The organism is Pseudoneobacillus rhizolycopersici, from assembly GCF_054786815.1.
The window spans coordinates 1-115343 of the sequence record NZ_JBTOOE010000009.1 but is presented as its reverse complement, the minus strand read 5'-3'; the positions used below and the strand labels follow the sequence as shown (position 1 = coordinate 115343).

The 115343-nt window shown below is 40.1% G+C and carries 91 protein-coding genes and 1 riboswitch (1 of these 92 running past the window's edge); of the genes, 70 read left to right on the top strand and 21 right to left on the bottom strand.

The window, feature by feature from the left end:
* Positions 1–159: the start of a GNAT family N-acetyltransferase gene (locus ACX9YW_RS11685; protein ID WP_460346501.1), read on the bottom strand. The gene continues 348 nt to the left of window position 1, outside the view; 159 of the gene's 507 nt are visible here — the first part of the coding sequence; its start codon is at positions 157–159; the stop codon falls past the left edge of the window.
* 215 nt (positions 160–374) lie between these two features.
* Between ACX9YW_RS11685 and ACX9YW_RS11680 the strand changes: the two genes are divergently transcribed.
* Entirely contained in the window at positions 375–1271 is an 897-nt protein-coding gene (locus ACX9YW_RS11680; RefSeq protein ID WP_460346499.1) for an HNH endonuclease, read from the top strand.
* A 77-nt stretch (positions 1272–1348) separates the two neighbouring features.
* On the opposite strand, the gene ACX9YW_RS11675 is transcribed toward ACX9YW_RS11680, so the two are convergent.
* Entirely contained in the window at positions 1349–2074 is a 726-nt protein-coding gene (locus ACX9YW_RS11675; protein ID WP_460346497.1) for an MBL fold metallo-hydrolase, read from the bottom strand.
* Between the two features lie 333 nt (positions 2075–2407).
* Between ACX9YW_RS11675 and ACX9YW_RS11670 the strand changes: the two genes are divergently transcribed.
* The 6 genes from ACX9YW_RS11670 (at position 2408) to ACX9YW_RS11645 (ending at position 7913) form a co-directional block, all read left to right on the top strand.
* Positions 2408–3022, top strand: coding sequence for a hypothetical protein (locus tag ACX9YW_RS11670; protein WP_460346495.1), 615 nt, complete (start codon positions 2408–2410; stop codon positions 3020–3022).
* A 125-nt stretch (positions 3023–3147) separates the two neighbouring features.
* Positions 3148–3891 carry a response regulator transcription factor gene (locus ACX9YW_RS11665; protein ID WP_460346493.1) on the top strand — a complete coding sequence of 248 codons (744 nt, stop codon included), beginning with the start codon at positions 3148–3150 and terminating at the stop codon, positions 3889–3891.
* Between the two features lie 128 nt (positions 3892–4019).
* Positions 4020–5276, top strand: coding sequence for a sensor histidine kinase (locus ACX9YW_RS11660; RefSeq protein WP_460346491.1), 1257 nt, complete (start codon positions 4020–4022; stop codon positions 5274–5276).
* 3 nt (positions 5277–5279) lie between these two features.
* Entirely contained in the window at positions 5280–5804 is a 525-nt protein-coding gene (locus ACX9YW_RS11655) for a hypothetical protein (protein WP_460346489.1), read from the top strand.
* A gap of 186 nt (positions 5805–5990) precedes the next feature.
* Positions 5991–6929, top strand: a complete 939-nt coding sequence (locus ACX9YW_RS11650; protein WP_460346487.1) for an ArsR/SmtB family transcription factor — start codon at positions 5991–5993, stop codon at positions 6927–6929.
* Between the two features lie 9 nt (positions 6930–6938).
* On the top strand, positions 6939–7913 hold the full coding sequence (locus tag ACX9YW_RS11645; protein WP_460346485.1) for an ABC transporter permease: 975 nt from the start codon (positions 6939–6941) through the stop codon (positions 7911–7913).
* 338 nt (positions 7914–8251) lie between these two features.
* Here ACX9YW_RS11645 and ACX9YW_RS11640 read toward each other — a convergent pair whose 3' ends face one another.
* Positions 8252–9301, bottom strand: a complete 1050-nt coding sequence (locus ACX9YW_RS11640; RefSeq protein WP_460346483.1) for a multicopper oxidase domain-containing protein — start codon at positions 9299–9301, stop codon at positions 8252–8254.
* A 325-nt stretch (positions 9302–9626) separates the two neighbouring features.
* Between ACX9YW_RS11640 and ACX9YW_RS11635 the strand changes: the two genes are divergently transcribed.
* The 4 genes from ACX9YW_RS11635 to ACX9YW_RS11620 all read left to right on the top strand — a co-directional run bounded on the left by ACX9YW_RS11635 (position 9627) and on the right by ACX9YW_RS11620 (position 13697).
* Positions 9627–11111: a spore germination protein gene (locus ACX9YW_RS11635; protein WP_460346481.1), complete on the top strand. Its 1485-nt coding sequence runs from the start codon at positions 9627–9629 to the stop codon at positions 11109–11111.
* On the top strand, positions 11104–12201 hold the full coding sequence (locus ACX9YW_RS11630) for a GerAB/ArcD/ProY family transporter (protein WP_460346479.1): 1098 nt from the start codon (positions 11104–11106) through the stop codon (positions 12199–12201). The genes ACX9YW_RS11635 and ACX9YW_RS11630 overlap by 8 nt, the downstream gene beginning before the upstream one ends.
* On the top strand, positions 12198–13316 hold the full coding sequence (locus ACX9YW_RS11625; protein ID WP_460346477.1) for a Ger(x)C family spore germination protein: 1119 nt from the start codon (positions 12198–12200) through the stop codon (positions 13314–13316). The genes ACX9YW_RS11630 and ACX9YW_RS11625 overlap by 4 nt, the downstream gene beginning before the upstream one ends.
* 210 nt (positions 13317–13526) lie before the next feature.
* Complete coding sequence (locus tag ACX9YW_RS11620; protein WP_460346475.1) at positions 13527–13697, top strand: acyltransferase; 171 nt, start codon at positions 13527–13529, stop codon at positions 13695–13697.
* Between the two features lie 203 nt (positions 13698–13900).
* On the opposite strand, the gene ACX9YW_RS11615 is transcribed toward ACX9YW_RS11620, so the two are convergent.
* On the bottom strand, positions 13901–14248 hold the full coding sequence (locus tag ACX9YW_RS11615) for a helix-turn-helix domain-containing protein (protein ID WP_460346473.1): 348 nt from the start codon (positions 14246–14248) through the stop codon (positions 13901–13903).
* A 449-nt stretch (positions 14249–14697) separates the two neighbouring features.
* On the opposite strand from ACX9YW_RS11615, the gene ACX9YW_RS11610 reads away from it, so the two are divergent.
* From ACX9YW_RS11610 to ACX9YW_RS11595, 4 genes are all read left to right on the top strand, one after another.
* Positions 14698–15804, top strand: a complete 1107-nt coding sequence (locus ACX9YW_RS11610) for a hypothetical protein (RefSeq protein WP_460346471.1) — start codon at positions 14698–14700, stop codon at positions 15802–15804.
* Positions 15805–15929: 125 nt separating this feature from the next.
* Positions 15930–16511: a hypothetical protein gene (locus tag ACX9YW_RS11605; RefSeq protein WP_460346469.1), complete on the top strand. Its 582-nt coding sequence runs from the start codon at positions 15930–15932 to the stop codon at positions 16509–16511.
* A 22-nt stretch (positions 16512–16533) separates the two neighbouring features.
* Positions 16534–17106 carry a signal peptidase I gene (lepB, locus tag ACX9YW_RS11600; protein WP_460346467.1) on the top strand — a complete coding sequence of 191 codons (573 nt, stop codon included), beginning with the start codon at positions 16534–16536 and terminating at the stop codon, positions 17104–17106.
* Positions 17107–17128: 22 nt separating this feature from the next.
* Positions 17129–17785: a hypothetical protein gene (locus tag ACX9YW_RS11595; RefSeq protein ID WP_460346465.1), complete on the top strand. Its 657-nt coding sequence runs from the start codon at positions 17129–17131 to the stop codon at positions 17783–17785.
* 89 nt (positions 17786–17874) lie between these two features.
* Here ACX9YW_RS11595 and srtD read toward each other — a convergent pair whose 3' ends face one another.
* On the bottom strand, positions 17875–18450 hold the full coding sequence (gene srtD, locus ACX9YW_RS11590) for a class D sortase, LPxTATN-specific (protein ID WP_460346463.1): 576 nt from the start codon (positions 18448–18450) through the stop codon (positions 17875–17877).
* A 340-nt stretch (positions 18451–18790) separates the two neighbouring features.
* Between srtD and tapA the strand changes: the two genes are divergently transcribed.
* The 8 genes from tapA to sinI all read left to right on the top strand — a co-directional run bounded on the left by tapA (position 18791) and on the right by sinI (position 24533).
* Positions 18791–19579 (top strand): amyloid fiber anchoring/assembly protein TapA, encoded by a 789-nt coding sequence (gene tapA / locus ACX9YW_RS11585; protein ID WP_460346461.1) that lies wholly within the window; start codon positions 18791–18793, stop codon positions 19577–19579.
* Positions 19580–19637: 58 nt separating this feature from the next.
* On the top strand, positions 19638–20219 hold the full coding sequence (gene sipW / locus ACX9YW_RS11580) for a signal peptidase I SipW (RefSeq protein ID WP_460346459.1): 582 nt from the start codon (positions 19638–19640) through the stop codon (positions 20217–20219).
* Positions 20220–20288: 69 nt separating this feature from the next.
* Entirely contained in the window at positions 20289–20975 is a 687-nt protein-coding gene (locus tag ACX9YW_RS11575; protein WP_460346457.1) for a TasA family protein, read from the top strand.
* A 47-nt stretch (positions 20976–21022) separates the two neighbouring features.
* The gene (locus ACX9YW_RS11570; RefSeq protein ID WP_460346455.1) at positions 21023–21898 is read left to right on the top strand and encodes a TasA family protein; all 876 of its coding nucleotides are present in this window, start codon (positions 21023–21025) and stop codon (positions 21896–21898) included.
* Positions 21899–21967: 69 nt separating this feature from the next.
* A complete protein-coding gene (locus tag ACX9YW_RS11565) occupies positions 21968–22951 on the top strand; it encodes an LPxTATN C-terminal sorting signal domain (protein WP_460346453.1) in 984 nt (327 codons plus the stop codon).
* Positions 22952–23018: 67 nt separating this feature from the next.
* Positions 23019–23654 carry a TVP38/TMEM64 family protein gene (locus tag ACX9YW_RS11560; RefSeq protein WP_460346451.1) on the top strand — a complete coding sequence of 212 codons (636 nt, stop codon included), beginning with the start codon at positions 23019–23021 and terminating at the stop codon, positions 23652–23654.
* A gap of 31 nt (positions 23655–23685) precedes the next feature.
* Positions 23686–23988, top strand: coding sequence for a DUF5658 family protein (locus tag ACX9YW_RS11555; protein WP_460346449.1), 303 nt, complete (start codon positions 23686–23688; stop codon positions 23986–23988).
* A gap of 271 nt (positions 23989–24259) precedes the next feature.
* A riboswitch (cyclic di-GMP riboswitch) is annotated at positions 24260–24355 on the top strand.
* A gap of 31 nt (positions 24356–24386) precedes the next feature.
* Positions 24387–24533 (top strand): DNA-binding anti-repressor SinI, encoded by a 147-nt coding sequence (gene sinI, locus ACX9YW_RS11550; RefSeq protein ID WP_460346447.1) that lies wholly within the window; start codon positions 24387–24389, stop codon positions 24531–24533.
* A gap of 52 nt (positions 24534–24585) precedes the next feature.
* Here sinI and ACX9YW_RS11545 read toward each other — a convergent pair whose 3' ends face one another.
* Complete coding sequence (locus ACX9YW_RS11545) at positions 24586–24915, bottom strand: helix-turn-helix domain-containing protein (RefSeq protein ID WP_460346445.1); 330 nt, start codon at positions 24913–24915, stop codon at positions 24586–24588.
* Positions 24916–25131: 216 nt separating this feature from the next.
* On the opposite strand from ACX9YW_RS11545, the gene galE reads away from it, so the two are divergent.
* The 4 genes from galE (at position 25132) to ACX9YW_RS11525 (ending at position 33545) form a co-directional block, all read left to right on the top strand.
* Complete coding sequence (galE, locus tag ACX9YW_RS11540) at positions 25132–26139, top strand: UDP-glucose 4-epimerase GalE (RefSeq protein WP_460346580.1); 1008 nt, start codon at positions 25132–25134, stop codon at positions 26137–26139.
* 277 nt (positions 26140–26416) lie between these two features.
* Positions 26417–30931 carry a S8 family serine peptidase gene (locus ACX9YW_RS11535; protein WP_460346443.1) on the top strand — a complete coding sequence of 1505 codons (4515 nt, stop codon included), beginning with the start codon at positions 26417–26419 and terminating at the stop codon, positions 30929–30931.
* Between the two features lie 188 nt (positions 30932–31119).
* Positions 31120–32145 carry an SGNH/GDSL hydrolase family protein gene (locus ACX9YW_RS11530; protein WP_460346441.1) on the top strand — a complete coding sequence of 342 codons (1026 nt, stop codon included), beginning with the start codon at positions 31120–31122 and terminating at the stop codon, positions 32143–32145.
* A complete protein-coding gene (locus ACX9YW_RS11525) occupies positions 32142–33545 on the top strand; it encodes an MBOAT family O-acyltransferase (RefSeq protein ID WP_460346439.1) in 1404 nt (467 codons plus the stop codon). Before ACX9YW_RS11530 ends, ACX9YW_RS11525 begins: the two co-directional genes overlap by 4 nt.
* 38 nt (positions 33546–33583) lie before the next feature.
* Here the strand turns inward: ACX9YW_RS11525 and ACX9YW_RS11520 are convergent, their stop codons facing one another.
* From ACX9YW_RS11520 to ACX9YW_RS11510, 3 genes are read right to left on the bottom strand one after another with little or no spacing between them, the layout of a single operon-like run.
* Positions 33584–34762: an O-antigen ligase family protein gene (locus ACX9YW_RS11520; protein WP_460346437.1), complete on the bottom strand. Its 1179-nt coding sequence runs from the start codon at positions 34760–34762 to the stop codon at positions 33584–33586.
* A 4-nt stretch (positions 34763–34766) separates the two neighbouring features.
* The gene (locus ACX9YW_RS11515) at positions 34767–35855 is read right to left on the bottom strand and encodes a glycosyltransferase family 1 protein (RefSeq protein ID WP_460346435.1); all 1089 of its coding nucleotides are present in this window, start codon (positions 35853–35855) and stop codon (positions 34767–34769) included.
* Positions 35856–35881: 26 nt separating this feature from the next.
* The gene (locus tag ACX9YW_RS11510) at positions 35882–37144 is read right to left on the bottom strand and encodes a lipopolysaccharide biosynthesis protein (RefSeq protein WP_460346433.1); all 1263 of its coding nucleotides are present in this window, start codon (positions 37142–37144) and stop codon (positions 35882–35884) included.
* Between the two features lie 253 nt (positions 37145–37397).
* Between ACX9YW_RS11510 and ACX9YW_RS11505 the strand changes: the two genes are divergently transcribed.
* From ACX9YW_RS11505 to ACX9YW_RS11475, 7 genes are all read left to right on the top strand, one after another.
* Positions 37398–38018 (top strand): sugar transferase, encoded by a 621-nt coding sequence (locus ACX9YW_RS11505; protein ID WP_460346431.1) that lies wholly within the window; start codon positions 37398–37400, stop codon positions 38016–38018.
* Between the two features lie 4 nt (positions 38019–38022).
* Entirely contained in the window at positions 38023–39156 is a 1134-nt protein-coding gene (locus ACX9YW_RS11500; RefSeq protein ID WP_460346429.1) for a glycosyltransferase family 4 protein, read from the top strand.
* Positions 39153–40268, top strand: coding sequence for a glycosyltransferase family 4 protein (locus ACX9YW_RS11495; protein WP_460346427.1), 1116 nt, complete (start codon positions 39153–39155; stop codon positions 40266–40268). The genes ACX9YW_RS11500 and ACX9YW_RS11495 overlap by 4 nt, the downstream gene beginning before the upstream one ends.
* Before the next feature lie 24 nt (positions 40269–40292).
* A complete protein-coding gene (locus ACX9YW_RS11490) occupies positions 40293–40649 on the top strand; it encodes a hypothetical protein (RefSeq protein WP_460346425.1) in 357 nt (118 codons plus the stop codon).
* A gap of 244 nt (positions 40650–40893) precedes the next feature.
* Positions 40894–45066: a S8 family serine peptidase gene (locus ACX9YW_RS11485; RefSeq protein ID WP_460346423.1), complete on the top strand. Its 4173-nt coding sequence runs from the start codon at positions 40894–40896 to the stop codon at positions 45064–45066.
* Between the two features lie 200 nt (positions 45067–45266).
* Positions 45267–49466, top strand: a complete 4200-nt coding sequence (locus ACX9YW_RS11480) for a S8 family serine peptidase (RefSeq protein WP_460346421.1) — start codon at positions 45267–45269, stop codon at positions 49464–49466.
* Positions 49467–49578: 112 nt separating this feature from the next.
* Complete coding sequence (locus ACX9YW_RS11475) at positions 49579–50952, top strand: trypsin-like peptidase domain-containing protein (protein ID WP_460346420.1); 1374 nt, start codon at positions 49579–49581, stop codon at positions 50950–50952.
* 68 nt (positions 50953–51020) lie between these two features.
* Here ACX9YW_RS11475 and ACX9YW_RS11470 read toward each other — a convergent pair whose 3' ends face one another.
* Positions 51021–52037 carry an acyltransferase family protein gene (locus ACX9YW_RS11470; protein ID WP_460346418.1) on the bottom strand — a complete coding sequence of 339 codons (1017 nt, stop codon included), beginning with the start codon at positions 52035–52037 and terminating at the stop codon, positions 51021–51023.
* Positions 52038–52271: 234 nt separating this feature from the next.
* On the opposite strand from ACX9YW_RS11470, the gene ACX9YW_RS11465 reads away from it, so the two are divergent.
* The 13 genes from ACX9YW_RS11465 to ACX9YW_RS11405 all read left to right on the top strand — a co-directional run bounded on the left by ACX9YW_RS11465 (position 52272) and on the right by ACX9YW_RS11405 (position 66418).
* A complete protein-coding gene (locus ACX9YW_RS11465; RefSeq protein WP_460346416.1) occupies positions 52272–53288 on the top strand; it encodes an Ig-like domain-containing protein in 1017 nt (338 codons plus the stop codon).
* Between the two features lie 132 nt (positions 53289–53420).
* Positions 53421–54398 carry a nuclease-related domain-containing protein gene (locus tag ACX9YW_RS11460; RefSeq protein ID WP_460346414.1) on the top strand — a complete coding sequence of 326 codons (978 nt, stop codon included), beginning with the start codon at positions 53421–53423 and terminating at the stop codon, positions 54396–54398.
* A 547-nt stretch (positions 54399–54945) separates the two neighbouring features.
* Complete coding sequence (locus tag ACX9YW_RS11455) at positions 54946–56031, top strand: diguanylate cyclase (protein ID WP_460346412.1); 1086 nt, start codon at positions 54946–54948, stop codon at positions 56029–56031.
* A gap of 115 nt (positions 56032–56146) precedes the next feature.
* Positions 56147–57283, top strand: coding sequence for a polysaccharide deacetylase family protein (locus ACX9YW_RS11450; protein WP_460346410.1), 1137 nt, complete (start codon positions 56147–56149; stop codon positions 57281–57283).
* A 221-nt stretch (positions 57284–57504) separates the two neighbouring features.
* Positions 57505–58173, top strand: coding sequence for a TerC family protein (locus tag ACX9YW_RS11445; protein ID WP_460346408.1), 669 nt, complete (start codon positions 57505–57507; stop codon positions 58171–58173).
* A gap of 154 nt (positions 58174–58327) precedes the next feature.
* The gene (locus ACX9YW_RS11440) at positions 58328–59491 is read left to right on the top strand and encodes a hypothetical protein (RefSeq protein ID WP_460346406.1); all 1164 of its coding nucleotides are present in this window, start codon (positions 58328–58330) and stop codon (positions 59489–59491) included.
* Between the two features lie 58 nt (positions 59492–59549).
* Entirely contained in the window at positions 59550–59933 is a 384-nt protein-coding gene (locus ACX9YW_RS11435; protein ID WP_460346404.1) for an LptM family lipoprotein, read from the top strand.
* 217 nt (positions 59934–60150) lie between these two features.
* Complete coding sequence (locus ACX9YW_RS11430) at positions 60151–61554, top strand: stalk domain-containing protein (protein WP_460346402.1); 1404 nt, start codon at positions 60151–60153, stop codon at positions 61552–61554.
* Positions 61555–61569: 15 nt separating this feature from the next.
* Positions 61570–62424 carry a phosphate ABC transporter substrate-binding protein gene (locus ACX9YW_RS11425; RefSeq protein ID WP_460346400.1) on the top strand — a complete coding sequence of 285 codons (855 nt, stop codon included), beginning with the start codon at positions 61570–61572 and terminating at the stop codon, positions 62422–62424.
* 83 nt (positions 62425–62507) lie between these two features.
* Positions 62508–63437, top strand: a complete 930-nt coding sequence (gene pstC, locus ACX9YW_RS11420) for a phosphate ABC transporter permease subunit PstC (protein ID WP_460346398.1) — start codon at positions 62508–62510, stop codon at positions 63435–63437.
* A gap of 3 nt (positions 63438–63440) precedes the next feature.
* Positions 63441–64325: a phosphate ABC transporter permease PstA gene (gene pstA, locus ACX9YW_RS11415; RefSeq protein WP_460346396.1), complete on the top strand. Its 885-nt coding sequence runs from the start codon at positions 63441–63443 to the stop codon at positions 64323–64325.
* Positions 64326–64557: 232 nt separating this feature from the next.
* Positions 64558–65184 (top strand): DedA family protein, encoded by a 627-nt coding sequence (locus tag ACX9YW_RS11410; protein WP_460346394.1) that lies wholly within the window; start codon positions 64558–64560, stop codon positions 65182–65184.
* A 115-nt stretch (positions 65185–65299) separates the two neighbouring features.
* Positions 65300–66418: a D-TA family PLP-dependent enzyme gene (locus ACX9YW_RS11405; protein ID WP_460346392.1), complete on the top strand. Its 1119-nt coding sequence runs from the start codon at positions 65300–65302 to the stop codon at positions 66416–66418.
* A gap of 276 nt (positions 66419–66694) precedes the next feature.
* Here ACX9YW_RS11405 and ACX9YW_RS11400 read toward each other — a convergent pair whose 3' ends face one another.
* Positions 66695–67366 (bottom strand): spore coat protein, encoded by a 672-nt coding sequence (locus ACX9YW_RS11400; RefSeq protein WP_460346578.1) that lies wholly within the window; start codon positions 67364–67366, stop codon positions 66695–66697.
* A 159-nt stretch (positions 67367–67525) separates the two neighbouring features.
* Between ACX9YW_RS11400 and ACX9YW_RS11395 the strand changes: the two genes are divergently transcribed.
* The 4 genes from ACX9YW_RS11395 (at position 67526) to ACX9YW_RS11380 (ending at position 71294) form a co-directional block, all read left to right on the top strand.
* On the top strand, positions 67526–68203 hold the full coding sequence (locus tag ACX9YW_RS11395) for an AlkZ-related protein (RefSeq protein WP_460346390.1): 678 nt from the start codon (positions 67526–67528) through the stop codon (positions 68201–68203).
* Positions 68204–68240: 37 nt separating this feature from the next.
* Complete coding sequence (locus tag ACX9YW_RS11390; RefSeq protein ID WP_460346388.1) at positions 68241–69449, top strand: helix-turn-helix transcriptional regulator; 1209 nt, start codon at positions 68241–68243, stop codon at positions 69447–69449.
* A gap of 126 nt (positions 69450–69575) precedes the next feature.
* Positions 69576–70865, top strand: coding sequence for an ADP-ribosylglycohydrolase family protein (locus tag ACX9YW_RS11385; protein WP_460346386.1), 1290 nt, complete (start codon positions 69576–69578; stop codon positions 70863–70865).
* 159 nt (positions 70866–71024) lie between these two features.
* Positions 71025–71294 carry a hypothetical protein gene (locus ACX9YW_RS11380; protein ID WP_460346384.1) on the top strand — a complete coding sequence of 90 codons (270 nt, stop codon included), beginning with the start codon at positions 71025–71027 and terminating at the stop codon, positions 71292–71294.
* 53 nt (positions 71295–71347) lie between these two features.
* On the opposite strand, the gene ACX9YW_RS11375 is transcribed toward ACX9YW_RS11380, so the two are convergent.
* On the bottom strand, positions 71348–72205 hold the full coding sequence (locus tag ACX9YW_RS11375; protein ID WP_460346382.1) for a ferritin family protein: 858 nt from the start codon (positions 72203–72205) through the stop codon (positions 71348–71350).
* A 231-nt stretch (positions 72206–72436) separates the two neighbouring features.
* On the opposite strand from ACX9YW_RS11375, the gene pgoN reads away from it, so the two are divergent.
* From pgoN to ACX9YW_RS11355, 4 genes are all read left to right on the top strand, one after another.
* Positions 72437–73279, top strand: coding sequence for a glyoxal/methylglyoxal reductase (gene pgoN, locus ACX9YW_RS11370; RefSeq protein WP_460346379.1), 843 nt, complete (start codon positions 72437–72439; stop codon positions 73277–73279).
* 268 nt (positions 73280–73547) lie between these two features.
* A complete protein-coding gene (locus tag ACX9YW_RS11365) occupies positions 73548–73739 on the top strand; it encodes an aspartyl-phosphate phosphatase Spo0E family protein (RefSeq protein WP_460346377.1) in 192 nt (63 codons plus the stop codon).
* A 145-nt stretch (positions 73740–73884) separates the two neighbouring features.
* Positions 73885–74319 carry an NUDIX hydrolase gene (locus tag ACX9YW_RS11360; RefSeq protein ID WP_460346375.1) on the top strand — a complete coding sequence of 145 codons (435 nt, stop codon included), beginning with the start codon at positions 73885–73887 and terminating at the stop codon, positions 74317–74319.
* A gap of 8 nt (positions 74320–74327) precedes the next feature.
* The gene (locus ACX9YW_RS11355) at positions 74328–75056 is read left to right on the top strand and encodes a DUF2161 domain-containing phosphodiesterase (RefSeq protein ID WP_460346373.1); all 729 of its coding nucleotides are present in this window, start codon (positions 74328–74330) and stop codon (positions 75054–75056) included.
* A gap of 94 nt (positions 75057–75150) precedes the next feature.
* On the opposite strand, the gene ACX9YW_RS11350 is transcribed toward ACX9YW_RS11355, so the two are convergent.
* The gene (locus ACX9YW_RS11350; RefSeq protein WP_460346576.1) at positions 75151–75936 is read right to left on the bottom strand and encodes an HAD family hydrolase; all 786 of its coding nucleotides are present in this window, start codon (positions 75934–75936) and stop codon (positions 75151–75153) included.
* 73 nt (positions 75937–76009) lie between these two features.
* The gene (locus ACX9YW_RS11345) at positions 76010–76702 is read right to left on the bottom strand and encodes a DUF421 domain-containing protein (RefSeq protein WP_460346371.1); all 693 of its coding nucleotides are present in this window, start codon (positions 76700–76702) and stop codon (positions 76010–76012) included.
* A 217-nt stretch (positions 76703–76919) separates the two neighbouring features.
* On the opposite strand from ACX9YW_RS11345, the gene ACX9YW_RS11340 reads away from it, so the two are divergent.
* The 6 genes from ACX9YW_RS11340 to ACX9YW_RS11315 all read left to right on the top strand — a co-directional run bounded on the left by ACX9YW_RS11340 (position 76920) and on the right by ACX9YW_RS11315 (position 83017).
* On the top strand, positions 76920–77654 hold the full coding sequence (locus ACX9YW_RS11340) for a DUF4230 domain-containing protein (protein WP_460346369.1): 735 nt from the start codon (positions 76920–76922) through the stop codon (positions 77652–77654).
* 256 nt (positions 77655–77910) lie between these two features.
* Positions 77911–78477 (top strand): RNA polymerase sigma factor, encoded by a 567-nt coding sequence (locus tag ACX9YW_RS11335; protein WP_460346367.1) that lies wholly within the window; start codon positions 77911–77913, stop codon positions 78475–78477.
* Entirely contained in the window at positions 78455–80089 is a 1635-nt protein-coding gene (locus ACX9YW_RS11330) for a DUF4179 domain-containing protein (RefSeq protein WP_460346365.1), read from the top strand. The genes ACX9YW_RS11335 and ACX9YW_RS11330 overlap by 23 nt, the downstream gene beginning before the upstream one ends.
* A gap of 123 nt (positions 80090–80212) precedes the next feature.
* Positions 80213–81199 (top strand): 3'-5' exoribonuclease YhaM family protein, encoded by a 987-nt coding sequence (locus ACX9YW_RS11325; protein ID WP_460346363.1) that lies wholly within the window; start codon positions 80213–80215, stop codon positions 81197–81199.
* Positions 81200–81364: 165 nt separating this feature from the next.
* A complete protein-coding gene (locus ACX9YW_RS11320; RefSeq protein ID WP_460346362.1) occupies positions 81365–82009 on the top strand; it encodes a hypothetical protein in 645 nt (214 codons plus the stop codon).
* Between the two features lie 102 nt (positions 82010–82111).
* Positions 82112–83017, top strand: a complete 906-nt coding sequence (locus ACX9YW_RS11315) for an HD-GYP domain-containing protein (RefSeq protein ID WP_460346360.1) — start codon at positions 82112–82114, stop codon at positions 83015–83017.
* An 82-nt stretch (positions 83018–83099) separates the two neighbouring features.
* Here the strand turns inward: ACX9YW_RS11315 and ACX9YW_RS11310 are convergent, their stop codons facing one another.
* A complete protein-coding gene (locus tag ACX9YW_RS11310; protein ID WP_460346358.1) occupies positions 83100–84596 on the bottom strand; it encodes a S1C family serine protease in 1497 nt (498 codons plus the stop codon).
* Between the two features lie 166 nt (positions 84597–84762).
* Between ACX9YW_RS11310 and ACX9YW_RS11305 the strand changes: the two genes are divergently transcribed.
* Positions 84763–85230, top strand: coding sequence for a hypothetical protein (locus ACX9YW_RS11305; protein WP_460346356.1), 468 nt, complete (start codon positions 84763–84765; stop codon positions 85228–85230).
* A gap of 62 nt (positions 85231–85292) precedes the next feature.
* Here ACX9YW_RS11305 and ACX9YW_RS11300 read toward each other — a convergent pair whose 3' ends face one another.
* A complete protein-coding gene (locus ACX9YW_RS11300) occupies positions 85293–86318 on the bottom strand; it encodes an Ig-like domain-containing protein (protein ID WP_460346354.1) in 1026 nt (341 codons plus the stop codon).
* 386 nt (positions 86319–86704) lie between these two features.
* On the opposite strand from ACX9YW_RS11300, the gene ACX9YW_RS11295 reads away from it, so the two are divergent.
* Both ACX9YW_RS11295 and ACX9YW_RS11290 read left to right on the top strand, forming a co-directional pair.
* Positions 86705–90892 carry a S8 family serine peptidase gene (locus ACX9YW_RS11295; RefSeq protein ID WP_460346352.1) on the top strand — a complete coding sequence of 1396 codons (4188 nt, stop codon included), beginning with the start codon at positions 86705–86707 and terminating at the stop codon, positions 90890–90892.
* A 119-nt stretch (positions 90893–91011) separates the two neighbouring features.
* Positions 91012–92778 carry an S-layer homology domain-containing protein gene (locus ACX9YW_RS11290; RefSeq protein ID WP_460346350.1) on the top strand — a complete coding sequence of 589 codons (1767 nt, stop codon included), beginning with the start codon at positions 91012–91014 and terminating at the stop codon, positions 92776–92778.
* Positions 92779–92869: 91 nt separating this feature from the next.
* Here the strand turns inward: ACX9YW_RS11290 and ACX9YW_RS11285 are convergent, their stop codons facing one another.
* The 4 genes from ACX9YW_RS11285 to ACX9YW_RS11270 all read right to left on the bottom strand — a co-directional run bounded on the left by ACX9YW_RS11285 (position 92870) and on the right by ACX9YW_RS11270 (position 94258).
* The gene (locus ACX9YW_RS11285) at positions 92870–93013 is read right to left on the bottom strand and encodes a YvrJ family protein (protein WP_460346348.1); all 144 of its coding nucleotides are present in this window, start codon (positions 93011–93013) and stop codon (positions 92870–92872) included.
* 72 nt (positions 93014–93085) lie between these two features.
* Positions 93086–93304: a DUF2922 domain-containing protein gene (locus ACX9YW_RS11280; RefSeq protein ID WP_460346346.1), complete on the bottom strand. Its 219-nt coding sequence runs from the start codon at positions 93302–93304 to the stop codon at positions 93086–93088.
* Between the two features lie 45 nt (positions 93305–93349).
* Positions 93350–93568: a DUF1659 domain-containing protein gene (locus tag ACX9YW_RS11275; RefSeq protein WP_460346344.1), complete on the bottom strand. Its 219-nt coding sequence runs from the start codon at positions 93566–93568 to the stop codon at positions 93350–93352.
* A gap of 390 nt (positions 93569–93958) precedes the next feature.
* Positions 93959–94258, bottom strand: a complete 300-nt coding sequence (locus ACX9YW_RS11270) for a DUF4359 domain-containing protein (RefSeq protein WP_460346342.1) — start codon at positions 94256–94258, stop codon at positions 93959–93961.
* A gap of 226 nt (positions 94259–94484) precedes the next feature.
* Between ACX9YW_RS11270 and ACX9YW_RS11265 the strand changes: the two genes are divergently transcribed.
* From ACX9YW_RS11265 to ACX9YW_RS11245, 5 genes are all read left to right on the top strand, one after another.
* Positions 94485–94958, top strand: a complete 474-nt coding sequence (locus tag ACX9YW_RS11265; RefSeq protein ID WP_460346340.1) for a VanZ family protein — start codon at positions 94485–94487, stop codon at positions 94956–94958.
* A 345-nt stretch (positions 94959–95303) separates the two neighbouring features.
* Positions 95304–102935, top strand: a complete 7632-nt coding sequence (gene pulA, locus ACX9YW_RS11260; RefSeq protein WP_460346338.1) for a type I pullulanase — start codon at positions 95304–95306, stop codon at positions 102933–102935.
* A gap of 535 nt (positions 102936–103470) precedes the next feature.
* On the top strand, positions 103471–104082 hold the full coding sequence (locus tag ACX9YW_RS11255; RefSeq protein WP_460346336.1) for a 5-bromo-4-chloroindolyl phosphate hydrolysis family protein: 612 nt from the start codon (positions 103471–103473) through the stop codon (positions 104080–104082).
* A 25-nt stretch (positions 104083–104107) separates the two neighbouring features.
* Positions 104108–105274 carry a toxic anion resistance protein gene (locus ACX9YW_RS11250; protein WP_460346334.1) on the top strand — a complete coding sequence of 389 codons (1167 nt, stop codon included), beginning with the start codon at positions 104108–104110 and terminating at the stop codon, positions 105272–105274.
* Positions 105275–105534: 260 nt separating this feature from the next.
* Positions 105535–107613 carry a bifunctional 2',3'-cyclic-nucleotide 2'-phosphodiesterase/3'-nucleotidase gene (locus ACX9YW_RS11245; RefSeq protein ID WP_460346332.1) on the top strand — a complete coding sequence of 693 codons (2079 nt, stop codon included), beginning with the start codon at positions 105535–105537 and terminating at the stop codon, positions 107611–107613.
* Positions 107614–107656: 43 nt separating this feature from the next.
* Here the strand turns inward: ACX9YW_RS11245 and ACX9YW_RS11240 are convergent, their stop codons facing one another.
* Positions 107657–108847 (bottom strand): HupE/UreJ family protein, encoded by a 1191-nt coding sequence (locus ACX9YW_RS11240; RefSeq protein ID WP_460346330.1) that lies wholly within the window; start codon positions 108845–108847, stop codon positions 107657–107659.
* 189 nt (positions 108848–109036) lie between these two features.
* On the opposite strand from ACX9YW_RS11240, the gene ACX9YW_RS11235 reads away from it, so the two are divergent.
* Entirely contained in the window at positions 109037–115033 is a 5997-nt protein-coding gene (locus ACX9YW_RS11235; RefSeq protein ID WP_460346328.1) for a DUF4350 domain-containing protein, read from the top strand.
* The last annotated feature ends 310 nt before the right edge of the window (positions 115034–115343 follow it).

Sequence of the window (115343 nt, the reverse complement as noted above, 5' to 3'; positions counted from 1 at the left end):
GTTATAGGATTCTAACACTTTTGGCAGGAAATCCTCGGCCATCGCACCGTTGCAATGGGCCATAACCTCTTCGTTGCCCCAAAAACTCATGGCATCAGCCACATCATTAGCCTCAAATAACCTTAACACTAAGCGACTTGTTTCAGTAATACTCTTCATTTCATACACCCCAAATACTAATATGATAATAGAGTAATTCGCCTATTTACCAAAAAAATCCTCCAAACCCCATTTGAAAATGCATTAGTACTTTAACGCTTTAAAATAATGGGGGACTGTCCCCACATGCTTTAAAGTGTTAAAGTGTTTTACCATTATTTGTGTGTCGTGTTAGTATAGTGGTATTGATGATTTGAGAGGAAAGGGACGGTGGTATGGTGATTTTTCGCAAGGTTAGTAAGTTTGTGAATGAGACGGTTGGGGAGGCGGCAAAGGCTGGGGTTCATGCTGCTAGTAAGCTAGTGGCCACGAAAAATGAGAAACTAGGAGAGTATCTCGATGACGTGGGTACGACGGTTGTTGAAGCGTCAAAAGCCACGCTCGATACAGTAGGGCAGTTTACCGATGGAGCCGTTCGTGGTGGTATAGGGTTAATTAAGAAGGACCACTACCATTTGCAACGTGGTTGGCATGACATGAAAGACAGCACTGGCCGGACGGTAAAGGGAATGGGTTCAGGTATCCTTTATACCGCTAAGAGTGCGGGCATAACGGTTCGAGCACTACGGGACAATGACCGCGAGCAACTCATCCATGGGTTGAAGAATCTTGGTAAGGTCGCTGCTGTGACCACCTTTGCAATCGGAATTGTCGATATTATAGATGGCGCGGATATTGCAGAAGCGGAAGGGATTAAGACTCGGAATGATCATTTAGCCGGGTTTGAACATGCGGAAACGGGAGTTCCATTTGAGTCGAAACTTATCGAGCTACCGAATGGAGAAGTGGTTGAAGGCGCCTTCCCGGTGTTCCAATCAGAATTCAGCGTCGTACTTGCAGAGGAAGTCTATTTAGAGTCTGATAACACTCATTTTAAAATGGCCAACGAAACGCTCTATCAATCTATTGAACAGGATTCTAATCTCGCTAGGGAACTAGGGTTATCCCCGACTGACGTCGAGGCGCTTGCTCATAATCAAACTCCTGACGGCTACGTTTGGCATCACAGTGAGCAGCCGGGGGTTCTTCAGCTTGTAGAAGAGGAAGTTCATGAGAAAACTGGTCATACTGGCGGACGGGAGCTTTGGGGTGGTGGTGGTGAGAATCGCTAGGTACTTTTTTGGGGAACGGTCACGAATAAGATTTATTCGTGACCGAGTATAAGGTCCAACAACCCAAAAACATTCTTCTACTTCACCTTTTCTACCAATCCAGCTAATTGTTCCTTCACGTTCTGATTGCAAAGTCCCCCATGATAACAAATCACGTTATCGATATCGAGGTCCGTCAATTTTTCAAGAGACCTGGTTGCTAACTCCAAATCCAAGGTCGTTTGCGGAATTGGCCCCATTAAGGTCCCTTCCTTGGCAACCATTGCATCTCCAGCAATTAACGTTTTGCTTTCCCGTAAATAAAGACTGATATGCCCAGGAGTATGCCCAGGTGTAAAAATAACCTGTATCCCACCGCAAAATGGCAGCACTTCACCATCCTCCAGCGTGTAGTCCACCTTCGATTTCGGTGGATTTGAATATAAATATTGCATTTGTGGCGGTAGAGCATCCCAATGTTCCTTACTCATTTTTGCGGGATCTGTTTTAAGGAGATGGAACTCGCCTTCAATATACGGTTTATCCAACTTATGACCGTACAGGGTAATTCCGTTTTGAGAAAGATGAAGAATTTCAGGAAGTGAACCTATGTGGTCTATATCTTGATGTGTAAGAATCACTGCTTTTAATCGGTTAAAAGGGACACCGGCATCTTCCGTCGCCAAGTGAATTTTTTCCCCTTGGCCAGGCATCCCCGTATCGACCAAGATGGCCATTTCCTCATCCCAAATCAAAGTTGGATTCAAAACAAACCCTTGAATATTTAACTCTAGAATCGCCACACCATTACTGATAACCTTCATAAAATCCCCTCCTGTTATTAAATGGAAAACTAACAAAAAAAAGAGTAACACACGTTGGTTTTTGTGTAAACACCAAAATATTTTATTATAACACAAATAAAAATATTTGTCAATAACAATTCTGGAGGAATCTAAAAAAACGTGTACCCCCAAACACTTTAGCGCTTTAAAGGATGTGGGGACTGTCCCCACATCCTTTAAAGTGCTAAAGTGTTTGAGTGTTGTAAAAAATATTTATTCATTAATGGGGTAAGGTGACATATTTTTGACATATGTTTTTGGTAGTTTTAGGTTGTTGATGTTGGTAATTTTCAGTAGTGAGGGGGTGAATGAATGAGGAAGTTTTTTACGGTTTCCGTTTTGGTGGGGAGTTTGTTGTTTGGTGGTGTTTCGGCAGCTGGTGCACAGGAGCTCGGTAATGCTCAAACGAAACAGGTTCAACAAACTCATCAGAAATTAATGGGCATTAAGGCGGAAATCGCCAAAATCAAAGAGCGAGTTCAAGCGGTTGTGGCAGAGGTGAAGCCATTACAAGCGGCGAACAAAGATCTTCTTGCGCAATTAAAGGTGGCAAAAGAAAAGAAGGACAAAGCAGCTGCAACGGCTATAAAAGAAAAAATGGCCACGAACCAAACGGCCATTAAGACGAAAGTGGCGTCCATTCAACCTGACACCGAACGTCTTAAACAGTTGAAAGCAGAACTAAAAAGTCTGCATTCACAAATCAAGCCGATTCAAGAACAAATAAAGGCTTTGCAAACAAAGGCGAAGCAGCTCCAGCAGGAATTGCAAGCCAAAAAGCAGCAGGCAAAAACAAGCAAGCAACAAGGTGACCTAGCTGCCGCAAAGAAATACATGGAAGAAGCTAAAACAATCGCAGAGGAAATAACCAAGCTTAAGGCTGAAATTTCAGCACACAAGAATTTGATCAACCAACTACTATCTTAATGATATATTAGGCTACCAACCTAAAAAGCCGTAGACCATTCCCCAAATGGCTATGGTTTTTGTTTTTTGTGGGCGGAAATCCAAGTATAATAGAACCAAGATTAGCCTTTTCGAGGTGTACATAGATGACCAAAACCATTATGTTTGTTGACGATGATTATAATATTAGTAAAGTAACCGGTATCTATTTGAAGAAGGCCGGCTATCAGGTTCAGTTTGCCTATGATGGGGAGGAAGCGCTAGACGTATTCCAAACCCGACCGCCTGATGCCATCATCTTAGACCTAATGTTGCCGAAGCTCGATGGCATGGCAGTATGTGAAAAAATAAGAAGGACGTCACAAGTGCCGATTATTATGCTAACAGCTAAGGGACAAACAGCGGATAAAATTGAAGGGCTCAAAATCGGGGCGGATGACTATGTCGTCAAACCGTTCGATCCCAATGAACTGTTAGCCCGCTTGGAAGCAGTTTTACGACGGGTGATGCCAGCCCAGCATGCAACACAAGCCACGGCCATGTCCAAGGCAAATACCCATCACCAAACCAACCAACTCCTAACCGTAAATGAAATCATTTTAGGAAATCTAGCAATCAATGAAGATACCTATACCGTCGCCATCAATGGCCAACCGATTAAGTTTCCGAAAAAGGAGTTCGAGCTGTTGCTGTTTCTCGCCAAGCATCCAAACCGCGTGTTTGGCCGTGATGACCTAATCGAGCGGATTTGGGGCTGGGATTTTGAGGGTGAGGACCGTGTCATTGATTTATATATTAAAAGGATTCGCGCCAAGCTAAAAGATGCATCTGTGGTCATCAAAACGGTATGGGGTGTCGGGTACCAGCTGCTAGAGGAACACTCCTCATGATGAATTCGATTTTTAAAAAAATGCTCGCGCTGGCTATCACGATTAGTTTAGGCAGCCTCTTGTGCAGCTCGCTCATCATCGGCTTTCTTCTTGAAAAACAAATCTACCACCGCACCCAGGAGACACTAATGACAAAGGCAAGTGAACTGCATCAAGAGGTCGAGCGCTTTCTGGATGGTGAACTTGCTAAGGATGAGCTGAAGAGAATGATCATTTCTCTGCAGGAGCGGGACCATATACAGATTAGTATCGTGACTAAAGGTCGTGAGCCGCTATTTTTAACCGGAAATACCAAGATTCAGAAGTGGACAGAAAGGGTTCTCAACGAGAAAACGAAATTCAAGGGAATGACGTTCCACAAAAACGAGGAGCTACAAATGTTCATTGTTGCGGTGCCACTTTTACTAAAGAGTGAAAATAGAGGGGCGATATTCCTCTATACTTCAGTAAAGGAAGCAGAAGGATTGGTGGGCGATATTAATCGTAATATCGCGCTTTCCGTCGTGCTTCTGCTCGTACCAATCGTGATAATATCGTTTTATCTGTCTAAAAAATTTACCCGGCCGATTCTTTCGATGAACGAGACGGTTGCCAGTATTTCGCGTGGAAATTTCGAGGAGAAGGTCGTGCATAGCGGAAAGGATGAGCTCGGGGCGCTGGGGGCTGCTATCAATTCAATGGCCGATCGCCTGGCCGTGGTGGAGCAAAGTCGCCGTCGATTTATTGGCGAAATCTCTCATGAATTGCGGACGCCAATGACCACGATTCGCTCGACATTGCAAGGGGTCTCCGACCGGATTTTTGATGAGGAGCAGCAGGACGAGCTTATCGAAATATCCATTAAAGAGATTGGTAGAATCAGCCAATTGATTGATGATTTAACAGACCTTTCCGCACTTGAGGAAAAGGTGGTTATTTTACATAAACAGGAAACTTCAATTGATGATTTGTTGGAGGACTGCCTGCTTCAGCTTAGTCTACAGGCGAAAGCAAAAGGAATATTTTTTGTAAAAAATTTCTTGATGGCCACTTGGGCGGAGGTGGATCGCGACCGGATGAAACAGGTGCTGATTAATTTGCTGGATAATGCGATTAAATATGCTCCTGCTGATTCGGTGGTGAAGGTTGATATGGAGCAATTGCAAGGGTTTGCTGTGGTAAAGGTGGAAAACGAGGCGCCAAACTTTCCTTCTGAAAGTCTGAGCTATTTGTTTGACCGCTTCTATAAAACAGACGTAAGCCGTAGTCAAAAAGGGAATGGGCTGGGTCTGTCGATTGCAAAGGAAATCGTTGAGCTCCATGAGGGGGAGCTTAACGCTCAGCTTGATGAGGATGAAGGGAAAATTCGTTTTACCGTAAAACTTCCTGAGAAGGTGAGGTTCTAGAGAATGGCGAAGCTGTTTTGGAGTTTTACGCTGGCGATGGTACTGCTTGTCGGGTGTTTAGGGGAAAAAGAGGCGGTCAGGGTTGTTGGGGATCTGGTGCCAGAGGATAATACAATCTTCCATCCGGAAGGGGTGCCAGACATGAACGAGATGCCCGTCTTGCCAAATCTTTCTTTGGAAAGTGTAGATCCGCCTCCAGGAAAGAAGGAGGAAAAACATGAGGTGGTGACGGAGAGTTCGATGCCAACCGAAAGCAAAGCGCACCGTGAGGAAGAATTAAAAAAGACCGAAGAAGAAGTCAACAAACTGGAAAAGGAGATTGAAGTGGGAGGGAAGATGGAAGAGGACATCATCAGCCTCGAAGAACTAGAGGAAAGCGTCAGCGATACAGTTGACGAAATCGACCAAATCGAACAAAACCTCTTAGAACTCGACATCCTCATCGAAGAACTAAATGAACTAACCAAACTCGACCAGCAACTCCAACAGCTAGAAAACCTCCTAAACCAATCGAACACAACAAAATAAAACCAACCTACTTTAGCGCTTTAAAGGGTGTGGGGACTGTCCCCACACCCTTTAAAGTGCTAAAGTGTTTTTTTTGTCTCAACCACTACTCTTCAGAAATTATGTTAAACAACTGTTTAACATATTGACTTGTTAAATTATCGTGTGATAAATTTAGATTAATAAAATTGAGATGGTAAAGGTTGGATGAAAGTGACGTATTCTGTTGAGTTTGATGATTCCCCGGTGTATGAGCTTACGTTTAGTTTTTTGATGTTTAAGCGGCCGTTTGGGCTGAAGTTTTTGAAGGCGTTGGATATTGGGGTCAAATGGAATGAGGAAATGGATTCGTTAATGGGAGAAACGTTTTCCCAAAAGGTAAAAGCGGCGGGAGATCTCCCTTTCCTCAATCTGCTGGAACTCATGATTTATGAAAGTCCGCAAAAGAAGGATGTCACAGCATTTCTAAATTGGCTAGACCAGCTCTCAGTTGGGACAATTTACGAAATTTTGGCACCGTATCTAACGAATTCGACTAATCTGCCGATGCAATTGGATGAGGAAAGAAAGCAGTGTGTTGAATTCCTTCGTGAGTGGAATGAAAAATATTACTCGACTCTCCCTTTTCAGAGACAAATCAAGGAAGTCGCAACAACGCAAAACGATCAACTACTCCAAAACACCCTATACGACAGCGAGGCGATTTTGCGGAAACTGACAGAAGGCATCGTAATTGAACCGCAAGAAGGTCTGGAAAAAGTTGTATTAACACCAACAATCCACTATAGACCGCTGTCAGTCGTCTATGTCAATCGGAAGATTCATGTTGTTCGATATCCATTTTTCGATGGGCTAAACCAAGAACAGCTGGAGATTACGCGTATTACCAATATCGGCAGAGCACTATCAGATCAAAACCGCCTGGAAATGTTACGACTATTTTCCACGCAAAAGCTGAATTTGACAGAAATTGCGCAGCGGTTACAAACAACAAAAGCCAATGTTCATCATCATCTAGTATTTCTTCGAATGGCCGGACTGCTGAAAATTCATGTGGTGGGTGAGGGAAAGTCCCTCTACTACAGTTTAAACACCGATTTTTCCGAAGCATTAAAGAAAAAACTGGACACATTTATAAGGGGATGAACAAATCTAATGTCAATCACGCACTATGCATTTAGACGTATTCTGCATGCCATTCCGCTGTTATTCATTATTTTAACGTTAACCTTTGTGCTAATGAGCTTTGCACCAGGCGACCCGATTTGGGGAATCATCGACCCGTTTTCAAAAGCAGCGGGGGATACGGAAACGATTGATCGTCTCAAAAGCCGCCTCGGTACCGACCAGCCGATTTATGTGCAGTATGTCAAATTCATTAGTAATGTTCTTCAAGGAAATTTAGGAGATTCGTTTGTGTTTCAACGGCCAGTAATGGAAAAAATTCTCGAACGCTTCCCGAATACGTTGCTACTTGTTGGCGTGTCTCTAATTTTATCAACATTTTTAGCAATCGCTGTCGGTGTGATTTCGGCACTTCGGAAGAATACTTGGGTTGACACGTTGTTTACGTTCATTTCCTTCATTAGCATTTCTGTACCCGGATTTTTTATGGCCATTATTGTGGTGTTATTTTTCTCATTAAAATTGGGCTGGTTCCCGGTAGGCGGGATGCGGGCTGATTTAGAGCATTTCAATCTGGTTGACCGACTGCGCCATATGGTACTACCCGTCGGCGTCCTTGTGTTTCTCATGTTTTCCTCGAAATCACGTTTTATGCGTACCAGTATGCTTGAGCAGATGAAAAGTGATTATATTAAAACGGCTCGTTCGAAAGGGGTATCAGAGCGCAAGGTCATTTGGAAACATGCCCTCCGCAACGCTTTACTTCCGGTGGTGATCATTCTTACAATGCAGCTGCCAGGTCTTGTTGGAGGTGCAGCGTTTATCGAAATGGTTTTCGGTTGGCCAGGACTGGGGGGCTTAGGTTTAAAAGCGATTTTTGATCGGGATTATCCAATGATTATGGGGATTACGCTCGTTTTCGCGATCGCGATCATATTGAGTAATTTGTTGGCAGATATTATGCATGGAATACTCGATCCGCGAGTCCGAAGTGAAATTAAATAAATATTAAAATGATTGTCATCCTGGCAATCATTTTTTTTGATTTCTCTTAATCTTTAAGTATAACAAATGGTTCATTTGCACATACTTGTAAAAAAAGGTAGAGGAATGATACAGATGCAAGTTCTATTTTTATTACCGGTCATTGCCATTGTTGTCACCATTGAGGCTATTAAACAGCTAACTAATAAAGATTCTAGTCTATAAAAATATGACCAACTCCCCAAAAAGCATCCAAAACTAAACAAATGCTTTAACGCTTTAAAGGATGTGGGGACTGTCCCCACATCCTTTAAAGCGTTAAAGAGGCCAGGTCCGTTGCTGACCTGACCTCTTTTTTGTTAGTGGCTCATCACTGTGCTGCCATCATCAAGTCCATCTTTTGTCACTTTTAGAATACCAACGGCGCCTTTTGTTGCGTGGTTGAATTGATGGGTGACGATTGGGTAGCTGCCTTCTTTTGTGACAGTGAACTCAACTACTGCACCACCGCTCGCTGGTAGCATCACTGTTTGCATGCCTTTCATGTGGTTGTAAGGATTTCCGTCCATATAGACATCATCGAATAATGTTCCTACAACGTGGAAGCTACTAACTTCATTCGGTCCAACGTTCAACACATACAATCTTACCTTGTCGCCAACCTTAGCAAGTAGCGGGTGGTCAACTAGAGCGCCTACAATACCGTTTGTGTTATGGTCGCCTTCTTTAAGCGCCTTTGTTGAAAAAACAACTTGGTTTGGAGTGCCATCTGTGAAATCTTGCATATTATTGTAATCGTACCATTCGTTTTGAATCACGACATATTCACGGTCGATTTTGCCATCATTTGGGTAACCATCCTTCGGTTTCACGATAATCATCCCGTGCATCCCGTTTGCGATATGGGCTAGAACCGGTTTCGTACCGCAGTGATACATGAACACCCCTGGATTATTGGCCGGATATTTAAATGTTCCGGTTTCATCTGGCATGACGTCGATGAAATCCTTAGAAGGTGAAGCGTGTACCGCATGGAAGTCCATACTATGCGGAATCGCCGGGTCCATATTCTTTAAGGTAAAATTGATCATGTCGCCTTCATTTACTACAATCACCGGTCCAGGTGCCTCACCGTTAAAGGTCCAAGCTTTATAGGGGTTGCCTTTAGTAATTTCTATATCAGTAATCTGTGCTGTCATCTCAACGTTTACTTCATGTTCATTAATTCGTTCCATTTTGAGTGGAATGGGTGCTTGGTTCACGTTTTCATGAGGCCCGAATACTTGGGGTGCTGGTGCTACTTTGTTGGCTGAAGCTACTTTCACCTCAGATACATTAGCATTCCCACAAGCACTTAACACCATCGCAGAAGTCACCATTAGCACCGCTATCTTCGAAAACTTTCTCATTGAAAACCCCTCCAATTAATCTCATTTTGGAATTTTTTTGTATTAATCGATTACACCTTCATTTTACCTGTTTCCTAATTAGTTCTTGTGATTCAAGTCACTGAAATCGAACAGCCCAGTGAACAAATTGTGAAAACCTGAACAATAGGCACTTTAACACTTTAAAGCATGTGGGGACTGTCCCCACACCCTTTAAAGCGCTAAAGTGTAGCCTTAATAAGGTATGTCTGTGAATTGGTCTAAAGTTTTTTTCGGATGTTGTATAGGATTGGGTTTTTGTCAAAGGATAATTATGTAGGAATTTCTTAAAAAGGGTTGTGCTGGAATGTTTAAGAAGTCGAAGAAGGGTAGCAATGAAGAAGCCAAGCCAAATTTTGAGGTGAAGCAGAAATTACTTTCGCTTAACCTACAGGAAAATCTACAATCCATAAAGGATAGTTTTGTTCATACAGATGACCTAGGACAAAGGGAGATTGCAAAAGTTGGCATGTTAGTCTATCTCGATTCCTTAGTCGATAGAAAAAAAGTGGAAAAATATGTTGGTGATGTGATTGCCGAAACCGACCATTTTCTGTTTCAATCACAAAAGGTTGAAAATTTGGATGATGTGATTGTCAAAATGCTAAATGGATTTTCTGTTTTACTAAGAGATCGCTGTCAAGTAGCCTATTATTTTCCTACATCCGGATTTTCCAATCGGACGATTCAAGAGCCATCCAGTGAGCATGTCATTCGTGGATCGCATGAAGGGTTTATTGAAGATTTATCAACAAACATTCAATTAGTTCGAAGGCTTGATAAAAATGAAAAATTAGTCGTTAAATATATGGAATTTGGTGAGCGATCAAATACATCCGTTGCGATCTTGTACATAGATGATCTCATTGATAAGAAAGTTCTTGAGGAATTAGAATACCGTTTGTCCTACTCTAAGATAGGGTATGTTCAGTCGCCCGGCTACTTGCTTGAGTTTATTGAGGACGAGTCTTTTTCACCATTTCCACAAATGCTAAGTACGGAAAGGCCAGATCGAGTTGTCGCGAATTTGATGGAAGGAAGATTTGCTCTTATCGGTGACCGTAGCCCGATTGCCTTAGTGGCACCGATTAATTTCTTTGCTTTTTTTCAATCACCTGATGACTATAACATTCGATTTTATATCGGTTCCTTTCTATCCATGATCCGTCTTCTCAGCCTAAGTATAACGATGCTTTTGCCTGGCATCTATATTGCTGTGGTTACCTATCATTATGAAGTTGTCCCGTTTGAATTTATGCTGACGTTAAAAGGAACGCTCGAGTATGTGCCGTTTCCGCCCATCATTGAAGCGATATCAATGTCGGTCATATTGGAGTTATTATCCGAGGCAGCTACCCGACTCCCAAGTCCGATTGCTCAAACGATAGGGGTGGTTGGAGGACTAGTCATCGGTTCGGCGATTGTGGATGCTAGTCTCGTTTCGAACTCGATGATCATTGTCATAGCCCTAACCGCAATCGCTTCCTACACCATCCCAGTAAATGAAATGAGCACCACGGTTCGATTATTAGGTTTTCCGGTAAGTATCGCTGCCTCCCTATTTGGTTTTATTGGCATCGCATTTGTGGTGATGTTTCTCTTGATTCATTTATGCAAATTAGAGTCCTTTGGCCAACCGTATTTTTCGCCAATGGCCCCTTTGAAAAAGCAAGAAAACAAAGATACGTTTTTCCGTTTTCCAATTTGGTCAATGAAATTCCGCCCGACTACAACCCAGGTCAAAGATGTTCGAAAAATGGGTAACCCGCGAGGATGGAAGAAACATGAATGAAAAAACCATCACCTTATCTCAATTATTTTTTCTGATCATTCAGGCGCAAATTGGCATTGCCTTTTTGGCGCTTCCTTTTCAAGCAGAAAAATACGCTAAAGGGAATTCTTGGATATCTGTGATTGTGGCAAGCATCATGATTCAATTATTTATGATTATTATTTGGGGGTTAATGAAGCGCCACAAAGGAAAGACAATTTTGGACATTACTTCAGAATTATGTGGAAAAATTGTGGGCAACTTCATTAATTTTTTATATCTACTTTTTGGAATCGCGGTTATGTCGGATGTTACCATTCTTTTTTCCGATCTGATTCAACGTTGGATTTTAGAAATGACCCCGAAGTCAGTGACATCGCTGTTGATTCTTTCGGCTAGTCTTTATCTTGGGAAACAAAATTTAAGGGTGATCGCTCGTTTTTTTACCCTTGTTAACGTGATCATTTTATTATTATTCATTCTGTCCTTTTTCGCCTTTACCAATAAATTAAGCTTTACAAATCTTCTTCCGTTAAATCAATCTGGTCCCCGTGACATTTTTGTAGGAGCCTATCACTTAACGTTTGCCATGCTTGGTTTTGAAATATTACTATTTATTTTTCCTTTTGTTATAGGGAATGACAAGCAAGTGTTGAAAAAAATTATTTGGTCCAATCTGACGATTTTAGTCATTTATCTTTATTTTTCGATATTAGCATTAGCTACCTTTAGCCCGAAGGAAATTGAAATTGTTCCTGAACCGGTTTTGTACATGCTAAAAGGGTTAAGTTTTCGGATTGTGGAACGCATCGATATGATTTTTTTAACGTTTTGGATTTTTCCGATGATGACTACGCTAGTCACTTATTTTTATATTGCCAGTCTAACCGCGGCAAAGCTATTTCATAAAGGAAAAAGGAAGCATCCGGTTTGGTATTTGAGCGTCATCGCCTTTGGAATTTCTTTTTTTATTATTGATGAGAAGCAGATTCAAACATATAGCAAGTACGTTTCAATAATTGGCTATGTCTTTGTATTTGTCATTCCGCTCATCCTACTGATTCTGTCGATGATTGTTAAAAAGATAAAAAATAGGAGCCTGCCATCATGAAGAAGATCACGATTTTACCCATTCTGTGTATATTTTTAACAGGATGCTGGGATCAGATGATGCTAAAGGAAACTCGATTAGCAGTCGGAATCGGCTATGATCAGCATGGAGATGACGAATTATTGCAAACGGTAGATATTGAAGTTCCAAGAAGTGATTCAAGTGGAACCGGGCGTCCTGCATTTACTTCGATTATCTTGAAATCAACGGGGGCGACTCCGCGTCAGACAAGGACGGAGGTTGAACAGGAAGTAGCAGGGAATTATGCTCCCAATAAGGTGTTAGTCTTTTTGCTTGGAGAGGATCTTGCGAAAAAAGATATCTATCCACTATTTGATAAACTTTATCGGTACCCGCGAAGTTCCTTAGGGGCAAAAGTCGCACTTGTAAAAGGTCGTGCGGAGGATATTTTTGCGCTAAAGAAGGTTGAAGAGAAGTTGATTAGCCCAGCGTTGCTCCAGACAATTGAGAGTGCAGAGGTGGATACCTACATTCCGCAAACATCTATTCAATCCATTTGTCCAATCCTTTTAGATGATGGTCATGATTTTGGTTTGCCGATTATAAAGAAGTCTGATAATCATCAGTTAATGGCTGCAGGAATGGCTTTATTTCATGGGCAAAAATATACTGGTGTCGATTTGAATGAGGAAGAAACCAGTACGTTACTATTATTAAACAGAGATGAGAAGCAACTAACAAGGTTGAATTTTAAAGTGAATCCAGAAGAAAAACGTAAAATTTATCAGTATATCAGTGTTAATGTATTTTTGAAAAAGCATGATTTAAAAATAAAGATAAATAAGGCCAATCAAGTGACCGCTGATCTCAAATTGAATCTGCATTTGCATGTGATTGAATACCCGCTCGATAATTTGAATAGTAAGGAAGTCCAAAAAATGGAGAAAAAAATCAAGCAGGAATTTGCGGAAAAGGCTAAGCATGTCATCAGTGAACTTCAACGAGCGAACTGTGATTATTTCGGAATCGGCAAATGGATCAAAGCCTACTACCCAAAAGCGTGGGCCGCGATGGACTGGACCCAAGTCTATCCAACCATCGAAATCAACCCCCAAATCCAAATCGAAATCGTCGAAACCGGCATCATCAGATAAAGAGAACCAAAATATTTTACAAAACACTTTAATACATTAACGCTTTAAAACACCCGGGGACAGTCCCCGGGTGTTTTAAAGCGTTAATGCGTTGAAGTAGGAAAATTGTGTCGAAAAAATTAAGCGTTTTCATGACAAGCTTCGCCTATCTTTTCAGTTTTTGACTTATATAGTTAAAGAAATATAATGTCTGACTTTGAGGTGAGGTTGGTGTATTTTAACGCTTTATTGGATGCGGTGTTTGGACCATGTACGATCTTTCACGTTATTGAATGCTCTATTTGCGGATTTGATGAGATTTATTACCAAGATACAGAAACGAACAAAGTCATTGGTAAGGCATGCGCCGGCTGTAACTTTGTTCAGAAATTTGATTTTTAATAATAAACTACACCATTATTATTTCTTTGAACCATTTTATTCGAAGATCTATCCTAAAATAAAAAGAAGTAATTACCTTAGCTCGTACGCTATAGCTAGGTAATTACTTCTTTTTTTGCCTTTTCAGTTGTAAAAAATAACATTTTTCGAGAACAACCTATTAATGGCGGATTGAATAATCTGTTCATCTGTACCTCGTTTCGTTAGGTATTCTTGTTGTTTTGCTGTAAATTTTTAAACCGAATAAAATCACTTAACTCTTTAAATTCCTTCTTACTCAGACCTTCATTAATGGCCTCTTTCACTAAATGAGTCCAATCAGAATCTAGCTGTTCGTTATCAGAAACGTATTGGTGATCTATTCCTAATAAATTATCTACTGTTGTATCAAGTGAACTAGCTAGCTTGGCAAGTAGCTGTAAGGAAGGATTAGTCTGAAGATTTCTTTCAATCTGGCTTAGGTATGATTTAGAAATACCTGATCGTTTCGCCAGTTCTGAAAGGGAATAATTCTTCTGTTCTCTTAAGTTTCTAATCCGTAACCCAATCATAGAATTCTCCTTTTATCAGATTTGATAAGTTCATTATAAGGAACAATTCGTTCTAAATAAAATACGAAATATTGAGAAAATAAGAGGATTAACGAGATAACGAACGAATTATGTTCATTTTATAGAAAAAATGGTTAAATTTGGAGTTTTTCAAATATTCAAATGTATCATATACTCAATTTGTAAGTTCGCTACAGAGAACAAGAGCTACTAAAAAACAAACGGAAAGGGGGCAAGAGTTACTGGAGCTGATAACACCAAGTGTTGACAGTACATACAGAATGCAGCTTACAGCCTTGTTTTCAGTGAGAATCAAAACGGTCAAATCCTGTTTAAGAGATTGATCGGATGAAGTGAATAGGTAATAAATGTATATTATACTGTTCGACATATAGAACAATGTCTAATATACAACAACAAAATTATAAAATTCGAGGAGAGATTATCTAATGAAGAAAATGTCATTAAAAGGTAAAATCGCAACTGGTGTAATCGCAGCAAGCGTTATCGGAACTTCTACTTTTGCTTTCGCACAAACAAACGCTGGAACCCAATTTACTGCCTGGGGTCAAGCACAAATCAATGCAGCAAAATCAGCAGTTCAAAGTGACTTAGCTGGTAAACTAGCAACTAAACAAGGTGAAATCAGTTTAAAAGCAACTGGTGATAAGGCAGCTGCAGAAGGTAGAATTAACCAAGCGGGAACTGATGAAAAGGATGATACAAAATCTAAGATTCAAGCTCAATTAACTGCTCATGTAACTTCACTTGGCACTGCACTACAAGCATTCTTAGATGCTATTGGCGGTGATTTTGACACTCTAGTATCAACATCTAATTCTAATACTACAAGCTCATTAAATCATCAATATAATCAATTATCTGCTGATATTACAACAGTATTAAATGCGGCACAAACTCGAAACGTTGAAGATGTTACAGAACAATCTTTACTAATAAAAGGTAAAGCTACATCTGATTTAATTCAAGAAATTAACCGTGTGAAAAGTGAATTAGCTGCTAAAGTAGCAAGCGAACAAGCTACAGCAACTCAAGAAGTAACTGACTACTTAAACCGTGAAGTAGCTCGTATCAACGGTCAATTAGATACTTTAATTTCTGGTCTAGAAACAGCTGCTAAAAACGCTATCGCTGATGCTGGTAAAGAAGTAGAAGACAGCGCTATTGAAAACTTTGAACGTGTAATTAGCCTTATTGATAGGGGCACAACAAATGATCCAAATCTTATTAAAGTTGACCCACAAAAACTGACTTGGAAAGCTGAAAATGCTAGAGATGGAAAAATTAAGTTTGAAGTAACCAATAACAATGCCTTTGACGTAGTGTTTGAATATCAATTTACAACGAATGGAAAGCCTGCTAACACAGGTGTATCTGAAACACCATATGCTAGTGTCTCACCAGGAAAAAATACGATGTACTTTGATGTAAACAAGTTACTTGGCATTGATCGTGGTGGTACTATGATCATTAGATACCTAGATGAAAACGGTAGCTTCAAATACGCTACAGAAATCAAATTAGCTGATTTATAAGATTTAGCAACAGAGGCAGAGGAACAGCTTTCCCTCTGCCTCTTCGAAATGGAGTTTCTTTTTAAGAACATAATTGTTCTTTCTGGATAATAGAATGAAAAGTAGTATGGAAAAGGAGGTAAACTATGAGGCTTTCAAGGGTAAAAAAGTATAAAACCAATAAAAGACGTAAAAATCTTCTTTTAGCCATCCAACAGGATCCGCAAAAGGTCCTAACAAAGGTGATTATTGCGTCGACGATTACTGGGACAGCCCTTTTTTCCACCACGATTGCATTTGCGGATAGTGGCTTTACCGGTTACCTGAAACGCTGGTATTCAGAACGGTTGGCTGAGGTGGAAGAGCATCTTACTACGTCCATTGAGGTGGAAACAACGAATCAAAAAGCGATTTTACTTAAAAAGGCTAGAGTGCAAACAGAACAATCGATTGCCGAAATTCAAGATTATGCTGCCTCTATCCAGACTTCCGTTAAAAAAAACATTGAAACAAGAGCAGAGGAAACGATAGAGGCGATACAGTCAAATCTTCAGTCTGACATGGAATCAACAAAAAAGTTGATTGACGAAAGTATCCCTAGTGCGACAGAAGATCAAAATGGTCCCGACGATGAAAAGGACCAAGAAATCCGAGAAAAGTCTGATACAGTCAAACCAGAGGACCAATCCAAACCAATTGAAGTCCGTCCAGTAGAAGATAAAAAGTAATTAACCAAACGAGGGTGGGAATATGGAAGAAACTATCTTAAAAAAAGAAGAACCCGAAATTAAACAAAAGGATAAAAAAAGCTCAATCATGGAATGGGTTCGATTTGCTGCTGGATTATTAGTCATTGTCATCCTTATTAGAAATAGTATTGGGATTACAACCATCAGTGGATTCTCTATGCTGCCAACTTTCCACGATGGAAATGTTGTTGTGGAGGAAAAAATAAGTAAATATTTTTTTGCACCAGAGCTTGGCGATGTCGTCATTGTGAACAAGCTTGAGCAACACTATAAAATTATCAAACGTGTCATCGGTATTGAGGGAGACACGGTCGAAATCAAGAATGGTATTATTTTTGTCAACAACGAACCTGTTCCTGAGATTATGACAGAAGGTGTATCAGAGGATATGGCTGCCGTAAAGGTGCCCGCTGATCATATTTTCGTGATGGGAGATAATCGAACTCCAGGTGAAAGCATCGATAGTAGAGATCCAAACGTGGGGCCAATACCTCTTTCAAGTGTGGATGGTTATGTGTTATTTTCATTGTTTCCCTTTGGAACGATTCCAAAGCCAATTAACTTGAAAAAGTAACAAGAAACTGAGGGATAGAAGGATGCCAAAAAATCTAATCAAAATAGTGTTAGTTGCGTTAGGACTTCTTTTTTGTGTTAGCTCAGCTTATGCTGCTTCTAATACATTTCAAAACCTTTCTGTTTGGGCAAATCAACAAAAAAGTCAAGCAGAAAACCATATTAAAGATCAACTGAATAACAATGTTGAAGTCCAAATGGCTCTATTGAATGCAAAAGCAAACCAATTATTATCGAACTCTAATAACGAAATTATAGCAATGGGTAATCAGACGAAGGAAAAAACAAGTACTACGATAAACAGTGCTCTACAAACCTATAAAGACAATTTACAACAGACAGCTAATGAAATCGAGGCAAATAGCCAAAATGATATGAGTCAAATTACCGAAAAGATTCATCAACAAACGAAAAAATGGAGTCAATCCATCGAAGAAGCGGAACTGGATAACTTAGCATTTCAAAGTTTAGACACGAAAGCTGTGAACGAACAAAAGGAACAATCCCAACAACAGTTGCAAGAAGAAATCGATTTAACAATCGCAACCATCGAGCAATTGGACCAACTGAAGGAATCGGAGTCCAATGCCCATGTAAAGGAATACATCCAAAGGAAAATAGACTTCTTGAATGATCTCATTGTTTTATTAAATGAATCTCATTCAAAAGATAACGAATAGATTTACTCCCCCTAGATGTCTCTACTATATCTAGGCTTTTGTCTATCATAATGGAGAAGAAAGCCAATCACAATACGTGATTGGCTACTTTAATTAGAGGGGGGATCTACTGGCTTTGCTGTAATGATATATCGTTGTGGTGCGTTTCCGATATATGAGAATGGATAACAAGTTGTTAAAATTAGGACCTCGAATTGCTTCTGTAGTGTAATAACGCTTAGGTCGTTTGCCTCAACAATTTTTGTGTCTTCAATTTGATAGGAAAAGGTTCCATTTGGAAGAGTAATGGTTAAAATGTCTCCTAAATTTAACTCACCTAATCGACGAAAAACTGTATCACGATGTCCTGATAGGACAATTTGCCCTTTTTCATTCGGAAAAGAGGATCCTTTATAATGACCAACTCCTTTTTCTAAATCGTCTTCATCCGTTCCTTCAATAATGGCAAGTTCCTCGTTAATACTTGGAAATTTTAAAATTCCAACCACATCACCATTTTGTATCTGTTTACCAAATGTTAACTTGCTTTTATTAGCTCGATTGATAACCTCATGAGCCTCATCCATGCTCTTTTTTTGTGCAACAAACGTTTGAGAAAACTCCGTGCCACCCAATGTAACCAAAACTAAACCTGCCAAAACAAGTAGAAACGAAATATATTTCATTGTTTACCTGCTTTCTTTAAAGATTCATCATGCTAATACGAAATATATGTACCTTTTACCAGTAAAGTATTCCATGCATTAGTTTTTTATAACGAATGACTCGAGTGAAAATTTAACTCTTATTATCGTATGTGTTCATTATAATGGACGAGTTATTCTGATTAAAATACAAAAAGGCAAGAGAATTGGAGATATATTGAGGAAATTGACAAAAAATGTTCTTTATATAGAATATTTGAACGAATATGGAGTTTTCCTAATTTTCCGATTTATTTTATACTAAGTGCGGATAGTTCTTTAAAAAGAACAAAATTCAGAAAGAATATTGCAAAGTTAGGATGTGATTAGAATCAGGTACACAAGGATAAGGAGATACAAGAAGCAGTATAAAAGGTTATTATTTCTTATTCATATCCTTACTATCTGGAGCCTTTTCTTATTAACTATATTGCAACTAAATTCATTTACGAATGCCTCTTTTAATGATGTTGAAGAATTATCAGCATCATTACATGTAAAATGGCCTTTTGATGAAGATAACCAAAATCCTTGGGATAAAAGTTCATTAGCCTTTTCTACATCTGGTCTAAAACGAGGAGCGACATGTAGCCCTCCCTATATATATGCTGAAATTTATAATAGTGGCGCAGATATGACATTCTCTATTTGGAGTTGGGAGTTATTTAAGGTAGGTAAAGGAAAAGCCTCCAAAACACCTCAGGGTCCCGCTTTAGATAGTGGGATTGTAGAAAAAATTAAATCTGACAATAAGGGAAGAATAGACTCTTCATCCACACAACTTACAGACGGAAATTATCGTTTTAAAGTGACTAAACCAGATAGACCAGGTCAGGATCATATTTGGAGTGAAGTGATTGAAATAAAAAATTGTTCAGGGAACCAGGTGAATAAAGACATGGAACAAACCGTTGAGAAGAAGGAATTAATGGAACCTGATAAACAAAATCAACAACCCAAGAAGAATCATGATGAAAGTATGGAAGAAGAATCAGAAGTGATAAATAGTGAAATAAATCAGGAGGAAGAGATAGAAAGTGAAATTATCCAAGAACAGCAAGAAGAGATAAGAAATGAAATTTTTAACGAACAACAAATAAAGGCAGATTAAGGAATTAAAGAAACTCAGATTTATAGAAACACAATTTCAAAAAAAGGAGATTGTAAAAATGAAAAAGGCTAAGAAATTTTTTAGTAATCTAGTTTATGGAATCGTTTTTATTGCACTTCTCGTCATGATTGTAATGGTTATTTCTTCTAGAGCGTCTGGTGGGGAACCTGAATTATTTGGTTACCAGTTTAAAACAGTATTATCAGGTTCAATGGAGCCTACCTTCAAAACAGGTTCACTCATTTTAGTAGAAAGAGTTGAAAATGTAAAAGAGTTAAAGGAAGGCGATGTCATTACTTTTAAACAAGATGAAAACAATGTAGTGACTCACAGAATTGTCGAAGTAATGGATCAAGGCGGGAGCGTTTTATATCGAACAAAAGGTGATAACAACGAAGAAGCAGACATGAATCCTGTGCTGGATCAAAATGTCGTAGCTAAATATTCTGGAATTACCTTCCCATTCATTGGTTACTTTTTGAAATATGCTAGTTCTCCGATTGGAACAGCATTGCTACTTATTTTACCCGGCTTATTACTACTAGGTTATGCTGCATTAACAATTCGTGCGGCCATTAAGGAAATTGAAGCGAAAACCACAGCTCCTCAAGTCATTGAGCCAAGTGAAAAAATTGTTTAATAGGTTGTAACTCTAAAAGAGTTCACATACACCCTAATGGGTGAGAAATAATCTAAGGAGGAATTTGAAATGAGTATCAAAAAGAAAATGAGTATTGGTATCCTTTCCGGAGCTTTAGGTTTATCGCTTATTGGTGGTGGAACATGGGCAGCGTTTAATGATGTGGAGACGACTAGCAATAGTTTTACTGCCGGTACATTGGATTTAGTTGTTGATGGAACTTCTACAATGAATTTTGATATAAAAAATCTTAAACCAGGCGATTACTTTACAAAAAAACTAGTTTTAAAGAACGGTGGATCTTTAGATATAAATCAAATTAAGGTACATGCAAAATCAAAAAATACATGGGTGGACAAAGATGTACTAGGGTTAGGGACTGGGGCAACTCCTAAAATTGCAGTTGACGCAGGTAAAAATACTGAAGCGGATTTCTTGAGCCAGTTTGAAGTAGTCTTCACCAAGACATCACCTGGAACACCGCCATTTACTTATACTACAAACCTAGGCTTATTAGCAGATCCTACTAATCCAGTTATTGGAGAGCTAACAGGAACAGATGAGGACACAGTAGGTTTAGCAGCTGGTGCTACTTCCTCCATAGAATATGATGTTAAGGTTACTTTTATTAGAAATGATACAACTTTCCCGAATAGTAGACTTCAAGTCCAAAATAAATACCAAGAAGAGAGTGCAAGTTTAGATTTTGTATTTGAAGCTACACAAATGAAAGGTGAAGTTAGAAATAATAACTAGGCTTTCCAATTAATAATACAAGATTGAATGTATAGGAGGAGAAAAGGATGAGTATTAAAAAGAAATTAACGATTGGAGCAATGTCTGCTGCGTTAGGCCTATCCTTAGTTGCCGGTGGAACGTGGGCAGCATTTAACGATATAGAACAAACATCTGCAAGCTTTGCTGCAGGTACACTAAACTTAACATTAGCTGAAGTTGCAAATGGTGGCCCTAAAGAGTTTAAAATTAGCAATCTGAAACCAGGCGATAAAATGACAAGATCAATTAGACTTGTAAATGATGGTACATTAGCGATTAAGGATGTACTATTATCCATCGATGGTATTAACTTTACGGACTATATACCAGTAGCTGGTCAACCAGGATTCGGTGATACAGATACTTGGGGATCAAACACTGGATTAGAATATTTAGACCAATTCAATGTTAAAGTAGTGAGCGTAGGTGACCAAGGTGGCGGTGGCTATCCAATCGATATCATTGTCCAAGATATTACACTAAAGGATTTATATTTAGCAACATCCTCTGAAACAACTCTAGTTCCTGCGGATGTGACTGCTGCAAGAGCAAAGTTAAACGATACGGCCTATGTGAAAGCTGGCTACTTTGATGATAACCGTTTAAAACTTACACCGAGAGCACAAGATTACACAACTCCAGGCCTAGGAGATCAATACGCTGGAATTCCTGTTGGGATTGCTCATAATGTGAAAATTGAAATTGAGTTTAACAATGATCTAACATTAACACCAGGAACTTTATCATATATTCAAAATAAGTTCCAAGGAGATAAGGTTGACTTTAACTTTACTCTAGAAGCACGTCAGTGGGATGGAATTGAAGTTCTTGACTCCGATGTTCAAAACGGCGTTGTAGAGAGCAACAAAAAGCATAATAACGGTAGGCCAATTCAACCATAATACTTAATTATAATAAAACAAAAGGTGGGTTAATCCACCTTTTGTTTAAGACCGAATGGGGACTAACGAATGAACACTTTTCGTTATGTTATTATTGCGAAATTATTAGTGGTATTATTAATCCTTTTACCTTCTAATCAAGCGCTTGCAGCAAACAATGAGATTGATATTAATCTAGATTTAAGTAAATTCTTCATTCAAGTAAGCAATTTAAAACCTGGGGATACGGTTTCACATAAAATAATTGTACAAAACAGGGGAAAAAGGGATTTTACGTATAATACGATATCCACGTTTAAAGGTGGTTCACAGAAATTATATAATCAGTTCCAATTAAAGGTTTGGGATGCCAATGGTAAACTGTTCGATGGACTATTAAAAGACTTTAATCGTTTACAGCCTAGATTTTTACAGTCCCTAAAACAAGAGGATTTAAAATTTCAAGTGTCGTTTCCCTATGAATTAGGAAATGAATATCAGGGACTAGGTTTTGAAGTGGAGTTTAAATTCATGGCTGAGGACCTAGATGTAGTGCCAAACCCAGACCCAGATCCAGATCCCAACCCAGACCCAGATCCCAACCCAGACCCAGATCCCAACCCAGATCCAGATCCCAACCCAGACCCAGATCCAGATCCAGACCCAGATCCAGATCCAGACCCAGACCCAGACCCAGACCCAAATCCAAATCCAGACCCAGACCCAGACCCAGACCCAGACCCGAACATAGATCCAAATCCCAACCCCAACACAGATCCACTTCCAGACCAAGAAGAACAAGACGAAGATCATTCAGTAAATCCGACAGATCCAGACATAACAGAAGCTAGTCCAGTACCATCGGATGGACACGACAATGAACTTAAACCACAACGACCAATTAGTAAAGATGAGCTAGCAACGAAACCTGGTGAAGGTAATATTTTACCTAAAACAGCCACGAATATATATAACTATTTTTTAGGCGGTATAGGTCTAATACTATTTGGTCTAATCCTAGGTTATTTTCATAAACGAAAAACTTTAAAGATTAATAAGGAAATTAAGACCTAGGTAGAGTCTTATTCTAGGTCTTAGATTACATAGTTAATACAAATTTAGAAGATAAAGAGGCTTGTCTATGAAAAAAACAATCCCAATTTTACTTACTGCCTTCATTTTATACCTTGGAATCACCTTTAAAGCCGAATTACTAAGTGCTGTCAGATCCGAAGCTTATATAGCCATACCGATTAGTATGCTATTTGTGGCTATACTCGTCTTCTTCCCTGTTATCCCCTATGTCGTCTTAGCAGGAATGATCGGTTCGGTTTTTGGAATCTGGTTGGGGACCGGTATTTCGTTCATAGGTATCGGGGTGGGAATAATGGTGATGTTCCTATTAGCTCGGTTCGGTTTTCAAGAATGGATGCAAGGTTATCTTCAAAAATATCCAAAACTGCAAGACTATGAAGGAATGTTTGAGAACAATGCTTTCCTTGGCATTCTCATTGCACGTGCTATTCCTGTTATTCCATCCCCAATTGTCAATATTGTTTCGGGAGTCAGTAAAGTAAAATGGCAGGTTTTTTTAGGGGCTTCCTTATTAGGAAAACTGCCTGCAATCTTCATCTTTACGATAGCAGGCAGCCTTATTGGGAATCAAAAATGGATATCTATCGTGATTTATGCGACTTACTTTTTGAGCATTGCTATTCTGATTGGCCGTAGGATGAAACAAAATCAACTAGCAGATCAACAAATTGTTCAGCCTTGAAAACGCTAATAGAAGGAAAGGATGCGAATTTGTGTTTTACTTATTTATGTATCTAGCATTTATTAATGTATTTGATGGATTCGTGACTTATGTAGGTCTTATCACTGGAAATATCGAAGAGTTGAACCCAATAATGAATTATTTATACGAAGTGGATCCATTATTATTTATCGGTGTAAAGTTATCATTGTCGTTTTTGTTGCTAATCATTTACTTCCTTATAAAAGAGCCAAAGTCTGTTGTCCTTAAAAGTTTACTACTAGTTTCTTCTATTATATATACGTTAGTTTGCCTTAAACATTCGTATTGGATTGCCCTAGTCATTAATATGTAAAACGGTGTTAAAACCCCATTTTAGAATCGAATAGTGGACATGCCCATTTTTTACCAAGAAATATCGACAAAATGATAGCGCTTTCGCTAAAATCACGACAGTTAAATTTTCCGAATTTTAATAAAATTGATTACTAGGTGGAAAATAGATAAATATATGGAAGAAAATGTCGGAAATATGATAAAACAAACTTTAGACCTATTACAATAAACGACATGCTAATCAAGAAGAACTAGATATAATTACCTTATCGCTAATACTTATGGCTTAAGTCAGAAAAGGGCAAACCTATTGAAAAGTAGGGACGCAAAGTCACAGATCTAAGGTACTGTCGAAACGACACTACGATGATGGCTGGATTACCTGAGGTACTTTTAACGTATTTTGGGGGAGATAAAGTGAAAAGTAGAACAAGTTGGGCACAAGAATTAGATAAGGAATGGTTAGAACTAATTATGGAAGCCAAAAGACTCGGGATCGAATTAGCTACTATTCGAGACTTTTTTCACCAAAATGAAGTAAAGGAGCTATTGTTAGAAAAATGAATAACAAATAATAAAGAGTATTTCTGAAGTGATGGAAATACTCTTTTTTAATTTATTCATTTTTGGACTGGGTTATTCTCCATTTATTAAATTCCAAGAATTCGCGGAACTGGTTCTTGGATATCCCCGATTCCATTGCCTCTTGGACAAGCTTTAGCCAATCAGAATCTAAATCTTCTCTCTCTATCGAATCGTTTATGAGGTAATCCACAGAAACCTCAAGAACGCTGGATACCTTCTCTAAAAACTGAATAGACGGATTAGATTGTAAGTTTCGTTCAATCGCACTTAAATACGATTTAGCGACCCCTGCTTTCTCGGCTAGCTCGGAAAGGGACATCTTCTTTTCGACTCGAAGTTGCTTAATACGTTCACCAATCATAGAGCTTCACTCACTTTAACATTTACTTTTTCCTATTATATCAGAAAACGAAATAATTTCATATTATCCATTTTCAAAACATTCACAAACTTTAGCGCTTTAAAGGATGTGGGGACAGTCCCCACATCCTTTAAAGCGCTAAAGTATTCTTCCATTGATTATCCATTTTGGGTATAATGATAGTTGGTAGGAGTTTAGGGTAGGAGTTGTTGGATGATGTCAATTTTGGTTACGGGTGGTGCCGGTTATATTGGTAGCCATACTTGTGTGGAATTGCTTAATGCGGGTTTTGATTTAGTTGTTTTGGATAACTTTTCAAATAGTAAGATAGAGTCATTAATAAGAGTGAAGGAAATTACCGGAAAGGATTTTGCGTTTTACCAAGCCGATCTGCTGAATCGCGAAGAGGTGGAGAAGGTTTTTCAAAATCACTCAATCGAAGCGGTTATTCACTTTGCTGGATTGAAGGCTGTGGGAGAGTCAGTATCCATTCCACTTCATTATTATCATAATAATATTACAGGAACGTTAGTTCTTTGCGATGTGATGAAGCAATATAATGTGAAGAACCTAGTGTTCAGTTCATCCGCGACAGTGTACGGAATGCCTGACACAGTGCCGATTTCTGAAGATTTCCCTCTAGGTGCAACGAATCCTTATGGGCGAACAAAGTTGATGATTGAAGAAATTTTACGAGATTTATATGTTGCGGATAGTAGTTGGAGCATAGCTCTATTACGCTATTTCAATCCAATTGGTGCACATGAATGTGGGCGAATTGGTGAAGACCCGAATGGTATTCCCAATAACCTTATGCCGTTTATTACTCAAGTAGCGGTGGGTAAGCTTCCTGAGTTGCGTGTGTTTGGTAACGATTATCCTACAGTAGACGGTTCAGGAGTACGGGATTACATCCATGTAGTGGATTTGGCGGATGGCCATTTAAAGGCACTTCAAAAAATCCTTGGGACAACAGGGGTCGAAGCCTATAACCTTGGAACCGGAACAGGCTATAGCGTTCTAGAAATTGTCGCCGCTTTTGAAAAAGCTTCTGGCGTGAAGATTCCTTATCAAATTGTTGATCGAAGACCTGGGGATATTGCCATTTGCTATGCAAATCCGAGTAAAGCCCGTGATCAGCTTGAATGGGCGGCCACAAGAGGAATTGAAGAAATGTGTCGCGACTCGTGGAAATGGCAGAAAGCAAATCCAGAAGGTTATTAACAAAAATAAGTACCCTTGAAAAATATAAATCTAACAGAGGAACCACGGCAGAAGCCGTGGTTTCTTTTTGCAGATTCTTAAACAAATAGAATAGAAAAAAATTTCAAAAAAATATATCAGACTATAGTATGACATCTTTACCATTTTGGCAATTTATAGTATAATCCTAACTATCAGAATATTAGGAATAGCACCTAGAGAATGAATTTTTGGAATATTATTAAAGGAGGAGAGTTTGCTAGTTTCTACATATTATTTTGATTCGGGGGGAAATGATTTGTTAAAGAAGAGCACATCAATATTATTTGCATCTCTACTAGCACTTTCAAATGGTGCAGCCTATGCTGCAGGTCCAGTTCCTGTTGCACCTACTAAAGAACAATCTGTTGATATCTCAGCTCCTAAGTTAGTCGATACCGAAAAAACTTATGCAGAAAATGAAAAGGTTCGCGTCGTAGTTGAATTATCAGCAAAACCTGCAATTGATTACGCTCAAAAACAAGGCGTAAAGTATAGTGATTTGAACAAAACTACTAAACTAAATCTTGAAGCGGATGCTTTAGCGGCACAAAAGAAAGTAATTTCTGCTTTAAATTCTTTAAAAATTAAAGCCAAAGTATTAAACCAATTTACCACTGTTGTAAATGGATTTAGTGCAGAAGTAGAATATGGAAAAATTCCAGCCATTGAAGCACAACCGGGTGTAGCAAATGTTTATATTGCTAATGAGTACGAGCGCCCTGTAGAGCAGCCTGAAATGCTATACAGTAAAGAACTTGTACAAGCTCAAAAGGCTTGGGACGCATACGGTTACAAAGGTGAAGGAATCGTTGTTGGTGTAATTGATACAGGAATTGATTACACACATAAAGATATGGTTCTATCTTCAAATACAAACGAAGACCTTACAAAGGCTAAAGTAGATCAAATTGTTACTGAGCAAGGGCTTCCTGGTAAGTACTATTCAAAGAAAGTCCCATATGCTTATAACTATATGGATAATAACAACACTGTTTTAGACCTTGGTTCTGCTGCATCCATGCACGGAATGCACGTTTCTGGAACGGTTGGGGCTAATGGTGACGAAAATAATGGCGGTATTAAAGGCGTGGCTCCTGAAGCGCAAATCTTAGGATTAAAAGTATTTGGAAATGATCCTGAAATGCGTTCAACTTGGGGTGATATTTATGTAAAAGCAATCGATGATGCGATTAAGCTTGGTGTTGATGTTATCAACATGAGTTTAGGTTCTACAGCTGGATTTGTATCCCCTGATGATCCTGAACAAAAAGCAGTATCACGTGCAGTTGATAATGGTGTAGTCATGTCCATTTCTGCAGGTAACTCTGCACACTTTGGTGCCGGACATACATCAAACCCATTCCCGGCTAATCCAGATATCGGACTTTCCGGATCACCTGGATTATCTTATGATTCAATCCAAGTTGCATCTTATGAAAATTCTTATTTAGATTTAGATGCGGTTTCCTTTACTGTTGATGGAGCGCTTAGCAAATATCCATTTAAATCAGCAAGCTCAGCCAACCCATTGAATCAACTAGGGAAATCATTTGAAATTGTTGACGGTGGCCTAGGTAAACCTGAACAGCTTACAAATGCAAAAGGAAAATATGCCCTAATCCAACGTGGAGAACTTGACTTCGTTACAAAAACAAAAAATGCTCAAGCCGCTGGTGCAGTTGGCGCAATCATTTATAACAACACTGACGGTTGGGTTAACATGGCAACTGAAGCAGCAATCACGATCCCGCAGTTATTTATGTTAAAATCGGACGGGGATGCCGTTATTGCAGCGTTAAAAGCAGGTAAAAAAGTAAATTTAGCGTTCAATGGCGACATGGCTAAATCGAAAAACCCTGATGCATCAAAAATGAGCTCATTTACATCATGGGGATTAACACCAGACTTAGATTTCAAACCAGAAATCACAGCTCCGGGTGGACAAATTCTTTCAACATTTAATAATAATAAATACGGTATGATGAGCGGTACGTCCATGGCAGCACCACATGTGTCCGGGGGATCTGCCCTTGTTCTTCAACGTGTGGACAAAGAATTTGCTTTAAATGGATTCGACCGAGTCCAAATGGCTAAGAACATTTTAATGAATACGGCTCAACCTGTTATGGATAAGGGAACTATTAATAATATGTTTGAATTTAATATCCCTTACTCACCACGTCGTGAGGGTGCTGGATTAATGCAGCTGCATGCAGCATTATCTACTCCTGTAATTGTAACGGATAGCACATTTGGAGAAGCAAAGGTTGCTTTAAAACAAATCAATGGCAATAAAGCAACATTCACTCTAAAGGCGAAAAACTACTCGGACAAGGCTGTAAGTTACGATGTGAGCGTTGGTGTTCAAACAGACTTAGCTTTATTTAATAAGCTTGGTTATACTGCCAACGAACTAGAAGCTCAGCCACTTGAAGATGTAGTCGTAAAAGTTAATGGAGCAGATACTGCAACTGTTGATTTAGCTGCTAAAGAAGAAAAAACGATTAATGTTGAACTGGATCTAACAAATGCTAAAGTATTAAATAGTAATGCTAGTGCCTATGTAGCAGCTTCAACAATCTTTAAAAATGGTTACTTTGTCGATGGCTTTGTTACATTCAAAGACAAGGCAGACACAAACCCAACATTATCAGTGCCATTCACTGGCTTTAAAGGCAAATGGGATCAAGCTCCAGTTGTCGATGCGCCAAGATATGACACAGCCAATACGTACTATGGATATACATCTTTATTGGATGAAAGCTTAAGCTTCCTAGGGTATGATCTTGCTACTGGAAAAATCAATCCAAATGCGGTAGCGATTTCTCCTAACGGTGATGGTTTACAAGATACAGCTCGTCCAGTTCTTTCTTTCTTAAGAAATGCAAAGAAAGTAGAATACAATATTCTAGATAAAAACGGTAACAAGCTGCGTACGATTCGTTCTGAAAATAATGTTAGAAAGCATTATTATAATAGTGGTTCAGGTGGAGCGCAAAAATACTCTATTAAATCTGCAGCTGCTTGGGATGGAAAAGTAAACTTAAAGACTGTAGCTGAAGGAGATTATCAATTCGAAATCCGTTCAGTGATTGACTTCCCTGGTGCTCAATGGCAATCTATTAAGCTTCCAGTTAAGGTTGATTTAACAGCTCCAACAGGTACTGTTGTTTATAACGCAACAGATAAGACTATCAAACTTTCAAGTGCATCCGATAATGCAAATGGAAGCGGTGTTTCTCATTACGATGTTGTTGTAAATGGTAAGTTAGTGCAGGCTGATATTCCAGCAGCAGCCACTTACAAGTTTACGACAGAAGTTATACCTTCTGCAGAAGTGAAAGTTGTTTTATATGACTTTGCTGGAAATTCAAAAACATTAACTGCAGATTCAGTAGCACCAGATATTCACGTGGTATCACCGGGTGCGTTGACAACTGCTAATTCAAAAACAGTTCCAGTTACTGGTTATGTAACTGACTCATCTGGATTGGCGAGCCTAACGGTTGCTGGTAAAGCAGTTGATGTCGTTTACAATGAAGCATCAAAACGCTATGAATTCACAACGACCGTTACATTTGATTCAGATGGCGTAAAAACTTTTGAGATTAAAGGTGTTGACCTAAGAGGTAACGAAATTAAATTCCAACGTTCTGTTTTCGTTGACTCTACTCCTGCCAAATTGAATGTAATCGGTGCACCGACTACCGTTCAAAGCCATGTGGACAAAGCAGTCGTGTCATTGGAAGTAGAAGATAACTATGATGAAATTCAAGTATTAGTAAATGGATCAGAAGTATATTACAATTCATTTGAGGGCGGCTATGAAATGAGAGCCTTCAAAAAGACAATTAACGATGTCGAACTTCCATTAGCTCCTGGGGTTAACACATTTGTTATTGACGTAATTGATTTTGCTGGTCATAAAACGACTAAGACGATTACGATTACGAGAGAAGCTGAAATCCAGTTAGCTGCTGGCCAAGGTTACTTAACACTTGATCACCAAGCTTTAGGTAACTTACAGTTTAGCTTACGGAATGCGGATGGTTCGCAATGGTACGATATGACGACTGATGCAAATGGTATCTTTACACATAACCTTCCAGATGGTAATTATGTAGTAGAAGGTATTTGGAAAGCACCAACTTGGTATCCGTTAAATATGAAGTTTACATTAACGAATGGTCTTGTAAACGGTTCAGCTCTTAAGATTGAAGCGTTAGACTATCAAGCAGATTTAACTGCAGGTAATGTAACTGGTACTTTAAGTAGTGGTACAAACGCGTTAACAAACCTTGAATTTAGTATCCATTCTGTAGATGGAAACGATTGGTACGCTGCAAGATCGGATTCTAAAGGTCAATTTGTCTTCAACTTACCAGACGGAACGTACCAAGTAGATGGAATTTGGGTAGCTGCTAAGAACAGATGGTATGAGCTAAACCAACAATTTACAGTCGTTGGTGGAAAGCTTCAAGGTTCTGACTCATTAGCAATTGATGTGAAAGCATCTAAACCAAATTACAATGTGACTGGAACTCTGTATAAGGGTTATCAAGAAATCCCAGACTTAGTCTTCAGCTTACGTACTGAATCTGGTGATGCATGGTATAGTGCACAAACAGATGAAGATGGTAAATTTGGATTCAACCTTCCAAATGGAACTTATATCATCGAGGGTATCTGGATCGGTTCAGAAGGTAAATGGTATGCACTAAACAAGAAAGTCATCGTTAATGGTGGCCAACAATTTGACATTCAACTTTAATTGTCAAAAATGATCATTGAAAAGGACAGTGGGGTAATAAACTCCCTGTCCTTTTTTATTGTTAATATTGAAAAAATAACTCCAATTGAATTGAACTAGCTCTAGCATACTAGCAAAAATACGCTAAAATAGAAATAGCAGAATACAATAAAGAGATAGCCTTTGTTAGGATTAAGGAGGATTTCGAGTTGAAATTAGTACTAAAGGTTATTGCATCCGGAATATCAGCTCTAATTGTTTGGCAATTAATCCTTATGAATACTGTAATAAACACAACAGGTTATGAAAATCATCCTATTTTAGGCAGGAGCTATAAGGAAGGCACTTATTTGCAAGGAATGGAAGGCTTCAGCCGCACTCATATCAATCATTTAGGGATGAGAAACGAGGAAATTCAGCAAAAGAAGGATAGAGAGATTCGTATTTTAGCGTTAGGTGATTCGTTCACAGAAGCCTTTCAGGTTAGTGATCGTATCATCTTTACCCAATTACTACAACGGCATCTTAAGCAAGAGACGGCTAACCCTATCAGCGTAATTAATGCTGGTAGAAGTGGGGGGAGCCCCGCCTATTATATCCATTTAGCAGATTTTTATAAAACAAATATTCAACAGGATTATACGATTATTCAATTAAATGATGCTGATTTCACAGAAGATTTGCTAGATTCAACCAGGAATTTTTATGTAAAGGAGCATTCAGGTTCCTATCAAACTGTTTTTAACAAAGATATTCAAAGTATTTTTCCGTTTCTACAAAAGTTTCCACAGGTGAAGGAATTGCTTGAGTATTCGGTATTCCATGTAGGTGCTGACAAAATCCAAAAGATACTAGCTCAGAAAAAATTTACTAGTGTTCAAGCAACAACATCCAATCATAACGGTCAGGATTTTGATTCTCTCATTTCTTGGACAGTTACAGAATTTAAGCAGCAATATCCCAATCTAGTTCTTCTTTATCTGCCGTCACTAGATTTTGAGCAAATTGACGCTCAGCCATCCGAGATCGAACATCTCGTTGAAGTGTATGCTCAGAAGAATAATGTTCCTATTATCAATATGAGGAAACCGTTTGTACAGCAGTATGTTACCAAAAAACAGCCAGTCTATGGTTTTAACAATACCATCCCAGGTGATGGACATTCGAATTCTTTGGGGCATCAATTAATCGCTGATGAATTAATAGACTTCTTTGAAGGTAGGTTAAAAGATTGATTTTCTCAAGCCTTGCATATCTCATCTTTTTTGTCGTCGTTATCTTGTTTATGTTGATTGTCAAATCAGCCAAGGTAAAAAAAATCTTTCTCTTACTTGCTAGCTACTATTTTTATGCTTATTGGGATTATCGTTTTGTTCTATTGATGTTCCTGATGTCCTTAATCAATTATTATATCGGTATTGGAATTGAAAATAGCCATCAGGATAAACAACGAAAAAGATGGCTAACCGGAAGTATTATTTTTAACTTAACGATATTAGGTTTCTTTAAATACTTTAATTTCTTTATTGATTCCGCAAATATTTTACTCGACAATCTCGGAGTAAGATTTCCATTTCTTGAAATAATTCTTCCCGTAGGGATTTCGTTTATAACCTTTGAGGTAATGAGTTACACAATCGATATTTATCGTAAATCGACCCGATCACCCAAAAGCTTTATGGATCTTGCCCTTCTTGTTGCCTTCTTTCCACATTTAATTGCTGGTCCAATATTAAAGCCAAAGCAATTTCTCCCTCAATTACAACGGGAGATTGTCATCAAATGGGCCAATGTAGAACAGGGTTTACAGATATTCCTATTTGGATTAGTCAAAAAAATCTTAATTGCTGACCGCTTAGCACTATTTGTCGATCCTGTATTTGACGCACCTGAAAAGTATAGTTCTGGAACGATTTGGCTGGCAGTTATTGCTTATGCTATTCAAATATATTGTGATTTTTCCGGTTATTCTGATATGGCCATTGGCTCTGCAAAGTGTTTAGGATTTGACATTCCGAAAAACTTCGATATGCCATATGTCTCAAAAAGCATCACGGAGTTTTGGAGAAGATGGCACATTTCGCTTTCTACTTGGCTAAGAGAATACTTGTATATCTCTTTAGGTGGGAATCGAAAAGGTAGGGTTAGACAATATATCAATTTAATGATTGTCATGCTTTTAGGTGGTTTGTGGCATGGGGCCAGCTGGAACTTTGTCGTGTGGGGTGGTCTTCATGGAATAGGGTTAGCGGTGCACAAAATATATATGGATTATTTTCGTATCTCAAATGTGAAGGAAAATAAAATTTATCAACTGGGCAGTTGGTTAGTCACCTTTGTATTTGTTTGCCTTGCATGGGTATTTTTCCGCTCAACCGATTTCGCTATTTCCATGCTAATGATTGAAAAAATGTTCTATCTATCGGATCCAATAGGTGTTCAATGGTATGCGACATCCGTATTCATTATCGTTCCAATCATCATCATCAGTCACCTGGTAGGAATAAAGCAAAACCGTTATCTTTATTTTCCGTTAAATCGTTTTCTAGGTTTGTTTATTTTATTTTTTGTCTTATTTGGCTTGTTATTTTTAACAGCTGTTCATTCCTCACCGTTTATTTATTTTCAATTCTAATATAAAACGGATGCCGCTAATTAATAGGGGCATCCGTTTTATGTTGCATGATTATCTTTAAATAAAAGAATTCCAACGGAGTGGTAAAAGGCAATCGTAATTCCATTTCCGATTAATCCAAACATCGATTCAGTCATACTGAACAGAGTAAAGGTTAATATGATGATAAAAGGTAAAATGGCAAGCTTTTGTTCATGCTGAAAGATATAAAAAAATGATAAGACCAGAAGAGTGAAAAGAAAGACAGCCAATAATACAGCTGAAATGATTCCGTAATAACCTAATATGGAAATGACACTATTATGGGCTCCTTCGAAAAAATGAGTGGAATAACTCTCACCATTGCCAAATAAAGTAGCTTCCCTAACCATCCCCAGCCATACCTCAGTTCGCCCATTTAAAAGATCCCTTTGGGCCGAGAGTTCTGAAAACTTTTGCACGACGCCAGATATAAGAATTCCCTTTAAAGGAGTAAACAAAGAAAGACAAGCAAAAAGACCAACACCAACCATGATCATCATATTTTTCCGTAGTAATAACGAATGTAAAAGGAAAATAACGGTCATCAGTACGACAATTAATAAGGAAGTTCGGCTTGCTGATAAAAAAATACTAAATAGAGCGAGTCCCATTGCTGCTATTGTAAGTAGTTTTAGCAACCATTTCTGCTTCGGTATCGAAATAAGTATTAATAAACCAGAGATAAAGGCAAGAGTTGACATATGTCCAAAACCATTTGGGTTACCTGCAATACCCGAATAGGGGATGAATTCAACTGGTTTAGTAAGATACGAAATCAAAATATAAAGCATATTAGCTGTAAATAATGAAAAATGAATGATTTGGCCACCTATTTTTGTCATAAATGGCATAACCGTAAAGTATATAAACGGGACCACCAGTAGAAAAAACATTCCCTGAATAGGGATTTTATACTGAAAAAGTTCGGATATTAAAATCGATAAACTAAATAAGAGCCATATGATAAAAACATAAACTGATAAATAGGAAGGGAAAGGAATAATTTTTATTCCATTCTTGTAAATATAAATAATGATAAGGATGATAAAGCAAACCGATATACTTACATACCTAGCAATCGTAAACTCTTTCGCGATTGGCCGATAGATCGTGTCCAAAAAGACAAGGGATGCGGAGAAATAAATTAATGTAAATAAAAAAAATGAGATATAGGACCAATTTTTTATTTTTCTCATTTTACTAACTTCCCAAATAAATATTTTCTAAGAATTTTGCGCTTGTCATTACATCATACCCATTCTGCTGTAAATTAAGGTATCGCTCACTCCAGCTTGGCCGTACTGCGGATTCCATCAAGGTTTCCAAGGAATTTGCCCATGATTCCGGACCATCTTGTAAATCTTTAAAGGTGACTAGCATTAAAGACAAATCAACGGCTTTTGGAACATTAGTAGATACTAAGCAGGGAACACCGGCAGCCTGTGCCTCAATGACAACATTTCCGAGACCTTCATAGAAAGAAGGAAATAGGAAAAAGTCAAAGGTACTTAATATCCTTGGAATGTCAGATTGAATACCTAGAAATTGAACCGCATCTGTCAACTCATATTCCGAAACTAACTGTTCGATCTGGTCTTTTTCCGGTCCTTCACCAACAAGGATTGCCGTTGCATTTGGATGTTTTTTTCGAAAATAATAAAAGGTTTTGACGAAAAAAGCATGATTTTTTACACGGTCAAAACGTCCGATATGACCGATAACAAGGTTTGAACTTTTGGTTTTGTGAGTTGAAATTTGGCCATACGCTTGAAGGTCAAAAGCATTTGGAAAGACATCTGCATTTAATTCTTTGCCAAACAATGATTCGTTAGCATCTTTCGAACAACCTAATCGATGTGTTGTATGTCGGGTTAATAAATATTTCATCATAGATAAGTAAATCGTTCTGGCGACTGTTTGTGTTTTTCCATCAGAAGTTGTGTGACTATGAGCAATTCTGACAGGTATGCCAACTGCATGGGCAGCTTCTAAAGTTAGGCCACTGAAGGAATGGACATGACTATGTACAGCGACGTATTGATTGTCTTTTAATAGCTGAATTAACTGAGACCTAAAAACGACTATTGTGGTTAATTTTGGATAAGGAATACGAAAGATTTTGCCACCAAGTGCAGTAATTTCGTTTTCAAAGTATCCAGGTTCCTCTAAATGGACCAAAAAATCAAATTGAATTTTATTTCTATCTATTGCACGATATATATTCATGACCATTGTTTCAGCACCGCCGACATTCATGGCCATAAATACATGAAGAACCCGTTTACTCATTCAACCAACCACCTCATACTTAGGAGCTAATCACATTGCAGTAAGGTTTGTTTTTTTGTCCTGTAGAGAAGCCAATAAACCGTTGCTGCTTGCGTAATAAATTGAATTGCAGTCACCAAAATGGCAACGTATGCAGCCCCCAATAATCCATATTTCGGAATCAAAAGATAGCTTAGAAATACCGTTGCTCCAACCCAGATGCTGGCAAGATATGGCTGTATAGCGAACTTTCTCATCGCAGTTAACGCATATCCCAAAAAAGAACCTGAATACATAATCATTCCGGAAACCATCAATAAAATAAAGATCTGATGATATTGGGTATATTCCTGTGTGTAAATGATTTCTAATACTTGTTTTCCGATAAGAATGGTTAATATGGTGGCAACCATTCCATAAAGACCACCTAAAAGGATAAACGTATTCAATAGTTTGGAAAACTTGGTATATTCATTATTCGTAAAATAAATGGCTAGCCGTGGGCTAATGGATTGTCCAACCGCATTAATAACCAAGTTCCCAGCTATAACAATATAAAATAAGGCAGAGTAATAGCCGACAGCATTTATCCCATTTAGATTCTCCAGAAAATATCTTGGTATATTCGTATATAATGAAATCATCATCATGACAATACCAAGTGGTAAACTAGTTAAGAACAATCGTTTAATAGGATGCCATTCGAAGGGCGTGTATTCTGACTTATAATGTCTAGCCTTAGGTCGGTCGATAAAAATAAACAGGCAAAGCCAGGAAAAACAATAGCAAAGAATAGCAATCAAAAGGTTTTTTGTTAGAAAAATAAGAATTGAAATTAACGCAACTGAAGCAATTCCCCGGAATATTAGTGATTTGGCAATCCAATCCATTTTTTCATGTCTTTGAAAGAGACCGTAATATAGTTCAAAAATAGATTCTAACAATTTTGCTACACCAATCAGATAGATCACTAGGGCCAATTGCCCATGGTAATCCTGGAATATAACAATCCCTGCTAATACACCTAAAACTAGAAAACTAGAAATTCCTCTTAATATCAAATATTGCCGAAATGAAAACTCATTTTTGGTATCTGTTGCGATAACGGAGCGTAATTGGAGGTCGAATATCAAAATGACCGGTGCAGTAATGGCTAAGCCTAACGAAAATTCCCCTACCATTCTAGCGGAACCCAGTTTCGCCAGAGCCATAATGATGCCCCATTGCGATAAGGCATAGACAAGATTGCCTATCAGCATATAGGATATATTTCTCCTTAATGAAAATGGAATAATAGATTTCAAGTTCACGCGGTACACTCCACACTTTTTTTCTATTATAGCATCTACTGACTTAGTAATGGGAATAAATATCTTAGGATATTTTTCCAAACTTTCTTTATCTAAAAAACTATGGTATTAAATAATTTTATCCAATATACTATATGTAATTGGAGGAAATTTTATATAATTATACCAATAGAAAAAGCCCCTATGGAGAATTTTTTCCATCGCTTTCTAGTATTCCGTAACTAGTAATATTGACCTGGTGGAGTGTGGATATATGAATCAAATAGTGATCCAGCAACAACTAACCAAATCTAAAAAAACCTATTTTTATTGTAAACAGGGTTTTGACATCCTTTTTAGTTTATTTGTTTTACTATGTCTTCTACCTTTACTACTTTTCATTATGGTTTTGATTAAAATGGATTCACCTGGCCCGGTTTTTTTCCTTCAAGAACGAATTGGCAGAGACGGAAAGCCTTTCAAAATTTATAAATTTCGAACCATGTACATAGATGCAGAAAAAAATGGACCTCAGTGGGCTAAAAAAAATGATAACCGAATTACAACAGTAGGACATTATTTGCGGAAGTATAGGCTAGATGAGATCCCGCAATTGCTAAATGTCATTCGGAATGAAATGGCCATCATTGGTCCTAGACCTGAACGTCTGTACTTCATCAAGAAATTTGAAAAAACGATACCCGATTTTCAAAAAAGACTCTGTGTGAAACCTGGAATTACTGGCTTGGCCCAAATAAATGGCGGCTATGAATTGTCGCCAAAAGAAAAGTTTGAACAAGACCTCATTTATATCGAAACGTGTTCGTTTTTAGTAGATTTGAAGATTGTTCTAAAATCCATACCGGTCATTCTCTTCGCTAAAGGCTGGAGGTAGGCCAATGAAGGTGCTATTTTATGAAAGCCGCCCAGAGTGGGGTGGGGCCCAAAAGTGTGAGCTTGAATTACTTGAAGGACTAAAGCAATTCGGGATTGAGACGAATTTTGTCACCTCAACGCACGGTCCGATGCTTGAACGAATTGGACATAAAGGTTTAGAAGTGAATATTGTCCCTATAGATAAAAGGATAGATGGAATTCGCAATGAAGGGATTAAGGGTGGGATCGGCTTGAAATGTCGATTGAGTTTTTCCACTATTCCGCATTTTTTGAAAATGGCGCGTTATATTCTTCTTTCTAAGCCGGAGGTTATTTATACAAGTCAGTTTCGCTCCCAATTATTCATTGGCTGGTTAGCGAAGTTGTTTGGAAAGAAAGTCGTGTGGCATATTCACGGAGAGGAAAAGCTTAATAATCTTCTTGGTAAATTGGCTTTAGCGACAGCGGACAAGGTTATTGTGGTTTCTAGACAATTATGTGAGATGTATCAAGCGAACTTTACTGCTCATCGAGAAAAATTTATATTTGTGGCCAATGGTCTAGATGTAAACGGGAAAAAGCCAATGGACACTAAACAGGAAACGGTGCATTTAATGATGGTTGGTGCATTAATTGAGGGGAAACGCCAGGACCTTGTGATTAGTGCCTGTAAAGAACTTGTTGAAAAAGGATTAGCTATTCACCTACATATAATAGGTGAGAAGCCGCATTGGCATTCTGATCAATATAAAAATATGCTATTGACTATGGTAGCAAATAGTCAACTACAAGCAAACGTCACGTTTCACGGATGGGTTGAGAATCCAACTGACCTTTTGGCTAATGGCGATCTATTTATATTACCTTCTGATACTGAAGGACAACCACTTTCCATTATTGAAGCAATGGGTGTAGGTCTTCCGTGTGTCGCTACTAACGTTGGTGGGATTAGTGAACTAGTCGAAGATGGGAAAACGGGGTTGTTGATTGGGAAGGATTCCTTAGCAGAGCTTGTTGAAAAAACCGAGTACCTTGTCAAGAATCGGGAGCTGCGACTGAAGATGGGAGAGGCAGCTCGAACAGCCTATGAAAGCAAGTTCACGAAACGAGCATTTTTGGAAGGGGTGTCCGGTGTATTACGCACGATAACAAAATGAAGATTTTATATGTCATAACAGGTGCTGATATTGGCGGTGCCCAGAAACATGTGATGGATTTAGTCTCTTGGTTTCAAAAAAACGGTGCCAAACTTGAGGTTGTTACTGGAGAAGAGGGGCCGCTAGTTGACTGGTTAATTTTGCGCGGTATTCCTGTAAAGATCATTCCGATACCAAGATCAATCCAGCCAATGAAAGACTGGAAGGCTTTTTGGCAGTTGAGGCAGCATCTTCGCCGCAATCCATTTAATATTGTTCATTGCCATAGCTCCAAGGCCGGTATTATCGGCAGGTTGGCTGCTTTTGTTTGCCGGGTTCCGAAAATTATATTTACAGCCCATGGATTTGTGTTTACCGACCCAACGTTATCGAAAAAAAAGAAAGCTTTTTATATTTTTCTTGAGCGACTGTTTGGCCGTTTTTCATCCGATATCATTACAGTATCTCAGTATGATTATCTAGCTGGACTAGGGATTGGACTTAGGAAACAAAACCTCCATATGATCCATAATGGGCTGCCAACCGAGCAAGTACAATCAGTCCCAAATTGGGAATCGAAACAGGCACAACTTAGGACCAGTGACAAAAAGATTATTGGGTTTGTGGGGCGCCTTGTCCCAGAAAAAAATATTGAGATGATCATCCGGATTGCCGAGCAGTTTCACCGACAAGCATTACCGTATGGGGTAGAATTTTGGCTACTGGGAGAAGGCAGGCTTGCTGAACATTACTACCAAACTGTTAAGGAAAAAGGGTTGACGGAGATTGTTAAATTTTGGGGAAACCAGACAAATGTAATAGATTTTATGGACAAAATGCATGTAATGCTGATTACTTCTCATAAAGAAGGATTGCCTTATGTGCTTTTGGAAGCGATGGGTCGTGGCTTGCCAGTCATTAGTACGGACGTTGGTGGAATCAAGGAGGTGTTGGACCCATCAGGTTCTTTGGAATTGCTTGTCCCACTTAACGATGATAATCAGATGAATCAAAAGCTTGAAAAACTGCTTTATCATGATCGTGAGCGTGAGAGGATTGGCCGCATATTGTTACAGCAAGCGTCCTACTATACAGCGGACATCATGTGTAAAAAAATAAAAGATATCTACTAATACTTTGGAGAGGGATTTACTACTATGAAAAAAATCTTATTTATTTTAATGGCTATGATAACGGCTTCTCTTGTTGCCTGTTCAAATGATCAAGCCGACTCGAAGGAAAAAGAGGCGCCAATTAATAGCACAGCGACAGGTGACAAGACAGAAGAATCTGATTCAGATTCTACTGATACCACAACCACACCTAGTCAAGCCGATTTAGCCAGTAAATTAGTTTTAGAAAATACTAGACTTACGGAAGTATTTAGTATTAACCAACGTATTCATGATGATTACAAAGACCTAGGTCCCTTTTGGGTGGTAAGGGGCATTGATGCCAAAGGTCGGACCACAGAGGTATGGGTCAATAATGGGAAAATATATGACATTCAATAAAAAACACCACTAGTTGGTGTTTTTTTTCTGTTATCGTTCCCTTGTCAAAAATGGTAGAAATACTAAGTATTTTGCAAAAATAACCTAGTATGGTGCATGTTTACAATACTAATTTCCTATGTTAAAGTAAAAATAATCACTAATTTGTGATTATTCAGAATTAACACATAAACTGGGGGGAGGAATACATAGTTAATCAAATGTTTAAACAACTAAAATATAAGGGTAGAGAGGAGAAAAATGTTTGAAAACTAAGAATTTGCGTAAGTTATTTAGTAGTTTATTAGTTTTGATGCTCGCATTAAGCATGTACAATCCTGTATTTGCTGCTTCGAGCAAAGACCAGTTAAGTGAAGAATCTGTCAAGCAAATGAGTCAAATTATTTCTCAGCAACAAAAGGCTGCCAAAAAGGGAGCAGTGTTGCATAAAGATTTACAAAACTTAACAGGTGATGAAGAAGTAGCCGTCATCGTCCAATTGAGTGAACCACCAGTGGCGATGGTCGAAGGTATAAGTAAACTATCTGGTAAGAAATTTACCGCTACGATGGAAAAAGAAGCAAAACAAAAGGTAACAGCTCAACAACAAATTTTTGAAAAGCAAATGATCACGAAAGGCTTAAATGCAAAGGTAGGCTTTAAGTATAATTATGCATTCAACGGTATGTCGTTAAAGCTAAAAGCAAGCCAAGTAGCAGAATTAATGAATCTTAAAGGGGTCCAGCTAGTTGAGCCAGATGAAGAAGTCCATGCTTTAGGTAAAGTGGCTCCGTCTGATACATTTACCCCTGCTATGAATACCAGTGCTCCGCATTTAGGTGTTCCTGCACTTTGGGCAGAAGGAATTGAAGGGCAAAATGTGAAGGTTGCTGTTCTTGATACAGGAATTGACTACCTACATCCTGAATTTGAAGGAGTATATAAAGGTGGATACAACTTCGTTACTCACGATGCAAAATATGCACGCGGACGTGATGCAGACGATCCATATGAAACTACACCACTAGATCGAGCGGCAGGTCAACCAGAAGTGAATGCAAACGGCAATGAATTCTGGACTAGCCACGGTACTCACGTTGCTGGTACGATTGCTGCACAAGGTAAAAATACATTTGGTATTAAAGGTCTTGCTCCGAAAGTGGAATTATATGCTTACCGTGTATTAGGGGCATATGGAAGTGGAGCAACATCTGGAATTATTGCAGGTATTGATAAAGCAGCGGCTGAACATATGGATGTTATGAACTTATCTTTAGGTGGAAGCAGTACGAGTTCAACGGCTTCTGACTCGATTGCCATTAACAACGCAGCGTTGGCTGGAACGATTGCGGTTATTGCAACAGGTAACAGCGGTCCGAACAGAGGAACAATCGGAAACCCTTCGACAGCGGCATTCTCGATTGCAGTTGCGAACTCAACGGTTCCTGCGGATGTTCATTCAAGTGATATCCAAGTTACACTTGATGGCGCATCCCCAACTACTTATTCAAAAGTAGAGTTGATGGGTACCAAATTTGGCGTGAACCCTGGTGATACCTTAACGGGTGAATATGATCTTGTGGCCGTTCCAAAAGTTGGGGCAACCGCTGATTACAACGGATTAGATGTAAATGGTAAAATTGCGCTAGTGGCACGTGGCGATATTGCTTTCGTTGAAAAAATTGCCGCAGCAAAAGCTGCAGGTGCAGTTGGAGTTATTATTCATAACTCTTCTACAGGTTCCGGTACTCCTGGACCATACAACGGTAATTTAGGTGACTCATTTGCGTTTATTCCAACGTATAATATGAGTTATACAGATGGTAATGCACTTCGTACAACTTTAGCAACGAAATCAGCGAAAGTATCTTTCTCTAATTTTAGCAAGCGAGTTCAACCGGGAGATGACATTAACACTTCAAGTTCAAGAGGACCGTCTACTCCGAACTTTGACATTAAACCAGACGTTTCCGCACCGGGAACAAACATTATGTCTTCGGTAGCTTCGTATGGAAAAGATTATCCAGGAATCGATTATTCAGAATCTTATGATCGTTACACTGGAACAAGTATGGCTACTCCGCATGTAGCAGGTGTTGTAGCGCTATTAAAATCAGCGCATCCGAACTACACAGCGTTTGATTTAAAAGTAGCTGTTACGAATACTGCGAAACAATTGGATACAGCCAAGTACGATGTATTCTCGCAAGGTGCTGGACTTGTCCAACCTTATAAGGCTGTTCATACAGATGCGTTAGCTTATTCATTGGATAAGGTAACTTTCTCCAATAACACATATGATAACGTAAAAGGAACGATCACGTATGGAAACGTTCCAACTGGTTCAGCTAACTCTATTACAAAAGATGTTAAGGTGAAAAACCTAACAGGTAGTCCAAGCGACTATAACGTTTCCGTTCAAGTAACAAAAGCGGCAACAGGTGCATTTGCCAATGCAAAGGTAACCGTTGACAAAACTAGCTTTACATTAAATGATGAGCAATTATTAAAAGTTACTTTAAGCTATCCTGCAGGTGCTGGTGCTACGGGAATTGAACTTTTAGGATATGTTCATATTACAAATGGTACAACAAAAATGAGCTTACCATTTGCAGCTAACTTTGCCCCTCCGACAGGGTTAAAGAGCTACTCTATAGATAGCATGCATATCTCACCAAATGGTGATGGAAAGCTTGACAGTACAACAATTAAGTATGAATTCTATAATAGACAGGGCACAACGTATCTTGAACTTTGGGATGCTATAAATCAAGATGCTGGATACTATGAAGATGGTTATTTAGGATATCTAGTAAATAGCACGTCTACTACAACAGGACCAAAATCCGTTGTATTTAATGGACAATATACTCCTTGGGGTTCTGCTGCAGGGACAAAACAATTAGCACCTGATGGTGTCTATACACTTGACTTATCAACTGCTCAAGCAGCAGAATACTTAGGGCCAATTTATATCAAATCCACCCCTTCAACTATTAATGCAGAAAACACTGCAGTCCAAGGTGCTACGGCTACTTATACTGGTTCAGTAACAGACTCTTATGTTGACTGGAAAGATGTAGTGGAGGAAGTCTTTGGTGAAGACTATGATGTCAATGACAATCTTCATGTGAAGTACGAACTTTATAATGCTGAAGGAGATTTGGTTGATAGCCAACCAATCACATTAGCTGCAGATGGTACGTTTAACATGAATCTTGTTGGCTTAACAGAAGGTGAAAATAAACTTAAGTTAATCGCTGACGATGAAGCACAGAATCATGCAGAAAAAGTCGTTACCATTACGAGTTCAACACCTGGCCCGGATCCAGATCCACTACCAACAGTTGAACCAGGTCAAGGCTTACTATTAAAAGGTGGCAAGCCACTTGCAAACCTACAGTTCAGCTTACACTCAACTGGTACAGAACCAGTATGGTATGACATGGTAACGGATGCAAACGGAATTTTCACGCATAACTTACCAGATGGCGAGTATAATGTAGTTGGAATTTGGGATGCTCCAAACTGGTACCTACTGAACAAGACGTTTACATTGAAAGACGGATTAGTGAATGGCGCACCAGTAATTATTGAAGCGTTTGATACTCAACTTCCACCAGCTGATCAATGGAATGTAAAAGGTTCAGTGAAGAATGGAACTAAACCATTTAGTAACTTAACCTTCAGTGTTCGCACAGCTGATAGCAGTGAATGGTATGCCACAACTACAGACTTACGCGGCGATTTCGTCTTCAACTTACCGAATGGAGACTATGTTGTTGAAGGAATCTGGGTCGATGCTCATAGCAAGTGGTATGAAATGAATCAAGCATTCTCTGTTAAGGAAGGTAAGTTAGACGGAGCTACGGAATTAGCAATCGATGTGAAGAACGCTGTTAATACAGCGAATGTGACTGGAAAGCTAACGAAGGGTACAAAAGCGCTAGCTAACCTTGTATTCAGCTTACGTACTTCTACTGGTGAGCCTCAGTGGTACGCTGTCCAAACCGATAGTAACGGTCGTTACGAAGTGAAACTTCCAGATGGCACGTACACAATCGAAGGAATTTGGGTTGGATCTGAAGGTAAATGGTATGTATTAAACAAAGAATTTACAGTTGCAGGCACGTTAGCAATGGATATTGACGTTCTTCAAGGTCCGCCTGAAGCAGCGCCAAACGTAACAGGCTTATTAACAAAAGCAGGTGCTCCATTAGCTAATCTGAACTTCAGTATTGAAGATACTACTGGTAACTGGTTTACAACAACAACCGAAACAGACGGAAGCTTCAACTTCAAGCTGGCAGATGGCACTTACAAAATCCATGGTATTTGGAATGGTTCTGAAAGTAAGTGGTACGAACTTAACCAACTATTTACTGTTAAAGATGGTAAATTAGAAGGAGCAAATTCGTTAACAATCGAACTACCATAATAACCAGCATTTAAGAAAACCTACTACTCTATCATTTAGGGTAGTAGGTTTTTTATATATTTTTTTTGCATATTTATTCATACAAAAGTAAAATTATTCATTCCTAACTATTTTTGATATTTACACTACTATTTACCTATGATAAATTTGAATTATGGAAATTTTTCTAAAATAATAATTTTCAAAATGAAAGGAGAAACATGTTGAATACACCTAGAATAGCACGTAAATGGATTCATAGTTTATTAGTTTTCCTACTCGTTTTGACAATGTGGTCGCCATTTAGTGGTCATGCTGCTACAAAAAAGGAGCAAATGAGTTCGGAATCGCTGAATCAAATGAAAAAATGGATTAACGAACAAAGGAAGGCACTTAGCAAAGGACCAATATTACATAAAGAATTAAACGGTCTAACGGGGAATGACGACGTTTCCGTTATCGTGCAGCTTAGTGAACACCCTGTCGCATTCGTAAAGGGGATGAATAAAGTTTCAGGTAAGCCCTTTTCCTCAACGCTTGAAAAAAAGGTAAAGGATAATGTTAATGCCCAGCACAAATTATTTGAGAAACAATTAAACGCAAAAGGTATTAAAGCAATATATGGATTTAAATACAATTATGCCTTTAACGGTATGTCTATAAAAGTGAAAGCAAATCAGTTGAAAAAATTATTGAAGGTTGAAGGAGTTACCTTCATTGAACCGGATACGGAAGTCCATGCCTTAGGGAAAGCCGAGGCAGAAGATACATTCCAACCAGCCATGAATTCAAGTTCCCCGTTTCTTGATGTTCCAACACTCTGGAGTATGGGGTATGAGGGACAAAATGTAAAGGTAGCTGTACTGGATACCGGAATTGACTACCATCATCCCGAATTTGAAGGGGTTTATAAAGGCGGCTATAATTTCATAAAACAAACGTCAACTGCTGGTTATGCTCGTACAAGAATCGATACCGATCCATATGAAACCTCACCGTTAGACCGTGCCGCAAACATGCCTGAGTTTGATGTAAATGGCAATTCTTTTTACACTGATCATGGAACACATGTTGCCGGTACGATTGCGGCTCAAGGTAACAACCCATATGGAATGAAGGGAATTGCACCCAAAATTGAATTATATGCTTATCGGGTTTTAGGGGCCTATGGCAGCGGCTCGACCTCTGGAATTATCGCTGGAATTGAAAAAGCAGTGGCTGAAAAAATGGACATTATTAATCTATCGTTAGGGAGTAGTAATAATAGCCAAACCTCTGCGGACTCCATTGCCATCAACAATGCTGTTTTAGCCGGAACAACGGCCGTTATCGCTAACGGAAATGATGGCCCTGGCAGAGGAACGGTTGGAAGTCCTGCAACCAGTGCATTTGCTATTTCAGTAGGAAACTCAACAGTTCCGGAAACGACGATGAAAGCTGACGTTTCGATTAGAGTCCAAGGCTCTGCCGTAAAAACATACCCGTTAACTGTAATGGCTTGGAAATTTGACAGTCAGCCTAGCCAGCTATTAAACGGTGAATATGACCTAATTGCTGTACCGAATTATGGTGTTGAGAATGATTACACTAGATTAATTGTTACGGGTAAGGTTGTCCTCATTTCTCGTGGCGGAGGCATTCCTTTTGTTGATAAAATAGCTGCTGCTAAAAAAGCTGGTGCGGTGGCTGCCATTATTTATAATAACGAGACAGGACCTTCAGGAGTATTTTTAGGAGATACGTTCCATTATATTACGACTTTTGATATGTCGAATAAGGATGGATCAGCATTGAGAACCGCACTAGCTACGAAACTGGCAACTGTCACATTTAATAACTTTACAACAGCAAAAACCGCTGGTGATGATATCAATGATTCTAGTTCAAGAGGCCCATCAAACCCGGTGTTTGATATAAAACCAGACGTATCAGCACCAGGAACGAACATTATGTCTTCCGTTCCTGCCTACAAAAAGGATTTCCCGAACGCCGATTATTCAGAGGCCTATGACCGTTTTACCGGAACAAGTATGGCGGCACCACATATTGCCGGGATTGCTGCTTTACTAAAATCGAAACATCCAGAATGGACACCATTTGATATGAAAGTAGCCATTTCAAATACTGCGAAACTATTAGATACAGCGAAATATGATGTATTTGCTCAAGGAGCTGGACGTGTACAGCCATTAAAGGCGGCGACAGCAGAAGCCTTAGCTTATTCGTATGATGTAACTAGTTTTGATGATAATGATTATGAAAATAGGAAAGGAACCATTACCTTTGGAAATGTAACCCCGAGTAGTTCGGAGGTGACGACGATGACCAAGGATATTGTTGTTAAAAATATGGTGGATACACCGTCTGATTATACGGTTACAGTTCAAACAACAAAAGCCGCAACAGATGGTTTAGCTGCTGCTAACGTGAGTGTGGATCAATCCCGTTTTACCCTAACAGGTGAAAAAACATTAAAGGTTACCTTAACCGTTCCGGCCGGAGAGGGAACCGTTGGCAATGAAATTTTAGGTTATGTAAAATTAACAAATGGCACAACAAACTTGAATTTACCGTTTGCTGCTAACTTTGGTCCGCCGACAGGTTTGAAGGATTTCGCAGCTGAAAGCATGCATATTTCTCCGAATGGTGATGGAATAAAGGATAGTACAACGATTCGTTATGAATTTTATAACCCGCAATTCACGACTTGGTTAGAACTTTGGGATGCTCAAAATCAAACAGGTGGGGAATATGAAGATGGCTATCTTGGGTATATCGTTAATGAGGAAGAGACTTCTGTTGGACCAAAAACGGTTACGTTTGATGGCAGCTATATCTCTTGGTCGGATGAAGCAACCGAAGAAACAGCCCCAGATGGGGTTTATTCTCTCGACTTATCAACCGTTAAGGAAGACTGGTCAGGTTATGAAACACAAAATTGGATTGGTCCAGTTTTCGTTAAAACAACAAGTCCTGTCATTTCTGCAATGGATTTAACCGTTGATAGCACAAAAATTCCTTTCACAGGTTCTCTACAAGATTCCTATATTGATTGGAAGGAAGTAATTGAAGTAGTCTTTGGTGAAGAGTATGATGTAAATCATTATTTACACGGTCGTTATGAATTAAGAAATAACTCTGGAGCGCTTGTAGATACTCAAGTAATTAAGCTTCAAGAGGATGGTACGTTTGCGTTTGACCTATTTGGGTTAACTAGTGGTGTCAATCGTCTAAAGCTCATTTTCGAGGATGCCGCGGGGAATAATGCTGAAAAAGATGTAACGATTACAAAGTCTATGGATGTGGACCCTGAGCCAATACCAAACCTACTACCTGGGCAAGGACTTTTAGTAAAAGGTAAAGAGCCAATGGCTAACCTTCAATTCAGTCTTCATTCCACAGGGGCGGATCCAGTTTGGTATGACATGGTTACAGATGAAAACGGAATTTTTACCCATAACCTACCAAATGGTGAATATCATGTAGTGGGTATTTGGGAGGCGCCTAATTGGTACCTACTCAATAAAACCTTCACGCTTCAATATGGTTTGGTCAATGGAAAAGCGCCGGTTACGATTAATGCTCTAGAAACACAGTTACCCCCAGCCCATCAATGGAATATAAAGGGTACACTCCAAAATGGAAACAAAGTATTATCCAATATTCCATTTAGTCTTCGTTCGGCAGATGGATTAAACTGGTATTCATCAAGCTCAAACGCTTCAGGGGAATTCGTCTTTAACTTACCGGATGGCGAATATGTTGTGGAAGGTATCTGGATGGATGCTCAAGCTAGATGGTATGAGTTAAATCAAACATTTACGGTGGAGGCAGGTAAGTTAGTAGGTTCTACAGAATTAACGATTGATATTAAAAATATAACCATTCAAGCTAATGTAGCCGGCACCCTAACGAAAGGAACACAAGCCCTAGCCAATCTAATCTTTAGCTTACGTACATCTGATGGTGAGCCACAATGGTATGCTGTTCAAACGGATGAAAAGGGTCAATTTGAGGTGAAACTTCCTGATGGCTCCTATACGATAGAAGGAATTTGGGTTGGAAAAGAAAATAAATGGTATGTGTTAAATAAAGAATTTACGGTTGCCGGTACGTTAGCACTTGATATTGATGTTCTTCAAGGACCACCAGAAGCGGCACTGAATATTACCGGGTTGCTAACAAAATCCGGTCTGCCGTTAACCTACTTGAACTTTAGTATAGAAGATCAATCAGGAAATTGGTTTACGACCAATACCGACCCTGATGGAAACTTTGGCTTTACGTTACCTGATGGAGCGTACAAAATTCATGGAATTTGGGTAGACTCTGAAATGAAGTGGTATGAACTAAACCGCTTGTTCACCGTAACAGACAGGAAAATAGTTGGTACAGATTCTTTACTTATTCAATTGCCTTAATAGGACTAAAACCTACTCTTCGGAGTAGGTTTATTTGTTATGGAAAACGGTACTTATTTTTCTACTTCTATAGTAAAATAGACTTATTCTGGAAAAGAAAGCGACGATTGCCATGAAAAAAATAAAGTATTGGATTGCCATTTTGTTTTTAGTACAGAATCTATTAGGGCTTACCAACATCACCACGGTCTCAGCCGCAACACCAACGGCATCTATTAAAATGGTAGAGCCAAAGGTTACGATTTACGTAGGGGCAACAAAGGTTCTGAAGTTGAAGTTGACAAAGGTTGATGCCAAAAAAATCAAATGGCAGAGCAGCCAGCCGACGGTCGTATCCGTCGATAGTAAGGGCCAAATAAAAGGCCTTAAAAGTGGTACTTCGAACATTACTGCCTATGTTCCGAACACGAAACTGAAAGCAACGGCTACTATTACAGTTAACAAAAAAGCGCTGAATGCTAGTGGGATTTTTCAAAAAGTCAATCCTTCCGTTGTTTATATCGAGTCCTATAACAAATATAAACAAAAAATTGGAACGGGCAGTGGGGTTATTCTATCAAAGGATGGACTGGTCGTAACGAACCATCATGTCGTAGTCGATGTCAGTGAAGTCTCCTATGTTAAAATTAAACTGGCAAATGGCCAAGTCTATCAAACTAACAAAGTTGTCGGATATGATGCCGACCGCGATCTCACTATCTTAAAAATCAACAGCCCGAAAAATCTCGTGCCCATTGAACTTGGTGATTCCGATAAAGTGAAGACCGGAGAAAAAACATTTGCGCTCGGAAGTCCGCTTGGAATTCAAAATTCCGTAACAGAAGGAATTATCAGCAACAAGGCCATTATCGATTACGATCAAACGTTTATTCAGCATACAGCTCCTATCAGTCCCGGGAACAGCGGCGGTGCCCTTGTCAATATCTATGGTGAACTGATTGGAATAAACGTCGCCTATTATGCGCAAGGTCAAAATATGAATCTAGCCATTCCAGTCAAAGCTGTGAAAAACCTAGATAAAACCATGGTAAATCGGACCCTTTTAGATATGAATCAGGATTATTTTGTTCCAGTCATGGGGCAAGGTGTCACGGAGGAAATAGAGGAGAATGACGACCTTGATACAGCCAATGAAATCATCCATGCAGAAGGAGATATCGTTGGTCAGCTAAAAAATGCAGACGATATGGACGTTTTCTACTTCCTTGTCACCGATTATAGTGCCCTATCCCTAGTTGGTACAACAGTCGACCCAGCCCTAGGAGAGGATTTTGGCATAAGCCTATACGACATCGACGGAAAGCTAGTCCAAAACGGCGAGATTTATTTCGATGAAAACTTGAACCGCTATTTGTGTGATCTCTATACCGAACTGAACCCAGGCTATTATCATATTGCCGTCTATGCACTCGACAACACCAAACTTCCGTACAACAACACCGATTACCTAGTTAGATACACCATTGAGAATGTGAGCAAACAATAGCATAAATACAAACCAAGCGCTTTAGCGCTTTAAAGCATGTGGGGACTGTCCCCACATGCTTTAAAGTGTTAAAGTGTTTTTGTTTTTCCTAGGACTAGGTTGCTTAGGTGTATGTTTTTTTCTAGGAGAGTTTTTGAGATGAATAATGGCAATAGTGTACCGATAACGATTATGAGTACGCTATTAGAATAAAACGTTTCGATAATGATTTTGATTGGGACATGGGTGTACATGATGATCAGTGATGATTTTCCAGCGTAGTTTAACAGACTGGATAGCCGTCCCCATTTTGTAAATAAAGCGCTTACAATAAACAACGCAATAGTCAGTGTAATGGGAACTAATAAGTCTAAGAAAAAATGATAATAGGTCACAGAACGCATATCAAATATATAGGCAATTGGGCGTTTAAAGGTAATAATAAAAATAGCTGCTGCAAATAAGGTGAATCCAACAAATTTTGTAAGGTCTAGCTTATTTTTAAATAAAACCAGAGCGCGATGAACATGATAACCAACCACAAAGTAAGGTAGGGCCAATAGCGAGACATCCAAATTTAGCGGCACAAACACGGAATGATTGAAAGAAAACCATGTTTCAAAGTGTGCTAATGAATAAAATAGTAAAATGATGCCAAAACGAAATAGCTTATTTTTCACAAAATAAAAGATTAAGGCACAGAGCACTTGAGTGAGAAAGAGACACGGAATAAACCACATAACGACATAAAAGTCACTAGGGAAAAACCGCCCGCCAATGAGAACGTTCCTAACATCCTCCACCAACCATTCCCATGATAGACCCGATTGATAGAAAATCACCAAATAACGTAAAGCAGTAATAACAACTAAAAAGAACAAATAAGGAATAAATAATTGCTTGGCACGCTTTACGAGCCATGCCTTAATAGCGTTCATGCTGTCCATAGGCTTAAAGAAAAAACCACTCATCATAAAAAAAGCCGGCATATGAAACCAATATATAGGTGTTACATCAAATGTGGCAGCATGTCCAACTACCACAAGAATAATGGCAATCCCCTTTGCCACATCAATCCATTCATTTCGTCTTCGATCAACAACCATTCTTTCACCCCTTTTGAAAAATTATAGGGAATTTCACCTAATCTAAATAGGGACTTTTGACCTATAAAATAAAACGAATCATTAACGAATTTCTAACCAAACATTAAACCTAACACTTCACTTTACAAAGCGATAAAGTGTTTATTGGACTAAAGTGCTATTGTTTACTGTTGTCCTAGGTAATTTTGTGTTATAATTGACTAAATTTTCATAAAACTACAGGGGGAGTTTTGGTTGAAGAAATTTCTTGTTTTGGTTGGCATCTTATTTCTAGCGCTTCTACCTTTGGAAAATGCAGCTGTCCAAGCTGTTTCATATGGTCCTCTTAAATGCGGGGAAAAATATAACCATGCCTTAAAAACATATATTTGCGAAAAGGAGCCGAACAATCGCTCTGATCAAGCAAATCCTCTTATATTGAATGAATCTTATCTAGCTTCTCTTGGCAAGGATGATGCTGATTTTTATAAGGCGACGGTAAAAGAGAAAGGTCATCTGGAGATTTACTATTCCTACCCAAAAGAATTGAAAATTGGATTAAAGCTATTCGATGGAAAAAATAATCTTGTTGAACCGATTGATTATATCGAGCCAGAAGAAGACGGAAACACTGCAGCGATGATTTATGATGTCGACCCGGGAATTTACTATCTCCGCTTCGTTGATGAGCAAAATACTGGTCAGAATTACATTTACATTTTCACTCCGTTTATGGAGAGCGAGAAGAAAGATAACGCGGAGCCAGAGATGGACGATATCGCTCCCAATAAACCGAAGGTCCAAACGGTCGACGATAACGATACAGTCATAAAAGGAACGGCTGAACCTAACACCTTGCTAATGGCAGAGGTAGATGGTGTCTATATCGCCGAGGATGTCGTCGTGAGTGAAAATGGCACGTTTTCGTTTAAAATTAAACCGCTCCCAGCTGGAACAAAGGTAAAGGTCTGGATTCAGGATGCTTACGGCAACCCAAGTGACGTAACAACCGTAACTGTTATTGACAAGACACCACCAAAAACCTTAGTCGTCAACACGATTACGACTAAAAGTAAAACTGTTACCGGCAAAACGGAACCGGGTGCTACTGTTGAAGTGAAGCTTGGTGCAAAGCTACTTGGCAAGACAACAGCCGACTCAAAAGGTAGCTTTAAGGTGACAATCAAAGCGCAGAAAAAAGGGGCAAAACTAACTATCAACGCCATCGATAAAGCGAAAAATAAAAAGACTGTAACCGTCGTCGTAAAATAAATGATTTGCCCCTCTTACTGGTTAAGAGGGGGCCTTTTATAGAAAAAAGTTTGTCAATTTGTCATATTTTCTGATAGGAAAGCGGTCAGTCAACTCGAATTTATAGGTAAATCCAATAAAGAGGTGATTGGTTTGTTTCTAAATGAAAGACAATGTCCCATAAAAATTCAGCAAATAAAGGCGATTTTACGAAGAATCCCCAAAAACCACAGAAAACGACTATTGTTAGAGAATGAGTTGAATCGTTTAAACGCAGGGCTATGGGGGGAGCGGGAAGTCGATAAAAAGCTGCAAAGAATGGATCAGGATAAATATCTAATTATTTGCGGGCTCCGTCTTCCAAATGGTGACGGTACTTTTTTTCAAATCGATACGATTGTCATTTCTACTCGATTTATCCTCGTCATTGAATCTAAAAATATTGCTGGTATCCTCTACTTTGATCTCATCAATCATCAATTTTATCGAATGACCGATGATGGAAAGCGAGAAGTATTTTCTGATCCGGTTTCCCAAGCTAGAATGCATGTTCAACAACTAAGGCGATGGTTTTTACGCCACAAATTCCCACCAACTGTTCTTGACTTTTTAGTTGTTTCCACAAATCCCTACTCCCACTATCAAGTATCACATCCCGAAAATCCCTGTGCTAAAAAAATCTGTTCCGTTGCTGGTCTAACTTGGAAAATAGACGATTATGAAGAGCTCCATACAAAGGAATTTTTGACAGAAAAGGAAATACGTCAAATGGGTAAAGCCCTCATAAAAGCTCATACCCCACTCCAACCTTCAGATATTTTACCACAGTATGGATTATCCGATGCAGATGTGCCAACAGGTGTACAGTGTCCCGACTGTGAATTTATTCCATTAATCTACCAAAACGGTAAATGGTATTGTCAGATTTGCAATATACCCTATAAAGACGCACATATTTACTCCCTTCATGATCGATTTCTGCTATTAGGTGTAAAAATCACAAATTCCGAATTTCGCCAGTTTGTTCATTTAAGAGATTCGGATACTGCGACAAAATTGCTCAGAAAGATGAATTTGAATGTAACAGGAACGACAAGGAATAGAGTTTATGAAAAAGTGTTTTTTGAATGAATATTCGATTTTTGCGGTTGACCTGCCTAGGATGGGGTCAACTTTTTATTTTAATTACCTTTTTTGGGTCTTGTTGTGGTGCCGAAGAGGATGGTGTATTGGGACTTGTGACGAAAATGTGAAAAAGTCGGAATGCTCGCTGATATAGTCGGAATGCTCGCTGATATAGTCGGAATGCTCGCTGATATAGTCGGAATGTCCGCAGAAAAAGTCGGAATACTCGCTGATATAGTCGGAATGTCCGCAGAAAAAGTCGGAATACCCCTAGATTTCGATTCTTGGAACACAGAAATTTTCGAAAAGACGATTTCCGAGCACCAAAAACCCCTCCAACAAGCAAAACCCCTGCCCCATAACACCAAAACTACCGCCAAATCACCAAAAAGGTTATCAGAAGCACCCGTCTCAGCAACAACCCAGTATCGCTTCAAGTATTTTCGACAAATATTCACAAAATTCCAGTAACAGTTTGTCGAATTGGGATATAATGGAGGTAGAATCAACAAGAATGTGGCAGCTTGTCTCCCATAGTAGGTAGGTGGAAGCCGTGTACCAAGTTATTCAATCTAGTTTGTCTAATATAGCGATTATTTTTTTTATGCAATTATGTATTATCATTTTGTTAAATAGACGGGAACGTTTTCCAGACTATTATTTTCCGATTTCACTGATTATGCTTGTTTCGACGACGGTAATCATTATCTTTTATTTGCCAATCGAATTTGAAGGTTTTAAATTTGATCTCCGCCTCGTTCCTTTAGTTTTCCTGGCGATTCGTTGGGGTTTTCCGATGGCATTTCCAGCTTTACTCGTGACGGGTGCTTGGAGATTGGCGATGGGGGGAGTTGGTGCAATACCAGGCGTGATTTTTGGTATGGTATTGCCGGTATTATTTACCTTACTTATACAAAGGTGGAAGTCGCTAAAGGTTAGCCCCTTGTCGCTGCTCTATCTGTTTACGGCTAGCTGGCTGATTTCCGATTTACCGGCCATTTTTTGGATTTCGGACGGATGGTCAGTTTTTAAAGAAATGGCGATAATCCGGTTCAGTTCAATCACGTTAACTGGCTTGTCCTTGTTTTTATTTCTGTTCCACTCTGAAAAGGAGCTCAAGTTAAAAAAGAAACTGCAATTCCATGCCAATCATGATCCGTTAACCGGTTTGTTTAATATGAGTTATTTTTATAATAGAATGAAAACCTACGACCCAGCTGATAAAAAGATGTATATTGCGATGATTGATATTGATTATTTCAAAACGATTAATGATACATACGGACATTTAAATGGTGACCATATTCTTCGCAAGGTGGCAGCGACCATCAAGATGTCACTTTCCCACCTGAATAAGAATGATTACGTTCTCGGGCGGTATGGCGGGGAGGAGTTTATTCTCTTTCTTGCGGTCGATTCGCTCGGTGAAATGAAACAAACCGTTTCCGCGATTCTCCAAAAAGTAGAAAGGACTCTTTTTCACACAAAGGATGGAGACCAAGAAATCCACTTAACCGTATCGATTGGGGTGGCAGAGCTTAATCATTACGCGATGTTAAACGAAATAATTGAGCAAGCTGATAATGGTCTTTATTCCTCGAAGGAAAGCGGGCGGAATCGTATCTTTTACGCTCATTAGCAAAAGGCAGGCATTTACATGCTTGTCTTTTTTTATTTCTCTTAATCTAGCATAATCGTCTTCCCATTTTAATAGATATGTAAAAAGTGTACTTCGAAAAGGGAGATTGAGACGGATGAAGAGAGTTTTCGTATGGGCAATTCTATTTCTACTATTTTGTTTAATGGACAAGCATGAGGTGGAAGCGGCAGCAGCGACTGGAACGGTTCCGATTGCGGTCAATGACCAATTCATCAACTTTTCCGAAGCGCTGCCACTGGTGGAAAATTCGAAAACGTATGTGCCGGTACGAGAATTTAGTAGGGCGGTAAAGGTAGACTTGACCGTCGAAAAACCTGGTCAAATCATGCTTCAAGCTAATGGCAAATCTGTCATTTTATATACTGCGAAGAACGAGATTCATTTTTCTAATGGAGAGAAGCAGAGAGCAAGGCTATTTGTCGAAAACGGACGGACGTATGTGCCGTTGCGAACCTTAGGCGAATATTTTGGCTATCATGTTCACTATATGAATGAAGGACCGATTGTGAGGCTAGTGAATTTAAAGAGTGTACTGGATAGACCTACTTTTTTAAAAAATAATCTAAAGAACATTACTACCTTTTTCGAAACCGCACGTGCTGACCAGCGCCCAAAGGTGTATTTAACCTTTGACGATGGGCCAAATCCAGGCATCGATGCCATTTTAACGATATTAAAAAAGAAACAGGCAAAAGCCAGTTTTTTTATGATTGAGCCACAAATGCGAAGCTATCCGCAATATGTGCGGCGGCTAATTGCTGAAGGGCATTTTCCTGCACTACATAGTGTGACTCATAATCGCCATCTATTATATGAAGGAAAACCTTCCGCGGTTGTCAATGAAATGCTGAAAACACAAAAGACTTTAGAGGAATTGGCAGGCTTTCAGTCGATGTTAACGAGGGCACCTTATGGAAGTAAACCCTACATGGTGCAGAGTTATCGTGATGAGCTTGTCCATCATCATTTTAAAATGTGGGATTGGGATATTGATTCACTTGATTGGAAGTATCGGAGTAATCCTCAGCAGATCATCGCGAACGTCAAGGCAGGCTTTATGCGAGAGAAAAAAGAAAACAAGCCAATCGTCATTTTGTTTCATATTAATAATGGAACGATCAAGGCGTTGCCGGATATTATCGATTTTCTGTATGCACAAGGGTACCAGTGTGTCGCTTACAACCCCGAAGAGCACATCATCGTCAATTTTTGGGGCGATAAGCGGCTATAACACAGATTCCTTTAACGCTTTAAAGCATGTGGGGACAGTCCCCGAGTTTTTTAAAGCATTAAAGCGCTAAAGTGCTTTAATGTTTTAAAATATAAACATGCTTTAAAAAGTGTTAAAGGATTTTTTTTTAACAATTTGGTACAAGATGTAATTTTTGGTGTAAAATCGCTTTTAGTGGGGAAAATATACTAAGTTAGTTGCAGGCTAGGGGGAATTTGTCTTTGGGTAATGAATTTTGGATTGGGCTTTTTCAAATTATTTTAGTTAATATTGTATTAAGTGGCGATAATGCTGTCGTCGTAGCGCTTGCGTGCAGAAATTTGGATGTAAAGTATCGTAAGAAGGCCGTGTTCCTAGGAAGTTTCGGGGCGATTGCATTAAGGATCATTTTAACTTTTGTTGCCGTGTACTTGCTGAAAATTCCTTATTTGAATTTTATCGGTGGGCTATTATTATTACTGATTGCGGTGAAATTAATTAAGGGTGAGGATGAAGGCGATATAAAAGCCAGTTCGAACCTAAGTGCAGCGATAAAGACTATTATTTTTGCTGACCTTATCATGAGTTTAGATAATGTGGTAGCTGTTGCTGGAGTAGCTGGGGGAAATGTCGTGCTCATCTTAATCGGTTTAGCGATTAGTATCCCGTTAATTATTTGGGGAAGCCAATTATTAATGGCTATCATGGATAAATTCCCGTTTATCGTTATCCTTGGTGCTGGACTATTAGGTTATACCGCTGGAGAAATGATGATGAAGGATCGGGCGTTGGGACGTATTTTCGAACATATTAGCCATACCAACCACATCCTTTTCCCAATCTGCCTAGCACTTTTAGTCATCATCCTAGGTTACATTCTAAGTAAATCAAACAAAACCACAACCGTATAACTATCAATGACTAAAGCAAGTGGCAACACTTGCTTTAGCACTTTAAAGCAGATGTATTTCAAATTACTTTAGTGCTTTAATGCTTTAACGAATGTGGGGACTGTCCCCACATGCTTTAACGCGCTAAAGTTTCTCTGTAGAGGGGGATGATGTTTTGGAGTTGCGTTTTTTGAGGGATCAGTACCGGGTGGAATATTTTTGGTTTTTTGAAGGTGGGTTTGACCCACCAGCGAAGGACGAGCGTGTTTATCTGAAAGAGTTTTTGCAGGAGAAAGTAAGCTCGATTTTTTGGGAAGTAAATCTTTCCTATTCTCCACTGAAGGAACCGCGCGAGGTACGGCTTAAAGCAGTCTATTATCACCCTGACGGATCCGTTTTTGGTATAGACGAGTTGGATGAAGTGATTGAGCCCGCATCGGATTCTTATTGGTTTTCAAGCGGTTTCGGATATGAGGAAACGGGGTACTGGTATCCGGGTGAATATCGAGTCGAATTTTACATAAATGATCAGTTCATGATAGAGGAAACCTTCCATATCAAAGCTGATGAAGAGTTTTTGAATCGAGTAAGTGCTGAACCGTTACGGTTTTTTAGTGGAGAATATGACCATGAGCCGGATCCAGAGGAACGCTCTTATCTGACGGAATTTTCTCACCATCAAACTTCCTATATTTATTGGGAAGTCGAACTGGCCTACCCAAAGCTTGAAAAAAGTCGCTGGGTAAAGTTTCAGTATATGTTTTATGGGCCAGATGGGAATGCGATTGACAGCAATTATTACCCCATTAAATTGGAAGAGGGATCTGATTTCTCTATTCATTCAATGGGACTGGGGTTTGATAGCCCTGGAGATTGGCAACTGGGCAAGCATCGCATTGAAATTTATCTTAACGGTTCGCTAGTCGGAGATGGGAAGTTTGAAATATTAAAGGATAATCTATTTATTTTCCCTTCCATGCAGGCGGTTGCCTTTGGTTTTTTTGAAGGTGGGTTAAAATCCCCGCCACCTGAGGAACGGGTCTACGAGACGGTTTTTCAAAAAGAAACGGCAAGATTCATCAATTGGGAAATAGAATTGTCGTTTCCGACCCTACAAAAGCGGAAGCAAATCAACCTTGTACAGGAATATTTTCTTGAGGATGGCAGTGTCCTAGTCGATGGCGAGGATATTTTGACCCTTGAAAAAGGCTGGAATTCAGCCAGCATCAACATGGGTAAGGGGGATGAAGAACCGGGGCTTTGGGAGCCAGGGCGGTATCGCGTGAAAATCACGATCGATGGGAAACAGATGGTGGAGGATTGGTTTGAGGTAGTCTAGCCGCTAGGAACTTCCTATTAATATAATGGAAAAAAATCAAACGGGGGAAAGAACTACAATGTTAAGATGGTTTTTATTGATGATAATGTTATTTATGCTAACAGCCTGCGGGCAAAAAGAGCCGGTTATCGGTGTACAGACGTTGAATGATGGAGTGGGAGAAAAGTCGGAAGTAAGGTTTCATTATTTTGACTCAAAGGACTCAGCACTAGATTATTATCATGACAAAGGTCTCATCGACTTCGTGTTGATGGTTCACGAAACTAAAGATGAAAAGCAGGTTTTTGATAAAATTGAAGCCGACTCAGAAGATGGCACTAAGATGGTAACCTTTACCTCTGACAACCCGGCCGAACATGCCGACGATCTAGCCTTCGCCTACCTTTACGAAAACCTGGGCCTAACCATTGACTGCGCCTTCAACGGCAAAGAATGCAAATAAACCGGAATAAAGACAACTAGATAAAAGACAAACACTTTAGCGCTTTAAAGGGTGTGGGGACTGTCCCCACACCCTTTAAAGCGCTAAAGTGTTTTTTTTGTTTTCATATTTTTTACATTTTCCTAACCGATGTTTTACATTGTTTACATAAAATGGTGAACAGGCTTTACAATTAGGACTTATGATTTACTTGTACATCCAATCTAGGAGGGAAATCATGAAAAAGACGTTGTCGGTTATGATGATTACGGGTATGTTGGCTAGTGCCACGCCGGTGATTATGCCAGTTAATGAGGTAAGTGCTGCTTCCGCGGTGAATCAAAATGTGAAAGCTACTACTCTAGATTTGCTAGTGGACGGTTTGGCCGTGAAAATTCCAGCAATTAAAGTCGATAGTGTTATTCTATTTTCTCTAAGGGATCTATCAAAATCCTTAAAGATGCCATTTACATATGACGCGAAAACAAAAACTTATACTGTAACAGGCAATGGGAAGCAGGTCATTTTTAAAAGAGATGCAGATAGCATAAATGAAATGGATTTAGCCGCACCGATTACGGTGTATAACAATAGAACGTATCTTGATTTAGAACCACTTGTTGCCGCATTAGGCGGAGACGTTATCCAAAATGAGGCGGCAAAAACAACATTTGTAGCCACAAAGGGATTAACGGAGGGAACTTTCACCAACGCAAAGTGGCTTAACAACAACCAAATTCTTGCCACCAACGAAGAAGGAAATGTAATCATTTTAGACGCAAATACCCGTAAGGTAACCAAAAACTTTGGTACTGCTGAACTAGTATCGTCTCCTAATGGTAAGCAAGGAATTTATGCAGATGATAATGGCTTTGTATTTTTACTAGATTACGAGACTGGTAAGACGACACAAGTAAGCCAGGATGAGTCATTTAAAGCGGAATTTAAATGGTCTACAGATAGTTCAAAGGTGTATTTTTTCCAAGGTGACAAAAACGAAATTATTTCAGTTATCACATTGGCTGACGGTAAAATCACCAAACTTCTCGACGATAAAGTCGAATATAAAACAGACCTAGTCGTTTCAACCGATGGTAGCAAGGTTCTTTATTCAGCTGCGAAGCAAGCTGTAACGAAGTTCACTGATGATAAAAATACCGATGTCGATTCTATCATTACCGAGGGAACTGAACCGCAAATCTTTTCCTTCGATTTAACAGCAAAAGACGCAAAGCCAGTTGCGATGACGGTTTCAAAGGAAAATAAGTTCTTTACAACTCTTCTATCAAATGGAAATGTTCTTTATCTAGCAGAAAACGTTGACAATGAGGATGCCTTACCAACGCTAAACCTCATCGCGGCAGATGGTAAAACATCGACCATCGTTCAGGCGAAACAAATCGAGGCGATTAAAGCGACGGCAAACAGCGCTGTTTACCTCCTTGTTACTGAGGAAAATGGATCAACCACTGTCTACAAGCTGGACGTCACAACCGGCAAACTTGAAACAAAACTTAACACCGAAGAAGAAATTGCTGACTTCGATGTAACGAACGACGAAAAGCAAATCGTGGTGACAGGCACTGACGGAACGATTCACATCGTGAAAAATGGTCATTTAGAAGCTTTAACAAAAAATTAATGGGGAGAGATTAATATGAAAAAATGGTTATTAGTCATCGTTTCTTTTGCTTTTGTTTTCGGTATTACTTTTGGTGCTGGGGAATCAACTGCAAGCGCTAAATCACTTTCAGGTAAAATTGTTGTCGCAGGTTCAACGGCTTTACTTCCTTTAACCCAACAGGCGGCAAAGGAATTTAAAAAAGAAAACCGCAAGGTGACGATTTCTGTATCTGGATCATCTTCCATTGCTGGTCCACAATCTGTCTTAAAGGGTTCTGCGACAATTGGAGCAGCTGACTGGGATGCGACTAAACCAGTTCCAGGATTTAAAGCGTTTGAAGGGCTAGTTTCTTATAAAATTGCTGTTATTCCGTTCGCAACCATTGTTCATAAGGATAACAAAGTGAAAAACTTAACGACAAAACAATTGCAAGATATTTTTACCGGAAAAATTAAGAACTGGAAGGAAGTTGGCGGAGACGACGCTGAAATCGTAGTTGTCACTCGTTCAGTTGGTTCTGGAACACGCGTTAATTATATTGAAAAAGCTTTAGATGGTGTTGACATTAACGATAAGGCATCAAACGTTGTAAAAGCTGGTAAAAGCGGTGAAATGGTCACAAAAGTACAAGAAAACAAAAACGCGATTGGATATGTAGATCTTCCATACGTTAAGGGTAACATTAAAGCAGTTGATTTTAATGGCGTTGCTGCAACTGTTGAGAACATCAAAAACGGTAAGTACGGTGTTTGGGGCTATGGCTACCTGTTAACGAAGGGTGAAGCAAAGGGTGCTGATAAAGCGTTCATCGAGTACATCCAATCGGCTAAATTCCAAAAGAACGTAGCCGCGAAGCTAAAGTTTATTCCTCTTAGTGAAATGAAGTAAATTAAATTAGTGAAATGAAGTAAATTAAAGCATTGGACCCGGCCAGTCCCTTACCTTTTGGGGCTGGTCTTTAGGAGGTTTTTATGGGAAAAATAATCGGCCAAATCGAGGCGGGTCTCCATCAGGAACGACATGTGAAACCAAGCAATGGGCAATCCGTGCGCTTCGGAAATCAATTATTTCGCTTTTATAGCTTATTAAGCGTGCTATTATTAGGATTTATTTTATTGATGATTTTATTTTTTATCGGAAAGACCGGTGTGTTGGTTTTTAAAGAGGTGTCTGTGGCAGATTTCTTTTTCTCATTAGAATGGGAGCCATATGAAGACAAGTTTGGCGCGGGTGTGTTTATCCTCGGGACGTTTGCGTTAACGGGGTTAGCCCTGTTGTTTGCCGTGCCAATCTCACTGTTGGTGGCGATTTTTTCAGCAGAAATTGCCCCGGTTTGGTTGAAAAATATAATGAAGCCAACATTGGATCTGTTGGTGGGGATTCCTTCAATCGTGTACGGATATTTAGGAATTACGATTTTAGTGCCATTTATCCGGGATGTGACCGGGGCACCGATTGGTGATGGGCTGTTAGCGGCAGCATTGGTGTTGACAATCATGGTGTTGCCGACAATCACAAGGATTAGTGATGATGCGTTGGCGGCCATTCCAAAAGATTTTCGTGAAGCGAGCTATGCGCTTGGCAGTACGCGCTTTCAAATGATTTTCCGCGTATTGTTACCTGCAGCGAAACAGGGAATTATCACAGCGGTGATTTTAGGAATGGCACGGGCGATCGGTGAAACGATGGCGGTGGTAATGGTCATCGGAAATACAGCGATTTTGCCAGCTAATTTAGTGTCACCAACGTCCGTTTTAACAAGTAATATCGTCTTGGAAATTTTGAATGTTCAGTACGATTCCACTTGGAATTACGCGCTTTACATGATGGCGTTTTTACTTTTACTAGTTTCATTACTGTTAATCTTTATTATCCGCAAGCTGCGGGCTAAGGGAGTTTAGGACATGGGAGATTCACTGTTTCATCAACACCGACGGGAAAGTAAGCTCGGTTTTATCGTCGATAAGCTTTGGACCGGTTTGTTTTGGGTCGGCTCGTTGTTGGTCATGTTTTTGATCTGTTGCTTATTGTATTTGCTTTTGTCGAAGGGCTTAAAGCTGATGTCATGGGACTTTTTAGTGGGTGTCCCCGATGAAGTTGAAGCAGGAGGAGGGATTGGACCGTTCCTGTTCAATTCGTTTTATGTGTTGCTGCTTTCGCTTTTCATTTCAATACCAATCGGTGTTGGAGCGGGTATTTACCTAGCTGAATATGCTCCTGTGAACCGGTTCACCGAGCTTGTCCGAACATGTGTTGAAGGGTTGGCTTCGGTTCCATCTATTGTCATTGGCTTATTCGGTTATGTGATGTTTGTTGATTATTTTGAAATAGGTTTAACAATCATCGGGGCAGCCGTGACGCTAGCGATTCTGAATTTACCCATTTTAACACGGGTAACCGAGGAAGCGATCTCGATGGTTCCTGGGGAATTGCGGGAAGCTTCATTAGCTTTAGGGGCGACGAAGGCGCAAACGATTATTCGAGTGGTTTTACCGACCGCAATGGACGGTATCTTGACGGGAATTAGCTTAACCGCCTGCCGAGCATTTGGGGAATCGGCTGTTATTCTGTTGGCAGGAGGAACGAGTACATCAGGCATCATGTGGGATTTCGGGTTGCTCTCTCAAGGTGGTACCTTACCTGTCCACCTCTGGTACATCCAATCCGAAGCCTTAGTACCAGATGCCAAACAAATCGCCGACAAATCCGCCGCCCTCATGGTTCTAATCATCCTACTCATCAGCCTAACCATCCGACTACCAATCTGGCTACGCGGAAAAAAAATATAACGCTTTAACGCTTTAAAGGATGTGGGGACTGTCCCCGAGTTTTTTAAAACACTAAAGCGCTAAAGCGTTTTAGTGTTTTAAAAAATATACATCCTTTAAAGCGCTAAAGCGTTTTTAAATATTTGGAATTAAATGTTAAGAATTTCTTAAGATTTGTGCTGGGTGTTTCTTCATTTTTGTTGAGTAGGATTGAGTTATACAATCCGAAGTGGGAAGAGTGGAGGAACAAGGGATGGATTTAGGAAGTGTTATCGAGTTTATTCAGGGGCATGGTTATATTGCGCTGTTTTTTTCGTTTTATGTTTGTTTACTAGGGCTACCAGTTCCAAATGAGGTGCTCGTGATGACGGGTGGGCTGCTTTCAACGACTGACTATTTTCATCCGGTTTTGACCTTTCTTGTTGTTTATTTGACGGTTATTCTTAACGCGACCATTTTATACGTTATTGGTCGGACAGTAGGAAACCGACTGGTCAGTAAAATGGCAAAATACGAAAGAGTAAACCGAAATCTTACAAAGGCAACCGCCATCATTCATCGTTACGGCGCCTTCGCTGCATCGATTTGTTACTTGCTCCCGGTCGTTCGCCATTTCATTCCGTTCCTGATGGGAGCCAATCGTTACCCCTACCACATCTTTGCCCGCTACTCTTATTCTTTCGGATGCATCTGGACGATAGCCCTATTTACTGTAGGCAGACTTTTTTGTACAAAAATTAATGATATTGGGGAAAATCTATCTACGATAGGTGTGATTCTACTTTTTCTAATCATGGCTGGACTGCTTGTTCTCATCATTAAAAAGCATCTCGTGAAACATAACGTAAGGCAAAAGACGGTCAATCAAACGTTTGAATGAAACCCTCTCATGGCTCCTGCCTACACAAACTGGTTTGGGAAACGGACAGAAGGCGATTTTTCTTGCTATACTCTAATGGAAAAACAATTCCATTACATTGAGAGAAGGGGTTCCTATGAACGAAATTGGACAGAAAATTAGCGATTTAGATACTCCTACCTTGTTACTAAATCTTGATAAACTTAAGCAAAACCTAGCTGAGATGGCCGAGTTTGCCAAAGCCCACAATGTCCAGCTCCGCCCCCATATAAAAACCCACAAGTCTGCCAAAATTGCGCAAATGCAGCTAGACAGTGGGGCAATCGGAATTACTACCGCAAAAATTGGCGAAGCAGAAGTAATGGCAGCAGCGGGGATTAATGATATTCTAATTGCCTACCCGATTTCAAGTCCGCAAAAGATTGAAAGGCTCTTACAGCTGTTAAAAAAGGGCGTGCAACTCAAAGTGGCGGTCGATAGTTTGGAGCAAATGAAGTTTTTGCAACGAGGATTAGAAAGCAGTCCGTACCAATTAGAGGTTTGGATTAAGGTAAACTCAGGACTGAACCGTTGTGGAGTCGAGCCTGGAATGGCTGCAGCAGACCTTGCTCAAGCGACATTGTTTTTATCAAAACTAAAATTGGGCGGCATCTTTACCCATGCCGGCCAGTCGTATGCGGCAACATCGCTAAGAGAGGTTCACGAGATGGCCGAAAGAGAAGCGGAGGCAGTCATCGAAAGTGCCAGGGAATGCGAACGGCGCGGGATTCCAATACCGGTAAGGAGTGTCGGGTCAACGCCGACCTATAAAATCTCCGGTGCGGTGAAGGGAATAACCGAGGTTCGGCCAGGAAATGCCGCCTTTTTTGACGCGATTCAGGTCGGTTTGGGCACGACGGTACATGATCGTTGTGCGCTGACTTTGTTGGCGTCAGTTGTTGGCAAGTACCCTGACCGAATTGTTTTTGACACTGGCAGCAAGTCGTTGAATCTGGACAAAGGTGCCCATGGAAACAACACAGTTCAAGGATTTGGCCATGTTATCGGCCATCCTGAAATCGCGATCCAACGCTTGTCGGAGGAGCATGGTGTCGCCACTTTTAACGGAGAGACGGGAATCGCCTTAACGGATAAGGTGCAAATCATTCCGAATCATGCTTGTACCGTTGCGAATTTATTTGATCAATATGTGTTTCATCAGGACGGTGTAGTCGTAGATATATGGCCGGTCGATGCGCGTGGAAGATTACGGTGAAACTTTTTCGGGTAAAATGGTGCCCAAACTGTGAAAAAGTTTGATATAAGGTCGGAATCGTTTGATATCTGTTCGAAATGGTTTGATATCTTATTAAAATCGTTTGATATCGGTCCAATAAAGTTTGATAAAAGTTTGATACCTATCCCGACCTATCCAAACAAGAAAACGAACCCCGACCTAGAGGGTTCGTTTTCTCTTTTTATACATCCCTTTTTTATTTTTCAGAGCAAAAGCCATGGCATTGCGTACTTTTTGATATATTGGGTGTATATTTTAGTGTCTGATATTGTTGTTATTTGGCATTTGCATTTGCGGATTTTGGTTCATTGTCATTGGTGGTGTGCCTTGGGCTGGTCCAAATGAGTTTAGAATCTGAGTCATATCCTCTTGAGCCAATTGTGGCACTTGGTAATAATGATGCTTGTTTTGATAAATAGAGAGCTCATACGCCATTTCTATGCAGTTTGGCACAGAATCAGCAAGCACGCGACGGACAACAGGATTGGTTGTTTCCAAGGCTGCCATGGTTTTGTGGGAAGCACTTGCTTTACAAGCGTTTAGCATAGAACTAGAAATAAATTCATCCGAAATTTCCATTGGGGATGTCCAAGGCTTTTTCGGCTGAGTCGGTGTAAGACCATAAACAAAGTCATTTCCTTGTGTCATATTATAGGAAGAAGTTGGATGAGATGGGTCTTTACCTGTTTGGAAACATTCTAAAGTAATGTTGTATTCATCTTGAATGAATTGATATTGACGGTCCATAATCGCACTAAGCTCCGGATCCTTCACATGTTGGCGCAATAAGGTATATTGGTTCATTGTTCCAACTGCAGCAGAAAGAACCTCATGAACATCAAACATTTCATGTCCACCGTGATTCATTTGTGGTGGGACATTTCCTGTGTGCATATTTTGGTGAATTTGCCCTTGTTGGTTTTGCATCATAATTGGTTTCCTCCTAATGATCATTTTCAAACCCTTGTTATTTTGTTTCAAAGGGGAAGTGTTATTCATACCAACAATATCCAGATTTGGATGGACAAGCATCATTTCGGATTACATAATAAAACCATAACCATTTTGAAAGCGGGATGATCTAGTATGAAGAAATATCAGATCAATACATATGAAGAAGCGATCGAAGTCATTCAGGAATTAGGCATTCTCCCCCTCGCCAATTTAACGCCACATTATCCTTCGCTCGAAAGTATGACAGCCAAGGAAAACTGGCATAGTGGTACATTAATGGACCCTTGGTTATGGCGGGCAAAGTTTCCCGTAGATGGAGTTGCGGCTTACGGGAAATTTTTGAAAAAGAAGTCCATCCTTATCTCAAGGAAATGGCTCCCATTCGTTTTTACCGTTATAGGAAATAATGACTCCATAGAAGAACGTTATTCTAATGGGCTAGTTTCGCGTGAAGCTTTAGAACTTTATAAAATCATCCATGAAGAAGAAGGCATTGATACAAGAGTTCTTAGGGTGAAAGCAGGGATGAAGGATAAAGATAAAAAGAAACCCTTTGACCAAGCCTTGGTTGAACTCCAGGCCAATATGGACATCGTCGTTTCCGGTACAAAAGCAAAAACAAATGAGTTTGGAGAAGTAAACGGCTGGAGCTCGACTGCATTCGAAACAATCGAAAATTGGGCTGGGCGAAACAAGGTGTCACTGGGAAACATTCGAGTTGAAATGGCAAAGAACGAGCTGAAAGCCCATTTCGAAAAAAATAGCCATCCTGAGGCAATGAAATTTTTCACGAAGCTCTTTAAGCTCTAGTGTAAAAATTTAGGCAAGAAAGGAGAGGTGAAGATTTATGGTAAAAAAAGTTGTCTCTTTCAACCATTGTCATTTATATGCTGACCAAGGTGTTTATTGGCTTGAAGTAACATCCCCGAACGGAAAAATCGAGACGACTGATAAGGTGCATTCTTGGAACGGGGCACTTGCTCTCCTTGAAGCAAACCAGTGGAGTCAATACCAATTGGACCATGTTGAACCTGTCTATTTTGACCTTATTTTCCAAGCAAGGTCCAAAACGACTGGGCCTAGAAAAAACTTTAACGCCCAGCAACGCCTATTAGAAGTGTACAAACGCCTTGAACGCGGAGAAACGGTAGTCGTCAAACAGGCAACTGAGGAGTTTGATATCGGCAGAGTTCAAATTCAACGAGATGTAAAAGCCATCAATGAATACTTGGAGTACAGTAATAAATTAGTGGAATACAATCGTGGTGAAAAAGGCTATCGCCTCAATACAAAAGGTGACTTCTTCACCATCGACGATGCACTATTCGTTCTGCTGCTACTTTATGGATCACGCACTTTAAATAAAGACGAATTGAAAAAATTCTCCGGCAAAATGATTAGTCTTTTTTCCATTGAAGAGCAAATTAAAATTCGTGAGTTTTTCCAAAGCTATCTGTTTCATTATGAAGCGGTACAAGAGCAAAACCTGTTTGAATTATTCTACACATGCTTCCAATCCATCACAGAAAAACGGTTATTGCGGTTCACCTACACCAACAACAGAGGCGAAACGAAAACCCGCGAAGTTCAGCCTTACACCATCACCTACCATGACCGGAAATTTTACTTGCTTGCTAGTAAAAAGGATTCTGAGAATAGTAAACCATTTACATGGCAACTAGACCGGATGGAGGCTTCCGAGGTTTTAAAACAAAAATTCTCCGCGTCTATAAATGTCGGTGAATACATTCATAAAGCGGTGGAAATGCATGGAGGTGAACCACAGAAGGTCCGGATGAAGGTGCGCGATACGAATATCGAGTATTTGAAACGGAACTTTCCAAAGGCACAGGTACAGCCATCAGCAAAAGGAGGCTGGGTTGATGTGCAGGTCGAAGTGCTCGGATACATGGGAATTAAATTATGGATTCTTAAACAGGGGCCGCATGTTGAAGTCGTTGAACCGGCCCAGCTGCGGGAAGAAGTGAAACAGGAAATTTGGGCAATGTATCAAATTTATGCTGAACCAGCATCTAACGAAACTTCTCTAAGCTGATAGGATAATATTAAAATAAAGGCGGTAAAAAATGGCTTATCGGTTGAGTTAATCATTCCTACAGGCACATATGAAGTACTTGTAGAATGATAAGATAAAATGGAAATCGATAAGGGAGTGGTATGGATGCTGGACAAAATGAAGGGCGGTTTAATCGGGCTGGCTTTAGGGGATGCGATGGGAGTGGCAACCGAGTTCATGACTCCTGAACAAATCCAGAAGGAGTACGGGAGAGTGACGAAAATCCTTGGCGGCGGTGTGTTTGGTTTTCAACGAGGCGAAACCTCAGATGATACCGCCATGACGGTCGCTGTCGCAAAAGGGATTATCACTAATTCGGCCGATCCGATAGAGGAGATTGGCAAGCAATTTTTAAAGTGGCGAGCGACGAACCCACCCGATATAGGGATTACGATTTCAAACACATTCTGGAATTACCAAGGGGACTGGTTTCAAGCGGCAAAAGAAACCCATGAGCAGTTAGGTCAAAGTGGTGGCAACGGAACACTGATGCGATGTTTGCCGATTGCTTTCGCCTATTCCAATCTTGAAAAAATCGAAGCCATTACTAGACTTCAGTCGAAAATGACCCACCTAGAGGATTCCGCTGCCGATGCATGTGTCATATATAATCGCATTGCGTTTCGTCTTTTAAATGGAGAGGCTTTAAAATCCTCAATCGAAACGGAAATTAATGGGACCATGTATGACCTCGATTACAGCGAAGAGCCAGACTGTCCGCCTAGCGGATATGTGGTCCACACGCTGAAATGGGTGTTTTATTGGCTGCTAAAATGTAAGACGTTCGAGGAGGTCATTATCGAGGCGACGAATAGAGGGAACGACAGCGACACGATTGCGGCGATTGCTGGAGGATTAAAAGGTCTAGAAGTTGGATTTAGGGAACTTCCATATAAACATGTGTACAGATTGCTAGACGAAAGAATGTTGCAGGATTTGGCTGTCATTCTATACCTGATTAGAGATAAAGACACTACTACTTTACTGGAGCATGCCGATTATTTAGAGGAAATAGACAGAATGACAAGGGAAATGTGGGAGTTGGCTGAGCGGGGGGAGAGACTTGTTCAGTTGGAGAATTTAGCGGAGACCATTTATTCTTATAAGGCTACGTTGCATGATGAGGTGACTGATTTTGATAAAAAAAATCAAAAATGGCAGAATGTTAAGGTTCGTTTTCGACGCTTAGAGCGGTTAGTAGACTTAGGGGCACCGACTGTGATTGTAGCAAATGAGCTCCGTTGGCTTCGAATCGAGGTCGAGCATTTGGTACAAATACATGACGGATTAGAGCCTACCTACACGGCTGAGGAACAAGAGGAGCTTGACTCACTGGCGGAAACGGAAGAAATCATGGAGGAAGAAACGAAACGTCAGGTGGAGGAAATGGAATAGAATTAGTTAGGAGCTTGGGGGAACCCGGCTCCTTTTTGCTGGATTTGGGATTGTGACAAAAACTTTATCGCCGTTACTTAGGAATTTTTAATTAATTTTTAACATTTAAAGGAAAAATAACCATATGAATAGAATAGTAATAATGATAGGGGGGATACCATGAAAATCTTTATTATTGTGCTAGGAATCATTTTAGCAATCGATTTCATTAGAGTGATAATAGGCTTACTGTTTTTCGACCGGTCAGAAAAAGTTTCCTGTAATACCTGTTTACAAAGGGTTGAATCATCACTCATCAAATGCAACTCCTGTGGAACTTTTCTTGAGAAAAAGCAGGTGCGGCAATGGTGGGTTGTTACTTATTTAGAAAATCGGCACTATCGCAGGATGACTAACTATGTGAAAAAAAACAATTTTTGGCGCGGGTAAAGCAAAAAGGAATCAACACGATCTGATTCCTTTTTTTATACCCTTTAATTTGCTCAAGGTGTTGCGTCGCTATTTTCTTCCCATTCCTCTAACTGCCTAAACGCTTGCTCATGGGTAAACTGATTACCCACTAAAACACCTGCCAAAATATACTTTTGGAAGAGCTCTGTTAGGTCTCTTCCTTCTTCGGCGTCTTGGACCGCCTTTTGAACAAGTGGCTGGATATATTGACGCCACTGTTCTGCTAGCGACATTTCTGCGGATTCCTGCCGCAGATTTTTTGTTTCTAACGTTTGTGTATTTTGGATCGTTTCGCGTTGTTCGCCCTCGGCCAGAATGGTTTGATTTTGTTCACTCATTTTTCTGTTCGCCCCTTTTGTTGTCATTTCATCGTTTTCGTCGATAGTAGGTTGCTCATCAGTCTTTCGTATGGTGGATGCTGTCCAATTTAACGTGAATAGATAGTTATATTTGGAAGCGTGCTTGATTTCATCCGTAATAATTTCAAAAAGGATATCGCGCTCTTGCCGTTTAGGTAAGCCACTTCGAATCGTGCGGTATTTTTCGACAGCCTTTAATTCCCCGAATAATGCTTGCTTAATTCCCTCAAGATAGGATGCAGGTGGTGTGAAATTTTCAGTAACATCGCTGGGGAGCTCCTTTTTAGTGAGTTCCTTATAAAGTTGCCTAAACATCCGATTATGTTTGGCCTCGTCATCACGGATGGTGGTGATCATTTCCTTTTCTTCTTGCGTCGGTGCTTCTTGAATCAGAAACTCATAAAAAAGCTGATCCTCTTTTTCACCCTTCACAGCTTCGACAATCAGTTTGATGGATTGCTGCAGCTGCTGATTACTCACATTCGCCATATGTGTGTCTGGTCTATAATGTCTCCAGCCGGCAGTGGTCATAACAAATTCCTCCTCCAAGATTATCCAAATCCATCATATGACAAATACCCCAAAACGTTACTTTAGCGCTTTAAAGCGTGTATATTTTTAAAACACAAAAGCACTTTAGTGCTTTAGTGTTTTAAAAAACTAGGGGACTGTCCCCACATGCTTTAACGTGCTAAAGCATCCCAGTTGACTTTTGGTAGTTTTAGGTTAAATATTAGTTATGAAAAGGAGATGAATGGAAAAATGCCAAAAAGTTTACAGGATACCACAGTATTACATAACGGAGTCAAAATGCCTTGGTTTGGTTTAGGCGTATTTAAAGTGCAGGAAGGCCAAGAGGTGATTGATTCTGTAAAGGCAGCCATCAAAAATGGATACCGTAGCATTGATACGGCTGCCGTCTACAAAAATGAAGAAGGCGTTGGACAGGCGATTCGGGAGTCAGGTGTTCCGCGTGAAGAACTATTTATTACGACAAAGGTCTGGAACTCCGATCAAGGTTATGATTCGACTCTACAAGCTTTTGAAACAAGCTTAGCGAAGTTAGGCTTAGATTATGTAGATTTATATTTAATCCACTGGCCAGGGAAAACCAAATATAAAGAAACGTGGAAAGCACTTGAAAAGCTCTACAAGGATGGACGAGTGCGTGCAATTGGGGTAAGTAACTTTAAAATTCACCATCTGGAGGATTTATTAAAAGAGGCTGAAATTAAACCAATGGTGAACCAAGTTGAATACCATCCGCACTTAACTCAAAAAGATCTACTGGCTTTCTGCCAAAGAGAAGGAATTCAATTAGAGGCTTGGTCACCGCTAAAGCGCGGCGAACTGTTAAATGATTCGACCATTACCTCTATCGCTGAAAAATATCAAAAAACTCCTGCCCAAGTCATTTTACGTTGGGATGTACAAACAGGGGTTGTTACTATTCCGAAATCGATTAATGAACATCGAATCACCGAAAATGCGGACATCTTTGATTTTGAACTGACTGCTGAAGACATCGCTCAAATTGATGCACTCAACAAAGACGAACGAATCGGTCCAGACCCGGACAACATGAGCAACGGATTCACCGAGTAGTGCGCTTAAGCACTCTATTACTTTACCGCTTTAAAGCATGTATATTTTTTAAAACACAAAAGCACTTTAGTGCTTTAGTGTTTTAAAAAACTAGGGGACTGTCCCCACATGCTTTAAAGCGCTAAAGTTATAGGTCTATTTTACTAGAAATATGTCATATTATTGGATTGTTTGTCGAAACTATTTTCAATTTGTAAGTAATTGGTCATAATGGTATTATTCGTAAGTTGACATTTCCGATTGCCGAAGTAAATGAGGTTATGAGAAGATGATTAATCCAACTAATAATGAACTATTAAATCAAATAAATATACTTCGAATGAGAATGATTCAAATTGGTCTCGATAAAGGGCTTACCAACATGGAAACCGTCAATGTTAGTAAGCAACTGGACTATTTAATTTATATCTACCAAGAGCAGAAATTAGTAAATCAAGAGCAGAACCTAGTAAATAAATAAAGCTACCTGACAAACGCTTTAGCACTTTAAAGTACATGGGGACAGTCCCCACATCCTTTAAAGTGTTAAAGTGTTTTACTTTTCAGTTTGGTCGTTTTTATGAGAGAATGGATACACTAACAATTTGGCGCTTGGGGTGTTCGCTTTGTTTATTGTGAATGTAGAGGCTGCGATTTTTAAAGAAGACAAATGGCTAGTTATTTTACGAAGTATGAAAGAAGAACATGCCGGGGGGACACTTTCGCTGGTTGGCGGGAAGGTCGATCGGGATGGAAATCAACTACATATATTAGAGAAAACGGTGAAACGGGAGATTTTTGAAGAGGTTGGCATAGAAGTCAAGGACGAGCTACATTATGTGTACAGCACCTCGTTCGTCAGCGATGATGACTGCCACGTCGTCGATATCGTTTTCCTTTGTGAGCACCAAAGCGGTGAAGCTTTTGCGAAAAGCCCTGATGAGGTGGATGACGTCCTTTGGCTGACCACCGATGAAGCCCTCTTGCACCCGAAAACACCACCTTGGTTAAAAGAAAGCCTCACACGGGCTGCAAAATTACGAGAATCCTTAAATAAGTAGGAAGAAAAATGACCAAAGAGAAACTTCTTGAAACCGATCTTTATCCTCCCATCCGCAACTATTTTAGTAGAAAAGGTTACGATGTTTACGGTGAAGTCGAGCATTGTGATATTGTCGCGGTGAGGGAGGCAGAATTGATTATCATCGAACTTAAGCTTAGCCTGACTGTTGACCTCCTCGTCCAAGCGACGAACAGGCAACGCTTAACCGATCAGGTATATATTGCCATTCCGAAGCCAAAGACGAAGCTCAATTCGAAAAAATGGCATGACCTTTTACACTTAGTTCGTAGGCTGGAGCTTGGCTTGATTGTCGTAAGTTTTTTAAAAAGTGGTGCCAGAACCGATGTTGTGTTTGAGCCAACACCATTTGATCGCGCGAAAAGTAAGCAACGCAACAAAAAGAAAAGGGAACGACTACTTAAGGAAATACATGGGCGGAATGGAGACCATAATATCGGCGGCAGCTCTAAAACGAAGCTGATGACTGCTTATAAGGAGAATTGTATTCAAATCTCTTATTTGCTTGAGCAGCATGGCCCGATGTCCCCAAAAGCGCTCCGTGCCCTAGGGACAGGCGATAAAACCCTATCTATATTGACAAAAAATTATTATGGTTGGTTTGAAAAAGTGGCCAGGGGTGTCTATCGTATCAGCGAAAAAGGCAGACTGGAGCTCGGCAACTTCCCGGAAATTGTTCAATATTACGCAACATCCAGCTTAGCTGAGGATAGCTGAGCTGGATGTTTCTGTTTCGTTGATAAAGTAAAAGTCCACTATTCTAAAAAATGGAACTCCCTCAGAATTCTTTAATTATATTAAAATAATTTTTTCAGGATAGATTGGTCAAAATGTCACTTAACTCCTCACCTTCATAGTCAGCAAAAACGGTTTCAGTTCGTTCTGTTTGCATTCTATTAATCCAAATTGATTTTATCCCAATCGTCTTTGCCCCAAGAATATCGGTCATTAAATTATCACCAATCATGATCGCTTCTTCTTTTTTAACAGATAATAGCTTTAGGCAATGTTCAAATATGGTCACGTCTGGTTTACCAACACCATAGTCACCAGAAATGACAATTTCATCAAAATAGTCAGCCAATCCCGGAAATCCAGCGATTTTTTCTTTTTGGAGATCCGGTGCACCATTGGTTAGTAGCAACAGCCTATACTTTCCTTTTAACGCATCTAGCACTGTTAAAGTATCGTGATATAATATTGGCCGACTCCGCCGTTCGGCTTGAAACATTTCACCCAGTCGCTCACCAAACGGTGGATCATCCACACCCAGTTCCCGCAATCCGGCTGTCCAGGCACCCATCCGATAGCTTGGCGCGATTTTTTCTAAATAACGGAAATAATGATGATTCCCCTCGTTAAAAGTCGCCCATAGTGCTTCGATGGGGTTGATGCCTATTCGTTTAGTGAATTCAAAGGAATCATATGAAGAATATCGCTTCAGCGCTTCGCGGCGAACAGCAATTTCAAGTGCTTCTGGATCAACCCCATATCGACTTTTCGCCAGTAAACAAGTAGCTTCAAAAGCCTCTTGGACACTTTTTTTATCCCAAATAACGGTATCATCTAAATCAAATAGAATCGCTTTTACCAAAATCTCAACTCCCTTTGGCCTAAATGTATCATAAGAGCCACAATCGAAAAAGGATGGTGCCCTGCTGAGCGTCATCCTATCGGGGCGGTTTCATATAGGCTTGTGCGAATATCCCTTCGCCTTCCTGCCATTCTGCTAAAAAAACATCCTTATATTCGTTTAAATTTTGCGATTCTAGTTGAGCTTTTAACCAGTCTTCATCTTTGCCAATTTCGGCTAATTCCTTTTTTAAAAGCTTGCCATCACGGATAAGTGTGACAGGAACATGGATGGTTGGTTTTTCAATTTTTAAATCACCAAGTGTTGGTTCTTTGTATTCGGGCTTTTTTAAAATACTGATGGCACCACTGGGCTCGAGATAGCAATAAGCAACCTGACGAATGGAAAAGGTTTCGCTTTGCCGGAGCATGCTTTGTAGTTGCGTAAGATTCATTCGGCATTTCTTCATCATTTCACGGTCGATGACGCCATTATTAATTAAACAGGCCGGTTTTCCTTGAAAAATACGAAGGAAAAATAATGACTTCCTGCCGATCCATTCGACAACAAACAATAATATTCCCCAAAGGACCATCGCATAGATGATATGAAGAGCGTTAACCTTATTGTCGTAAAGGGCATTTCCTAATAGTTCGCTTAGGACAACCGAGGAAATAAAAGTAAAGGGAGTAATCTGACTGATAATTTTTCGGCCAACAAAATTAATAATGATAAATAATGTGAAAAAACCAACGAGGATTTCTATCGTCAAATTACCAACATTTATCATTTGTTCATCACCTGCCTAATGAAAGATACTTCTACTATCATGCATAGTCGATGGAAGTTTTATGCAGAAATATCGGTTATTTTCAGTCAATAATTCCCTTCTTTATTGTGGCATGATTCATTGCTATAAAAAAATTTATCTACTATACTAGCTAATAATGCGTCAACTATTTTACGACAAAAATAGACATAGGCATAACCGAAGAGGGGATGTTAGGATGAATAAACAAAACCAAAAGGCCTTGGAAGAAGTTTTAGCCGGCAGTAATGAAACAGTAGCGGCGGCTGCGATGACAATGGGTAGTAGGGGGAGAAGCCACCTTACCTGGTTTCCGTTACTCGGTCGATTTTTCAAGTTAAAAATAACATTAATCGTATTTACTAGTTTGCTAATTTTAGTTGCTGGTACGTTTTTATATATAAAAGTTTTTACAGGTAACTCTTCGTTAAGCGAGACAATGAACATTGTCGAAAATGTTCAGGAATTGGCGACGCTCACAACGGCTGAGGCGATGGTGACGACCATTATTAAGGAAGAGGATAATAAACTGTTTAATCACGAAATTAGCTTTGATTTGCCTGGGACGAAGCGGACCTTGCTGCTGATTGTACCAGCCACTGTCTTAGCAGGAGTCGATTTGCAGCAGGTTACAGAGAATGACATCAAAGTCGACGAGGAAAACAAGCTCATCAAGATGACCCTTCCACATGCAACGATGATTGGTGGACCTGCCATCCAAATGGACAAGGTGCAAACCTATTCAGAGGAAGGGCTGTTTCGCAGTGAAGTAAAATGGGACGAAGGCTTCGACCTGGCAGCAAAAGCAAACAGCGCCATTGAAAACGAAGCAACCCAAATGGGCTTATTAGAAAAAGCCGAGGAAAGCGCCACGAAAATCCTAACCAACTTCTTCAACCAACTCGGCTACCAAATCCAAATCCAATTCAACTAACCAAACTAAACTAAACACTTTAGCGCTTTAAAGCATGTATATTTTTTAAAACATTAACGCACTTTAGTGCGTTAATGTTTTAAAAAACTCGGGGACAGTCCCCGCACGCTTTAAAGCGCTAAAGTGTTTTCTGTTTATTATTTATTTTTCTTTTTTTGTTTTTGGGTGAAATTTTTTTTTGGTTGGGCTCGTTATATTAGGTGAGTACATAAACGAGGACGTGCGCACGATCGTTTACTTAAGGAGGTATTCGCGAGTGGAAGAAGAAAGACAGTGGATTCATGAGGTGTTGGCTGGAAATAAGCAGGCTTATGCCCATATTATCAATAAATATAAAAATCAGTTATATGCGACAATTCTCCGGATGACAAAGAACCCACAGGATGCTCAGGATCTTGTTCAAGAGAGTTTTATTAAGGTGTATCACCAGCTTGGTAAATATGATGGTAAAGGGTCTTTTGCGGGCTGGCTCTACCGGGTGGCCATCAACCATTGTATGGATGAGTTCCGCAAGAAGCGCCACCAGAACAACCAAGTAGCAGTTGACGATATCATCCTTGAAAACCCAAATCATCCGGAGATCATTTTTCTAAAGAAAGAAAAAAACCGCCAGCTAGAGCGATTAATCGCAGGGCTCCCAGAGGATGAGCGGATGATCATTCTTCTCAAATACGCTAATGAGCTAAGCTATGAGGAAATTAGTGAACTGATGGTAGTACCGCTTTCAACGGTCCGCAACAAATTACATCGGGCTAAGAAAAAATTGCGTGAAACCGTAAAACGCGAAGGAGGCTATTTTCATGACGTGTCAACAGGCAGATAAGCTTGCCCTTTATACGGATGGACTTTTAACAGAACAAGAGAATATACAAATCACCCAGCATCTCGAAAGCTGTGAAACCTGTCAGCAGGAAGTCGCTGGCCTGAAAGATGAGGAACAATTTTTAAGAGACACCCTACAAACACCAGTATTACCAGATCATTTTGCCGATACTGTACTCAATCAGTTAGAACCATATCCAACGCAAGTTCAAATAGGCAGCATCAAAAAGAGAAATCGCCCATTAAACCGCATTCTTGTCACAGCAGCCGGAGTTATTCTGGCCGTCGGCTTAAGTGCCACCGTTAATCCTGCGTTTGCGAAGTGGATTGGCGGCCTGTTTACAACTGACCAGGTTGATGAAGGGTTACGAATGGCTTCGGAGGCGGGCTTTTCGAAACGAATCAACCAAGAGGTAAGTGATAACGGGGTTACCTTTAAAGTAGAAGATATAGTGGCGGATTCATCACGGATTGCCATTTCTTATCAGCTCTTAAACGAACAGCAAAAATTGCTGCCAGCCAATATTGAATTTTTCAATCAGGATAATCGCGTTACCATCCTTGATTCAAATGGAAAGGAACTTGACTATTCGAACATGGGCTGGTCGAGTCGTGAGGATTACGGAATGGTTGAATTCTCAATACGTGACAAAAAGGTCCCAGAAAAGGTATCCGTTCATTTTGAACTAAAAAATATCAAGGGCAAAAAGGGAAATTGGCAACTCACCGTTCCAGTCGATTTAACCGAAAGTCTAAAAGCAACAACAACAGTGCCACTGGACTTTGCGAAGGCCAATCATTTTGATATCCTCATTGGAATGAAAGAAGCACGATTTGCACCATCTTCCACCGAAATCGACTATGAAACTTCTTATTCCAAAGAAGAACTGCCCAAGGTGAAGCAACAAATCGAAGAGCAGAAGAAGCAATTCGGGATAGCGGCAGATGAAGATATCGCAAATTTTGGCAGTGACTTACAGTTCCATGTTGAAAATGAGCAAGGGAAAACCATCATGTATCACAACCGTTTCGTAAAAGACAAAGGACATCCGACTAGCTTTGGATTTATTCAAGGATCAACCGGCGGCGATTACGGCAAAATTGGGCATACATTCAATAATTTCTCGTTCGTTCCGGAAAAAAATCCCGGCAAGTTAACCTTCGTGGTTGATGGTATTTTTAAAACCGAGCCAGCGCAACTAGCCCTCAAGTTTAAGCCGGAAGACCTAAGAAAAGAGCCTGTTTCCTTTGAATTCGAGGGCAATTTTATCACCATAAAAGAAGCGAAAAAGAAAACTAAATTGGGTCTGAAAAAATCATTGATGCCAATTGAAACAGAATCGGTTTTCACGATTGAAATGGAAGGTGGACGAGAAAGTGGTCAGGCAAGCCTTCCTGGCGTGTGGGTTTTGGTTGATGATAAAGGCGAATCCTACCCGCTACTAAAGTCTAGCTCCATTCATGATGAAAAGGATAAGCAAGGTCGCTTTATTACAAACGATACTTTAATGACCTACGACTTAAAGGAAGTTCCAGAAGAGGTCACCCTGCATTTAATCTCGGCAACTCGTTATTATGAACTAGCAGAAAAGTGGAAGGTTCCACTCTATTAGAATCAAAAGCCCGCGTAAGGAATTGATCTTACGCGGGCTTTTTTTTGCCAGAAATAAAAGAAAATCGATATAATAAGGTGAAAAGTAAAAGAACGGAAAATCATTAACGAGGAGGAAAACAAAATGGCAGTTACATGTTTATTAGAGGTTGTCCCAGGTGAGGCGTTTGAGGGCTATTGCCTAGTTAAAGAAGTGAAGGCTGATAAGACGAAAAAAGGCGACCCGTATTTAAATGTCACGGTGGCTAAAAAACATAAATTAGTAGCTTGCAAACTCTGGAATAATGGCTTTGGTGGGAGAAGTGTTGAGGAAATCTTAACGGTCTTCACCAATGGCGCGATGCTATTTTTGACCGGTGACGCCTCGGAATACAATGGACAAGTTCAAATGACCATCTCAAGCTTCCGGATGACCGAAAAAGGCGAGGTCGATTACAGTGAATTTCTGGAGATGGCACCGGAATTACCGGAAAGCATGGAGGCGGAAATTCGCGCCTTTATCGATGAAATTAAGATTCCGATCCTTCACCAAATTACCTCCGAGCTGTTTGAAGATCATAAGAAGGCGTTTATGTATCATGTCGCCGCTGTGAAAATGCACCACAATTTCCGAAGTGGACTCGCGTACCACACATTGTCACTATTGCGGATTGCTAAAAGCGTTTGTGACCAATACGGTGAGATCGTCAATCGTAGTAAAATGTATGCCGCGCTGACTCTACATGACATGGGAAAAATTATTGAGATGACCAAGGATTATAGTGCCCCTGAGTACACGCTAATTGGACAATTTTTAGGACATATTCAAATCGTCAACCAAATGATTGATCGCAAGCTTGTGGCGATTCGCAACACACGTCCTGTTTCCGCTGAAGAAATTACGGTTGTCTATGAATTAATGAATATCATTTCTAGCCATCACGGCCCGCTTAGCAATGGTTGGGGCAGCACAGCTGAGCCGATTACCCTAGAGGGTCACCTTTGTCACATGATTGATAATCTGGATGCTAAAATCAATATGGTCGCCAAAGCAACCGAAGGAATGAAAGAGGGAGAAGTTCAAAAGTTGTGGGGATTGGGTAAAATTTATAAACCAAAGAATCTTGAGTAGTTGCAAACTCACCATTGGAAAAGTTTTTTCCCAACTGTAAATACTAAATATTACAAAAATTACTAGCATAATCGTCGTCGAAACATTATATTTAAAGTATTAGGTATTGGACACCAAATTATTTAAATTCTGTAAAAAGCAGAAAACAAAACGGGGGTTATGGACTTGAAAAAATGGCTATCACTTTTATTTTCAGCAACATTGGTTTTTGGCATTGGCACAAGTGCGATGGCAGGCAAATCAACCGTTAAAGACATTGATAAAGCTAATGCAGTTGCGGAAAAAGCAAATGCTGAAATTTTGGACATCATTGAACAAGGAGTAGTGACTGCAGCAAATCTTCAAGAGGAATATGTGGCTAATCTTGCCAAGTTAAATGCGAGTCCACAGGCAAATGATGAAATTGCTCAACAAGTAAAAGTTTTTTTAAATGAAAAATACGGGGCAATAATAATTGACAATGAGGTTAATTTTGAAGAACAAGTAGATCCAGGTGAAGCGTCTCCAACGATTCTACTTGCAGTGCAACAAATTGAGGATTCTGTCGTAAGTGAAGAGAGCTCAAATCAAACTTTTGCAAAAATGGCGAGCGATGTCGACACTGTAAAGGTCGAAAAAGTAACTGAAAAACATGTGAAGAAGTTAAGTGAAAGAATTGCTAAAGTTTATGAAGATACTAAAAAAGTATCTATGAAAGCTATTAAAGATGCTAACAAGCTAGGTTTTGAAGCAAAACGCTATTGGGTGCCTGTTAATTTTAACGGAGTGACCGTTCAAATAGACCCCATTCAAATTGTTGGTGAACTGTAGTTCTATACTTGTCCATTTTCTGATAAAATAGAATAAGCAAAGGAAACGGGTTCTTATTAGGAACTCGTTTTTGCATTAAATACTGGAAGGGGGGAGTGCAGGTTGGAAGGGTTTAATTTAAGTAAAAAAGGAGAGTCTCTAGAGACTGTTATCAACAATAAAAGTAAATTTAGTTTATTAGCTCATGGTGATGGTGTCGAAATCCTGACATTGGAAATCGAAAAGGATAAATTATTTTATGTCTATCCAAGCGAGAATCCTAGTATTTTAGAGTTTTATTTTATATTATCGGGTGAATTAATGTGTGAATTAAATGATGAAAAGATTATCCTAGGGCCAGAGGATTATTTTTCAGCAAGAGACCTAACCGATCATATTCATTTTACCGCTCTCTCAAATGTAACAATTTTATGGATGACAACCGAACCTACCTTTGTTCATTTGAGTAAAAAAATGTCGGCTCTAGTGGATATTGTTAAGCAAGTGGAAGCTAAAGACCGCTATACATATATGCATAGTGACCGGGTTGCCAATTATTCTATTAAAATAGCCAAAAAAATGAAATTAACAAAAGAACAAGTGGCTAATTTAACAACCGCATCCTACCTCCACGATATTGGTAAAATTCATGTGCCAGAAGCGATTTTAAATAAACAAGGTAGGCTTACAGATGAGGAATACACCATAATCAAGAAACATCCAACTGATGGTGCACATTTGGTACGAAATACTTCATACGAGGATGTAGCGGTGATTATCGAGCAACATCACGAACGCTTAAACGGCAGTGGCTACCCGTTGGGATTAAAGGGTGACGAAATTCTTATTGAATCGCGTATCATCGCCGTCAGCGATACCTTTGATGCTATGACTGAAGATCGGGTTTACCGTAAAGCCATGACCGCCGCTGAAGCATTTGCCGAAATCAACCGCTTTTCTGAAACACTCTATGACCCCGAAGTCGTCCAAGCATTCGAAAAAGTCCTAATTGAAGAAGGAAAACTGTAACACCATATATATTTTTAATGCACTTTAACACTTTAAAGCGTGTGGGGACAGTCCCCACACGCTTTAAAGTGTTAAAGTGTTTTTATTGGTCGTTGTTGTTTTGCTTTTTTTGTTGTTCTTGTAAGGCGAGGAGAATGTCTTGGATGTCGATTTTTCCGTCTTTATTTAGATCAGTAATTAAATTTTCGACAGATAGTGGTTGAGTTGGTTCGGATGTCTGCATCGGTTGAACAGGCGGTGTTGGCTGAACTTGCGGTATCTGCTGCACTGGTTGACTTGGCAAAACTGGTTGGACAGAAGGCTGAGTGTATTGAATCGGCTGCATTTGCTGTACAGCTTGAACGACCTGAACCGGTTGCTTCGGTTTCACAACAAACGTAAATATCATTAGTACGATCACAAGTAATCCGGCCACACCATCCAAAATGTAGAAAACTGTTTTGTAGTCTGACCACAATGTTTTGCTCTTACCAGCATTTTCTTCCGATTCGGTAATATAACGTTTAATCTCGGAATGATTCGGGTAAATCCTTTGTACGGCCTCAAATTTATCCAAGGCATTTTTGTAATAGCCACCCCAGAATAAAGTGAGTCCTTCCTTATAAAGCGTATCCGTGTCACTTTTTTTCTTGCTCGCCCCCGATTGGGCGACAAACTCATGCACGGTATTGACTGGCACCGCAAAATTAAACCCTTGCACCTCTTGGCCGTTTACCGTATCACCTCTAAAAGTCAGTAAGCCGATAATTTCACCCTTTTCATTAATTACCGGACCACCACTATTACCATGGGTGGCAGCGGCATTAATTTGAATGACAGGGCTTCCGTGTTCAGTTTTCTTGGAGGTGGCAGAAATTTTACCATCATTCATTGTGGAAACGAGGATGGAATCTGCTGATAATATATCTGACTCAGCAGCAGCTGGGTAACCGGCAACCCAAATGCTTTCCTGGTTTTGAATTTTATCGGAATCGCCTAGAGCCAATGTTGGATGATTACGGCCTTCAATCTTGATGACAGCAACGTCCTTTCCTTCATCCTTTCCAATCGACTCACCAGCACTCTTGATTTCACCACTAAATTTGTCCCCACCTGGGAGCCAAACCTTAAGTCCCTTCTCAACTTTCGCATACCGTACATAATCGAGCATATAGTCCCAGGTTGCTTCAAAAGTATAGCCATAAATCCTTGAAACTTCAGTGGCCATTAGTTCCAGTGAGGCTGTGGCAATAGCAACATCCTCCATTAGGTTATATTGGACAACATGGGCATTGGTAACGATATAACCATCAGAGCTAATAATCGCTCCGGAGCCAGAACCTAATACAACTGACTGGTATCCTTTCGATTTTAAATATTCATCGACATCTGCATTCGTTCCGGAATATTCCCAGTCCACATAAGCGTAATCCAAAATCCGTACAACCGATGGTTTTGTATATTCATGCAGCTTATGGGCCTGCTGTATCTTCGATGTATCAGGCTTTATACTCATTAGAAAAAACGAGACCACAATAGCAGCAATGAGTAATATACTGATTGGAACCGTGAAAAGAGCCTTTTTCTTCAATACACTCACCTCATGAAGTTTATGAAAATTCTGAAATTTATCATTGCAATATATTCATAAATAGGAAAATAGTATGTTGTCCGTAAAAATCTTTTCCAGCAAAGTCTTGAATAAGGCAGACTCTCATAATCATAGTAATAGATTAATTGGGTTTAATCGAAATGGAGGTGTAGGAATGGATATTGTCCTTTATGTTCTTGCAGGAACGTTTTTGCTAGGGCTACTCACCTATTATCTAATCAGATGGCTTGATCGGAAAAAAACCATAGCCGTCAAAAAAGTGATTGATGATGGAACAAAGGAATTTCTCGCCCATTGGACTTATGAACCTAACCAAATTGCTTCCGTCCAACCGAAGGGAAGTGCGTTGAAGTCGTACCGAAAAACACTGCCACAAGCAACCGAAGTGTACATTTGCACTGATGGCGTGTTAATTGGGGATATTATTTTTATAGCTTGGAACCGTCTTGCCCAGTTTCAAAGATTGGAAGTTTACCAAGAAAGTCTTTTGTTTCAAATTGAATTTGGTTTCGGTGATACGAAACAAATTAGTTTATTTTTTATCCCAATCCCAAAGGGGAAAGAGGCAGAGGCTTTAGCAGTAATGGAAAGTCTGTACCGAGTGGTGAAATGGGATTATTAATCGTGGGCAAGCTTCAGCTCAAAACAACAGCCCCTTTCCGAGTTGAAAGGGGCCCATAAACACTACTTAACTGTCAAAGTAACGGTTTTCTTATTTTTTGCCTTATCAGTTGCCACAACCGTAAGTTTAGTGCCTTTTTTCTGATTCTTGATGGTTATTTTAAAATTGCCCTTACTATCAGCAGTGGTTTTCCCAAATACCTTGGTTCCTACCTTTACCTCGACAAGAGCTTTTGCTTCCGTTTTACCAGTTATCGTTTTCGTACTTGAGGTAATCGTGCTTACAACTAGTGATTTAGGGGGAGTTTTATCAAGGACAATCGTTTTTGTATCTTTACTTTGATTTCCGGATTCATCACTAACCCAAACCTCAATCTTCGTTCCAGCAACCTGTGGATCAATCTTTATTGAAAAATGCTCATCATTTTCAGCGATTGTCTCCAAATCCATTTCTTCGCCGTTCAACTTCAGGTGTACATATGAGCCAGGCTCCGCCGTACCTGTAATAACTTTATCGTTATCATCGACGGGATTTACAATCGGAGCATCAGGTGCAGTAGTGTCAAGCTCGATACCTCCTTTTACGTGCATTCCTTCTTCGCCGATTCCTTCGTCCACCTCATCTAAATTGAAATCAGCCAGCATACTAGTAAGTAGAATATATGGTTCCCCAGTAGCTAGATTTTCTCCATCAATCGTTCCAATATAATAGGTACCTTGGGGGATATCGTATATACATACTTTCGTGGCGCCGTTGTCACTCTGAGCACATTCGCTTGGTTCCACTTGGTCTTCATTTTCGTTAAATAGAATAAAAAGTAGATTTTGGTCATCCTGTTCGTGACCAAGAACGACAAATTTGTCACTCTTTGAAACGGTTACTTTAAAAATATCAACGTCTTCTTCCTTAAATGTTCCCGACACTACCGTTCCAATTGGCAGTTCATTTGCCTGTTCGAAATCATCATTTGGTTCCGTTTCCTCAATGATATCCCAATAGTCTAAGCCAGCTGCAGAAACCGACTGAAATTCCCTTGTTGGTAAGAGCAGCAATCCTATCATTCCAGCCCAAGCAATCCACTTTTTCAAACATACTCCCCCTACAATTTTTGTAATATACAGTCAATTATACCATTCATATAAATTAGTGGATACTCCATATTCCAAGAAAGAAGAATCATCTGGACAATCCGCAATTACCAAATATTACTAATTATGCAAGATATATTTTTCGACGGCATTCGGGAAAAATAGCTATTTTACTATGGTTATATAGTGTAAAAGAGAAAGGATAACTCTTATAACGGTTGATTTAATTTAGACGTTTTACTGCAAGTGATTAAAAGTTATGATTCTATGATAATATTGACAGTTTTACCCATTTTGAAGAGAATGAAAAATGCAGTACTAAATAACTAGAAGGGGGTCAGGGGTGAAAGAGGAGTTGCACAAAAAATAGAAAGCGGGGAAATCGATTGAAAAAGCAGATGAATCGTGTTTTAGCTGGTGCGCTATCGGTGTTGCTGATAACCCCGGTGAATGTGCTTGCGGCCACACAGCCACTGCCACAAACACCATCACAATGGGATCAAATCCAAGCCGTTAATACGCTAAAGCTGAACCAATTAAAACAGTTAGCCCGGCAGGAAAAGGTTTACATCGAGGAAACGATAAACACGAAAACCTCGAATCCAGTTAATGTGATTGTCGAGCTAGTGGGTGATATTTCCAAACAAAAGGCTAAGACAATCCAAGCAACTCAAACGAACTTTATTCAAGGCTTAACGAAACAAGGAATGGACGTCATCATAGAGCATACATACGACCGTGTTCTGAACGGTATGGCGATGACAATACCTGGTAATAAGATTACGGAACTAGCGGAAAACCCTAACGTTAAAGCGATTTATGAAGACGGTATTGTTACAGCAACCCCGATTTATTCGGAAGATGCTTCTGATGGTGTTCCTGTCATCGGTGGATGGGAGATGAATGAAGCCGGTTTCAAAGGTGAAGGAATGAAGGTGGGTGTCATTGACACAGGTGTAGATTATCTTCATCCTGATTTAAAAGATGCCTTTAAGGGTGGCTATGATTTAGTCGATATGGACTCTGACCCGTACGAAACAAAACCGGATGGTCAGTTAAATGAAACGACTCACGGTACCCACGTCGCCGGAACCATCCTAGGTAGAAACGTTTCAGGCCATGGTGTACGAGGGGTTGCTCCAAAAGCGGACCTATATGCATACCGGGTACTTGGTCCTGGCGGTTCAGGTTATGACTCGGATGTCATTGCCGGAATTGAAAAATCCGTCGAGGACGATATGGATGTCATTAATCTCTCCTTAGGAAACGGGCAGGAGCACAACCCGTATTCGCCATCGGCGATTGCCGTCAATAACGCGATCCTTAATGGAGTAACCGTCGTCTTATCAAACGGGAATGAAGGAGTCCGTGGCCGTTATTCCGTTGGTTCACCAGCTTCCTCTGATATGGCGATTTCAGTTGGGGCGTCGACACTAGCAAACACTCGTTTTACAGGGAGTGTGGATCTCTACTATCGAGACCCGGCAAACTGGCAGAATGTAAATTCAGCAACTGTTAAAACTGACCAGTCACCAATAGCGAAGGGATCGAACATTGAAACCAGACCTGACCAGTCGTCAACGGTTCAAACAACAAATGAAGAAGTCAATGAATCTACGAAAATTAAATCTACCTTTCCAATCAAGGTAATGGCTTGGAACCAAGCTGATGGCCCAGAAGGCTATGCGAAAAACTGGTCAAGAGTCCCGCTTGTCTATGTTGGAGAAGGAACGAACAGCGACTACAAGAGTAATGTCAAAGGCAAAGCAGTTCTAATCACTCGTGGTGATGTGACGTTTATTGAAAAAATCAATAATGCTAAAAAAGCTGGTGCGATTGCGGCCTTTATTTTTGACAAAGATAGTCAATACAAAGGGCCAATCAACTTCTATCTTGGTGCAGGCGATTACATCCCAACCTACAGCATGAGCGAGGAAGCGGGCAAGGTGCTGTTAAAAGTAGCGCAAACGTACCCGGATGATGAATTTATGCTTGATTTTGGTACTTTCGAATCCGTTGTGTCCCAAGGCGATGAGATTACTAGCTTTAGTTCCAGAGGTCCATCTAACAACTTAAATATTAAACCAGATGTTGTCGCACCTGGAGCGAATATTCGTTCCTCCATTGCTACTTATGGTGGTGATTATACGGAAGCCTATCAAACGATGGATGGAACCAGCATGGCGGCACCACATGTAGCGGGTCTGGCAGTTCTACTAAAGCAAAAAAATCCGAACTACTCGCATTTTGATATTAAAGCAGCACTCATGAATACAACAAAAATTCTTGAAACACCAAAATACACGGTGTTTGACCAAGGGGCTGGACGTGTTCAAGGCATGAAAGCCTTAAACACCAACGCCTTAGCCATGGTATTGGACCAAACCAAAGCAGACGGAAATCGTGATGGACATCTAGACAGCACAGACTATTACACCGGAAATGTTCGTTTCGGCGAAATTTCTCCGAGCGAAACCGAGGCAGTGTCCAAGACGAAGTCGATTTTATTAAAAGATGTAGCAGGCAAAGATCAGACGTACCGCGTCCACTATCAATTGACAGCACCTGAGCAAACCAATAATGTGACGCTATCCGTACCGGAAACAGTTCAACTCTCTGCCAACCAAACCACATCGTTTGACGTATCCATCCTTGTTCCGGCCGCAACACCAGCTGGTGAATATCAAGGCTATATTTACTTAACCAATGTGGAAACAGGGGAAGAAATCCATTTGCCATTCGTTAGCTTTGTCGGTGCTGTTAACAGAGGCGACGACTTTTCAAAGGCCGAGATTAACTATGCGCATTTCTCGCCAAATGGTGATGGAAACCGTGATACGCTACCAGTCAAGTTCGGCCTATACAACAAAGCGGAAGTCGTCATTGCGGAGCTTTATGACACCGTGACTGGAGGGTATCTGGGCGCAGCTTTTGGTTATGTTGCTGATGCGGAACATCCGGCATTGGAGGCTGGCGAATATACGGTAGAGTGGGATGGCACCTTTCAACCATGGTGGTCACCGGAACGAATGGATGCACCTGATGGTAAGTATGTGATAGCGTTAGTAGGATTTGCCAAGATTCCAGATAATATTTTAGCACCACCTTTTGTAAAATGGATTGAATCGGATCTGTTTATCGAGCGTGAAAAGCCGAACGTGATCATTAAGGCCTCTGACTTTATCGCTGAATCAAAGACCTACAAAATCTCCGGCCGTGTTGAAGGAATGTATCCGAGTATGGGTCGAGGCGAGCTTGTGAAAATCGACTATAGTGTTCGCTATATTGTCGATGACCGTTCTAATGGTGGCGATCTCGCAGGAACAAATGATTCGGGTTTCTTCTACGCAAATCCGGATGGAACATTTGAAGGAGAAATTAAAGTCGATCCAGGTCATAATCGAATTGCTGTTGAAGCAACGACACCAGCCCATAACTATAGCGAGCGTCCGCATAATCCATCTTATCTACAGCTGCACGTCGGCTCACCAACGCAATATATCACAGGTCCTAACAAGGATATTAAACTTGGTGAGGAATTTGCTGTTACGGTCGATGCCCGCTATGTGAAAAAATTCATCGGCGGTGACTTAGGATTCATGTATGACGAAAACACAATGGAGTTTTTAGGCGCCGAAGCAACCGAGGAAATCAAGGCCTATGGCGATGTCACGATTATTGAAAAGGATCTGGGATCAGGTGAAGATATCGGGATTCCGTTCCCAGGCATCATTGGACCACCACCTGGTCCTGGGCCATTCCCAGGTGATGATGAGGAGCCGTCATTGATGCACTCCTATAAAGTGGCTCTCGCCTTAAAAGGAGAAGTGGCTGGGGTGGACGGAGACATTCCCTACATGAAACTGAAATTTAAGGCTACTACCAATATTAAAAAGGTAAACCTAACCCATACGATCATGGTGACGGACAACAATGTTGTCAGCTTAGATAAAACAGGTCAAGTCCAGCATAGGACATCATTTGCCGTAAATGGCGAAGTTGTGCTCCACGCACCGAATCAAAAGATTATTGGGCATGTCAATAGCTTTTTCCCAGAAGTCTACCAGGATGGAACTGATTTCAGCCAAAAGGGCATTAAAGTATATGCATCTTGGGGCGGTTATTGGTTTGCGGAGACAAACCATTATAGCGGAGGTCATACCATTGAAGGAATAGTACACGCTGATGGTTCCTTTACGATTGAGGGACTGCCGGCCGATCAAACCTTCACGGTTCGTTTATTCGTCCCAGGCCATTTACCAGGGATTATGACAGGACTTCAGCTGATTAGCGAAAACGACGGTATTTATTCGCCAGACGACGTCTCCGTAAAATGGGGTGCAGTAATGTTGGCTGGAAATATCAATAATGATAACGTCATCAATATTTTAGACCTTGCGATTCTATCAAGATACTTTGGGGCAACAAATGCCACAGCCGAAATGGGCGATATCAATCAAGATGGCACGATTGATATTTTGGACTTAAGTTATATTACAGCTAACTACGATTCTTACAATGAAAATATTTTAAACAATTATGCAACTATTCCCATCCCTAAAACGTCAAATTAATTAGTAAGACGTGACTGGTGACAACCTCTCCCCCGAGTTCACCAGTCACGAACTACCAAAAACTAGGATGATGGTGCCTGTCACCGTTATGGTAAACTCGTATGAAAACGGAGGAAAAAATGAAAATTTATCGATATATGTATTTGTTGCTTGCTACTGTGTTGTTGTTTGCGGTTGTGCCGGTTCAAGCCTTTGCCGCGGAGGCCCCTATGGTTCAGGTGGTTGGAAGTAAAGCGACTCCAGCGATGGGGGAAGAAGTCACTTTCTCTGTTAATCTTAAAAACTTCGTTGCCCCATCTAACAATCTCTCATCCTTCGAAGTGAAACTCGATTTTGATTCATCAGCTTGGGACACTGTCACCGACAAGAATGAATTAGGTGAATACATAAAGTCACTGAAATCCGGCTCCTATGAAATGCCGGTTAATACGGTCGGAAACGGTACAGTTCATTTTGGGTTAAGTATTTATAAAAATGAAAACACCGCTTATTTTTCCGGCGATGGCACGCTGTTTACCTTTAAGCTGAAGGCAAAGAAAAATGGTCTAACAGATGTTTCGATTACCAAGTCATTATTTGTGCAAATCTCGAAGCCTGGCGTTAATGTTGCTCACGGCAAGGGGAACGCACGAATTGATATCGGTGGAACAACACCACCTCCGCCACCGCCTATCGATCCAGGAACGGTTATAGCCCCGCCTGTACAAGAAGTACCGATCATGCCAGCGATGGTTGAACGAAAACAGTCAGCTACGCCGGATGGAAAGACCCAAGAAACGATCAGTTTTAATGGTGAAAATGCCAAGAAAACGATCGAGCAAGCCGTTAAAAGTAAATCGAAGGCAGTTGAAATCAGAGTAAACGGTTCAGGAAAAGAAGCCGACACGATTAGCTTTACGATGTCAGGGGATACCATTTCCCAACTCGTAGCGCAAAACCTCTACCTCATCATTAACAGTGTAAAGGGGCAAATGGAACTAACGGTTGATATTCTTAAATCACTCAAAAGTGATGTAAAGGTAGACCTATTTTTACAATCTGATTCTACTAAACTTGAAATGACGAAAAAACTAATCACTGAAAATGTCCGCCATGGTCAAGTGGCAGGCCAATCAACCGAAATTAAGACAAACTTTAGCGGTCGTACAAAGGTTACTCTACCGCTAGATTCAAATGGAAAAGATGTATCTTCGCTAGGCGTGTTCATCCAGCATAGCGACGGCACAGTGGAGTTTGTAAAAGGAGAAATCCAGAAGGACAAAGACGGCAAACCAGTTACCATCACGCTCTGGGTAGACCGCTTTAGCACCTTTACCATCGTTTCTAATTTATATGTAAAGCAAGTTTATGTCGATGATTTTAAAATTTCTGCGTATGCGAATGAGAGCGTTTATAAAGCACAAGAGTTGGGCTTAATGTCAGGAGTTAACAGTGCGCCGGAATTTGCCCCAGCGCAAGCGATGACCAGAGCACAATTTACGAAAATCATTTTGGAAATGCTTGGTGAAAAACCGGCAGCCTCAAGTAAAACTTCCCAATTCAAGGATGTTACCGAAGATCATTGGGCCTTTGGCTATATTGCGAAAGCCGTTGAGCTAGGAATTGTAAAGGGCGCTACACCAGATAGCTTTAAGCCTGGAGCATTTATTACAAGAGAACAGATGGCGCTTATGCTTGGCCGTGCTTATAAGCTACAAGCAGGGAGTGCTACTGGAGCGGCTTTCCATGACGAAGCCAAGATTAGCACAGAAGCTTTACCTTTTATTAAAATTTTACAAGAAAAAGGTGTTATCAACGGTGACAAAGGATTCTTCCGTCCAAAACAAAACGTCACTCGTGAAATGGCTGCTGTGATCGCTGTTAGAATGCTTGAAAGTTTAAAATAGCTACACCTAGGGACTTCTTAGGCAAAGTCCACTCAAATCATATGAGGTTTAAAAAGAGCTATTTCCCAAATGGAAATAGCTCTTTTTGTGCTTATACTTTCTCCTTTAATCGCTCCGGCAGGCTTTGGATGGATTGTACTACCAAATCAAGCTTCGATTCAATACGGTAAAGCAAGTATAGGGTGACAACAATCGGAAATCCGACCTCGCTAATCAAGGGGACAAGTTGTTCCACGAAAATGACCTCCTTTCGAAAATAGCCTTAAAAAGGACCGGATCCATGAACGGAACCCGGTCCCTACCAAGCTTAGAGAATTTCATAATCCGTAACATTTCGCTCAACTAAACGGGCACCCTTGATGGAAACAAGGTTTCCAGAAGGAGAAGTAAAAATATCTGCAGCAATAATGCTGTTCATTGCTGCCTTCACCTTAGCCGGCTCAACTGGTTCAATTGGGGATTCGATGGTAATGCGAGTTGAACCTCCCGTTAACGTGCCAAACTGAAGCTCTAACGTTCTTGCCATATCAAATCACCTCCTTTACTTTGAATTTTCACCTTGAAATGGTGATTAAGCGATGATATCCAGCTTGTCGGTACGTTCTACGTTGTAAAGGGGAAAGCTGCATAATGATGCGATGGCTTGTACCGCTTGGTAGACATTGTCAACGGCAGCATCGCTCTTTAGGTTGCTATACATTTTTCCTTTGTAAACCGGTTCTCCTTTTTCATTAACACCAACTTCGTACACCAAACGTAAATTGGAATCTACTACTGCACTTTGTGCCATGTTCTCTTCACCTCCCTTCGTCTTATATATACAAACGAGCAAGGTAAAACGGACAGGGTCATTTTTAAAAAATTGGCTATGTTACATTTGACTGTTGATTTCCGCTGCGGGCACTTGCTTTCCACGGGGCATCCGGTGAGCCTCCTCGTCGCTTCGCTCCAATCAACAGATGATAATTAAATATTGTCCTTTAACATAGCCACAAAAATTTTAAAAACTTGTACTTCTACCCAAGCAGACAAGCATTTTGGACATACTTTATATTAGCCGCCGTAATCCTCCTAATGGCATACATCCTCCCTAAAATGGACGCCATTAAAGCTTTTTTCGCAGTAAGGTTGCGAAAAATAGCAAAATAAAAAAACTTAAGGATCATCCCCTTAAGTTTTTTTATTTTGATTGGGATAGCGGGATAAATTGATTAAAGATCCCAAGGGATTGCATTTTTTCTTTACCAATTCCACTAAAATCAGTTGTATAAATAGAGAACAGATAAAAATCCCGCCGAGAAGTAGTGGCATCAAAATAGGTTTCCCCAACTAAAGAAATAACACCCTTTTCCAGAAAATTACTGCTCTCGTTCAGTGCCCTTTCATTTAACCAGTTTACATATTCACTACGGGTAGGGTTTGTTTCTGTTAAACAAAAGACTAAAAAAACCAAACAAATGAAAAAAACTAAACGGCTCATCAGATAATCACCCTTATTAAAAATTTATTTAATAACTTAAGATAGATTAGTTGTTAACCAAAATTTATTCTTAAATGATTCTATTAATGCTATAAGTATGTTTATGTTGTTGTGAACTAGAATATGTTTTCATGGATATTTATATCTATTTAAAATATATTAGTATTAGGTATATTGAACTAAAAAAGTATAACGTTAGCAGATTGAAAAAGGAGATTTTTACTAGATGAAGAAAAAGTGGTGGGTATGCCTAACGGTACTTTGGATCATGATAATTTACTTTATGACGGAACATCAATATTTTACTGGAGAAAGTACCTCAACGGCGATTCGAAAAACAATTGAAACAACTGAAAATATTCAAAGGAAAATGACGAAACCGGAAACGGAACTACCTATAGTTATGCAGCCGGAGAGGCAGGAACTAGTCAAACATCTCAATATGTTTTTTCGAAAAAGTGCCCATATCCTCGTCTTTGGTATCTTGGGCCTATTTATTTACCAGTGTTTCCAGCCTCGTCAATATAGCTATGTATGGGCATTAGGGTTAACCTTCCTATACGCCTGCTTCGATGAGTGGCATCAATCCCTTGTCCCCGATAGAACCCCTGCCTTCAAAGACGTCCTCTTCGATACCTTAGGAGCTAGCATCGCTCTCTTTATATTTTACAAAATGACAAAAAAACATCATCAATCGTAAATGGGCTAAAGCTTCTTAACGATTGCTGGTGTTTTTTGCGTAAATCGAACCAATTCATGGAGAAATCGAACCTTTTTTAATAGATATCGAACCAAATTATGAAGATATCGAACCAAAGCATGCAATTATCGAACTTTTTCACAATTTAGCCACAAAGTCATCGCAATTTTCTATATTGATATTCAATTTTTAAAATGATATCTTTAGATTAGTAGTTTTTGTGAAAACGGTTGCATAATAAAGGTACACTGTTGTTATACCCCCTCAACAGTGAAATCAAATTTTTTTACCAAACGTTGCAACCGTTTGCACATATAAGACCAAGAAAGAAGGAGGAGTGAACCTTTGAAGAAATCAAAAATGAGAGCGTTTTCTATTATCTTAATCTTCGCGCTAGTTATGCAACTGTTCTCAGGAATAACGCCAATCGCAAACGCAGAAGACACCGTGCGAAGCCCGATTATCAACCAAGATAGCGTAACATTTAATTACGTTAGTAAGGGCGAATCAAAAGTATTTGTGGTTGGATCATTTAACGGTTGGAGCCCAGATGAAGCGACCGAAATGATTCTAAATAACGGGGTATTCACTGCGACACTTACCCATTTAGCTGAAGGGGAACATCAATATAAGTTTCTCTTAAACAACCGGAATTGGAACGAAAATATTACCGACCCGCTAAATCCGTATCCTCAAGTTGGCGGAAACTCCACGTTTCATATTGGGGAACCAAACCCCATTGCAGAAAGCCCTATTATCGATAAGGCAACAAACACAGTAACCTTCCAATACGGGGGTAAGGCTGATCGCGTTCGTGTTGCTGGTACCTTTACAAGTTGGGCTGATCAAGCAGTTGAAATGGTGAAAAACGACAAAGGAATTTGGCAGCTCAGCCTTCCGTTAGCTCCTGGAAGATACCAGTACAAATTCATCGTCGGCGATAACGGCTGGATTACCGACCCGGGGAATCCGAAGCAAGAAGATGGAAACTCAGCACTATATGTACCTGGTATTATCGTCATAGCACCAAACGATGTGGAAAAAGGAAACTCTATTACCCTAACGGCAAACTTAATGAACATCGATGGGGAGCAAACAGCCATCTCTCCAGTATGGAGCCTGAAGGATGCGAGGGAAGGAATCACCCTTCATAACAATCAATTAACGATTGCCCCATCGTATCAGGTACAAACAGATGACACCGTTACGGTCATTGCTACTCATGATGGCAAATCGGCTGAAAAATCAATCAACATCCTCAATAGTCTGTTTACTTACACGATTAACTACTATCGTTTAGATGGTAAACAAGCAAACTGGGATATGTGGATATGGGAAAAAGACAAGGAGGGAGCCGCGTATCCGTTTACTGAAACAACTGAAGACGGTTATGCAAAAGCAACCTTACAGTTCGCATCAAATGAAATTAACCTAATTACAAGGCCAGGAAATTGGTCTACCCAAGAAATGAATCGAAAAATTACCATCACAGAAGGAAACTCCATTGAAGTGTGGATTGTTCAAGATGTCCAGGAGGTTTACAAGTCAAAACCTGATATTTCACCATCCATCCAAGCTGCCTTAATGGATTCAAAGACAGATATCAATGTGAGAGTAAACCAAGAGTTGAGCGATGGTGTGATATTCAAATTAATCGATGTTCAAACGCATCAAGAAATGGCGACAACGACTACGAAACTAGCAAGCAATAAAGTAAAGCTATCCATCCAAGACCCTACACAAATCGACGTTCGCAAGCTTTATGAGGTTCAAGCAACAGGTTTTGCTAGTAAAATCGTGACCATGAGAAATGTCTTAAATGACGATTCCTTCTACTATGATGGAACCGATTTGGGTTACACCTACTCACCGGCGCAAACGACATTTAAGCTTTGGGCACCAACAGCTACGGAAGTAAGTCTATCCATCTATGAAAACGAAGGAACTTACGAAGGACCATTCGTCCGTGATAATAGCGGCGGAATGGAGGCACCGATGACCCGTTCTGACAACGGCATTTGGTCGCTATCCGTACAAGACAATTTAAAAAATAAATTTTACCTCTATAAGGTGTCATTTGCTGACGGTACAACGAACTATGCGGTTGACCCATATGCTCGTTCAACCTCTCCAAATGGGCAAAGAAGTGCCATTATTGACTTAAACAGCACAGACCCGGTTAACTTTAATCCAACAGCAAAGCCAACGTTGGTTTCACCAACTGACGCCATTCTTTACGAATTACATGTGAGAGATTTCTCGATTGCAGAAAACTCAGGTCTAGTCAACAAAGGGAAGTACAAAGCGTTTACGGAAAAAAATACAACTGGACCGAATGGTGTGAAAACAGGAGTGGATTCCCTAAAAGAGCTTGGTATTACCCATGTTCATCTTTTACCAGTTTATGACTTTGGTTCTGTTAATGAATTAACGGTTGATGATCCCCATTCAACTGATCCAAAATTTAACTGGGGATATGACCCGATTCACTTTAACGTTCCGGAAGGTTCTTACTCAACCGACCCGCACAATCCAAATGCGAGGGTAACCGAATTTAAAGAAATGGTTCAAGCGATGCATGACGCCGGTATCCGTGTCGTCATGGACGTAGTTTATAACCATACGTATATTCCTGAAAGCACTCAGCTTTCTGGTGGCTCACCTTTCGATAAAATTATTCCAGGCTATTTCTACCGTACCGATGATGCAGGAAGGATCACCAACGGATCAGGGACTGGTAACGAGGTAGCTTCGGAAAGACCGATGGTTCGCAAGTATATTAAAGACTCCGTTAAATACTGGGCTACTGAATACGGTGTTGACGGATTCCGTTTTGACCTAATGGGGTTAATCGATCGACAAACGATGCAGGAATTAACAAAGGAATTAAAGGAACAAGTCGATCCAACAATCTTAATCTATGGAGAACCTTGGACTGGTGGTTCAACAAGCCTAGACCCTGCGTTCCAAAACTTTAAAGGGACACAGAAAGATCAAGGCTATGCCGTTTTCAACGATAACCTTCGCGGTGCGATTAAAGGTGGCAGTGATGATGCAAGCACTGGATTTGCTACTGGCTCATCGGGTAAAGAAAACGACATCCTAACTGGTGTTAAAGGTGCGATTACCGATTTCACAAACCGCCCATCCGAAAGTATTAACTATGTAACGGCACATGATAACTTAAACCTCTGGGATAAAATCATGAAGGTTGCAGGTGTTGATATTACAACAAATCCACATGCGATTATCACAGAAGAGAATCCGCTTGATAATGAGCATGTAAAACGCAGCTTGCTAGCTAACGGTATCGTTCTTACTTCACAAGGCATTCCGTTCATCCATGCAGGGGAAGAATTTTTAAGAAGTAAGTACGGCAACCACAATAGTTACAAGAGTCCTGACAGCATCAACCAAATCCGTTGGGAATTAAAGGATCAATATAAGCCGGTATTTGATTACTACCAAGGCTTAATCGAATTAAGAAAAGCTCACCCAGCCTTCAAAATGAACACAAAGCAAGCCATTGAGCAAAACTTGCAGGTTGTCAAAGCAAATGACAATATCGTCGCCTTTGAATTAAAGAATTTTGCCAACAACGATACTTGGAAAAATATCACGGTCATCTACAATGGAAATAATGCAGCAAAGGAAGTTACCTTATCAGCCAGCAAAGACTGGAAGGTAGTGGTTGACGATAAAACAGCTGGAACTGAAACCATTCGTACGATTACAGGTAACAAAGTAACCGTGGCGCCACTATCGATGATGGTTCTGTACGATGAAGCAGAAGCAGCATATACACCTGTAGTGACAACCATTGAAACGAATATCGAGCAGTTTGCCATCAATCCTGGTTCAACAAAATTGATTATGGCTACCGTAAAGGACCAAAAAGGTCGCATCATGGCAGGGCAAGCAATCGAATGGTTATCCTCCGATGATTCTGTTGCAACCGTATCAAACGGTAAAGTAACCGCGATCGCTAACGGAAGTGCTACCATTACAGCGAAGGTCGGAAGTATTAAAAAGACCATCGATGTTACGGTTGACCAACTGGTGCCAACAACGATTGAAGTAAAAGGTGACAAGACGGTTTATGAAACGTATTCAACCCAGCTGACCGCACTGGTAAAAGACCAATTCGATCAAGAAATGTTAGGCACGAAGGTAACATGGACCTCTTCTGACCAAACAAAGGCAATGGTTGATGGAACAGGAAAAGTAACGGGGATTAAGCCGGGTACGGTTACAATCACAGCAGAGGCAGGCTCAGCAAAAGCTTCATACGTAGTGACGGTAAAACAAAATGTTCAACGATATGTCCGCCTGAAATACGTTAGACCGGATAAGAATTTTACCGACTGGAACGTGTGGGTTTGGAATACCGGTGTTCAAAACGACCAAATTGATTTCACGGAGTTCAATGGTGATACAGCGATTGCGAATATTGCGATTGCACCAACGACAGAGTCCATTGGTTTCCTCATCCGTAAAGGTACTAACTGGGATACAGCAAAAATTTCTCCAGATAGCGATGATCATAACGTGAAAATCGACCGTGAAGAAATTGTTACAAAGGTAACGGTCGTGACAGGTGTTCCTGGTCAAACGGTTATTCCTACGGTGAAGGGGCCAGTTTTAGCAGACGGAAATGCAAGCTTCTTCTACCGTGATGAAGTGTTATACCAGGTTGACCAAATGCATACCCTTGATTCCGTTAAGGTGAAAATCGATGGTCAAGAGTATCCAATGATTTACGAACCACAAAATGAATACTTCACGTTTACAAAAACGAACCTAGAGCCTGGCACATATGAGTATAGCTTCCTTGTGACTAAGGACGGCCAAACAACAGAAGTAACCGATCCGAAAAATACGGTAGACGGTAAGTCAACGATTATCTACACGGTGCCAAAGGTCGATATAACAGCTTCGATTGCTCCGGGTAAAATCAATCACGATGAAAATGCCGTCTTAACGGTAGAAGCAAAAGCCCAAGAAAATGTGGCTTTCAAGGAACTGTACGTTGATTTAACATCCATCGGTGGCAGTGCCAAGTTACTGATTGACCCAGCGTTAGGAAAAGCGACAATCTCGGCAAAAGATACCGTATCAGCAGGTATGAAAGAGTTAGTTGTAACGGTGATTGATGAATTTGGTAATAAACATACGCAAACCGTTACCATTGAAATTGCAGCAAAAACATACCAAGGCAAGCTTAACTTTGATTGGGATGAAGCGCGTATTTACTTCATGTTAACTGACCGTTTCTTTGACGGTGATAAAACAAATAACGGAGTCGGTTACGACCCAACTCACCCGGAAGCTTACCACGGTGGAGACTTCCGCGGGATTATAGAAAAATTAGATTATTTAGATCAGCTTGGTATCAACACTATTTGGATTTCACCTATCGTAGATAATATTGACTTTAACAAAGGTGTTGATTTTAAAACAACTGAAGGTCTTGCAGCGAAACAGTACGGCTATCATGGCTACTGGGCGAAGGATTTTACCAAATTAGAAGAACATTTTGGTGATATTGAAACCTTTAAAGAGCTCATTGATAAAGCCCACGCAAGAGGCATCAAAATTATGGTTGACGTTGTCCTCAACCATGCTGGTTATGGGATGAATCAAATTTTACCTAGCTGGCAAAATGAGTCGAACCTGCCAACGGATGAAGAACGCGCTGTTTTTGACGGCATGCTTCGTACCGAAATGGAAGACCCAACTGTTCGCGGTGAATTAGATGGTCTACCAGACTTTAAAACAGAGGACCCTGCTGTTCGTGCGAAAATCATTGAATGGCAAACGGCTTGGTTAGAAAAAGCGCGCACGGACAAAGGTGAAACGATTGACTTCTTCCGTGTGGATACAGTCAAGCATGTTGAAGAGACCACTTGGAAAGCCTTTAAGAACGCATTAACAACCATTGACCCAGACTTCAAGTTAATTGGAGAATATTGGGGTGCAGGCATCAACAATGACGGTGGTTATTTAAAAACGGGCCAAATGGACTCACTCTTAGACTTTGATTTTAAAGAAAAAGCTCGTGACTTTGTTAATGGAAACATCGATAGCGTTGAAGCATATTTACAAGATAGAAATGCTAGAATGGATAACACAAGCATGCTTGGTCAATTCCTGAGCAGCCATGACCAAGACGGATTCCTAAGCGAATATGTTGGCGGTGATGTTGGCAAACTAATGGTTGCTGCAGCATTGCAAATCACAGCAAAAGGCCAGCCAGTTATTTACTATGGTGAAGAACTTGGAAACTCAGGTAAATCCAGCTGGGAGCGCGATGGCGATAAGGTAACTAAATTCGGTCAAAATCGAAGTGATATGCCATGGGATAAATTGGCGAATGGGGATGCAACAACAGTTGCCTTACATGATCACTACACAAAACTACTAAATATTCGTGAAGGCTTTTCAAAAGTATTCGCAAAAGGTACACGCACGAAAATCGCTGGAGGAAACGCTGAACAATTTGTCGTCACTAAACGGGAATACAAAGGTGAAGCAGCTTACATTGGTCTAAATACAGCAGCCGAAGCGAAAAAGGTAACCTTTAACGTTGATTATCCAAACGGTAAAGTTTTAACAGATGTTTATAGCGGTAAAACCTACACCGTTACCCCTGATAAGCGAGTGACTGTAGACCTTGCATCTCGAGCAAAAGGTGGTACTTTCATTCTTGTGGAAAAAGTGACAACGGTTCCGCCAGTTGAACCTAATCCGCCGGAAGGGCCGTCTCAACCAACAACACCAGCTCCTGCGAAGCCGGAAGTAAAAGACAATATAATCATTGTCAGCGGTAAAGCAGTTACTGTAAAGGATGGTAAAGCAACAGTAAATGAAGCAGCTGTATTAGAGGCGATTAAAGATGCTAAGGACATTCATAAAGTAGTTTTCCAAGAGGAGACTGCAACCGAATTTGTTTTGCCGGCAAATGTAATAACAGCTTTATTTGCTAAAAATAACAAAGCTGTAATTGAAGTTGAAAATAGCCTAGGTTCTTATACTCTTTCAGTTAAGGAAGTTGACCTAGAGGCTTTAAAATCGGCATTAGGTACAACGGGTCAAACTGCTGTTGAATTCTTTGTTTCGATTAGACCTTCAACTCAGTCGATTGAGAAACTAGTAGCTGAAGGATTTAAGCCGCTATCCGATCGGGTTGATTTCCAAGTTGGTGTTCGTTACAACGGAAAAACAGAGTTTGTAAACCGTTTCACTGGTTATGTGGAAAGAACGATTCTATTTAATGGTAAGGTTAATCCATCCAAGGCAGTGGTTATGAAGTTAACCGAAAATGGTTTTGTACCAGTTCCAACCGTATTTAAGGATGGAGTAGCGATTATTAGGACTAAGACAAACAGCATCTATGTTGTCGTAGAAGGTAGTAAAACATTCAGTGATATTACAAGTAAGAGCTGGGCTAAAAACTATATTGAAACATTAGCCGCAAAAGGGCTCATTGCAGGTAAAACGAAAGAGTTATTCTCACCTGGATCCGTTATGACCCGCGGCGAATATGTATCAATTATAGTTAAGAGCTTAGGTTTAATAACAGAGAGAACAGAAAAGCTGCCATTTAAAGATATATCTGGGTCTGCCTTTGAAGCTGAAATTTTAGCAGCCTACCAAGCTGGTATCATCCAAGGTAAACAAGATGGAAGCTTTGCACCGGATGCACCAATCAGTCGTGCTCAAGCCGCCATTATCATTTCTAGAGCGATGAAATATGTTGGCTACGACGATGCTAAGTTAGATAAGACAAAAGATGTAAGTCATTTTAAAGATGCCAACTCATTAAAGGGATGGGGTCCAAAAGACATCGAGTTGATCATCCAAGCCGGCATCATGAGTGGGACACCGGAACAAACCTTCAACCCAAATGCAGCAACGAAACGAGACCAAGCTGCAAAAATCATCGTTGAATTCTTATCATTTGTTGAATTCATGTAAAAGGTAAAATTTAGTGGATTGGTGACAGTCACCAATCCACTAAATTATTCCAATAATTAACTTTACCCACCCAAGAATAGATATCCAAAGTGGTATGCTAAAAACGGTGCCCCAAATCAATCCTTTGAAGATATTTCCTTCTGTTTCATATGATTCATGCATACTTTTCCCTCGTTCCTTATTAGTTAGCATCAAGTATGCCCAGAAATGTTGACTGTTATAACATCTTCCCTATCCCCTCTCCACCAATCTCAGTCTCAAGACCTAGAAATATTTACATTCTCAGGTCAATGGAAATGGAGGGACTAATCCATTATTGTTAAATATAAGGGCTACTCTAAATTTTAAACTTGCATTTTAGCGGTGATAATTAGAAAATTAAGATGATACGTTTTGGAAAATGTGTCCAAATGCATTTTTCCACGACCTATGATGAAACTTATTACTACTTTATTCGTATGAATAAAAGAGAATCTCGCTATTTAACGGGCAGTAACCCGATTTCATTTATATATTGTATAGGAGTCGATGCACGATGAACCCGTTTGTTCAATTTATCATTAAATCCTTTGTTGCAATACCCGTTACAGGAACGGTGCTGCTGACAAGTTTGTTTGGCTTTCATTTAGGATGGTATTCAATTGGAGCAGCTGCTTTAGGTGGCGGACTTGCATATGGAATAACCGGAGCAATCTCTACTACTCGTTTCCTAAAAAGAAACCAACTGACGCGAAAAGAGTATCGCTATATAAAGAAAAATCTTCAAGAGGCGAAAAAGAAAATCAACCGCCTTAATAAAGTAACCTTTTCATTAAGGCATATTTCTTCCTTAAAACAGCGAATTGAGGCATACCGGATTACAAATAAAATATACAAACTAACAAAACGCGAGCCAAAGCGGTTTTACAAGGCGGAACGGTTTTATTTTTCTCATCTAGATTCAGTTCTCGAATTAACAGAGAAATATGCGTTTTTATCTACAAGTCCGACAAAAAATAATGAACTGGAATACTCCTTATCAGAGACTAGGAGAACACTTAATGAACTGACGGAACTCATTGAACAGGATTTATATTATGTCTTATCAGATGACATTGATCATCTTAATTTTGAAATAGACGTTGCCAAGCACAATTTGAAAAAATAGTCACAATCATTAGGAGGGTAATCTTATGAGTGAAAATGTAATGAAAAATAGTAGTCTTGACGATATTTTAGCCAATCCATTTGGCGATACCGAGGAAGTAATGGTTCCAACTACGGTACCTGGGCAGGATGACAAGCCGGTAAGACTTGTTGATGTTATCCCTGAAGAAAATCGTCAAAAAGCCTATCAGTTGGCTCAACAAATTGATCCGAAAAACCATCAAGCGATGATTTTATACGGCACCCAAGCTCAATCGAAACTACTGTCGTTTTCCCACTCGATGCTTGACCATGTTCAGAAGAAGGATGTTGGGGAAGTTGGCGAAATTATTGCCGAATTAATGAAGAAGTTAAATGAAGTAAATCCGGACGAACTAAAGGGCGGTAAGCAAGGATTAATCGGTAAGGTATTTGGTAAGATCTCAGGGTCGGTACAAGAGGTCCTTTCGAAATACCAAAAAACAGGTGCGCAAATTGATCGCATTAGTGTAAAGCTTGACCGGAGCAAAAACTTACTGCTGTCTGACGTGACGATGCTTGAGCAATTATATGAAACAAACAAAGAATATTTTCATGCTTTAAACATTTATATTGCAGCAGGGGAACTAAAATTAGAAGAGTTGCATAATCAAATCATTCCTAAAATGAAAGAGGAAGCTGCTGCGACGAACGACCAAATGAAGTTCCAAGAAGTGAACGATATGATCCAATTTGCGGACCGTTTAGATAAACGGCTTCACGATCTAAAATTAAGTCGTGAGATCACGATTCAAAGTGCACCACAAATTCGTTTAATCCAGAACACCAACCAAGTGCTCGTTGAAAAAATTCAATCCTCACTTGTTACGGCGATTCCGTTATGGAAAAACCAAGTGGCGATCGCTTTAACACTGTTAAGACAACGTTCAGCAGTTGAAGCACAAAAACAAGTATCCAAAACGACCAATGAGCTATTATTAAAAAATGCTGAGCTCTTAAAAACGAACACAATCGAAACGGCCAGAGAAAATGAACGTGGTCTAGTAGACATCGAAACGTTAAAGAAGACCCAAGAAAGCCTAGTCTCAACTTTAGAAGAAACACTTCGCATTCAAGAAGAAGGTCGTAACAAACGTCGCTTGGCCGAACACGAACTTGCCACAATGGAAAACCAATTACGCGTCAAACTCCTCGAAATCAAAGGAGACAAATAAAAACCAAAAGCGGTGGGGAAAACCCCACCGCTTTTATTTCATTATAAACCGCTTTAACGCATTACCGCTTTAAATCATTCGGGGACTGTCCCCACATGCTTTAAAGCGGTAAAGGGTTTGCCTTTTTATGAATTCTATCATTTTTCTGACAATTCTAGCAAGCTGTGATATTTGTCTTTTTTTTGTTAGTTTATATTTGTATTACTTAAATTTGTTGTGATAATATGGAAACGTAATATTTTCCCTAAGGAGGAATAAAAATGAAGTCAATTACGAAAAAAGGTAAAGTGATTGCTAGTGCAGCTTTGGCTTTAGGATTAATGATTCCACAAGTTGCACCAACCATTACATACGCAGAAGTAATGGGTGATGATGTTGTTAAACTAAGAATCTTAGAAACAACAGACCTTCACGCTAACATGATGAACTATGACTACTATCAAGACCAAGAAGTTGCTAACTTTGGTTTTGCCAAAACGGCCACATTAATTAAAAAGGCAAAAGAAGAAGCAAAAAATAGTCTATTATTTGACAACGGAGACTTAATTCAAGGTAGCCCGCTTGGTGACTATATTGCAAAGGTTAACAAGCTAGAAAAAGGTGAAGTTCACCCAGTTTATAAGGCAATGAATCAATTAGGCTATGATGCTGGTAACCTTGGAAACCATGAATTTAACTATGGTCTAGAGTTTTTAGATCGTACGTTAAAAGGTGCTGCATTCCCTTATGTAAACGCTAACGTATATATTGATGATAAAGATGGAAATGAAGCAAACGACAAAAACCTATACACACCATACATTATCCTTGATAAAGAAGTAACGGATGAAGATGGACAAAAGCATGTGATTAAAGTTGGGGTAATTGGATTTGTTCCGCCACAAATTACCCAGTGGGATGCACCACGTATCGGTGGAAAAGTGATTGCGAAGGATATCGTTGACACAGCGAAGAAATTTGTTCCTGAAATGAAAGCAAAAGGTGCCGATATTATCGTTGCTATCCCGCACTCGGGTATTGACTTAAATGCCAACGGCAAAAACGAAGAAAACGCTGTCTATAACCTAAGTAAGGTAGAAGGCATTAATGCGATTCTTTTTGGACATTCTCATGCGACTTTCCCAAATGCAAAGTGGAAAGATACTCCAGGAGTAAATGTTGAAAAAGGAACCATCAATGGAGTTTCCACTGTACAGGCTGGTATGTGGGGAGATAATTTAGGTATTATCGACCTAACCCTATCGAAGAAAGATGGTAAATGGACAATTGCTGATACAAAGAGCTCTACTCGTGTTATTTTTGTAAAAGAAGGTTCTGTTAACAAATCTACAGTTGATACACATCAAGGTGTTGTAGATGCTATTAAACACGAACACGCAGCTACAATCGAGTACATGAAGGGTGCTCTTGGAACAACAACTGCACCAATCAACAGCTATTTCTCACAAGTAAAAGATAATGAAGCCATGCAGGTGTTAAACGCTGCACAAAAATGGTACACAGAAAAGGCAATCCAAGGAACTCCGTATGAAAAATTACCGGTTCTTTCTGCTGCTGCACCATTTAAAGCAGGAACACGTGACAACCCTAACTATTATACAAATGTTCCAAAAGGCACATTACAATTAAAGAACGCTGCCGACTTATATTTATACGATAACAATACATTGCATGCGATTGTTGTAACAGGTGCTCAATTAAAAGAATGGTTAGAAATGTCAGCTGGCCAATTTAACCAAATCAAAACCGATGTAAAAGAAGAACAAAACCTAATCAATGGCGACTACCGTTCATACAACTTCGACGTTATTGATGGAGTAACATACAGAGTTGATGTTACAAAACCAGCAAAATACGATGCAAGCGGAAAAGTTTTAAACGCTGATTCTAGCCGTATTGTAGACTTACAGTTCGATGGCAAACCAATTGACCCAGCTCAGAAATTTGTTGTCGCAACCAATGATTACCGTGCATCTGGTACTTTCCCAGGCGTTAAAGGTTCAGAAATCATTGTAAAATCGCCAGATTCAAGCCGTGATGTAGTGGCGAACTATGTACTTGAAAAGAAAACAATTGATCCAACTCCAGATATGAACTGGTCATTTAAGCCAATTGATGCTGACGTGAATGTTTTCTTCCTATCTTCACCAGAAGCGCAGAAGCTAGTTCAACCAACAGACAACTTTAAGTATGTTGCCCTTGATTCAAGCGGATTTGCCAAGTATTCAATTGATATGAAGGCTAATGTAACGGGTGTAACTCCAAAGCCATCAAATGATACTTTAAGAGAAAAATTAATCGAAGTTCTTACAAAGTTCCTTCAACTTATTAATAAGTAATAAAAAAGAGGATGATGCAGCTGATAAGCATCATCCTCTTATTTTAGGAAAAAATTCTCTCCATAAACCAGAAACCGCCTAACACAATAATGATAACCGAACCAATTTGAACGATTTTTTTAGAATAGGGGAGCCGATGCATGTAGCTCAGCAGCGGTAAGACTAATAGAACTAATATCAGTTGAACGACCTCAATCCCAATATTAAAGCTGAGTAGGGATGAAACCAATTGTCCCTTACCAATATTCATTTCTTTCAGTATATTGGCAAAACCTAGCCCATGAATTAACCCAAACAAAAACGTTAACCCCCAACGATAGCGAATTTCATGACGAAACAAATTTTCAGCGGCAACATAACAAATACTAAAAGCAATGGCTGCTTCCACGAAACGGGATGGGAGGTTGACAGCCCCGAGTACTGCAAGACTAATCGTAATACTATGTGCGATAGTAAACGAGGTAACAATCGCAGCGTATTGTTTAAACGACTGTTTTCGTAATAATAACGCTAAAAGGAATAATAAATGATCATACCCGGTTAAAATATGAAGCATACCCAATTTGAAAAAACTAACCCATGAAGAATTGGACTTTGTCACCATATGTGGACCTTCATTTGGGACACCGGCTTGCCCCCCAGATTCCGGTTGCTCGACAGCCCCCTCTTCTGGTACCTCTTGTTCCACCTGGTTTTCCGTCAAAAGCACTGTCCAAGTTCGATTCTCTCCTTGTAAAACAGCCTGGCCAGTTTCCCCCCGGTTTTCAGCTGAGATTAAATTAATATAATTGGTAGCAGAATCATTAACATATAACCCATCAGTAATCGAAATGGTGTCTCCAGGATAAAAAGTAGGATAGCGATAGGCAAAGGTCACATATTCCCCTTGCTCTTTTTTCTCGATTTTCATCCCAGCTAATTTACCTTCTTGTTGCTGGCCATTTTTATCAAGCACCAAAGAGGAATGAATCAATTCTTCGACATGATGTTCATTCTTCTGTAATTCGCTTTCCTCTAAAATGCCATTCTGATTTTGATCCATATCCTCCATTAATTCAAGAAGCGAGAGTGTATCCAACGAAAAAGTTAATTCCGTCATGTCATTCATAAATTTAATTTCAGTAAAACTTGAACTGTAGGCATGTGCAAAAATTTTCTCAGGGAAAACAAGGGATAATATGATGATAATATAGTAAATCTTTAAGGCTAATTTATTTCGATTTCTCGTCATCATAAGAAAAAAATACCCTCTTTTCAATGTTCCAATAGATTTTTTAAATAGTATGTCCTAATTGGAAAAATTATATCAATGTCACAATTCTTAGAAAGTAGTAAAATATCTTTGTGGATGCTTGGAAGGGTTTACAAAACCTCAAAGCATTTCACAATTTCAACTAAGAAAAATACAAAGAGGATGGTGTGTATGAAGCATCATAAACGGAAATACCGTCGTTGGACAAGCACATTTTTGGCGGCATTATTGATGATTTCTTCGTTTTTACCGAGCAGTTTCATGGGGAAATCTCATGCAGAAATGGCGACTCATTTGGTTATTAGCCAGGTGTATGGTGCCGGCGGAAATAAGGATGCCGTCTATACGAATGATTTTGTCGAATTATACAATCCGACAAATGCCGATGTTTCCTTAGATGGTTGGTCCATTCAATATGCTGCGACAACCTCGGCTACATGGAAGGTTATTCCCTTATCAGGGACCATTAAAGCCAACGGATATTTTCTTATTCAAGGTGCAGCAGGGACGACTGTTAAGGATAAGCCGCTGCCAGTAACAGCGGATGTAAGCAGTCCAAGCGATTTAGCAATGGGTGGAACAGCAGGGAAGGTAGCGCTTGTTGATAACAGAGACGCTTTATCCAGCGATACTCCCAAAAATGTGGTAGATTTCGTAGGATATGGAAAAGGTACGAAGGGGTATGAAGGTTCTGGTCCAACTCCGGATATTCTAAACAATGCGGTGAGTGCTCAACGCCGTCCTTATGCCAATACACTTCCTTCAGCTGAATCTGGGAATGCTTGGGATACAGACGACAATGCGAACGATTTCGTTAACTTAGCTCCCGTACCAAGAAGCTCAGCAAGTCCAACTGTTGCCCCAATGGTTCCAAGTATTAGTTTGCAACCTGACGGATTAAATATTCAATTTACAAAAAGTAGCACTACCTATCAAGTAATAGGCCAGCTTGAATCAGTTGCGGCTGGCTCTGTAGTGAAAGTCTATGAAACAAGTGCAAAAGGTACAGAAATTGCTACGGCAACGGCTGGATCAGATGGTTCATTCCAAATGAGTTTTACAACCGATAAAGCTTTAACCGTTGTTTATCTTGCTGCAAAACAAGATGGAATGGACGAAAGCAGCGCGATTCAAGTCGACTTGGCAATCCCAAGTACCAGTGTGAATACAGCAAAATTAAGCTATTTAGTAAGTAATGGTGTTGGAACATTAGTAGGTAGCACAGGTGCTGCTGTAGCTAATTCCTTCATTAATATATACCCAAATGCCAATGCAGTTGTATCAGAACGATTAATGACACAAGGGTTAAAAGCAAGCAGCACAGGTGAATTTACAGCAACGATTCAAAATGCACCTGATATGATTTATGTAACACAGCAATCAAGCAGTACAAAAGGGATTATGTTAGAAAGTATTCCTGTTTCCATTACAAAGACAGCAACAGATGCCATTGTTCCCTTAAATGAAGTGAAGGTAACGGACTCAAAAGGGATCTTATCAAATCTTAATAAGTTCTTTACCGTTGAAGGGATTGTTACCATTGAAAATGGCATTCTTGGCACACAGAAAAACAATTTCTACATCCAAGATGCAACTGGTGGTATAAACGTTTTTGGAAACTATGATTCAGGACTAACCGTTGCACGTGGCGACAAGCTTCGCGTGACAGGTAAGGTCATCGTCTACAACGGCATGACGGAGTTTGAACCAACTGCCATTATTAAGGTAAATGAAGGAAATGCCATTCCGACAGTAAAAGATATGACGATTCTTGATTTAAATACCTTTACAGTTGCAGAGCCTTTAGAAGGTAGCCTTATTAAAGTTACCGGGAAAATTTCAGCCGTATCAGCAACTGGTACAAACTACAATGTTACGATGGTTGATGAAAATAACAAAGCAACTACCTTAAGAGTAATGGAAAAAACGGGAATCAAACCGGAAACGGATTTAGTCATCGGTAAGAGCTATTCTGTTACCGGTATTGTTGGACAATACACGACAAATGCTACGCATGTAAACGGATATCAAGTTTTTCCACGCGATGTGAAGGATATCTCTGCAATGCTAAGCATTGACCATCATCCATTACAACAAATTTACAAAGACACAAACGTAGAATTTGTTACGAATGCAAGCGGTGCTGAATCGGTAACGGTTTATTACCGTGCATCAGGTACAACAGAATTTACAGCTCTTCCATTAACGCCAGCAAGTGAAGGTCGTTATACAGCTGTTCTTGCAACAGCGCAAGTTCCACAAAATGGTTTTGAATACTATGTGGTGGCTAAAGCTGGTGAAAAGGTTCAAACTTCTGGAACTAGTGAAACACCATATACCGTTTCGGTTATTGAAGACACGGTAGGCCCACGTTTCTTTGGTGAAACACCAATCGGCGGCCTGAAAATAGAGAATCCTAGACCGGAAATCTCGATTTTACTAGAAGATGCTAGTGGTATTGATGAAACTTCCATCAAAGTTTGGTTTGACGGTAAAACGCTTGACGCAACAAAGGCTACGATAAGTAAGAGTCAAGTGAAGTTTACACCTGAAACCGATCTTGCCCTAGGCATTCATAAGGTTAAAGTAGAAGCGAAGGATAGTAAAGGAAATCAATCCAACTATGAGTGGAGTTTTGAATCGGTACCACGTTTCACAGGTGGTAAGCATTTCCGTGGAACAACGCATAACCATACAAATATTTCTCATGACGGTGCAGGGGCACCGGAAGCCGCTTTAAAGGCAGGTAAAAAGTACGGTTATGATTGGTTTGCTTTCTCCGATCACTCACATGATATTGATCCGACTCTACTAGGCCAGGATACAGTTGAGCGCGGAAATACACCTGAGCGTAAAGGTGGAGCTGACTGGCAATTAACGAAGGATTTAGCGACTCAATATACCAAAAATGGTGATTATGTTGTTTTCCCAGCGTTCGAAATGACGTCAACAACTTGGGGTCACTCTAACATTTTCGGTTCAGAGAATTTTATTGACCGAAATATCAACGGCAAAATGTATCAAGATTTAAACAAATATTATGCATGGGTCATTTCTTATGATGATATCGTCGGCCAATTCAACCACCCTGATATGTCTAAGGATTCCTTCAATAACTTCAAGCCTTATAACAAAGATGTAGACAAGCTATTCACAATGCTAGAAGTAGGAAATGGTTCAGGTCACTATGGCTATGCGAATGCAGAGAAAAAGTTCTTCTCCGTTCTCGACCTAGGCTGGCATGTAGCACCGACCTACGGTGAAGATAATCATGAAGGAACATGGGGACAAACAAATGCACGAACAGTCATCGTTGCCGATGATCTTTCCCAAGAATCATTACTGCATTCAATGCGCAATATGCGTGTGTATATGGAAGAGGATCCAAACTTTAAGTTAGATGTTTTAGCAAACGGGTATTATATGGGATCGACCGTCGATAGCAAGTCATTAAAATTCACGATTTCAGGTGAAGACTTAGTTGCCGAATCTCGTACAATGCCAGGATATGAATATTTAGCAACATCCTACAAATCTGATGACCGCATTGAAAAAGTTGAACTAATCTCCAATGGTGGTGTGGTTGTCGACAGCATTAAACCACTGGATAATAAATTCACTTGGAGCCCTGAATATACCGTAACAGGTGGGCAACAATGGTTTATTGTAAAAGTAACACAAATGGACGGCGAGAGAATCTATTCATCACCAATTTGGTCAAAAGAAGAAGCGGTTGACGCGAAAGTAAACAGCATTGATGTTGTAGGCGATGTCATCATCGATGGCAACCCAGCAACATTAAAAGCAAATGTAAGTAATAACGGCACACAAGAAGTAAAAAATATTAAAGTAGATTTATATTATGATGAAGTGAAAGAGGCTAATTTAATTGGTACCCAAACCATTTCATCGATTTTATCTAAAGGGGTAGGAACAGCGACGATTACTTGGAATAGCCCAATCAAAGGCGATCACCAAATTATTGCTGTCGTAACCTCACTAGATGGATTAGACTTAGGTAGTGGCCAGTTCATTTTACCTGTAAAAATTAAAGAGCCACTCGGCATTAAAGTTGTGATTGATGCGAAGCACAGCAACGAAAATACAAGTACTGATGGCGGAACATACGCCAATAACCTTAAGGCATTTACAACACTTCTTCAAAAAGAAGGCTACACAGTCGTAGAAAATAAAGAATTATTTAGCGATGCAGTGTTAACGGGAGTAAATGTCCTTGTCATTACTCATCCGAAAATGGCGCTAACGGCTGAAGAAAGAGCAGCGGTAGCCAAATTTGTCCAAAATGGCGGATCAATTTTAGTAGCAGGTAAGAGCAATAACAGCGCCGATCCAACGATCAATAACAGCTTATTAGCTGATATCGGTTCGACGATTCGCATGGGTAATGATGGTGTATTTGACTTAAGTAAGACAGGTAACTTCTGGAGCGATCCGAAAGTGAGCCCATTCGCTGTCCGTGTTCGCCCAGGTTTAGTTTCTAACTATATTACCGACCGTGTATCGTTCATCGATTACTACAGTGGAACCAGCTTAGCAGGTCCAAATAACACAGCACTTACGGAAACGGGTAAAGTTGTCATCCTCGCAAAAGGGAATGAAACGACCTACCAAGGAAATATTAAAGGCGGTTTCACCTACGATGCTGTATCGGATGAAACTGGCGGTTCAGCGATTCCGTTGATTGCTTCAGAAGAAATCGGTGAAAAAGGTCGTGTCATTGTATCGGGTATGAACATTTTCAATGATAAGCAAATTGATGAATCATACGAGCCAAAAGGTAATGACGAATTTATTCTTAATTCCATCAACTGGCTTGCTCATCGCGATACAAAAGTAACCAAAATTGGCGATGCTAGAGAGCTGGCTGAAGACACGCATGTTGTCGTGGAAGGAACAGTTGTGACTGGAGCAGGTGTATTCTTTGATGCCTTCTATGTCCAAGACGAAACAGGCGGAATCATGGCCTTCCAAGAAGTGCCGGCAGGTTCATTGAAACCGGGTGATAAGGTACGTATCTACGGCCATATCATTACCTTTGATAATAATAAAGAAATTGAGTTTGCTAAATTTGAGCAAGATGTGATTAAAATTGGTCAAGGTGAGCCAATTCTACCGAAGCAAGTTCCAACAGGTGAGGCAACTTCGGCAGCGAACCAAGGATTGCTAGTAAAAGTGAAGGGTACGGTAGTTTCGAAATTCGATGAAAACTCGTATTTCATTAATGATGGATCGGGCGAAGTCCTTGTCTTTACCGACGGTTACATTATTAACCAAAGCGGTCCAGTACCAGTACTAAAAGCTGGCGACACGTTGGAAGCGGTAGGCTTATCAGGTGAATTCGCACAAGGTACACGGATTCGTGTCAGAGATACGAAGGAATTGATTGGAACGGCTGCACCAGTGGTTGACCCGACTCCAACACCGGAGCCGGAGCCGACACCAACGCCGGAGCCAACACCGACACCGACACCAACGCCGGAGCCAACACCGACACCGACACCGGAGCCGACACCAGTACCAACGCCGGAACCAACACCGACTCCGGAGCCAACACCAGTACCGACGCCAACACCAAATCCACAAGTGAATTTTGTAGATATCGGCAAGGTATGGAATCGAGCACAAATCGAGGTGTTAGCTGAAAAAGGAATTATTCGGGGCTATTCAGATGGATCATTTAAACCAAATGCAACAGGCACGCGCATGCAATTCCTTCTAATGTTAACAAGAGGTTTGGGAATTACGACAAACAAAGCGTATGATGGTCGTTTCAAAGATGTTTCTGTAGATAACGCGGAAGCTAAAGCTGTTATGGCAGCAATCGAGGCGGGAATCATCAAAGGAAAAACGAACAACACATTTGCTCCGAACGAAGCAATCACACGTGAGCAAGCAGCCTTAATGATAAAGCGTGCATTTGATTACCTAGCTTTAGAAGCTAAAAACTTAGATTCATCTAAGAAAGTAAGCTCGTTTAAAGATTCAGGTAAAATTTCTTCCTATGCCAAAGATGAAGTAGAATTCCTTCTTCAAGCAGGAATCATTAACGGTAAAGAAGACGGCAGCTTCGATCCTAAAGGAAAAACAACACGCGCCCAAATCGTCAAAATGCTCTATAAAGTACTGGAATTAGCAGAAAAATTGTAATCAAAAAACTAGGTGGTGCCTGGCACCATCTAGTTTTTTTGCGTTCATGAAATTGAATGCAATTCCCGAACATGGCAGAAAATAAAACCCAGAATAGAGACAGTATTCGGACAGGAAACTACCACAAAAGGCAATATGTTTCCGGATAGGGGTGGTATTCGGACAAGAAAGGGTTAATAAAGTCGATCTGAGTCCGAATAGGGCGGCTATTCGGACAGGAAGGGGTCAAAAAAGCTGATCTGAGTCCGAATAAGGGGGAGTGTAATTTATTTTGTGTAAATGATTGAGTTACAGAATCTAAGACTATAAT

Coding starts and splice junctions, on each gene's coding strand:
- lepB (WP_460346467.1), top strand. CDS start 16,534: ATGGAAGAAACTATCTTAAAAAAAGAAGAACCCGAAATTAAACAAAAG.
- pgoN (WP_460346379.1), top strand. CDS start 72,437: ATGCCAAAAAGTTTACAGGATACCACAGTATTACATAACGGAGTCAAA.
- ACX9YW_RS11640 (WP_460346483.1), bottom strand. CDS start 9,301: ATGAGAAAGTTTTCGAAGATAGCGGTGCTAATGGTGACTTCTGCGATG.
- ACX9YW_RS11515 (WP_460346435.1), bottom strand. CDS start 35,855: ATGAGTAAACGGGTTCTTCATGTATTTATGGCCATGAATGTCGGCGGT.
- ACX9YW_RS11405 (WP_460346392.1), top strand. CDS start 65,300: ATGAACGAAATTGGACAGAAAATTAGCGATTTAGATACTCCTACCTTG.
- ACX9YW_RS11450 (WP_460346410.1), top strand. CDS start 56,147: ATGAAGAGAGTTTTCGTATGGGCAATTCTATTTCTACTATTTTGTTTA.
- ACX9YW_RS11570 (WP_460346455.1), top strand. CDS start 21,023: ATGAGTATTAAAAAGAAATTAACGATTGGAGCAATGTCTGCTGCGTTA.
- pstC (WP_460346398.1), top strand. CDS start 62,508: ATGGGAAAAATAATCGGCCAAATCGAGGCGGGTCTCCATCAGGAACGA.
- ACX9YW_RS11430 (WP_460346402.1), top strand. CDS start 60,151: ATGAAAAAGACGTTGTCGGTTATGATGATTACGGGTATGTTGGCTAGT.
- galE (WP_460346580.1), top strand. CDS start 25,132: ATGTCAATTTTGGTTACGGGTGGTGCCGGTTATATTGGTAGCCATACT.
- ACX9YW_RS11265 (WP_460346340.1), top strand. CDS start 94,485: ATGAAGAAAAAGTGGTGGGTATGCCTAACGGTACTTTGGATCATGATA.
- ACX9YW_RS11565 (WP_460346453.1), top strand. CDS start 21,968: ATGAACACTTTTCGTTATGTTATTATTGCGAAATTATTAGTGGTATTA.
- ACX9YW_RS11385 (WP_460346386.1), top strand. CDS start 69,576: ATGCTGGACAAAATGAAGGGCGGTTTAATCGGGCTGGCTTTAGGGGAT.
- ACX9YW_RS11505 (WP_460346431.1), top strand. CDS start 37,398: ATGAATCAAATAGTGATCCAGCAACAACTAACCAAATCTAAAAAAACC.
- ACX9YW_RS11410 (WP_460346394.1), top strand. CDS start 64,558: ATGGATTTAGGAAGTGTTATCGAGTTTATTCAGGGGCATGGTTATATT.
- sipW (WP_460346459.1), top strand. CDS start 19,638: ATGAAAAAGGCTAAGAAATTTTTTAGTAATCTAGTTTATGGAATCGTT.
- ACX9YW_RS11490 (WP_460346425.1), top strand. CDS start 40,293: ATGAAAAAAATCTTATTTATTTTAATGGCTATGATAACGGCTTCTCTT.
- ACX9YW_RS11655 (WP_460346489.1), top strand. CDS start 5,280: ATGGCGAAGCTGTTTTGGAGTTTTACGCTGGCGATGGTACTGCTTGTC.
- ACX9YW_RS11615 (WP_460346473.1), bottom strand. CDS start 14,248: ATGATTGGGTTACGGATTAGAAACTTAAGAGAACAGAAGAATTATTCC.
- ACX9YW_RS11390 (WP_460346388.1), top strand. CDS start 68,241: ATGGTAAAAAAAGTTGTCTCTTTCAACCATTGTCATTTATATGCTGAC.
- ACX9YW_RS11255 (WP_460346336.1), top strand. CDS start 103,471: ATGAACCCGTTTGTTCAATTTATCATTAAATCCTTTGTTGCAATACCC.
- ACX9YW_RS11340 (WP_460346369.1), top strand. CDS start 76,920: ATGAATAAACAAAACCAAAAGGCCTTGGAAGAAGTTTTAGCCGGCAGT.
- ACX9YW_RS11475 (WP_460346420.1), top strand. CDS start 49,579: ATGAAAAAAATAAAGTATTGGATTGCCATTTTGTTTTTAGTACAGAAT.
- ACX9YW_RS11250 (WP_460346334.1), top strand. CDS start 104,108: ATGAGTGAAAATGTAATGAAAAATAGTAGTCTTGACGATATTTTAGCC.
- ACX9YW_RS11305 (WP_460346356.1), top strand. CDS start 84,763: ATGGATATTGTCCTTTATGTTCTTGCAGGAACGTTTTTGCTAGGGCTA.
- ACX9YW_RS11645 (WP_460346485.1), top strand. CDS start 6,939: ATGTCAATCACGCACTATGCATTTAGACGTATTCTGCATGCCATTCCG.
- ACX9YW_RS11275 (WP_460346344.1), bottom strand. CDS start 93,568: ATGGCACAAAGTGCAGTAGTAGATTCCAATTTACGTTTGGTGTACGAA.
- ACX9YW_RS11635 (WP_460346481.1), top strand. CDS start 9,627: ATGTTTAAGAAGTCGAAGAAGGGTAGCAATGAAGAAGCCAAGCCAAAT.
- ACX9YW_RS11630 (WP_460346479.1), top strand. CDS start 11,104: ATGAATGAAAAAACCATCACCTTATCTCAATTATTTTTTCTGATCATT.
- ACX9YW_RS11400 (WP_460346578.1), bottom strand. CDS start 67,366: ATGCAAAACCAACAAGGGCAAATTCACCAAAATATGCACACAGGAAAT.
- ACX9YW_RS11595 (WP_460346465.1), top strand. CDS start 17,129: ATGCCAAAAAATCTAATCAAAATAGTGTTAGTTGCGTTAGGACTTCTT.
- ACX9YW_RS11330 (WP_460346365.1), top strand. CDS start 78,455: ATGACGTGTCAACAGGCAGATAAGCTTGCCCTTTATACGGATGGACTT.
- ACX9YW_RS11395 (WP_460346390.1), top strand. CDS start 67,526: ATGAAGAAATATCAGATCAATACATATGAAGAAGCGATCGAAGTCATT.
- ACX9YW_RS11605 (WP_460346469.1), top strand. CDS start 15,930: ATGAGGCTTTCAAGGGTAAAAAAGTATAAAACCAATAAAAGACGTAAA.
- ACX9YW_RS11240 (WP_460346330.1), bottom strand. CDS start 108,847: ATGATGACGAGAAATCGAAATAAATTAGCCTTAAAGATTTACTATATT.
- ACX9YW_RS11355 (WP_460346373.1), top strand. CDS start 74,328: ATGACCAAAGAGAAACTTCTTGAAACCGATCTTTATCCTCCCATCCGC.
- ACX9YW_RS11245 (WP_460346332.1), top strand. CDS start 105,535: ATGAAGTCAATTACGAAAAAAGGTAAAGTGATTGCTAGTGCAGCTTTG.
- ACX9YW_RS11380 (WP_460346384.1), top strand. CDS start 71,025: ATGAAAATCTTTATTATTGTGCTAGGAATCATTTTAGCAATCGATTTC.
- ACX9YW_RS11520 (WP_460346437.1), bottom strand. CDS start 34,762: ATGAGAAAAATAAAAAATTGGTCCTATATCTCATTTTTTTTATTTACA.
- ACX9YW_RS11610 (WP_460346471.1), top strand. CDS start 14,698: ATGAAGAAAATGTCATTAAAAGGTAAAATCGCAACTGGTGTAATCGCA.
- ACX9YW_RS11325 (WP_460346363.1), top strand. CDS start 80,213: ATGGCAGTTACATGTTTATTAGAGGTTGTCCCAGGTGAGGCGTTTGAG.
- ACX9YW_RS11290 (WP_460346350.1), top strand. CDS start 91,012: ATGAAAATTTATCGATATATGTATTTGTTGCTTGCTACTGTGTTGTTG.
- ACX9YW_RS11365 (WP_460346377.1), top strand. CDS start 73,548: ATGATTAATCCAACTAATAATGAACTATTAAATCAAATAAATATACTT.
- ACX9YW_RS11435 (WP_460346404.1), top strand. CDS start 59,550: ATGTTAAGATGGTTTTTATTGATGATAATGTTATTTATGCTAACAGCC.
- ACX9YW_RS11495 (WP_460346427.1), top strand. CDS start 39,153: ATGAAGATTTTATATGTCATAACAGGTGCTGATATTGGCGGTGCCCAG.
- ACX9YW_RS11235 (WP_460346328.1), top strand. CDS start 109,037: ATGAAGCATCATAAACGGAAATACCGTCGTTGGACAAGCACATTTTTG.
- pstA (WP_460346396.1), top strand. CDS start 63,441: ATGGGAGATTCACTGTTTCATCAACACCGACGGGAAAGTAAGCTCGGT.
- ACX9YW_RS11425 (WP_460346400.1), top strand. CDS start 61,570: ATGAAAAAATGGTTATTAGTCATCGTTTCTTTTGCTTTTGTTTTCGGT.
- ACX9YW_RS11345 (WP_460346371.1), bottom strand. CDS start 76,702: ATGATAAATGTTGGTAATTTGACGATAGAAATCCTCGTTGGTTTTTTC.
- ACX9YW_RS11680 (WP_460346499.1), top strand. CDS start 375: ATGGTGATTTTTCGCAAGGTTAGTAAGTTTGTGAATGAGACGGTTGGG.
- ACX9YW_RS11375 (WP_460346382.1), bottom strand. CDS start 72,205: ATGACCACTGCCGGCTGGAGACATTATAGACCAGACACACATATGGCG.
- ACX9YW_RS11670 (WP_460346495.1), top strand. CDS start 2,408: ATGAGGAAGTTTTTTACGGTTTCCGTTTTGGTGGGGAGTTTGTTGTTT.
- ACX9YW_RS11660 (WP_460346491.1), top strand. CDS start 4,020: ATGACAAAGGCAAGTGAACTGCATCAAGAGGTCGAGCGCTTTCTGGAT.
- ACX9YW_RS11625 (WP_460346477.1), top strand. CDS start 12,198: ATGAAGAAGATCACGATTTTACCCATTCTGTGTATATTTTTAACAGGA.
- ACX9YW_RS11280 (WP_460346346.1), bottom strand. CDS start 93,304: ATGGCAAGAACGTTAGAGCTTCAGTTTGGCACGTTAACGGGAGGTTCA.
- ACX9YW_RS11545 (WP_460346445.1), bottom strand. CDS start 24,915: ATGATTGGTGAACGTATTAAGCAACTTCGAGTCGAAAAGAAGATGTCC.
- ACX9YW_RS11575 (WP_460346457.1), top strand. CDS start 20,289: ATGAGTATCAAAAAGAAAATGAGTATTGGTATCCTTTCCGGAGCTTTA.
- ACX9YW_RS11480 (WP_460346421.1), top strand. CDS start 45,267: ATGTTGAATACACCTAGAATAGCACGTAAATGGATTCATAGTTTATTA.
- ACX9YW_RS11675 (WP_460346497.1), bottom strand. CDS start 2,074: ATGAAGGTTATCAGTAATGGTGTGGCGATTCTAGAGTTAAATATTCAA.
- ACX9YW_RS11270 (WP_460346342.1), bottom strand. CDS start 94,258: ATGAGCCGTTTAGTTTTTTTCATTTGTTTGGTTTTTTTAGTCTTTTGT.
- ACX9YW_RS11665 (WP_460346493.1), top strand. CDS start 3,148: ATGACCAAAACCATTATGTTTGTTGACGATGATTATAATATTAGTAAA.
- srtD (WP_460346463.1), bottom strand. CDS start 18,450: ATGAAATATATTTCGTTTCTACTTGTTTTGGCAGGTTTAGTTTTGGTT.
- ACX9YW_RS11470 (WP_460346418.1), bottom strand. CDS start 52,037: ATGGTTGTTGATCGAAGACGAAATGAATGGATTGATGTGGCAAAGGGG.
- ACX9YW_RS11650 (WP_460346487.1), top strand. CDS start 5,991: ATGAAAGTGACGTATTCTGTTGAGTTTGATGATTCCCCGGTGTATGAG.
- ACX9YW_RS11500 (WP_460346429.1), top strand. CDS start 38,023: ATGAAGGTGCTATTTTATGAAAGCCGCCCAGAGTGGGGTGGGGCCCAA.
- ACX9YW_RS11560 (WP_460346451.1), top strand. CDS start 23,019: ATGAAAAAAACAATCCCAATTTTACTTACTGCCTTCATTTTATACCTT.